We start from the raw sequence: 114,256 nt of genomic DNA on the forward strand, positions 1-114,256 counted from the left end.
CGCGAGAGGCTGACGATCTTCACGTCGCGCGACACCAGGCCCGCCATCGCGCCGGTCCGCGTGGTGAACAGGATCTTCACCTCGCGCGGGCCGTCGCCCACGGTTGCCGGGTCCGGTGCCGACACGGTCGTGGTGGTGGCGGTGTTCGCGCAGAAGAAGACGCCGGCGGGCACCCGGAACGCGGTGAGCGTCGTGCCGTTCTTGCGGCTGGTGGCGATGGTCTGCCAGCCGGCGGCCGGGGGGTGGGCCCTGGCGGCGCCGGTGCAGCGCGCGAGGACGTCCGGGGCGACCTTGCCGCGTTCGACGTGGTTGACGACCGCGCGGTCCTTGCCGACGAACTCGCCGTTGTGCTGCATCGGCGGCGCGGCGGGCTCGGCGGTGCCGCCGAGCAGGGTCTGGCTCGCGACGAGGGCGCCCGCGGCGAGCGTGCTGACGGCGGCGGCGATCAGCACGGCCCTGCCGTTGCGCGCGGGCGGGTCCATGCCCTCGGACAGGCGCTGCCGTGCGCGCAGGCGGACGTCGTCGGGCAGGGGCCGGTGTTCGGGCAACTGGTCGATCACGGGGTGTCCTCGGGGGTCAGGTCGCGCAGCCGGGCACGGGTGCGGGAGACGCGGGCGCGGACGCTCGACTCGGCGATGCCGAGCAGGGCGGCGTCGGCGGTGGACACGTCGCCCAGCAGGCACAGCTGGGCGATCTCGCGTTCGGACGAGGGCAGCGTCGCGATGGCGGCCACCACCGCGGCGAGGCGGCGTTGCGCGTCGGTGCGGGCGGCGACCTCGTCGGCGTGGTCGCGCTCGTCGTGCGGGGTCAGTCGCGTGACCAGCCGCACCGCCCTGCGCGAGGCGCGCCATTCGGTGCGGGCCCGGTTCGCGGTCACGGTGTAGAGCCACGGCAGGGCGGAGTCGCGCAGCAGCCGGGCCTCGCCGCGCTTGCGCCAAGCCGTCAGGAACGTCGCGGAGAGCAGGTCCTCGGCTTGCGACCACGAGGCCGTCAGCCGGTAGGCGTAGTTCCAGACCGCTTCGGCGTGGCGTTCGAACAGCTCGGTGAACGCGGCGTGGTCGCCTTGCGCGATCCGCTCCCACAGGTGCGCGTCCGGCGGCCCGACGTCCGCGCAGTGGGTCGTCTCAGTCATCACACTCCGCCTGGGGCCGTCACCGGCCAATGTGTTGCGTGACACCGCTCACACACTTGTGGGGGAGGCGCCCCTCGTTCGAGGCGCGGACGACATCGATGGCAAGATCGTCGTGTGCCGATCGAGCAGCAGCAGTCCGGCAGTGCCGAGCCGGAAACCCAGGTGTTCGCGAAGATCTCGACCGAGGACACGGACGCGGCGACCATTCCCGGTGTCACCCCGGTGACGCCCGCACCGGCTGTGCCCGCCGCGGCCGCAGCCGCCGTCGTGACGCCTCCCGCGGTGGCAGCGCCCGCGCGCAAGCCCAAGTCGCTGACCCGGCGGCTGGCCCGCAGGATCCTCGGCCCGACCCTGATGACGAAGAAGTAGGCCCTAGCGGTCGGGGACCTGGCCCAGTCCTCCGCAGACCCGGCAGGCGGACCGGTCCTCGTTGAGCCCAGACCCATGGCAACGGCTGCACTCTTTCACGGAAGAACAGTGTCCGCTTCTACCGGGAGTGAGGGCAGCCGCCAAAAAGGGTCCCTCACGGCAATAATGGGTGACCCCCACCGTTCACGCTCGGTGATCAAGCCTGCGTGGACGGTGCCGCCGGGATCTCGTTGGCACGTGCGACATTGCCTGCGACGACGCCTCTGCGTTCGGCGTGCGGGAGTCTCCACCAGCCCGAGCAGCCGCGCGGGCACGGGTGTGTCATCTCGTGCAGCACAAGACCTTGCGGGCCGGGGACGGGTTGCTGCCACGACATCGTTCCGGACCCCGCGCACAAGGGGCAGGTGTCCTCTTCTCGCTCCACACCAGGTAAGTACTCCACATGGGACACTGTGGGCAATCGCTGGATCGAGGGGAGATCACCGATGGCGGTCGCGGTTGTGACGGGAGCGGGGTCCGGGGTCGGGCGCGCGGCGGCGCGCACCCTTCTGGCGGCGGGGTTCCGGGTGGCGCTGGCCGGACGGCGCGAGGACGCGCTGACCGAGACCGGAGAGGGCTTTCCCGGTACGGCGCTCGTCGTGCCCACGGACGTGTCGCGTGAGGACTCGGTCGTCGCGCTGTTCGAGACCGTGGTGTCGCAGTGGGGCCGTGTGGACGTGTTGTTCAACAACGCCGGGATGAACGTGCGCGCGACACCGGTCGAGGAGTTCAGCCTCAGCGCGTGGGAGAAGGTCGTCGGCGTGAACCTCACGGGCGCTTTCCTGTGCGCCCGTGAGGCGTTCAAGGTGATGAAGACCCACGGTGGTGGCCGGATCATCAACAACGGCTCGATCTCGGCGTCGGTGCCGCGGCCACACGCGGTGGCGTACAACGCGACCAAGCACGCGATCACGGGGCTGACGAAGTCGCTGTCGCTGGAGGGCCGTGCGCACAACATCGCGTGCGGGCAGATCGACATCGGCAACGCCGCGACGGAGATGACCGAGCGGATGGGTCAGGGCGTGCTGCAGGCGGACTTCGAGACCAGGGCGGAACCGACGTTCGACGTGCGGCACGTGGCCGACGCCGTGCTGTACCAGGCCCAGCTGCCGCTCGACGCGAACGTGCAGTTCATGACCGTGATGGCCACGGCCATGCCCTACATCGGCAGGGGCTGAGCCTGGTAGAGGCCGCCGCCGCGTTCGAGCAGGCCGAGGTCGACGAGGTAGCGGCGGAGGGTGACGTGGTCGAGCTCTCCCCCGTCGCACCACGCCCGCAGCCGCTCGTTAATCTCGGTCTCCTCGTAGTAGGTCCGCGCGGTGAAGGCGTGCGAGGCGACGTGCTCGAGGATCTTGCGGCGGCGTTCGTGCGCGACCGGCAGCGAGACGAGCTTGTCGCCGCGCACGAACGGTGCGAGCCCGTCGGCGGGCATCGCCTCGGTGAGCGTCGCCGCGAGGGGCTTGAGGTCGGCCGGGCGGGCCGGGTCCCCCTCGACCAGGCCCGCCTCGCGGAGCTTGCGCAGCGCGATGCCCGCGTCCTTGACCTCGAGCCCGGCCGCGGCGGCGATGTCGGCCAGGGTCGCCGCGCCGAGGACGACGGCGGCGAAGGCCCGCAGCCTCGCGGGTTCGGCCAGCACGCGCACCACGGTTTCCGGAGTGGTCATGCCTGCGAACCTAACGCCGCCGTCCACTCGTTTTCAGCGCGAGGGCGCGCCCTGCCAGTCGGGGCTCATCGGCCCACCAGCCCTTCGGCCATGACGTCGGCGAGGTAGCCGTCGAGGTCGGGTTCGCCGGGCTCCAGCACGTGCCGCACCCACGCGCGGCGCTCGTGCTCGAGCGGCGGGAGCTCCCAGACGCAGCCGATGAGGTCCTTGGGGATGACGCCGAAGCGGGTGAGGTCGCGGTCGGTCGAGCCGAGGAACGGCTGGTCGCCGGAGACGGCGGTGCGGCAGTGCAGGACGTTGTCCCAGACCCAGTTGTAGGCGTTGAGGTACATGCCCGCGGCGCTGCGGTGCAGCACCGTCACCGTGGCCGGCGGGGTGGGGTCCTCGAAGTCCGGGTAGATCGTCGGCAGGAACGCGTAGGCGGCCTCGCGGATCTCGTCGGTGATCACCAGCCCGGGGGTGACCACCTCGTAGCGCTTGACGTGCCTGCCCGCGACGACCAGCGGTTTCCTGACCGCCAGCTGCTTCTCGTAGAAAGCCATGCGTCGAACATATGAGCTATCCCTGACAACTTGTGGCAGTGTGTCCGCGTGCGTGCGAGCCGGTTGGTGTCGTTGCTGCTGCTGTTGCAGACCAAGGGCCGGATGACGGCCCAGGCGCTGGCCGACGAGCTGGAGGTGTCGGTCCGCACGATCTACCGCGACGTCGACTCGCTGCACGCCGCCGGGGTGCCGCTGTACGGTGACGCGGGCCCGTCCGGCGGCTACCGGCTGCTCGACGGCTACCGCACGCGGCTGACCGGGCTGACCGAGCAGGAGGCGGAGTCGCTGTTCCTGGCCGGGCTGCCGGGACCGGCGGCGGAACTCGGCCTCGGGGAGGCGGTGTCCGCGGCGCAGCTCAAGCTGATGGCGGCGCTGCCCTCGCCGATGCGCGACCGGGCCTCGCGCAGGGCGGAGCGGTTCCACCTCGACGCCCCGTCCTGGTACTACGACCCGGAGCGCTCACCGTTCCTCGAGGTCGTGGCGGACGCGGTGTGGCGCAGCCGCCTGCTGGAGGTCGGCTACCGGCGCTGGCGCGCGCCGGAGGACGTGACGCGGGTGCTGCGGCCGCTGGGCCTGGTGCTCAAAGCCGGCCGCTGGTACCTGGTCGCCCAGGGCGAGACGCGCATCTCGACGTACCGGGTGTCGCAGATCCAGTCCGTGACGGTGCTCGAGGAGTCGTTCGAGCGGCCGGAGGGCTTCGACCTCGCGGCGCACTGGGCGGCGTCGCTGGAGGAGTTCCAGGCGCGGCAGTACACCGGCGAGGCGGTCGTGCGGCTGTCGCCGCGGGGCTGGGAGTCGTTCTCCTCGCACGTGCTGCCGCTGGTGGCGCGCGCGGCCGAGGAGTCGGCTGTGGACGACGGCGGTGGTGTGCGGGTGAGGATCCCGATCGAGTCGGTCGCGCACGCGACCGGGATGCTGCTGCGGATGGCCGGTGAGGTGGAGGTGCTGGAACCGGCCGAGCTGCGCGAGCAGGTGACGGAGGCGGTGCGGCGGCTGGCGGCGATCTACCTGCCGCAACCGGGGGTGCACTTGCCCGCGCCGGCGACCGTGTCGTCCATAAGCTGACGTTTATGGGGGATTACTCGAATTCAACTCGCCGTTCGTTCCTGCGCGCCGGTGCGGCCGCCGCGGGTGGGGTCGGGGTGATGGCGCCGGCCGCCGCGCCCGCGCACGCCGCCGGTACCGCGCACGTGGTCGAGGTCGGTGACTTCGGCGCGCGGGGTGACGGCCAGACCGACGACACCGCGGCCGTGCAGCGCGCCATCGACGAGGCCTACCGGCTGGCCGCCGAGGGCGGCGGCTACACCCGCGTGGAGTTCGGCGCGCAGACCTACCGGCTCGCGTCGCAGCCGGTCAGGCCGAAACCGGGCGGTCCGGCGGGCCAACTGGTGTTCCCGGCGCGCACGTCCGGGCCGATGATCACGGTCGAACTGGCCGGAGCGGGCGTGCAGACGGGTCTGCAGTTCGTCTACGACGGCGAGCAGGCACCGGCCGGCACCCTGCTGAAGTCGACCGTCACCACGACGTGGTCCGGTCACGCCGCCGGTCAGCCGCCCGCGGTGATCGCCTCGCCCCAGGGCGGCGACTGGGGCGGGTTCAACCGGGTCAGCGTGGCCGTCACGAACCTCGCGATCCAGGTGCCGTCCAACCCGACGGTGTCCGGCCTGAACCTGTTCTGGGCGCCGCAGGCCCGCCTGCAGAGCGTCCGGATCAGCACGCCGGACCCGTTGCCCGCCGTCGTGGAGCCCACGCACCGGTGGTCGACCGGCGTCGTGCTGCCCGGTGGCGGCAACAACGCGGTGGTCTACCTGCGCGACGTGCACGTGTGCGGCTTCCACACCGGGGTGCTGTTCAGCGAGCACACCGACGGCTCCAGCCTGCTGGTCTTCGGCTGCAAGGTGGCGCTGGCGCCGCTGGGCAAGGTGCTGCACACCTCGCGGTTCGGCCTGGTGACCGTGGAGTGCTGCCCGGTGCTGATCTCGCAGGTCGACTGGGAGGCCGGTCCGATCGCGGCGCCGCAGGGCGACCGGTTCCGCATCGAGCTGCTCGACGTGGAGGAGTTCAACGGCTTCGACGCGCGGCTGAACTGGACACGGCACCAGGTGCACGTCAACGATCCCGGCAACACCTACCGCGGCTGGATCTGGATGGCCCGCTCGGGCCGTGACTACCTCGGCATCCCGCTGACGCTCAGGGGCGCGCAGAACCTGCAGATCCACGAGATCCAGGACAGCTGATCCCGAACCGCGCCAGGTGGTGCCACAGGTGCTTCACGACCTGCGGCGGCGCGTCGCAGCCCTCCAGCAGGAGCGGGTCGAGGAACCCGTCGCGGGCGATCGCGAGTCCCCACTCGACGGCCTCGGGTGTGCGGTAGTCGCGGTGGCGCAGCAGGTCCTGTGTGGACAGCCGGAAGCCGGGGTGGCGTTCGACCGGGCACGGCAGCTCGATCCCGGCGGACCCCGGCTCGGGGAAGCTGGGGTCGAGCACCACGGCTTCGACGTCGTCGAGCGTGACGGGTCCGTGGACGTGGGCCTCGACGTAGTCGTCGAGCGGGTCGGCCGCGTGGCCGGTGAACTCGTGCAGCCGGAAGTGGCGGGCGGTGCCGAAGTCGACGGGGTCGAAGACGCTGTCGGGGTGGCAGAACGTCGTGCGGTCGAGCACGTCCTCCTTGAGCCGCAGGTGTGCCGACCCGAACCGCGGTGCGCCGCCGTGGGGCAGGCGGAGGTGGTTGAGGGCGCCGTACTTGGGGCGTTCGGCGGGGTCGGCGTGGTCGTAGGCGCCGCCGAACAGGCGGCTCTCCCACTCCCAGCGGGCGCCGCCGGGGTGTGCGGTCAGGCCGCCGTTGCCGGTGCCGGTCTCGAACTGCGAGCGGTAGACGCCGTCGCGGGCGATGGCGGCGAGCACGCCGCGGCCGGGGTGGAAGTTGAGGGTGACGCGCAGGTCGCGCGGCAGCGGCCCGCCGGTGGAGCGGGCCTCGACGTGCGCGATGGCCCGCTCAGCGGACACGGGCGAGCTCGCGGTCGTGCACCCGTGCCAGGGTCAGCTGCGCGGCGATCGCGCCGAGCAGGGCCATGAACATGTCCCACTGGGTGTCCCACACGTCGCCCTGGGTGCCGAGGAAGTCCTCCGCGGCGGAGCCACCGGCCACCGCGGCGGCCCACTCCCCCAGCTCGTAGGTCGCGCTGAACGCCAGGCACACGCAGACCACGAGGAAGAACAGCCACCCGCCGGGTCGCAGCGGCGACGTGCGCAGCAGGATCTCGCGCGCCAGCAGGGCGGGCACGAACCCCTGCACGAGGTGCGCGAACCGGTCGTAGTGGTTGCGTGCCAGGTCGAGGAGGTCCTGCGCCCAGAACCCGGCCGGCACGCGGGCGTAGGTGTAGTGCCCGCCGAGGACGAGCACCAGGGCGTGCACGAACAGCAGCCGGTACAGCAGCGGTGTGAGCGGGAAGCGGCGGCCGGTGGCGATCAGCAGGGCCGCGCCGATCACGACCGGTGCCACCTCGAGGTACCAGGTCGTGCGGTCGTACGGGCCGATGCCCGACACGACCAGGGCGACCGCCGTCAGGCCGAGCAGCACCCACGGCTCGACGGTGCGCTTGTCACAGTTCACGGATCACCTTGCAGGGGTTGCCGACCGCGAGCACGCGCGGCGGGATGTCGCGGGTGACGACGCTACCGGCACCGATCACGGAGTTGTCGCCGATCGTGACGCCCGCGCAGACGATCACGCCGCCGCCGAGCCAGACGTTGTCGCCGATGGTGATCGGGGCGGCGGTCTCGAAGCGCCGGCGGCGTGCGTCGTGGTCCTCGATCGGGTGCAGGGCGGTGAGCAGCTGGGCGCGGGGGCCGATGGAGACGTCGTCGCCGATGGTGATCGTGGCGCAGTCCATGAGGATGGCGTCGTAGTTGAGGAAGCTGTTGGAGCCCATGTGGATCTGGTAGCCGTAGTCGCACTGGAACCGGGGCATGACCCACGAGCCCTCACCGAGGGAGCCGAAGAGCTCCGCGATGACCGCGCCCTCGCGGGTGGCGTTGAACTCGTCCACGAGGGCTTGGCAGCGCCGGCGTTCGGCGACCAGTTCGGGGTCGGAGTCGCGGTAGAGCTGCCCGGTCGTCATCTTCTGCTTTTCGGTGATCACTCTTCGAGGGTGCCGCAACGCAGCAGGGCGCGTGCTCTCCTCGCGGCGATCTCCATCAGGGCGGTGAGGTCGGCGGCGTCGAAACCGGGCGGCGGTTCCACCGCGAGCACCACAGGTGTGGTGGCCGGGATCGGTGGTTTGGCGGGGAGCTGACCTGCGGTTTCATGCGAAACCACCACAGGTGTTCTGGTGCCGACGGGTCCGGCGACGCGGTCGCGGACGGCGTCGAGGAGTTCCTGTTCCGGTTTTCCCTTGAGCAGCAGGAGCACGAACGGGTCGGCGTCGAGCAGCCAGCCGACCTGGAACGCCAGTGCGGCGGCGTGGCGGCAGGGCAGTTCCCAGCCGTCGCAGTCGCAGTCGGGTTCGAGGTCGCCGATGCCGGGCAGCAGGTCCACACCGGACTCCTGCGCGGCGGCGACGAGGTCGCGCGGGACGTCGTTGTCCAGCAGGGCGGCGATGTGCGCGGGGTTCTCGGCGACGCGGTCGAGGAACCGTCCCCATTGGACCTGCGAGAGCACGGGAACGCTGACGGTGGTGTTGTGCACGGTGTCGTCGTCGTGGACCTGGGCGTGCAGGCGTCCGGGGCTCACGGTGATCGGGCCGACGACGCCGGCGTGGGCGTAGCGGCGGCCCAGGCGGACCATGCCGGCGTCCAGGGCGGTGTCCTCGAGGGCCTTCACCCACTCCTTGCCCCACCACGTCGCGGCGACGCGGCGTTTCACCTTGGGGAACGCGGCGAATCCGCGTGCGGTCATCAGGCGCTCCTGAGCTGGACGAGTTCGGCGAGTTCGGCGTCGGTGAGTTCGGTGAACGCGGCGTCTCCGCCGTGCAGGACGGCGTCGGCGAGGTCGCGCTTGTCCTGCAGGAGCGCGGCGATGCGTTCCTCGACGGTGCCCTCGGTGACGAGCTTGTGCACCTGCACGGGCCGGGTCTGGCCGATGCGGTAGGCGCGGTCGGTGGCCTGGTCCTCGACGGCGGGGTTCCACCAGCGGTCGAAGTGGATCACGTGGTCGGCGCGGGTGAGGTTGAGGCCGGTGCCGGCGGCTTTGAGGGACAGCAGGAACACCGGCGCCCTGCCCTGCTGGAAGTCGTCGACCATCTGCTCGCGCCGCGGCACGGGCGTGCCGCCGTGCAGGAACAGCGTGGGCTGCTTGATGTGCTGTTCGAGGAGTCTGGCCATGCCGACGTACTGGGTGAACACGAGCACCGAGCCGTCCTCGGCGACGATCGTGTCGAGCAGTTCGTCGAGCAGGTCGAGCTTGCCGGAGCCGCCGCGCAGCCGGTCGTGGCCGAGGTAGTGCGACGGGTGGTTGCAGATCTGCTTGAGGCCGGTGAGCAGCTTGAGCACGAGGCCGCGGCGGGCCATGCCGTCGCTGGAGGCGATCCGGTCGAGGGTCTCCCTGGTGAGTGCCTCGTAGAGCGCCGCCTGCTCGACCGACAGCGCGACGAACCGGTCGGTCTCGGTCTTGGGCGGCAGTTCGGGGGCGACGCCGGGGTCGGACTTGCGGCGGCGCAGGAGGAACGGCCGCACGACCTTGGCGAGGGTGTCGTCGGGTTCGGGCCAGCGGGTGCGGAACGCGCGGTGCGTGCCGAGCAGGCCCGGGGTCGTCCAGTCCAGGACGGCCCACAGCTCCGACAGCGAGTTCTCGACCGGGGTGCCGGACAACGCGACGCGCGCCTGACCGGGCAGCGAGCGCAGCGCCTTGGCGGTGCCGGAGTGCGGGTTCTTGACGTGCTGGGCCTCGTCGGCGACGACCAGGCCCCACTCGTGTGCGCGCAGCGCCTCGACGTCCAGGCGCATGGTGCCGTAGGTGGTGAGCACGACGCCTTCGGCGGGCAGGGTCCGGTGTGGACCGTGGTAGCGGGTGACCGGGGTGCCGGGGGCGAAGCGGTGGATCTCGCGTTCCCAGTTGCCGAGCAGGGAGGCCGGGCACACGACGAGGGTGGGGCGGTCGGCGGCGCGGTGCAGGTGCAGGGCGATGACGGTGATGGTCTTGCCCAGGCCCATGTCGTCGGCGAGGCAGGCGCCCAGGCCGAGGCTCGTCATGTGGGCGAGCCAGCGCAGGCCGTGCAGCTGGTAGTCGCGCAGCCGGGCCCGCAACCGCGGCGGCTGCGGGAACTCCGGGATCGTGGTGATGGCGGTGGTGAGGCTGTGCGGGGCGACGGTGACGAGCTCGCCGCCGATGAGCGCGGTGCCGGCGAGGGCGGCGGTGACGGCCTGCACGGCGGTGATGGGCTGCAGTTGCCGACGGGCCTTGCGGCGCAGCGCGGGGTCGACGAGGACCCACCGGTCGCGCAGTTTCACGATCGGGCGGGAGGCGTCGGCGACGAGGTCCATCTCGGCGTCGGTCAGCTCGTCGTCGCCCAGGGCGAGCCGCCAGTCGAAGGTGAGCAGGTCGCCGGCGCCGAACCGGCCGGAGGTCTCGCCGATGACGGCCCTGGCGGTGAGGGTGGTGGTGAGGTTCGCGGGCCAGTGGACCTCGATGCCGGTGCCGAGCAGCTCGGTGACCTCGTCGTCGGTGAGCTCTGCCTGGTCGAGCAGGCGTTGCAGCGGGGGCCAGTCGATGCGGCTCATCGCCCGGATGGCGTCGAGCTCGCGGCCGGAGCCCCGCACGTCGCGCGGGTGCGGGTCGGTGACGGCGCGGACCTGGACGATCGCGCGCAGCCGCAGGTCCTCGGTCGTCTCGATGCGCAGGGAGATCGTGATCTGTTCGTCGGCCCACGCCTTGAGCTCGGGCACCTCGTGGCGCGCGGTGCCGGCGAACGGTCCTTCGCCGGTGCGGGGCAGCGCGTCGGCGACGGCGTCGAGGAACGCGCGGAGCTCGTCGTAGTCGCCGTGGGCGGCGAGCCGGCGCAGGTGCAGCTCGTCGGCGTGGTCGAGCGGTCCGACGCGCCAGGTGTCGTGGCCGCCCGCGGTCACGCCGGGCACGATGCGGCCGCGGGCGACGAACGCGAGCGCGGTGGCGGCGGCCACCGCCCAGTAGTCGTCTCGCCTCAGCGCCTCCGGGAGGGCTTCGAGCAGGGGTTTTCCGTCGAGCTGGCCGAAGCGGGGCGGGTCGGCAGGCGAGAACATACCCTGTACCGTACAGCATACGGTACGGTAGTGTGGTGTTCGTGATCGAACACACGGGCAGTGGTGACCCGGCGCGGACGCTGGCGTTGCTGTGGCGCACCCAGGAGCGGGTGTCGCGCAAGGGCAAGCCGGACCTCAGCGTGGAGCGCATCGTGCAGGCGGGCATCGCGCTGGCCGACGCCGACGGGCTCAAGGCGCTGTCGATGCGCCGCGTGGCCGAGTCGCTGGGCGTGGGGACGATGTCGCTCTACACCTACGTGCCGGGCAAGGGCGAGCTGGTCGACGTCATGGTCGACACCGTGCAGGCCGTGACCGGGCGTGAGCAGGCGCGGGGCTGGCGGGAGCACCTGTCGTACGTGGCGCGGGAGAACCTGGAGCTGCACCGGCGGCACCCGTGGCTGCTGCAGGTGGCGCCGTCGCGCACGGTGCTGGGCCCGCAGGTCGCGGCGAAGTACGACTTCGAGCTGCGCGGCCTGGAGGGCGTGGGCCTGTCGGACGTGGAGATGGACTCGGTGCTGAACCTGGTGCTCGGGCACGTGCACAACTCGGCGCGCGGGCTGACGGCGGCGGCGGTGACGGAGAAGGAGACCGGGCTGACCGACCAGCAGTGGTGGGACGCGGCGGCGCCGGTGCTGATGACGGTGTTCGACCCGGCCCGCTACCCCGTGGCCGCCCGCGTCGGGGGTGCCGTCGGGCAGGCGCACCACAGCGCGTTCAGCCCGGAGCACTCGTTCGAGTTCGGGCTGGAGATGATCCTGGACGGGGTCGAACGGCTGATCGAGTCGCGCCGGTAGTTACGGGCGAGTGACACCTCGCGGGGAAGCGCCGCCAATCCCCACGCGGTGCGGGCGAGGTGCCTACAGTTACGCCACGCCGATCAACTCGCCGCTGGGAGGCACGCTCGTGGTGATCGACTCGCAGCCCCGGCAGGCGCTGCTGCGCCGGTTCACCGGACTGGCGCGGTCGACCCCTGGCCGGCTGACCGTGATCGCCGTGGTGCTGGTCCTGGCGGCGCTGGCCAGCGGCTGGCTGACGACGTGGAGCGTGAACCGGCAGGAACGGGCGCTGGAGGACCTGGCGACCCGCTCCGAGCCGCTGTCGCACGCGGCGCAGGAGGTCAACCGGGCGTTGCAGGACGCGGACGCGACCGCGGCCAGCGCGTTCCTGTCCGGTGGTCTGGAGCCCGCGCAGCTGCGGCAGCGCTACGAGGCCGACATCGCGCAGGCGCAGGCGGCGCTGTCGGTGGCGACGGCCTCCTCCCCCGACCTGACCGCGACGCTGGCCGCGCAGCTGCCGGTCTACACGGGGCTGATCGAGACGGCGCGCACGAACAACCGGCAGGGCTTCCCGGTCGGAGCGGCGTACCTGCGGGAGGCGTCGGGGCTGATGCGCACGCAGCTGCTGCCGGCGGCGCGGGAGCTGTACCGGGCGGAGACCGACCGGGTGGCCCGCGCGCAGGACGAGGCCGGTTTCCCGGTGGTGCCGGTGCTGGTGGCGCTGGCGTTCGTCGTCGCGCTCGTGCTGACCCAGCGGTACCTGACCCGCAAGACCAACCGGCTGCTCAACGTCGGCCTGCTGGTCGCCACGGGCGCGGCGGTGCTGTCGCTTCTGTGGGTGACGACGGTGTCGGTGCTGGTGATGCGCGACGTCGGCGACTCGCGCACGGCCTCGCAGAAGGTCGACGTGCTCGCGCAGGCGCGGATCGCGACGCTGACCGCGCGCGGCGAGGAGACGCTGACGCTGGTCGCGCGGGGTGCGGGCCAGACCTACGAGAAGAACTTCGCGGAGGTCTCGCAGCGGCTGGAGGGCCTGCTGGAGGACGCGAGGCGCCTGGAGGGCGGCGAGGCCGTGGACTCGGCGGTGCGCAACTTCCGCGAGTGGCAGCAGGTGCACCAGCGCGTGCGCGAGGCCGACGACTCCGGCCAGTACGCCGAGGCGGTCGCGCTGGTCGCCACCCCGTACTTCGACTCGCTGGACGAGGACCTGGTGCGCGCGATCGGGCAGGCCAGGCAGGACTTCAGCGACGAGGTGGCGGTCGCGCGGGCCTCGCTCGCGGGCACGGCGGTCGGGGTGCCGGTGCTCGCGGTGATCGCCGCGGCGGGGGCGGTGATGGGGTTGTGGCAGCGACTCAAGGAGTACCGGTGAGGCGACTGGCACTGGCGGCGGTGCTGCTGCTCGGAGCGTGCTCGGCGGGCCCGGCGCCCAGCGAGGTGGTGCCGCGCAGCGCGCCGGTGCCGCAGCCGGCCGGGGCGAGCACGGTGTCGGCGGCCCCGAGCAGCCCGGGCGCCGCCGCACCGGCGTGCGACGCGACGGCGAGCCTGCGGCCGGGCCCGCTGCCCCCGGCCGGGCAGATGCCGGGCGGGTCGGCGATGGCGCGGATCCAGCAGCGCGGCCGGCTGATCGCCGGGGTGGACCAGAACTCCTACCTGATGGGGTTCCGCAACTCCTTCACCGGCGAGATCGAGGGCTTCGACGTCGACGTGGCGCGGCAGATCGCGAAGGCGGTGTTCGGTGACGAGAAGAAGGTGCAGTTCAAGGTCGTCACCGCGGCCGAGCGGATCCCGGTGCTGAAGTCCGGCGAGGTCGACGTCGTGGTGCGCACGATGACCATCACGTGCGAGCGGCTGCGCGACGTGGACTTCTCGCAGGTCTACTACCAGGCCGGGCAGCGGGTGCTGGTGCGCCGCAACTCCGGCATCACCGGCGTGGACGGCCTGAAGGACAAGAGCGTGTGCGTGGCGTCGGGGTCGACGTCGCTGGGCAACGTGGTCAACCGGGCGCGCACGACGGTGAGCGTGCCGAACTGGACCGACTGCCTGGTCATGCTGCAGCAGGGGCAGACCGACGCGATCTCCACCGACGACACGATCCTGGCCGGCCTGGCGGCGCAGGACCCGTACACCGAGGTGGTGGGCGCGCGGTTCACCGACGAGTCCTACGGGGTGGGGATCCCGAAGGGGCAGGAGGACCTGGTCCGGTTCGTCAACGGCGTGCTGGAGCGGATGCGCGCGGACGGCACGTGGAACGGGATGTACCGGCGGTGGCTCACCACGCTGGGCCCGGCACCCACGCCGCCGGCCGGTCGTTATCGGGACTAGGGAGGGGTCACGATGGCTGACGAGGTGGACCTGCCCGTGACGGGGCCGGCGACGGCGCCGGGCACGGCGCCGTGGCCGGTGTCGCAGGAGATGTCACGGCCCGGTTCGGCACGCGCCCGGCGCGGCAGTGCGCGGTCGATGAGCCGCGGCCGGCTCGGGGCGGGCCTGGTCGAGGTCCCGCGGGTGCCCTACCGCGACCCGAAGACCGCGGTGCTGTCGCACCCGGAGGTGCCGGAGGCGAAGCGGTTCTGCTCGAAGTGCGGCAAGAAGGTCGGCCGCGCCAAGAACGGCGGACCGGGCCGGGTGGAGGGGTTCTGCCCGCAGTGCGGCCACGCCTACTCGTTCACGCCGAAGCTCGCGCCCGGCGAGGTGCTGCACGACCAGTACGAGGTGCTGGGGTGCCTGGCGCACGGCGGCCTGGGGTGGCTGTACCTGGCGCTGGACCACGCGGTGAGCGACCGGTGGGTGGTCCTGAAAGGCCTGCTCGACTCGGGTGACGCCGACGCGATGGCGGCGGCGCTGGCGGAGCGGCGGTTCCTCGCCGAGGTCGAGCACCCCAACATCGTCAAGATCCACAACTTCATCCGCCACGAGAACAAGGCCAGCGGCAAGCTCGTCGAGTACATCGTGATGGAGTACGTCGGCGGCGAGTCCATCAAGGACATGATCACGCGCCGGCGCCGGGAGGGCCGCGGCGACGAGGCGCTGCCGCTGGCGCAAGCGATCGCGTACGTGCTGGAGATCCTGCCCGCGCTGGGCTACCTGCACGGGGTGGGGCTGCTGTACTGCGACTTCAAACCGGACAACATGATCCACACCGAGGAGCAGCTCAAGCTGATCGACCTGGGCGCGGTGCGGCGCATCGACGACCACCACTCCCCCATCTACGGCACGGTCGGCTACCAGGCACCGGAGATCGGCACGATCGGGCCGTCGGTGTTCTCCGACATCTACACCGTCGGGCGGGCGCTGGCGGTGATGAGCTTCCCGTTCGACTTCCGGGGCACGTGCAGGGACCGGCTGCCCACGGAGCGGGAGCAGCCGCTGCTGACGCGGTTCGAGTCGTTCCACCGGCTGCTGCTGCGCGCGACGAACCCGAACCCGGAGCTGCGGTTCTGCTCGGCCGAGGACATGGCCGAGCAGCTCACCGGCGTGCTGCGCGAGGTGCTGGCGCTCGAGGACGGCGTGCCGCGGCCGGGCCCGTCCAAGCAGTTCACCCCGGAACGCCGCCGCTTCGGCGTGGAGGGCGACCTGGACCTGCGCGAGGTGGCGGTGGCGTTGCCGGCGCCGAGCGTGAGCACCTCCGACGCGGCCGCGTCGTGGCTCGCGACCGCGACGGCGACGGACCCGGCGGGGCTGCGCAAGGCCCCCGAGGTGACGGTGGAGGTGCGGCTGCGGATCGTGCGCGTGCTGATCGAGTCCGGCGACACCGCGGCCGCGCGCGAGGAGCTGGCGGCGCTGACGGCGCCGTCGATGTTCGACGAGCCGGAGCTCGACCCCGCCGAGGACTGGCGGCCCGACTGGTACCGCGGTCTCGCGGCACTGGTGGACCGGCGGCCGGGCGAGGCGCTGGGGTTCTTCGACGCGGTGTGCTCGGCGGTGCCGGGTGAGGCGGCCCCGAAGCTCGCGCTGGGCGTGTGCTGGGAGGCCACCGGCGACCTGAAGGCGGCGGCGGGCTGGTACGAGGTGGTGTGGCGCACCGACCACGCGTACGTGTCGGCGGCGTTCGGCCTGGCGCGGGTGCTGCTGGCGTGCGGGGACCGGGCGCGGGCGGTCGAGGTGCTGCTGTCGGTCCCGGACACGTCTTCACAACACTTGGCGGCGCAGATCGCGGCGGTGCGCGCGCAGCTCGGCCACGGTGACGCCGACGACCTCGTCGCGGCCGGGGAACGGTTGCACGCCTTGGACATCGACGTCCACTCGCACACGCAGCTGTCGGCGGAGCTGCTGGAGGCGGCGTACGACTACGTGACCCGCAATCAAGCCGCCGAGGGCAGGGTGCTGGACTGTGCACTCTCCGAACACGAGCTTCGGCTGGGTCTCGAGCGGCGCTACCGCACGCTGGCCCGGTTCGCGGCCACGCCGGAGGAACGGATCGCATTGGTGGACCGCGCGAACGCGGTAAGGCCTAGGACGTTGGTTTGATGGACACCCTGAAGTGCCCGGAGTGCTTCGCGCCCGTCGCGGCGGAGGACCGGTTCTGCGAGGCGTGCGGACGCAACCTGCTGGTCCGCCGCACGCCGCTGGGCGGACCGACCGGTCCCGCGCAGGCCTCGTGCATCCTGTGCGGGTCGCCGGACATCGATGACGAGGACTACTGCACCCAGTGCGGCCGGCACCAGCCCTCGGCGCGCGACCGGGTCGAGTACACCCTCGGCGCGGTGTCCGGTGTGTCGGACCGGGGCAAGCGCCGCGCGCGCAACGAGGACTCGATGGCGTTCGGCCACGTCGCGGGCAAGGGCGTCGCGGCGGTGGTGTGCGACGGCGTGGCCTCCTCGGAACGCGCGGAGCAGGCCTCGCAGGCCGCCGCCGACGCCGCGGTGGACGTGCTGCTCAACGCGCTGATCGACACCGCCGACGCCGAGCAGGCGATGGTCGACGCGGTCGCGGCGGCGTGCTCCGCGGTGGAGCAGCTGGTGGAGAACGAGCCGCTCGAGCCGGGCGGCCGGGGTGTGGCGCCGTCGTGCACGTTCGTCTCGGCGCTGGTCACGGACTCGTCGGTGACGATCGGCTGGGTCGGCGACTCGCGCGCCTACTGGCTGTCCGACGAGGGCTCCCAGCAGCTGACCACGGACGACACGTGGGCGGCGCAGCTGGTCACCGAGGGCGTGCTCACCGAGGAGCAGGCGCGCACCGACCGCCGCGCGCACGTGCTGTCGCGGTGGATCGGCGCGGACGCGGGCCAGGTGGTGCCGCAGGTGGTGACGCTGCAGCCGGCCTCGCCGGGGGTGTTCCTGCTGTGCTCGGACGGTCTGCACAACTACCGGCCCGAGCCGGAGGACCTGCAGCCGCTGCTGCCGTGCGGGCCGGAGGAGTTCGTGAAGGTGGCACTGGAGGCGGGCGGGCACGACAACATCACCGTGGTGCTGGTGCCGTTCGCTCCCGCCACCCCCTAGTTCACTCCTTGTAGTGAACCTCAGCGGTGGCCGAGGTGATCAGGCCCGCACCGCGGCCGGTGGCGAGCCGTCATCATGGGCGGATGAGGAGGGCGGTGTTGATCGCGCTGGCGGTGGTTGTCACCATCGTCGCCGTGGTCTTCAGCTTCCAGCGCAAGCTCGTGTACTTCCCCTCCCCCGGTCCGCTGCCGGGCGCGGACGAGGTGATGCCCGGCGGCCGGGACGTCCGGCTGGTGACGGCGGACGGGCTGGTGCTGGGCGGCTGGCACTTCGAGCTGCCCGACGCACCCGCGACGGTCGTGGTGTTCCCGGGCAACGGCGGCAACCGCTCCGGGCGGTTGTCGCTGGCGCGGGGGCTCACGGCACGCGGGCTGTCGGTGCTGCTGTTCGACTACCGCGGCTACGGCGGCAACCCCGGCTCGCCGTCGGAGGAAGGGCTCACCTACGACGCGCGGGCGGCGCTGGACCTGATCGACGGGCCGGTCGTGTACTTCGGCGAGTCGCTGGGCGCGGCGGTGGCCGCGGAGCTCGCGACGTTCCGCGCCCCGAAGGGCATGGTGCTGCGGTCGCCGTTCACGTCGCTGGCGGCGGCCGGGTCGCACCACTACCCGTGGCTGCCGGTGAAGCTGCTGTTGCAGGACAAGTACCCGGTTCTCGAACGGGTGTCCGCTGTGGACGCCCCGACCGTGGTGGTGCTGGGGACGGCGGACTCGGTCGTGCCGCCCGCGCAGAGCCGCGAGGTCGCGACGGCGGCGCGGGCGCGGCTGGTCGAGGTCGGGGGCGCCGACCACAACGACGAGGTGCTGGTCTCCGGTCCGCAGGTGGTCGACGCGGTGGTGTCGGTCAGCCGGTAGGCGCGATCTCGCCCGGGCATCACCCCCGGTCAGGCGGTGCCGAAGGGGTTGTCGATCACGTACCGCCACCGGCCGTCCGCGTTCCTGCGGGCGACGTCGGTGGCGGTGCCGTGCACGTCGCCGATGGTCCAGTCGACGATGAGCAACGCGATGCCGTCGTGTTCGTAGACGTGCCGCGGCCGGATGTCGATCGGCAGGCCGAGGTCGAGGAACCGCTGGTTGGCGGCTTGGCGTGCGGCCGCGGTGACGGTGGTGCCGGGTTCGGGGACGAACAGGCCGGCGGGTTCGTAGACGGCGTCGACGGCGGCGGCGTCGCGGGAGTTGAACGCGCGGGCGAACTCGTGGGCCACACTGGCGGGATGCATGCCGACAGCGTCGCGTCCACTCGAACGGGTCACCAAACGGTGACCTGGGATCGCCCGTCCGGGGACTGCCCGGTGGAGGTGGCGCTGGCGGCGATCAGCGGCCGGTGGGCGACGCTGGTGCTGCGCGACCTGCTGTGCGGCCCGCGGTCGTTCTCACAGCTGCGGGTGGGGTTGCCGTCGTTGAGCGCGAAGGTGCTGACCGAGCGGCTGGAGTCGCTGGTGGCGCAGGGTCTGGTGGAGCGCACCCGCTCTCCCGGTTTCCCGGTGCGCACCTCTTATGCGGTGACGGCGAAGGGGCGGTTGCTGCGGCCGTTGCTGGAGCAGCTGCACCGCACGGGTGAGGCGTTACTGGGCGAGCTCGCGCAGGAGTGACTCCAGCGGGGCGATGACGGTGCGGGAGCCTTTGAGCTCCTCGGAGATCAGCACGGCCTGCGGGCCGACGCGCTGCCAAAACTTGCCCTGGACCGGTAGCTCGGTGAGGTCGAGGGTGAACCGCGGCGGGTGGCCCAGTTCGCCGGTGAGCTGTGCGACGACCTCCACGAGCACCTCGTGGAACACCGTCCGCGCGGCGTCGCGCCTGTCGGACTCCTCGGGCGAGGTGGGGTCGGGCCGCCACGCCTCGAAGGCGGGCTTGAGCTGCGCGGGCGTGCCGACGGGCCAGCGGATGGGCACGAACTCGGCGCCGCTGTTCGTCAGCGACCGCGTCCACCACCGGTCCCACGCCGCCCCGAAGGTCTCGGGCACCGCGGCGCCGGGCAGCCGCGGGACCGGCGGGGTCAGCGCGGGGATGGCGTCGGCTGTCGGTGTGCTGACGCCGAGCGCGTCACGGACGTAGAGGACGAAAGTGCCGCCGTCGCCGCAGGACACCTGCCACGTGGAATCCCCCGGGAAGTGCATGGTCCACGATAGCGGCTCACAGCGGCACGGCGTCGAGTGCTTTGTAGATGCGCTTGTCGCTGACGGTGTAACGGGTGCCGATGGTCTGGGCGAAGTAGGACAGGCGCAGTTCCTCGATCATCCAGCGGATCTCGTCGAGCTCCGGCGCGGGTTCGTCGGCCGGGGTCTGGGCGCGCAGCTCCCGGTACTCGGCGTGGACCTGGTGGACCCTGTCGGTCCAGTCGAGGTCGCGGCGCGGGTTCTCGGGCAGCTTCTCGATGCGCCGGGAGATGCCCTTGAGGTACCGCACGAGGTCGGGCAGCCGGTCGTAGCCGGTGTCGGTCACGAAACCCTTGTACACCAAGCCGTTGAGCTGGCCGCGGATGTCGTTGGCCGAGTCGGGTGCGCCTTTGAGGCCGCCGAGTTTCAGCTCGGCCTCGTGGGCGGCTTCGAGGACCTTGCGGACCTCCTGCACGACGACCCAGGTGGTGTCGTTGAGCGCGGCCTGCACCTTCTTGAGCTGCGCGGCGTAGGACTTGGCGTCCCAGGCCGGTTCGCCCATGAGCCGGTCGACCGCCGCGGTGATGCAGTCCGACAGCAGCGCGGCGACGCCGCCGTGGGGGTTGCGGGTCAGGGCGAGCTTGGCGGCGTTGTCGAGGTGGCGCTGCAGGTGCTTGACCGGTGAGTTGATGCCCAGCAGCAGGAGCCGGCGCACGCCGCGGCGGTGCGCGTGGGCCTGCCGGCCGGGGGTGTCGAGGACCTTGATCGCGGCGCTGTCGCCGCGGTCGACCAGTGACGGGTAGGCGGTGACGGTGATGCCGGACTGGCGCTGCTCGATGGTCCTGGGCAGCGCGTCGAAGTCCCAGGTGGTGATGCCGGTGCGTTCGAGGTGCCCGGCGGCCTGCGACAGCGACTCGCGGACCTCGTCGCGCAGCTTCTCCTTGAGCGCCGCGATGTCCTTGCCCTCGGCGAGGGTGCGGTTGTTGTCGTCGACGACCTGGAAGGTGAGCTTGAGGTGGTCCGGCACGGCGTCGAACTGCCAGTCCTCGCGGTGCACCGTCACCCCGGTCAACGCCTTGAGCTCGCGTTCGACGCCGGTGAGCAGCGACGTCTCCTGCGGTGTGATGCGGGCCAGCACGGCGGTGGCGACGTCGGGGACGGGCACGAAGTTGCGGCGGATCTGCTTGGGCAGCGACCGGATGAGCGCGACGACGAGGTCGTGGCGCAAGCCGGGGATCTGCCAGGAGAACGCGTCGTCGTCCAGCGTCGTGAGCGCGGGCAGCGGCAGCTGGACGGTGACACCGTCGTTCTTCGTGCCGGGCTCGAAGTGGTAGCTCAGCGGCAGCGTGAGCTCGCCCTGGCGCCACTGGTCGGGGTAGGCCTCGGGGCTGACGTCGGCGCGGTCGTTGACCAGCATCTCCTTGGTGAAGGTGAGCTGGTTCTTGTCCTTCTGCTTCTTCCACCACGAGTCGAAGTGCCGCGCGGACACGACCTCGGGGGCGACGCGCTGGTCGTAGAACTCGAACAGCGTCTCCTCGTCGACGACGATGTCGCGGCGGCGGGCGCGGTTCTCCAGCTCGCCGACTTCCTCGAGCAGCGCGCGGTTGGTGTGGAAGAACCGGTGGTGGGTGGTCCACTCGCCCTGCACGAGGGCGTGGCGGATGAACAGCTCGCGGCTCAGCTCCGGGTCGATGCGACCGTAGTTGACCTTGCGGCCGGCGACGATCGGCACCCCGTAGAGGGTGACCTTCTCCAGGGCGACGACGCTGCCGCGTTTGGTTTCCCAGTGCGGTTCGGAGTACTGGCGCTTGACGACGTGCTCGCCGAGGCGTTCGGCCCACTCGGGTTCGATCTTGGCGACGATGCGCCCCCACAGCCGGCTGGTCTCGACGAGCTCGGCGGCCATCACCCACTGCGGTGGTTTCCTGGCCAGCGCGGAGCCGGGGAAGATCGCGAACTTGGCGTTGCGGGCGCCGAGGAACTCCGTCATGGGGCGGCGTTTCTCGCCTGGCGCCTGCTTGGTGACGATGTCCTTGACGCCGATGTGGCTGAGCAGGCCGGACAGCAGGGCGATGTGGATGTTGCGGGGGTCGCCGGGCTGGTCGTCGAGGTGCATGCCGATCTGCTTGGCGACCTGCCGCAGCTGCAGGTAGATGTCCTGCCATTCGCGCACGCGCAGGTAGTTGAGGAACTCGGCCTTGCAGCGCTTGCGGAACTGGTTGCCCGACAGTTCCTTCTGCTGTTCCTTGAGGTACTGCCACAGGTTGAGGAACGTGACGAAGTCCGATTCCTTGTCGACGAACCTCGCGTGCTGCTGGGTGGCGGCTTCCTGCTGGTCGGCGGGGCGTTCGCGGGGGTCCTGGATGGACAGCGCCGCGGCGATGATCATGACTTCTCTGAGGCAGCCGGTGGTGTCGGCCTCGAGCACCATGCGGCCCAGCCGCGGGTCGACGGGCAGCGCGGCGAGCTTGCGGCCGGTGGGGGTGAGCTTCTTCTCGGCGGCGTTGATGGCGCCGAGCTCCTGCAGCAGGCCGATGCCGTCGTTGATGTTGCGGGCGTCGGGCGGGTCGATGAACGGGAACTTCGCCACGTCGCCGAGGCCGATGTTGGTCATCTGCAGGATGACGCTGGCGAGGTTGGTGCGCAGGATCTCCGCGTCGGTGAACTCCGGGCGCGCCTCGAAGTCCTCCTCGGAGTACAGGCGGATGCAGATGCCCTCGCTGACGCGGCCGCAGCGGCCCTTGCGCTGGTTCGCGCTGGCCTGGCTGATCGGCTCGATCGGCAGGCGCTGGACCTTGAGGCGGTGGCTGTAGCGGGAGATGCGGGCGGTGCCGGGGTCGATGACGTACTTGATGCCCGGCACGGTGAGGCTGGTCTCGGCGACGTTGGTGGCGAGCACGACGCGGCGCCCGGTGTGGCGCTGGAAGACCCGGTGCTGCTCGCCGACGCTCAGCCGGGCATAAAGGGGCAGGATCTCGGTGTCGCGCAGGTCCTCGGCCTTGAGGGCGTCGGCGGTGTCGCGGATCTCGCGTTCGCCGGAGAGGAACACGAGGATGTCGCCGGGGCCTTCGGCCTGCAGCTCGTGCACGGCGCCCACGATGCCCTGGATCTGGTCGTCGTCCTCGTCCAGGGGCCGGTAGCGGGTCTCGACGGGGTAGGTGCGGCCGGAGACCTCGATGACCGGGGCGTCGTCGAAGTGCTGGCTGAAGCGCTGCGGGTCGATCGTGGCGCTCGTGATGACGATCTTGAGGTCGGGGCGGCGCGGCAGCAGCTGCTTGAGGTAGCCGAGCAGGAAGTCGACGTTGAGGCTGCGTTCGTGGGCCTCGTCGATGATGATCGTGTCGTACCTCGACAGGGTCCTGTCGGTCTGGATCTCGGCGAGCAGGATGCCGTCGGTCATGAGCTTGACCAGCGTCTCGTCACCGGACTGGTCGGTGAACCGGACCTTGTAGCCGACCGTGTCACCGAGCTTGGTGCCCAGCTCCTCCGCGACGCGTTCGGCGACGGTGCGCGCGGCGATGCGGCGCGGCTGGGTGTGGCCGATCTGGCCGGTGATGCCGCGGCCCAGCTCGAGGCAGATCTTGGGCAGCTGCGTGGTCTTGCCCGACCCGGTCTCCCCGGCCACGATCACGACCTGGTGGTGCGCGATCAGCTCTTTGATGTCGTCCTTGCGCTGGCTGACCGGCAGCTCTTCGGGATAGCTGATCTTCGGGACGGACTCCCTGCGCAGCGCGACCTTGAGCGCGGCCTCGTCGATCTGGGCGGCGATCTCCTCGAGGATCTTCTTGCGCGCCAGCGGGTCCTTGACCTTGCGTGCGCCGTCGAGGCGCCTGGCGAGCCTGCGGTGATCACGCGGCATGAGCTCGGGCAGGCGTTTGTGCAGTTCAGCGTGCGGGGTGTCCATTTGGGTTCCAGGATAGTCAGGCGGTGCGAATCGTTCGCGCCAATAACCGCCGGACCCGCTGGCCGGCGTGGGCGCATGGCCGCGGACGGCTTCCGGGAGCTGATCGCCGCCGACGTCGCACAGGCCTCTGACCTGGAGGAACGTGGTGAGTGGCGGCGTGGTCGGCCGGCTTTGCCGCCCGCGGGTGAGATCGCCGACTCCGCGGACTGCTGCGTTCGACCTCCACCTATCTCATCCCTGCCCACTCATCCCTGCCCACTCATCCCTGCCCACTCATCCCTGCCCACTCATCCCTGCCTGCCTTCCCGGCTGGCTTCTCACCCCACCGGCCTTCGCCGCCTCCCTCTCCCCGGTCTCCTCCCCCGGCCGCCTTGCCGCCCTCTGACCTGCCCCGATGCCGACCCTCCGAAAATTGTCAGACCCCCTCGCTAGCGTGCTCGGCATGGACCTGAACGCGTTCTGGGTCCTGGTCGAGTCCTCTGGTGCGGAGGCCTCCGATCAGGACGATCGGCTGGAGCGGCTGACCGCCGCCGTGGCCGCGCTGCCTGTGGACGAGGTGGTGGAGTTCGCGGTGCGGCTCGACGAGGTGCGTCGTCGGGTCGACACGTGGGCGCATTGGCACGCGGCGGATCTGATCTGCGGCGGGTTGTGCTCGGACGACGGGTTCTTCTACTTCCAGGCGTGGCTGGTGGGTCAGGGGCGTGCGGTGTTCGAGGCGGTCGCGGCCTCGCCGGACGCGCTGGCCGACCTTCCGCACGTGCGTTACCTGGCGTCGCGCGGCGGCGTGCACGCGTGGGCGGACGAGGACTGGCCGGACTGGGAGGGTCTCGACTACGTGGCGGCCGAGGCGTTCGACGGCGATCTGGACTCGGAGCTGGAATCGCGCGGGCTGCAGGTGCTGGTGTCGCCTGATCCGGTCGGTGAGCGGTGGGACTTCGCCGATCCGGCGGAGATCTCGGCGCGGGTTCCGCGGTTGGGTGCGTTGTTCGGGAAGGTGGCGTGATGGACGTGCCGGTCGATGTGGTGGTGTGGCGGGCTCCCGGTCCGGCTTCCTTCCCGGAGGCGGCGGCCCGGTACGCGGAGTTGCGTGCCTCGACGCTGGGCGCGTTCGAGCCGTCTGTGGCGGCGTTCGTGCGCGAGCTGAGGCAGACCTCGCCTGATCCGTCGTCGCCGGTGTCGTGGGACGAGGCGCTGACGGTGGGGGTGGACGCGGTGATCGTGCACGTGGTGTGGCCGGAGCAGCGCCGGGTGCTGGACTTGGTGGAGCTGCTGGCGCGCAAGCACGGTCTGGTGTGTTACGAGCCGGCCCGCCAGGTGGCGATGTCCTGACGCAGCCGCGCTTTCGTGTCCTCGGGTGCGAAAGAGGCGTCGACGGCGTTGGTGGCGATGCGTGCGAGCGTGTCGTCGTCGAAACCGAGGTCGTGGCGCAGCAGCCGGTACTCGTCGGTGAGCGTGGTGCCGGTGGAGGCGGGGATGTCGGTGCTGAGCGTGACGGTCAGCCCGGCGTCCATGAGCAGTGGCAACGGATGAGAGGAGACGGACTCGACCAGTCCCAGAGCGACGTTGGACGACGGACACGCTTCGAGCGGTATGGCGCGGTCGCGCAGCAGCGCGACGACTTCCGGGTCGTCGAGCGCCCGGAACCCGTGCCCGATCCGGTCGGCGAGCCCGACGGTCACGGCTTCGGCGACACTCGGCGCCCCGCAGCACTCCCCGGCGTGGTGCACGAGCCCGACACCCGCCTCGCGAGCCGCGCGGAACACCGCGGCGAAGGGCGTGAGCGGGTGGTCCTCGGCGCCAGCGGTGCCGATCGCCACCACCTGCGGGTGTGCGAGCGCGAGCCGGAGCGAGGCCTCGAACCGTTCGACCGACCGCTTCCTGGGGTGGTCCACGATCACACGGCATTCGATGCCGTGGGCGGCCTGTCCTGCGGCGAGCCCGGACAACACCGCTTCGAGCGGCATGTCCGGATCCCCGAGCCGTTCCCCGTGCGCTGCCGCGGTGAACGTCACCTCGGCGTACCGGGTCCCCTGCGCTGCTTCCTCGGCGCAGAACTCGTACGCGATCCGGTGGAAGTCCTCGGCTCGCCGCAGGCAGTCCCGCACGGCCCCGTTGTGCGCGGCGAACTGCGCGAACCCCTCGAACGCCCCTTCAGGCGCCGCCGGCACGTCAACGCCGTAGGTGTCGGCGAGTTCGGCCACGGTTCCCGGCAGCACGGTGCTCTCCAGGTGCACGTGCAGATGGGCCTTGGGCAACGCCACAAGATCACGCATGACCGCCGACGCTACCCAGCCACCCCCACCGGGCGCGCGAGGTTTTCCGCCGCCCCCTGGGACCCACTCGAACGGGTGATTATTGTCCGGATCCACGCATGGGGCCGTCTGGTAGATGTCCTGAAACCATGATCAACCGCCTCCCCGTAAGGGAGGCGGAGCGCGGGGGTTGCGGACGGGAGTCGTCGGGCGCCGGGCTTCACGGCAGGAACACCGGCGCCGGATCCGAGTCCGGAGCCGAGGGCGAGACTTGAGGCCCGGACCCGAGGCCGAGGACCGGAAGCCTCGGACCGGCCGCCGGGCCGCGACGCCGAGCGGTGTCAGGCCAGGAAGGCGCCGGCGTTGCCGAGCTCGAAGGCCGGCACGTCGCCGTGGCCGCCTGGGTTGGCGGGCAGGGTCTTGTGCGACGAGGCGAAAGCCACAAGGCGCATGGCACCGGCCCGAGGTCCGGACAGCCCGGAATTGGGGGCGACACCGAGCCGGGGACGCCGTTAAGTTTCCGTGCCATGCCTGATGTTGTGCAGACGCGCCACGGCGCGACGGTTCTCCTGTGTGCCCCGGACGGTCCGCCGATCGCCGACGAGCAGTCCGCTGTGGATCTGATCGGCACGTTGTGGGGCCAGGACGTGCAGTGGATCGTGCTGCCGGTGGCGCGGCTGACCGAGGACTTCTTCGCGTTGCGCACGCGGGTGGCGGGCGCGGTGGTGCAGAAGCTGCAGCAGTACGGGTTCCGGGTCGTGGTGCTGGGTGACATCTCGGCGCAGGTGGCGGCGAGCACGGCGTTGCGCGACTTCGTCTACGAGTCGGACAAGGGCCGGCAGTTGTGGTTCGTGCGGGACGAGGCCGAGCTGGACGCACGGCTGAGCGCCGCCGCGTAACCCCTCGGCCGTAAAACCACTGCGCACCCCGACCCCCCACTCCTGCGCCCGACCGGAACTCGAAGACGGTCGGGCGCAGCCATGCGACCGTCCGCAAGCCGCGAAACCCCTCCTCCGCAGAGGCGGCGTGCTGATCACGGCAAACAGCTCTATTGCAACTTACTGGCAATAGCTAGGCTGGCGGTCATGGATCTTCGTCGTTCGCTCTCCCACCACAGCGGCCCGCGCCGCTCGCCCCGCGAAGTCGCGCGCCGCCTGGCCGAGTACCTCTCGCCGGACACCGCTCCGGCGGATCCGGTGCGGGAGCTGGAATCCCGGATCGCCGCGCTGCTGGGCAAACCCGCGGCGCTGTTCTTCCCGACAGGGACGATGGCGCAGCAGACAGCGCTGAGAGTCCATGCGGAACGCACGGGCAGAAGGGCGTTCGCGGGCCATCCGCAGACGCATCTGCACGTCTGGGAGAACCAGGGCTACAACGCCGTGCACGGCCTGCGGTTCCACCCGGCGGGCGACCGCAACGAGCTGTTCACGCTCGAAGACCTGCAGGCGGTGCACGAACCCCTGGCCGCGGTGGTGTTCGAACTGCCGCAACGCGACATCGGCGGTCTGCTGCCCACCTTCGACGACCTGCGGGAGCAGACCGGCTGGGCCAGGAACCACGGCGCGGCCGCGCACTGCGACGGCGCACGGTTGTGGGAGGCCCACACCGGCTACGACGCGTCGCTGGACCAACTGGCCGGCTTGTTCGACACGGTCTACGTGTCGCTCTACAAAGGACTCGAAGGCACCAGGGGTGCAGTACTCGCGGGAGACGAGGACACGATCAGGCAGGCCGCCGTGTGGCGCCGCAGGCTCGGCGGCGCCATCCCGGACGCCTGGCCGCTGGCGGCGATCGCGCTGATGGGCCTGGAGGCGAACCTGCCCAGGATGACCGAGTTCCGCGACCACGCGCGGGCGATCGCGACGGCCGTCAACGAGGACGGCTTCGCCCACACCACGCCGGAGGTGCCCAGCACCCCCCTGTTCCACGTCCACCTGCCGATGTCGCGTCACGACGCCCAGCGCGCCGCCGAGAACCTGCAGGACGAGACCGGTACCAAGCTGTTCCTCTACGCGCGGTCCAACCCGGACCCGGCCAGGTGCAGCTTCGAGGTGAGCGTGGGGATCAGCGGCCTGGAGTTCTCGCCGGGCGAGGTGGCGGAGTTGATCAGAGGACTACCATCGCGGGTGTGAGCCTGCCCGAACCGGTCCAGCACGCGCTGGTCAGGGTGTCGCACTCGGTGCTGATCGACACCGAGGCCCTCGCGCGGGTGCGGGAGCGGTTCGACGACGAGCAGGCGGCGTCGCTGAGCGGCTACCTGCGCAGTGCGCAGTCGCCGAACACGGTGCGGGCGTACCGGTCGGACTGGATCGCGTGGGCCGGGTGGTGCCAGGCGGAGGGCAGGCAGGCGTTGCCGGCGGATCCGCTGGACGTCGCGGTGTACCTGGCGGCCGCGGCGGACACGGTGAAGCCGGACGGGTCGCCCGCGTTCGGGGCGTCGACGCTGGAGCGGAAGTCGGCGGCGATCTCGGCGGTGCACGCCGCCAACGGGTTGCCGAGCCCGACGCGCAGCGACGTCGTGCGGCTGACGCTGCGGGGTATCCGGCGCACGCGCAAGGCGGCGCCGCGGCGCAAGCGGCCGGTGCTGCTCGACACCCTGCAGGCGCTGCTGGACGAACGGCCGCAGGAAGGGCCGGCGCGGGCGCGGGACGCGTTGCTGCTGCTGGTGGGGTTCGCGGGGGCGTTGCGGCGCAGCGAGCTGGCGGGCATCGAGTTCGACGACGTCGCGGTGGACGTGGATCCGCGCACGCACGAGCCGTTGCTGCTGATCAGGCTGGGCACGACGAAGACCGACCAGACGGGCCGGCACCAGCAGTCGGTGGTGCTGCCGCGGGGCAGCCGGCGGCCGACGTGCCCGGTGTGCGCGTTCGCCGACTGGGCCGACGTGCTCGACGGGCGGGAGGTCCGCGACACCGGGCTGCACCGCTGCCACTCCTACCGGCCCACGCAGCGCCAAGGCGCGGTGTTCCCGGTGATCACCCGGCACGGCGGCATCGGCACGAAGGCGATGTCGGGACGTGCGGTGGCGGAGCTGGTGAAGCGCTACGCGCTCAAGGCGGGACTGGACCCGGCGTTGTTCGGCGGGCATTCGCTGCGGGCGGGGTTCGCGACGCAGGCGGCGCTGGGCGGGGCGAGCGACCGGGAGATCATGCGGCAGGGCCGGTGGACCAACCCGCGCACGGTGCACCGCTACATCCGCACGGCGAACCCGCTCGAGGACAACGCCGTGACCCGCCTGGGCCTGTGAATCTGTGACCCACCTCGCACTCCGCGCAGTTAACTGTAAACAAGATCCCCGCCGATGGAGCCGTGCCGGACAGAGCATCGCTCTACTCCGGAAAGACGTATGCGCCGCTACGTTTCGGCCGTGTTTCCAGGCGCCCTGAGCTGCTCTTTTATCCCACTCCTCGGACAAATCGCGGTGTCCTGACCAGCGACGCGACCAGAATCGTGAACAGATCTCGCATTCTGGGAGTGGCTGGTCGGGTGCACCGAGAGCAATACGATCACCACACCCGGTCAACGACGGCGGTCGGGAGATCGGCCCGGCACCCCTGTAACGCCGGAACGACGCCCCTGCGGCAAAGCCACCGCAACACCGCCGCCCGCAAGACGCCGAGGTCCGGACCGACCCCCTGCACGGTCCGGACCTCGGCACGTTCTCACGGCTCCAGGTCGGTCGCCGCCAGGAACGACCCGTCCATGTGGAACGGCACCGACTGGTGCTCGTGCACCACCAGCCACCGCCCTTCCCGCCGCCGCAGCCCCACCGTCACGCGCATCCACAACGAGAACCCGTCCGGGTAGCCGACCGGCACCGCCGCCAGCCGCGCCAGCCCGTGCACGAACGCCACGTCCCCCGACACCACCACCGCCAGATCGCGGTGCTCGAGCGTGATCGACCCGGTGAACCCGGCCATCCACCCCGCCAGCGCCTCCGGATCCCGCGCGTCCACACCCGTGTTGCGCAGCGGCGGCGCCAGCGTGCACGTCACCGCGTCCTGCGCGTACCGGGCGACGATCCGCTCCGGCGACCGCAGCCGCATCCCCTCCTCGTGCTCGGTGAACAACGCCAGGATCGCCGTCTCGTCCCGCACCAGCATCTGAGTCATCGCGCAACCTCCGTCGAAGTGCCTGCAAAGTGGCTGACACCCCGATGTCGAAACGCGGCCCGCGGTCTCGACATGGCGGTGAGAAGATTTCCGCAAGCCAGCCCCGAGCCGGGAGGCCGCACGTGAAGTACCTGATCCTCATCTACAGCAACCCGAAGTCCCGGGCCGCCTGGGACAAGCTCACCGAAGAACAGCAGACGCAGTTCGGCAAGGCGCACTACGACCTCACCGACACACTGCGCGCCTCCGGCGAACTCGTCGTCAGCGAAGGCCTCCCCGGACCGGAGACCGGCAAGGGCGTCAGCATCAGAAACGGCGAGGTCGTCGTCACCGACGGACCGTTCGCCGAGGCCAAGGAATACCTCGCCGGCTTCTACCTCGTCGAAGCCGACTCGATCGACCAGGTCATCGCCCACGCCGCCACCCTGCCCGACGCCCACAACGACGGCATCGAGGTCCGGCCCGTCTGGGACATGTCGATGCTGGACGACCTGTGACCACACCGCTCGAGGGCCTGCTGCGGGACCTGGCGCCGCAGGTCCTCGGCGTGCTCGTACGCCGTCACGGCCAGTTCGACATCTGCGAGGACGCCGTGCAGGAAGCGCTGCTCGCCGCCACCCAGCAGTGGCCGACCCAAGGCATCCCCGACAACCCGAAAGGCTGGCTCATCACCGCCGCCTCACGACGCTGGATAGAGCAGTACCGCTCCGAACTCGCGCGCCGGCACCGCGAGGACAAGGCCGTCGCCCTCACACCCCCACCCGCGGACCCCGTGCCCGCCCGCGACGACACCCTCACCATCCTCGCGCTGTGCTGCCACGACAGCCTCACCACCGCCTCCCAGATCGCCCTCACCCTCAGAGCGGTCGGCGGCCTCACCACCGCGGAGATCGCCCGCGCGTTCCTCGTCCCCGAAGCCACCGTCGCCCAGCGCATCAGCCGCGCGAAACAGAAGATCAAGCAGTCCGGCGCGAAGTTCCGGCCCCCGAAAGACCTCACCGCCGTCCTGCACGTGCTCTACCTGATCTTCACCGAAGGCTCCACCGCCAGCTCCGGCGACGACCTCCTCCGCGTCGACCTCACCGCCGAGGCGATCAGACTCACCCGCCAGCTGCACCGACGACGCCCCGACGACGGAGAACTCACCGGCCTGCTCGCCCTCATGCTGCTCACCGACGCACGCCGCCCCGCCCGCACCGACACCCACGGCACCCTCATCCCGCTCGCCGAGCAGGACCGCACCCGATGGGACCACCACGCGATCGACGAAGGCACCACCCTCATCCGCACCGCCCTGCAAACCGCCCCGATCGGCCCCTACCAGCTACAAGCCGCCATCGCCGCCGTCCACGCCGACGCGAACACCGCCGACGACACCGACTGGCACGAAATCCTCGGCCTCTACGAACTGCTCACCGCCACCGCACCCGGCCCCATGGTCGCGCTCAACCGCATCGTCGCCGTCGCCATGGTCCACGGCCCCGACCAGGCACTGCGGCAACTGTCCACACTGCGACTCGACCACCACCGCGTCCACGCCGTGAAAGCACACCTGCTCGACCTGCAGGGCAACCACGACGAAGCACGAACCGAATACGACAAAGCCGCCAAACTCACCCTCAGCGCACCCGAACAGCGCTACCTCAGGTCCCGGTCGCGCCACCCACGGTAGCGTCCGACGACGGCTCCACCTGCGGCGGCGCCACCGGCACCACCCCCGACAGATCCCCACCGTTGTCGTTGGTCCGCAACACGAACGGCCGCGTCTGCGTGTACTGCACCACCGAGATCGAACACGGATCCACCACGATCCGCTGGAACCCGTCCAGGTGCACACCCAACGCGTCCGCCAGCACCGCCTTGATCACATCACCGTGCGAGCACAACACCCACACAGCACCAGGACCGTGCTCCTCGGAAACACGGGCGTCATGCGCCCGCACCGCCGCCACCGCACGAGCCTGCACATGCGCCAAACCCTCCCCATCGGGGAACACAGCAGCGGAAGGATGCTGCTGCACGACCTTCCACAACGGCTCGTCGTACAGGTCCTTCAACGCCTTACCGGTCCACGCCCCGTAGTCCACTTCGGACAGGTCCGGCTCCGCCACCGCCTCCAAAGAACGATCGGCCAGCAACGGCGCCAACGTCTCCTCACACCGCTGCAGAGGAGACGACACCACCGCGCTGACCGGAATGTCCTTCAAACGCCCCACCAGAGCCGCCGCCTGCGCCCGCCCCCGCTCGTCCAACCCCACACCCAACGATCTCCCGGCGAGCACACCGGAACCGTTGGCAGTCGAACGAGCATGTCGGAGCAGGATCACCGTGGCCACGCCACCCACCTTAGATCGGCTGCAACAACCCCATCGACAGCAGCCCCATCACCACGATGCCCAGCATGATCCGGTACCACACGAACGCCGAATACGAATGCTTCGACACGTACTTCAGCAACCACGCGATCGTCGCGTACCCCACCACGAACGAGATCAGCGTCGCCACCACCATCTGCGGAATCGACGCCTGAACACCCTCACCCGACCGCTCCAGGACGTCCGGGATGGAGAACAACCCCGCCCCGAACACCGCCGGAATCGCCAGCAGGAACGAATACCGCGCCGCCGCCTCCCGCGTCAGCCCCAGGAACAACCCCGCCGTCAACGTCCCACCCGAACGGGACACGCCCGGAATGAGCGCCAGCGCCTGCGCCAACCCCATCCCGACCGCGTCCTTCATCCGCAACTCGTCACGCTGCTGCTTCGCCAGATGATCCGCCAAACCCAGCAGCAGACCGAACACGATCAGCATCGTCGCGGTGATCCACAGGTTCCGCGCCGACGTCCGGATCTCGTCCTTCAGCAGATACCCCAGAACCGAGATCGGCACCGAACCGATGATCACGTACCACGCGAGCCGGTAGTCCTTCTCCTTGCGCGCCTCGGCGTTGAACAAGCCGCGGAACCAGGCGCTGATGAAGCGCCCGATGTCCTTGGCGAAGTAGATCAGCACCGCCACCTCGGTACCCAGCTGGATCACCGCGGTGAACGAAGCGCCCGCGTCGTTGCCGAAGAACAGCGTCGACGTGATGCGCAGGTGCGCACTGCTGGAAATCGGCAGGAATTCCGTCAGTCCTTGGACCAGTCCGAGGACCAGAGCCTGCAACCAGCTCAACTACCCACTCCCGCCAGATCCAGAGCCTCGGCCGCGGTGCGAAGGCCCGCGATCCCCTGCTCCAGATCTTGCAGCATCGGCGAAACGGACAACGTGGTGACCCCCGCCGCCGCAAGAGCCCTCATCTTGTCTGCTATGCGCTCCTTCGACCCCAGCAACGCCGTCGCGTCCAGGAACTCCAACGGGATCGCCGCCATCGCACCCGCGTAGTCCCGCGACAGGTACTTCTCCTGGATCTCCTCCGCCTGAGCCGGAAAACCCATCCGCACCATCAGGTTGTTGTAGAAGTTCTGCTTGCGCGACCCCATACCGCCCACGTACAACGCCGTGTACGCCCGAACCGGATCAGCGCACGCCGTCCAGTCCTCCCCCACGACCAGCGGCATCGTCGGAACGACGTCGAAACCCTCCATCGACTTGCCGGCCTTCTCCCGGCCCGCCCTCACCGACGCCAGCGACTCCGCCGAGAACTCCGGCGAGAAGAAGATCGCCAGCCACCCGTCCGCGATCTCCCCCGCCAGCTCCAGGTTCTTCGGACCCACCGCCGCCAGGTAGACCGGGATCCGCTCCCGCACCGGGTGCACCGTCAACTGCAACGCCTTGCCAGGACCATCCGGCAACGGCAACGTGTAGTGCTCACCCTCGAAACGCAACTTCTCCCGCGTCAAAGCACGCCTCACGATCTCCACGTACTCACGCGTACGCGCCAGCGGCTTGTCGAACCGCACACCGTGCCAGCCCTCCGACACCTGCGGACCCGACACACCCAGGCCCATCCGGAACCGGCCACCCGACAACGTGTCCAAAGTGGCCGCCGTCATCGCCGCCATCGCGGGCGTCCGCGCCGGGATCTGGAAGATCGCGCTACCGACGTCGATGCGTTCGGTCTGCGCGGCCACCCACGCGAGCACCGTCGGCGCGTCGGAACCGTAGGCCTCCGCGGCCCACACCACCGAAAAGCCGAGCCGGTCGGCCTCTTTGGCCAGCTCAAGGTTCGCGGCGTCGTTGCCGGCGCCCCAGTATCCGAGGTTCAATCCGAGCTTCACGCAGCGAGACCCTACCGGTCAGTAACACCGATTGCCAGGCTCACACGATGATCACCCCTTAGCATCGCGCACGTGGAACAGCGATACCTCGGCCGCAGCGGCCTCCGCGTCTCCAGGACGGCGCTGGGCACGATGACGTGGGGCCGCGACACCGACGCGGACGAGGCAGCAACCCAGCTCATGGCCTTCGCCGACGCCGGCGGCACCCTCGTCGACACCGCCGACGTCTACTCCGAAGGCGAAGCCGAACGCATCCTCGGCGGCCTCCTCGGCGAAATCGTCCCCCGCGACGAACTCGTCCTCGCCACCAAAGCCGTCGCCCGCCGCACCGAAGGCCCCTTCGGCGGCGGCGCCTCCCGCGGCGCCCTGCTGTCCGCCCTGGACGGATCCCTGCGCCGCATCGGCGTCGACCACGTCGACCTGTGGCAACTGCACGCCTGGGACGCCAACGTCCCCGTCGAGGAAACCCTCTCCGCCGTCGACCACGCCATCACCTCCGGCAAAGTCCGCTACGCCGGCATCTCCAACTACAGCGGCTGGCAACTCGCCACCGCCGCCATGACCCCCTCGACCCACCCCCTCATCTCCACCCAGGTCGAGTACTCCCTGCTCGAACGCGGCATCGAACGCGAAGTCGCCCCCGCCGCCCAGCACCACGGCCTCGGACTGCTCCCGTGGGCACCCCTCGGCCGCGGCGTGCTCACCGCCAAGTACCGCAACGGCACCCCCGCCGACTCCCGCGGCGCCTCCGCCCACTTCGCCGGCTACGTCGAACAGCACCGCAACGACCGCGCCGCCCGCATCGTCCAGGCCGTCGCCACCGCCGCCGAAGGACTCGGCACCTCCGCGCTGTGCGTCGCCCTCGCCTGGGTCCGCGACCGCCCCGGCGTCGTCGCCCCCGTCGTCGGCGCCCGCGACACCAACCAGCTCCTCGCCTCGCTCGAGACCGAGCAGCTGACCCTGCCCCCGGCGATCCGGGCCGCCCTCGACGACGTCAGCGCCATCGAACTCGGCTACCCCGAACGCCCGATGCCCTGACTCCCTGTTCCTGGCGTTTGTTCAGGTTGTTGCTCGCTTGCTGACTACTTTGGGGGTTTAATTTTAGTCAACACTGAAATAATAGAGTCAAACGAGTATCATCGCGACGAGTTTCACCCCACCCCTTGCGTGACCTCCGACCGAACGTCGTGGATCCTGGAAGTCCACGACGTGCTCCAGGAGGACCCGATCTTGCGCCGGCTCGCTGCTCTGATCCTGACCACCGCCACGCTGGCAGCGTGCGGCCAGAGCGAGGGGACGCAGGACCCGCTGCAGGTGGCCGAAGTCCTCGAAGCCGCGAAGCCCGCCCTCTCCCCGCCCAGAACGGCACCCCGCCCGGCGAGATCACGCCCGGCGGCACGTTCACCGAGGGCGACACCACCCTGAAGTTCCAGGTCAACGGCCGCAACGTCGAACTGGACAGGCTGCGCAGCGCGGTCTTCGAGATGACCACCGACGACAAGGGCGCGCCGACCCGCGGCGCCGGCCTGCGCGCGGGTGACGGCGCCACCAACGGCGTGCCCGACCGCTACGGCCGCCTGCTCGTCGTCGACACCCGCGGCGGCGAGTTCATCGCGTTCTCGGTCAACCCGCTGATCATGCGACAGCGCTACCCCCTGCCCGGCACGCCCTACGGCATCGCCTACGACGGCAAGCGCGACATCGCGTGGGTCACGCTCACCGAACGCAACGAGGTCGTCGGACTGGACGTCGCCGGTGGCGAACCGACCGAGAAGCACCGGTTCCCCACCGTGCGCCAGCCCAACACCGTCAGCGTCGACCAGGAATCCGGACGGGTCACGGTCACGTCCGGCGACAACGGAGGGGTACAGGTGATCTCGCCATGAACGAAGGGGTGATCGACGGAGACTGGGAGTACCGGCCGCTGCGTCTGCCGCCCGGCATCTCCCGCCGCACCGCGGCCACGCAGCTGGCCATCCACGCCGAGTTCGCGGGCTGGGAGCTCTCCCGCACGCTGCTCTACGGCGACGGCTCCCGCAAGGTCTGGCTCCGCCGCAAGCGCCAGCCCTCCCTGGTGCCCGGCCTCATCACCTGACGACGACCACGTCACCGAACGCGGAGGGCTCGCACTCCGCGATGAAGTCCGCCGGAAAGCCCCGCTCGAACGGGGCCGCCGCCTCCAGGCGCGCGACCGCTTCCGGCGGCAGCACCACCTCGCCCAGGCAGTCCCGCACCTGCTCCGGCGTCCGCGCCCCCACCAGCGGCAACACCCCGCGTGCGCGCACCCACGCCAAAGCCACCCGAGCCGGCGTCGTCCCCAACTCGTCCGAGACCTCCCGCACGACCCGCGCCGCGCGCTCCTCCCCTCGGTCAGCTGCCCCGACCGCTGCGTGCCACCCGAGAGCCTCCCCGCCGCCAACGGCGCCCACGCCGCCACCGTCAGCCCCAGAGCCGACGCCATCGGCAGCAGCTCCCGCTCCACGTCGCGCCGCAGCAGGTTGTACGGCACCTGCAACCCCGAGAACGCCGTCCAGTCCCGCCACTCCGCCAGCGTGTTCGCCCGCGCCACGAACCACGCCGGCGCGTCCGACACCCCGACGTAGAGCACCTTCCCCGCCCGCACCAGGTCGTCCAGCGCCCGCATCGTCTCCTCGACCGGCGTGTGCCGGTCCCACAAGTGCACCCACAGCACGTCCACGTAGTCCGTCCGCAACCGCCGCAGCGACCGCTCCAGCGACGCCACCAGGTTCTTGCGGTGGTTCCCACCCGCGTTCGGGTCCCGGGCGTCACGCGACAACGCGTACTTCGTCGCCAGCACGAACCGGTCCCGCCGCCCCAGCACGGCACCGAGCACCTCCTCGCTCTCGCCGTAGGCCGAGGCGGTGTCGAGGAAGTTGCCGCCGGCCTCGGCATAGGCGTCGACCACGCGACGGGCGAGGTCCTCCGAACGCAACGTCATGGTGCCCAGCAGCACCTCGGACACGCGCAGGCCGGTCCGGCCGAACAGTCGGTATCGCATGATCCACAGCATCACCGCGCGGGCCGGACGCAGGGAGACCCGCTCAGGGTCCCCCTAGACTCGCCGATCATGGCCGACAACGCACTGGGCCGGTTCCTGCGCGCCCGCCGCGAAGCCACCGCACCTCCCACCACCGAACGCCGCCGCACCCCCGGCCTGCGCCGCGGCGAGCTCGCCGACCGCGCCGGCATCAGCGTCGAGTACCTCACCCGCCTCGAGCGCGGCACCGACCGCTCCCCCTCCGGCCAGGTCCTCGCCGCCCTGGCCGACGCGCTCGGGATGACCGCGGACGAACGGATCCACCTGTACCGCCTCGTCAAGGCCGGCAGCACCTGCTCCCCTCCCCCGCCACCGCCGCTGCGGCCCACCGTCCAGGCACTGCTCGACGCCCTCGCGCCCACCGCGGCCGCCGTGCTCGACCCGGCCGGTGACGTCCTCGCGTGCACCGAGACGTTCCGCACGATCTCCGGCCTCGGCGACGAGCGCAACGTCGTCCGCTTCGCCTTCAGCCCCGCCGGGAGGACCCACTACCCCGACTGGGAGCAGGTCGCGCACGACCGCGCCGCCTCTCTCCGGGCGGCGGCCGACCTCGGCGACCACGCGGCGAGCACACTCGCGTTCGAGCTCTCCATCACCGCGGGCGCGGCCTTCACCAGCCGTTATGACGCCGTCGCCGCCCTGCCGCCCGCCACCGGGACCGAACGCTGGGGGCCTCTTCTCCTTGTTTTCGAGACGTTGTACCTGTCCGGTGAAGGTGACAACCGGGTTCTGCTTTATTTTATTCAACACTGAAGTTATAGAGTTAGCTATAAGGATCTGGAGCCTTCACGCTCGTCGTCATCCACTGCACCGTGATGGCGTTCGCGAACCAGGGAGCGAGCGGCGCGCTGTACGACATCAGCGATCCCGCACAGCCGCGCAAGCTCGGCTCCCTGGTTCGCGACGGCGGAGCGCTGCAGCGCCTCGCCTTCTCCCCTGACGGCACCCTCGTCGCGGCCGGCACGACCGACGACGTGGTCCGCGTGTGGGACGTGCGCACTCCCCGGAACCCCAGCTCCGGGCAGTGCTGCACGGTCACACGGAACGGGTGTGGGGCTTGGCCTTCGCGCCGGACAACCGCACGCTGGCGACCACCGGCGCGGACCGCACCGTCCGCGTCTGGGACCTCGACGTGGAAGCCACGGCGACCCGCGTGTGCGCCACTACGACGGCGCGCCTGTCCACTCGTCACTGGGAGCACTACTTCCCCGGCGTCGAGCCGAGGCCACTCTGCTGAACAACACCCTTCACCTTTCCCTTCCGCTGCGTTTGTAGTGCGGAAACGTTGTGGGGTGTCGGTGTCGGGGCGCCTTACAACAACGTTCGCGCAACGGCGGGAGCCTCGTCCGAGCAGGTGACTCATCAGTCAACACTGAAGTAATAAAATTCGCCGAACTTGTTGCAGATGTGATCAGATTCGGGGTCATGGAGCTCGTGCCGCACGAAGTCGGGGTCGCTCACAGCGCACTGCCGCACGACGAAACGTCCACCAGAGCCCTGCTCGCGCAAGCCGCGGCGCAGGGTCTGCACACAGTCGTGGTCACGGCTGACGAAGGAGACGAACGCGCCATAGCCGTTCTGCGCGAGCTGCGCGCGGAATGGCACACCGAGAACGGCAAGGTCACCGCCCAGCTCGACACGGACGCCGAAGGTCAGCTCGAGCACCTCTGGGGGCTGCCGGCGGCGGACAGGGCCGCGTGGCTCGCCGCGTTCCCCCGCCACGACGACCAGAACTGGTGGATGCACCGGTTGCTGGTCCTCAACCACCACCCGGAGTGGGCGCCGCTCAAGGACTGGCTGGTCGACGAGCACGTGCGGCTCTTCGGCCGCCCGCCGGGACGGCGCCGGTCTACCGCGGCAGGCCGCTGAAGTCGGGCTGGCGCAGCCGCTGGATCCACGGGATCGGGTCTTCCTCCGGGACGTCCCGATCCGGCTGGACCGCGGCGAACGTCAGCACCGGCACCCTCGGCACCCCCACCGCGATCACGTCGCCGTGCGTGCCGGCGATCCACATGACACCCGTGTCGGCGATGTTCGCCACGACGTGCAGGTCCGGGATGACGAACTGCACCAGCGCGAGTCCGCCGGGCATCTCCGCGAGCCCGGCGACGTGCTGGTTGGGCTGCCACGGGAACAGCGTGATCGGCACCGGCGTCCACTGCGCCGAGTTCTCCACCGCCCTCACCGCGTCCCGGTACCAGCGGCTGATCTCGACCGCCGTCGGAACGCCCAGCAACCCCGCCACCAGGACGAGTCCGCCGACCACCAGCCCGGCCGGCGCCAGCGGGAACAGGCTCAGCGCCACCACCAGGCCGCCGAGCCCCGAGGGCACCGCCGACCACAGCCACGACCGCACTCCCCACCGCAGACCTCCGCAGGCCTTCGCGGTCGCGGGGTCGTCCAGCGGCCGGCCGAGCGGCCGCTCCTCGGGTTCGCGCGCCGGGTACTCCCCCGTGTCGACCCTGGCGTTGGCCATCTTCGCGAACCCGGCGACCCGGATGACCGCCCTGCCGTCGGCGTCGGGCCCGCAGACGAAGACCTCCTGCCGGTGCAGCACCATGTCCGGCAGGTCCTCGAACCAGCCCTTGAGCACCAGCCCGTCGAGCAGCAGGCGGTCGGTCGCGTCCTGCTGGTCCTCCGCCACCCGCGCCGGGACGCGCCGCCACGGCCGCTCCAGCAGTCCCCGCCGCTCGGCCTTCGTCTCCGACCGGTACATCAGCGGCCCGAGCGCGCACAGCAGCGCGACCACCGCCAGCACCACCAGCGCACCGGTGTTGCCCGGCGACGACGGCAGGAACCAGCACGTCACCGCCCCGCCTGCCGCCACGAGCGCGATGCCGCCGAGGGCCTTCGCACCCCAGCGCAGGTCCTGCAGGATCAGGCCGGTGGACCAGTCGTCCTTCGCGGGCACGTCCGTCCGCGGTTCCAGGTACTGCACCGGTCCTCCACGATCAGTGCGGCGGGGCGCTGAAGTCGCGCCGGCTGATCCTCCACCACCGGGGCATCGGGCCGCTCGCCCGTTCGGACCGATCGTCCGCGCTTCCGGGCACTGCGGCACCGCTACGCCTTGGCGGCGACCTCCCGGATGAGGTCGGCGAGTTCGGACGGCCGCTCCAGGGGCAGCATGTGGCCCGCGTCCGGCAGGATCACCGACGTTCCGCCGAACTTGGCCGCGTCCGACTCGGCCACCAGCCGGTCCTCGTCCCCGACCACCGCGACGACGGCCTTCTCCCCCGCCACGGTCAGCCCGGCCTCGCGGTCGTAGCGGTCCACGGCGGGCCGGAACAGCGCGATCGTCTCCGGCCAGTGCCCCCACACCATGTCCGCGGTGAGCTCCACGTCCTCGTCCGCCGGCTCGTCGCCGAAGAGCCACCACCGCAGACCGGCGGTCTTGGTCGGTTCGATCTTCTCCCGCACCGCCCGCACGATCGGGCCGAACGCCCGTTCCAGCTCCCGCACGAGCTTGCCGAGCGCCTTGGGCCAGGCGAGCGACGTCTCGGACATCTCGCTCGCCGCCGTGGACACGAACACGTTGCCCAGCACCCGTTGCCGGAACAGCCGCGGCCGGCGCTCGGCCATCGCGAGCGCCGCCATGCCGCCCATCGAGTGCCCGGCGATCACGACGTGCCCCTGCGGCACGGCCCGTTCGATCAACTCGCCCAGGTCGTCGCCGAGCTGCTCGATCGTGGCCGTCTCCCTGGTGGCGGCGCCGGACCCGCCGTGGCCGCGGTGGTCGTAGGCGATGACCTGGAAGTCGGTGGCCAGCTGCTCGACGACCTTGTGCCAGGAGCGGTGGTCGAGCGCGTAACCGTGGGCCAGCACAACCGTCACCGGTGCCTCGGGGTCGCCCGCGCGCACCACGTTCAGCTCGGTCCCGTCCTCCAGTCGCACCATGCGCAGTCCTTTCGCCGTGTCGTCTGTTCGTCCTAACGAGACAACACGGTTCCGGACACGCCCTAAACGCGGCCCAGCACGACATCCGGCGGCAGCTGTCCGCCACCGACGCCCGGAACGCCGCGGAAGCGGTACGCAGAGGCCCTGCCACCGGGCTGGATGGTCCAGGCCTCCCCCGGCTGCCCGTCGGCCAGCACGGACTGCAGCGCCTCGGCGACGTCCGACGGCGTCAGCAGCGGGAACCCCACGGCGTCGAACTCCTCCTTCGCCGCGCCCAGCAGCAACGTGTCGACGAATCCCGGGCACAGCGCGGAGACCGTGATGCCCTCCCCCGCCAGCGCGGCGCCCGCCGCCCGCGCGTACCCGACGACGGCGTGCTTGGTCAGCGTGTAGAGCGGGTCGGAGGACATCGCGGTGAGACCGGCGAGCGACGCGGTGATCACGATCTTCCCGCCGCCTTGGCGCCGCAGCGCCGGAACGGCCGCGCACACCCCGTACACGACGTGGTCGACGTTCACGCCGACCAGCCTGCGGTAGCGGTCGACGTCCAGGGCGTCCACCCCGCTCTGGCCGCCGCCGATGCCGGCGTTGAGCAGGACGACGTCGAGCCGCCCGAGCTCGGACTCGACCCGCGCGACGACCGCGGGCATGGTCGCGGGGTCGGCGACGTCACCGGCGACGGCGATGCCACCGACCGCGGACGCGACCCGCTGCGCGCCTGCGGCGTCGAGGTCGAGCACCGCCACGCGGGCGCCGAGCTTGGCCAGACGCCGCGCCACCGCGGCCCCGATCCCGCCCGCGCCGCCGGTGACGAGCGCGACCTGACCGGTCAGGTCCACAGCGGACACGGCGTCCTCCTCAGCTGTTGCGCAGGAAACGGTCGAGCACGCGGACACCGAACTTAAGCGCGTCGACCGGCACGCGCTCGTCCACGCCGTGGAAGAGCCCGGAGAAGTCGAGGTCGGCCGGCAGCTTCAACGGCGCGAAGCCGAAGTTGCGGATACCGAGCTGCTGGAACGACTTGGCGTCCGTGCCGCCGGAGAGCATGTACGGCAGCACGCGGGCGCCGGGGTCCTCGGCGGTGATCGACGCCGTCATGGCGTCCACGAGGGCGCCGTCGAAGGTCGTCTCGACCGGCGGCAGGCCGACCCACTCGCGTTCGACGTCCGGGCCGAGCAGCTCGGCCAGCTCGCGGTCGAACGCCTCCTCGCGGCCCGGCAGGATGCGGCAGTCCACAGTGGCCTCGGCCGTGGACGGGATGACGTTGGCCTTGTAGCCGGCGGAGAGCATCGTCGGGTTGGCCGTGTCGCGCAGGGTCGCGCCGATCATCCGCGACAGCGCGCCGAGCTTGCCGATCGAGCCCTCGACGTCGTCGTCGGGGAACTCGAGGCCGGTGATCTCGGTGACGCCGTCGAGGAACTCGCGCACGGACGGCCGGATGATGAGCGGCCACCGGTGCTGGTCTAGTTTGGTGACGGCGGCGGCGAGCTTCGCCACGGCGTTGTCGCGGTGGATCATGCTGCCGTGGCCCGCGGTGCCCTTGACCCGCAGCTTGAGCCAGCGGATGCCCTTCTCGGCGGTCTCGACGAGGTACGCGCGGACGTCGTCCTTGAGGGTGATCGAGAACCCGCCGACCTCGCTGATCGCCTCGGTGACGCCCTCGAACAGCTCCGGCCGGTTCTCCACCAGCCACTTCGCGCCGTACAGGCCGCCGGCCTCCTCGTCGGCGAGGAACGCGAACACGATGTCGCGCGGCGGGACGATGTTCTCGCGCTTGAAGTGGCGGGCCAGGGCCAGCGTCATGCCGACCATGTCCTTCATGTCGACGGCGCCGCGGCCCCACACGTAGCCGTCCTGCACGGCACCGGAGAACGGGTGCACCGACCACTCCGAGGCGTCGGCGGGCACGACGTCGAGGTGGCCGTGGACCAGCAGCGCCCCGCGGCTGGGATCGGCTCCCGCCAGGCGGGCGATGACGTTGCCCCGGCCCTTCGCGCCCGACTCGACGTACGTAGTCTCGTAGCCGACCTCGGACAGCTTCTCCGCCACCCACTCGGCGGCCTTGCGCTCGCCCACGACCGTCGCGGGATCACCCGTGTTCGTGGTGTCGATCCTGATCAGCTCGCTGACCAGCGTCACGGCCTCGTCCTGCGCCAGTGCCAATGCGTTCCCCGTTGTGCTCACCCCGCCTTCCTACCACCCGTCAGAACACGGACCAGCCTGTGAGAGTGGTGAAACGGTCCAGAGCGTCGACACCGGCGACGGAGTTGCCGCGTGCGTCCAGCGCCGGGCTCCACACGCAGATCGCGCACCTGCCGGGGACGACGGCGATGATGCCGCCGCCGACGCCGCTCTTGCCGGGCAGGCCGACGCGGTAGGCGAACTGGCCGGCGGCGTCGTAGGTGCCACAGGTGAGCATCACGGCGTTGACGCGCTTGGCACCGCTGACGCCGAGGAGCCGCGTGCCGTCGTTGCGGACGCCGTGCCGTGCCAGGAAGAGGGTGGCCTTGGCGAGGTCGGTGCAGCTCATCGCGATCGAGCACTGCCGGACGTACTCGCGCAGCACGACGTCGACGGGGTTGCGCATGTTGCCGTAGGACGCCATGAAGTGGGCGAGCGCGCGGTTGCGGTCGCTGTGGTCCAGTTCGGACTCGGCGACCTCGGGGTCGACGTCGATGCCGGGGTTGCCGCTCTCCCGGCGCAGGAACTCGAGCAGCCGGTCGGAGGCGCCGAGCCCGAGGTGGTCGGTGACGACGACGGCGCCGGCGTTGATGAACGGGTTGCGCGGGATGCCCTGCTCGGTCTCGAGCTGGACCAGCGAGTTGAACGGCGACCCGGACGGTTCGCGGCCGACGCGCGTCCACACGTCGTCGTCCTCGGCGAGGGCCAGAGCCAGCGTGAACACCTTGGAGATGCTCTGGATCGAGAACGGCCGCTCGTGCTGACCCGCGCCGAAGACCTCGCCGTCGAGTGTGGTGACGGCGAGGCCGAAGGCGTGCGGGTCGACCCTGGCGAGTGCGGGGATGTAGTCGGCTACGGCGCCGCCTGGCGTGACCTCGGAGGCGATGCGGTCCACCAGCTGTTGCAGCTCCATGGCCGCCATCCCATCACGGGACGGCTGCTACGCCACCTGGAACTCGTGGAACTTGGTGGGCTGGCCCGCCTTGACGGTGCAGGGGACGTGCACGACGCCGATCCACGTCGGGTCGCCGTTCGCCTGGCGCGGGGTCAGGGCGAGGTCCGCGTTGCCGAGGTTGATCGAGGTCGTGCCGGCGTTGGGCAGCGTCAGCGCCGGGAACGTGCCGGTGGCGACGACCTGGAACGTGCCGGACGAGGGCACCGGCGTGTTCGGGATGGTCAGCGTCGACGTCCGCGTCTGGACGCTGCCCGCGTTGTCCACGGCGATGGTCGTGGTGAGCGTGCCGTCGACCGACCGGCCGCCGATCCACCACAGCGTGTTGCGGACGGAGTCGGACACGGTGGACGTCACCGACGCCGAGGCGGGCTCCGTCGGAACGCCGACGGCGGCGGAGTCCGGCATGTTCGGCGAGCTGATCACGGAGGGGACGTCGTGCGTGCCGGCGACGGAGAACTGGCACGAGTAGGTGAGGCTGAGCTCGGCGGGCGCGGCGGAACCCGTGCCGGCCGTGGCCACACCCAGCGCTCCGGCAACCAGAACCACCGCGGCGGCGCGCGTGAAAAGTCCGGTCTTCATCTGCAGGGACCTCCTGAGTACGACATTGAACTGCAAGAAGGCGGCGTTGCGTTACCCGTCAGTAAAGTAACCGCGCCGCATTCCCGGAGGCAAGCGAAAACGCGCTTTTGTCATCTGCGTGCGAAATGACTTCCCGCGATTTGTCAGCCGCGCAGCAACAAATAGTGTGCGCGCAGCGCCAGTTCGAGGGTGAACCGCTGTTCGGCGTCGTGCATCCGATCGCCGAACAGTTCGTCCAGCTGGTTCACGCGGTAGCGCACGGTCTGCGGGTGCACCTGCAGCCGGGCGGCGACCTCGGGCGCGCCACCCCGGGCCGAGAGCCACACCAGCAGCGTCTCGGCGAGCTTCGTGCGCTGCCGTTCGGTGAGCGGGGCCAGCGGCGCCAGCGCGCGTTCGGCCAACTGCCGGGCGAGGAACTCGTCGGCGAGCACGGTGAGTTCGACGAGGTGGTCGGCGCAGTCCAGCACCGGCCGGTCCGGCAGCACCCCCTCAGCCGACAGCGCGAGCACCCGGCGCGCGCAGGCCAGCGACGCACGCGCCTGCTCCGGCGGCACCGGCGGCCCGACCGCGGCCCGCCACCCCGGCAGGGCTCCGCGGACCCAGCGCGCCACCGCGACCGGGTTCGGCACCAGCAGGTACGGGGCGGCGTCCTCGAAGTCGACCAGCACGTCGGCCGGGAGGTCGTCGGCGGGCGCGGCGGACGGTTCGAGCGCCACGGCGGCGAGGCGGTCCGGCATCGGCCACGCCGCCGCGTTCGCCGCCTCCAGCACGGCGTGCCGGCCGGCTGCCGGATCGCCGACCAGCAGTTCCACCAGCTTGCGCCGCTTGCGTTCGAGCGTGCCCGCCGCGCTCGCCTGGGCGGCCGCGTACCCCTCGACCGACAGGCTGACGAGCTCGTCGACGTGGGCGATCATCGCCTCGCCCAGCGCCGACATGAGGCGCAGCGACAGCTCACGCCGTTCGGCGAACGCGCAGACGTGCCGCCACGCGATCCGCGCGCCGATCCGGTAGGCGGCCTGCAGGCTGTCGAGGCTGCGCCCGGACTGGAACTCCCACGCGCCGAGCTTGCGGTGGATGTCGTCGTGCGGGTCGGGTTCGGACTCCGGCGAAGCGATGCGGTCGACGAACTTCACCAACGCCTGCCGGATTCCGTCGACCACGTTCTCCCGGAACGGCGTGTATTCCGGAATGGATTCCTCGATCGCCTCGAAAATGCTCACCGCGACCGGCGTGACTTCCATTCGGAGCAACGGCGCCAGCTCGCGCGGGACAGACCTGCGCGGATCGCCCGGCTCAGTCATCCTCTCGAGTGTAGGAGAAAAACGAAACCGGGTCGTTCAGCCAACCGGACCAAGTGGTTCACAGGAAGAACAGCCGCGCGACGGCGTCGCGTGCGACCAGGAACCCGGCGATGCCGAGAATCCAGCCGGTCGCACTCGCGCCCTTCTCGGCGAACCAGGTGCTGATCTTCGTCAGGAACGGGTCGACCCGGTGCCGCAGCGCCAGCCGCCCGCCGAGCAGCAGCAGCGCGGGCACGATCATGACCAGGCAGTACCCGGCGAGCAGCAACCCGATCTGCGCCGGACGCAGGTCCGCGGTGCTCATCATCCCGATCGCGCCCAGGTAGGGCAGCATCGTCGCGAGCTCGACGACACCGGCCAGCACCGCGACCCCCGCGAGCGCCGGTGTCGACCCGTTCGCGCGGTTCTGCCACTTCGCGGTGTCCAGCTTCTTCTTGCTGTCGAAGCGGAAGCTGATCGCGAAGAGGAACACGCCGATCACCAGCTGGATCCACAGCGCGACCGGCCCGTCGAGGTGGTCGACGACCTTCGAGGCGCCGAGCACGAGCAGGATCCCGACGGCGAAGTAGAACACCGTGATCGTGCCGAGGTACACGGCGAACCTGCCGAGGCGCAGCCGTCCCGGCGTGAGCATGAGCCAGATCGGGATGAACAGCGTCCCGATGCTCGTCGAATCCAGCAGCGCCAGCCCTGCCAGCGCCGCCACCAACCCCAGTGTCACTCGTTCCCCCACAGTCGTTCGAGGTGGCGGCCGATCACCCGCTCCGCCACGTCCTCCGTCATCACCTCTGGCTCCAGGGCGCGCTGAGCCGTCACCCCGTCCACCAGCGCGGCGAGCCCGACGGCCTCCCCGCCGTCCAGCCCCTCCGCTTCGAGCATTTGCCGGCACAGGTCCCTGATGACCCATGCGCCTTCCACGTGCCGTTGCAGCAACACGGGATTGGCAGCCGCCCGCGCCGCGAACGCGAGCCACACCCGTGCGCGCGCCGCGTCGTCCACGAGCGCGATGACGCACAAGGCCTTGTGCAGGCGGTCCTTCAGGCTCCCCTCCTGCGCCAGGACGGCCCGCACGCTCGTGGTGAGCTCCTCCACGAGCTGGTCCTGCGCGAACAGGAGCAGCTCGTCCTTGCTGCGGAAGTACTTCTGCAGCAAGCCCGTCGTGGCGTTCAGCTCGCGGGCGATCCGCGGCAGGCTCGCCGCGTCCAGCCCTTCGGCGTCGACCACCCGGTAGAGGGCGGCGACCACCTGCTGACGCCGTTCGACCGGGTCCGCGCGTTTTGGCACGACCGTTAGATTACGACCTTAATCCAACGCTCGCAAGTTCCGCGGCGAGCAGGTGAGGTGGCCCGCATGACATCTGTCATGGGGAACTGATGTGTCGTGGCACTGCCGCTCGCCCGGTCCTGCCGAGATCGTTGAGGCATGACAGCGATCGAGGTGCGAGGGCTGACGCGCCGGTACAGCGGAGGGTTCGAGGCCGTGCGGGGCGTGTCCTTCGACGTCGAGCGGGGCGAGATGTTCGCGCTGCTCGGCACGAACGGAGCGGGGAAGACCTCGACGGTGGAGGTCGTGGAAGGGCTGTCGCGTCCGGCGGAGGGGACCGTGCGCGTGCTCGGGCACGACCCGTTCACCGAACGCGCGGTCGTCCGGCCGCGCGTGGGGGTGATGTTGCAGGAAGGCGGTTTCCCGCCGGACCTCACGGTGTCCGAGGCGACGAGGATGTGGGCGGGGACGCTGACGTCGCCGCGCCCGGCGGCGGAGGCGTTGGCGCTGGTCGACCTGGAGCACCGCGCGTCGGTGCGGGTGAAGCAGCTGTCCGGCGGTGAGCGGCGGCGGCTGGACCTGGCGCTCGCGTTGCTGGGCAAGCCGGAGGTGCTGTTCCTCGACGAGCCGACGACCGGGCTGGACCCGGAGAGCCGGCGCAACACGTGGGAGCTGATCCGGACGCTGCTGCGCGAGGGCGTGACCGTGCTGCTGACGACGCACTACCTCGAGGAGGCGCAGGAGCTGGCCGACCGTCTCGCGATCATGCACCGCGGCCGGATCGTGGCACAGGGAACGGTGTCCGAGGTCGTCGACGCCTACCCGTCGCGCATCTCGTTCGTGCCGCCTTCCGGGGTCCCTCTGCCCGTCGTGGCCGACGCGGACTCGTCGGGACGCGTGACCGTGCGGACCAACGACCTGCAGTCGACGCTGCACGAGCTGCTGACCTGGGCACATTCGAACGACGTCGCACTGTCCGGTCTGGACGCCCGTTCGGCGTCGCTGGAGGAGGCGTTCCTGGCGATCGCGGAGGAGGCGGCATGAGGGCCGTGGCCATCGGGCAGGCGGAGCTGAAGTTGTTCTGGCGCAACCGGACCGCGCTGTTCAACTCGCTGCTGATGCCGTTGTTGCTGGTGCCGGTGCTGATCTCGGTGGACGCGAGCGGCGTGCCGCTGATCGCGGGCCTGATCGGGTTCTCGCTGCTCATGGCGGTGTACTACAACCTCGTCACGACGTTCGTGGCGCGGCGGGAGGAGCTGGTGCTCAAGCGGCTGCGCGTCGGCGAGCTGACCGATCCGGAGATCCTGTTCGGCGCGTCGCTGCCGTCGCTCGTGGTGGCGCTGGGGCAGATGCTGCTGTTCTCGGTCCTCGTCGCCGTGGTCGTCGGCGTCCCGCTGCCGGAGCGGCCGTGGTTCGTCCTGCTGGGTGTGCTGGGCGGCATCGCGTCGTTCACGCTGCTCGCGGCGGCCTCCTCGGCGTTCACGCGGACCGTGGAGATGGCGCAGGTGACGTCGTTGCCGGTGCTGATGGCGTGCCTCTTCGGCTCGGGGATGATGTTCCCGCTGGACGCGCTGCCCGAGCCCCTCGCGAAGGTGCTGGCGTACCTGCCGCTCACGCCGGTCCTCGACCTGCTGCGCGCCGGCTGGGGCGACGGCCCGGTGCTGCGGCCGTTGATCGTCCTGGCGGTGTGGATCGGCCTGGGGACCTACGCTGTGCAGCGGTATTTCCGGTGGGACCCTCGGAGGTGAGCTTGCTCGGCTGGTGGCGGTCGCGTGGCAACGCGGCGCGGTTCGACTTCTTCGTCCGCGCCACGTTCTACCTCGCCTACTTCTTCCTGCCGCCACTGCTGATCATCGGCATCGCCGAGGAGATCAGCACCGCCGCGGTGGTCGCGACCTCCGCGGCGGTGCTGCTCCACCTCGCGCTGAGCCTGCGCCTGGCGCACCTCGGCATCGAGCACTACCTGGGCAGGACCACGTTCCCCGGCCGCCTGCTGGTGCTGTACGTGGCGTACACGAGCGCCGTCCTGCTCGTCGCCGAACTGACCTACCCGCACCCGTCCCCCGGCAAGATCGACAGCCCGGCCAACGGCATCGCGGTGATGTTCCTGGTGCTGACGATCACCACCCTGTCCGCCCTGCGCCCCACCCGCCCGCTCGCGGTGGTGTCCGCGGCCGCGATCGGGTTCCTGTTCCTCACCGCCCCGATAGGCCACGCGGTCGCCAGCAGCGTCATGGTGCTGTTCCTGGCCTTCGCCTTCCGCACCACCCTGTGGATGCTCGGCCTGGTCTGGGAGCTCGACCGCTCCCGCGAGGTCCGCGCGAACCTCGCCGTGGCCGAAGAACGCCTCCGCTTCGCCCGCGACCTGCACGACGTAGTAGGCCGCAACCTCTCCGTCGTAGCCCTGAAAGCCGACCTCGCCGCCCAACTGGCGCGCCGCGGCCGTGACACGGCGATCGACGAGATGCTCAAGGTCCGCCGCATAGCCCAGGACTCCCTCGACGAGCTCCGCGCCGTCGTGAGCGGCTACCGCACCGCCGACCTCGCCGTGGAACTCGCCGGCGCCCGCTCCCTGCTGGGCTCCGCGGGCATCGACTGCCGGGTGATCGGCGACGTCACCTTCGACGGCGAACCGGCAGGCGCCCTGGGCTGGGCGGTCCGCGAAGGCGTCACCAACGTCCTGCGCCACAGCGAAGCCAGGACGTGCACGATCACGTTGCGCGGCAAGATCCTCACCATGTCCAACGACGGCGCCCGCCCCGAACCGTTCCGCTTCGGCAGCGGCCTGACCGGCCTGCGCGAACGCGTAGCGGCCCTCGGCGGCACCGTGACCGCGACCCCGGAAGCCCCCAACCGCTTCGTCCTCACCGTGGAGCTCCCGTGATCCGCATCCTCCTGGCAGACGACGAACACCTCATCCGAGGCGCCATGGCGGCACTCCTGTCGCTGGAGGACGACCTGGAGGTCGTGGCCCAAGCCGCCACCGGAGCCGAAGCCCTCGCCACCGCCCGAGTGGTCCGCCCGGATGTGGCCGTCATCGACCTGCAGATGCCCGACCTCGACGGCGTCTCGGTGGCCCAGTCCCTGGCCACCGACCTCCCCACCTGCTCCACGATGATCGTCACCAGCCACGGCCGCCCGGGCCACCTCAAACGAGCACTGGCAGCAGGCGTCCGAGGCTTCCTCCCGAAAACCGTCTCCTCGGACGTCCTCGCCACAGTCGTCCGCACCGTCCACACAGGCGGCCGCTACGTGGACCCGGCCCTCGCCGCCGAAGCCATCAGCGCCGGCGACAGCCCCCTGACCCCACGCGAAGCAGACGTCCTGGAGCTGGCCCTGGAAGGCGCCCCCATCGAGGAAATAGCCCGCCGCGCCTCCCTCTCACCGGGCACGGTCCGCAACTACCTCTCCTCAGCAGTGGGCAAAACCGGCGCCTCCAACCGCCACGAAGCAGCCCGCTTCGCCCGAGCACGAGGCTGGATCTAGCTTTCCCACCACTGCAACACCCGCAGGGCGTAGAACGTGAGCCACCTCGACGGCTCCCCACGAGGCACGTCGACCTCGAACCACACCCGGCCCGCATGCCGCCCGGCCTGCACCCACGTCCCATCGGCCTGCCGAGCGTCCCGGATCATCCCGACGGCCTCCTCCATCCGCGGATCCCCGACACCCGCGGCCCGGAAGTAGTCCATGGCGTTGAGCACGCTGTACCCCCACCGAAACGGCGACCGGAACTCGGCCACCCACTCCCCCACGACCTCCCCGGTGGACAACCGCCGGCACAGCCGCCGCTCAAGCAGGTACTCATCCCCCCGCCGACGAGCCTCCCGCGTAGCCGCCGTACCGCCAGTGGCCAACTCGTGGACCAACAACCCCTTCAACGAGTTGAGCGTGGAGTGAAACGACGACCTCACCGACCCCTCAACCCACTCGCAGTTCCACCCACCGTCCTCGAGCTGATGCTCGACGAACCACTCCGCGATCCCCTCGACAGGCGCCCCGAGCCACACCCCGTTGGCCAAGGTCCACGAGTTGATGCAGCAGTCCACCTCCCCACCCCAGTAGGGCAAGTCCTGGTACTCCCACCGACACCCTTGATCCAGCAGCTCCACGGTCCGCCGCTCCCGCAACACAGCAGGATCAAGCCCCCACTCCCGCAACGAACTCAAGGACCAGGTCGTAGCCGTCCAAGGCTGCCCACCCTCCCCAGCCCCGTCGAACCCAGCGGGGAAGAAGGCCCCACCAGCCCACATGCCGTCGCTCCCCTGAGCGGCAAGCAACCGAGCCCCAAACCCCTCCACAGCCACCCGCTCCCGCGTGGCACGCCACACAGCGTCAGGCTCCCCCGCCAGATCTCGCTGCACCTGCCACCGCAACGCAGGATCCGAGTCCACCAACCAGGCCATCACCTCAGGCATCCGACGACCCTAGCCCTCGCACCCTCCACACGTCCCCACCAGCGCAAACCCATCCATGGCACCCCGATTTTGGCGGGCGGCGACGATCATGTAATCTATGCACACACCACGGCGCGAGCCGAGGCAGAACTGAATACGTCCGGGTGGCGGAATGGCAGACGCGCTAGCTTGAGGTGCTAGTCCCCGAAAGGGGGTGGGGGTTCAAGTCCCCCCTCGGACATTCTCTTACCCCACGGGATTCGTCGGAATCCCGTGGGGTAATTCATATTTCAACCAATTTCGTGTCATCACACCAATCCAGCGCGAGCGCCGGTTGAACTGGACGACGAGCAGGTTCCACGCTTTTCAGCATTAGTAATGCGGGTCGAATTTCAAGACGGTAATCGTCATAGTGAATCTGCAAGCGTTGCTCGCGGACTTGATCGACCAACTCCTCGCCCGCACCTTCCTGCACGGGCCCAGCGGTCCGCGCGAGTAGATGTGGCAGCGCCTCGAGCAGATGGTCTTCTCGGACGTAGAGGTTCCGTGGTTCGCCGTCGGAACGTCGCTTGACGCTGGTGAAGCCATGCCGGCAGCGATAGCCAGCTCGCCCGTGAACCCAGTGCCCGTCCATCCGCCGGCCACAAAGCCCGCACGCGACGAGTCCCGCAAGCAGATAGCGTCGGACCTCGCCATCCTTGGCAGGCTTCGCCGCCCGCAGGCCCTGCACCGAGACGAACGTCTCGTCATCAACGAGCGGCTCGTGCGCGATCTGCTCAGATACCTCCCACTCGCTGACGGGGTTGTACCGCAACACTCCCGAGCCGCGGCCACCTGCACGACCTCCCGATCCATGGCCGGTCGTGCTGCTTCGGTTCCACACCTGCCGTCCGGTGTAGCGCGGGTTCTCCAGGATCATCGCCACTGTCCGGACGATCCACCGCTCCCCCGACCTGTGCGCGTTCCGCTCTGGATCCGCGCCCGACGGGCACACCACGCCACGCTCGTTGAGTTCACGCGCCAACGACGCCACCGTCCGGCCGCGTGCACGTTCGGCGAACATCCACCGCACCCACGGCGCCGTCACCGGATCCGGCGCCAACACCTGCACCCGCCTACCCCACCGACCATGCACCGGATTCGGGTGCCGACCACCATCAACCAACCGATACCCATACGGCGGCCGACCGCCCAAGAACCTGCCCTGTTGCCGAGTCTGCGCCCGCATCGCCGCCAGCACTCGCTGACGAGCCCGCGCCACCTCACGCTGCGCCTGCGCACCCAACAACACCATCAGCGCCTCATGTACCGGGCTGCCGAGCTCCACCGGGCCATCCGCTTCCGGTAGCCAGACCGCGACACCCAACGCGTTCAGCTTGGACACGACCTCACGGAACTGATCACCGTGAAACGCCCGCTCGTACTCGCCCACAACGACCGCATCGAACTCACGAGCAGGGTTTGCGGCGGCAGTCAGCAGCGCTGCGGACTCCGGACGGTCCTGCCACGACCACCGCCGAGATACGCCGACATCGAAGAACTCTCTGACAACCGAACCGACGCCCTCGATCAACTCCTCCGATACGGCACGTTGCCACGCATGAGACGTCTGAACGTCTTGAAACGTGCTCGTCGACATCCGGCCGTAGAACGCAAAGCGCAGGCCAGGCTCCTCAGACGGTGCCACTGGACGGCGGCGTCCCGTCAACGCGGCAACCAGTTCGGCGTTCGTCAACGTGGCCACAGTCAGCTCCCTCGGTCAAAAACCGAGACCCAGCTGCCGAAGGCGTCGTGACGACGTCCTGTCCATCTCCACCCAAACAGACCAAGAGCGAGCCAGACCAGACATCAGGCCAGCTCACCCCCAGCCCGGAGTTCTCCCACACGGGCCACTCAAACCAGGCTCGACGTGCTCGCCTGGATCAACCTGCCTCAATACCCGCGTGACGCGTCGACACCGAGAACCATCCGTCCGAGGTCCGTGCCACGACTAGGACACGCTTCCCTAGGCCGCAGGAAGCATCCAACCCTCACGGCGGCGTGGGTCAGGCGGTCGTGACGTCGTAGGCGTGGCCAGCGAGCCGCAGGCGATCGATCAGAGGCCGGCCCATGGCCGTCGCAGGCGTGAGCGAGCCGGACCGCTGCGGGAGGTCGTCGAGGGCCAGGCAGAGGGCGCTCTGCCCGAGCATGACGGCCGTCGCGGCGTAGCCGGGATCGCCCGGTCCGGCGACTGTCGCCCGGTAGCGGCGCCCCGAGCTGGTGGTGGCGTGCAGCACCGAACGGAACCAGCCCTTCGCACGAGCCTGTTCGCTGGGCCCGGTACCGGGCGCGGGCAGCACCCGGTCGAGCAGGCCGCGGACGGGCCTGACCGACATCGCGCCGACCAGCCCGGCCAGCCCACCGGTGATACCCGCCGCCATGAGCGCTCCGGTGACGCCCCGCCCCGCGCCCATCACCTCGCCGTAGCGCAGCTCTGGCCCGTAGGCCCAATCGAGCAGGGCGTTGCTGCGCCGCACGATGCGGGTGTTGAACGGGGCCATCACGAACGGCGCCTGCCACGTCCCGTCGGCGGCGCGGGAGGGCATCCCCGCGTCACGGGGCTGGGCGGGCGTCGGCTCTGCCGCGCGGTCGGGACTGAGCGCATGCGGATCCGCGGCAATGCGCCGCAGGCCGGGATTGCTCTCGTAGGCCTCGATCTGCGCCCGCAGCGAGTCGATCGTGCCGCCGCTGAAACCGCCGCGGACCGTAGCCACCAACCGCACGTCGGTGAGCGGACCCGCGCCGTCGGCCACGGCCCGCTCGTGCAGCAACAGCATGCCCAGGTCGGACGGGATCGAGTCGTAGCCGCAGGCATGCACGATCCGGGCTCCGGACTCCAGGGCCAGCTCGTGCACGGCGTCGATCGCGGCGCGGACGAACAACACCTCGCCGGTCAGATCCGCGTAGTGCGTGCCGGCCCGTGCGCACGCCTCGACGACCGGGAGCCCGTAACGCGCATACGGGCCGACGGTGGTGGCGAGCACCCGCGTCGACGCGGCCAGCGCCGCCAGCGCGACCGGGTCCCCCGAGTCGGCGACGACCAGCGGCCACTCCCGCGCCGCCGCAGGCAGCTCGGCCCTGGTGGCGGCGAGCTTGTCCGCGGACCGCCCGGCCAGCGCGAACCGCACGCCCTCGGGGGCGTGCCGGGCCAGGTATGCGGCGGTCAGCGCCCCGACGAACCCGGTGGCGCCGTAGACGACGACGTCGTGCTCACGATTCATGACCGTCAGCATGCCCCTAACGCTCCGGCCACCGCGCCGGTCGGGTGGCCTGGACGCGGTGCGGGAGGAATGCGGTCGTGCTCCTACACACCGCCTCGCCCACTGCAGGCCGTGTTCTCCCGCGCCATACGCTCGATCAACGCCACGACGGTCTCATCGACCCGCAGTCGACCAGCCCGATTCGGGTAGGTCCACTTCTTGGCGACCAGGCGCCGATGCCACGGCAACACCGTGCCCGGCGACACCAACCGGTGCTCCCGGAGCCAGCGAGGTAGTCGCCGTGCCAAGGCGGCCAGCACAGCGCGGTCAGCCCAGTCCGACCGCGGACGACCATGAGTACGGCGCAACACCGCGACCTTATGCCGCAATACCAACAACTCGACGTCCTTCGATGCCGACGACCGGCCGAGCAGGAGCAGCCAGCCACCCAGCTGGACAAAGACTAGGTACAGCAGTCGCAGCGTCACGCTCACGAACATGCCGACCGAACAACAGAGCCCGACCACCGCAGCTCAACACATGTATGCAGAGTTCTGGCACCTCACACGGTATGAGACCTCGGAGCTGACCGGGATGTGCGTGTGTTCCGCGAGGAACAGCGCGCTCAGGCCGCGCTTCTCAAGACCTGGTCCGAGGATCGTCGGTCCGATGCTTCCGTCAGTCAGGAAGGTCGAAACACCCAACTTCGCCGGGCTTCTCCATCATTCACGAGGTGGCACGACTCATCTTGATCAGCTCGTCCAGCCGGTCAGCGGGCAATGCGGCGGGGAGGAAGCCCGCGAACTGGTGCAGGGTCATCCCGCGAGCCATCTTCATGCCGTCCTCGACGTGGTCGCTCTGCTCGGATGCCGGAGTGCCCATGACGGAGTGGAGCAGCTCGGTGAACTGCGCTCCGACGACCGGGTGGTCGAACCAGTCGCCGACGGTGGACTGCATCGAGAGTTCCGCGACCAAGGATTCACCGGCAAGCGACATGACCTGCTCGGCGACGATCTCGATCACCGAATGTCCGATCTGGACGGTGTAGTCACCGGGTGCCACCACCCAGCGGCCCTCCAGCACGTCCCAGTAGGCGAAGGCACGGCGGTCGAGGTCCAGGGTGATGGTGCGGGTTTCGCCCGGTGACAGCTCGACCTTCTCGAACGCTCGCAGCTCGCGCGCGGGTCGCCGCACGGGGCCCGCGGTGGTGGCCACATACACCTGTACGACGTGCTTACCCGAGCGCGGGCCGGTGTTCGTGACGGTGACGTCGAGCTGGGCGGTGTCGGGGCCGGTGGCGGTGACGGTCAGGTCGGTGGTGGTGAAGGTGGTGTAGCTCAGTCCGTGCCCGAACGGGTAGCGCACATCGCGTTCGGCGGTGACGTAGTGGCGGTAGCCGACCATCACGCCTTCGCCGTAGCGCACGTGTCCTTGTTCGCCGGGGAAGTTGAGGTGTGCCGGGGTGTCTTGCAGCCGCAGGGGGATCGTTTCGGCGAGGTGGCCGGACGGGTTGACCACGCCGTAGAGCAGGTCGGCCAGCGCCGCGCCGCCGGCCTGGCCGAGCAGCCAGCCTTCCAGGATCGCGTCGACCTGGTCGTGCCAGCCCTCCAGCGACACCACGCCGCCGTTGGACAGCACCACCACGGTGCGCGGTGCCGCCGCGGCCACCGCCTGGATCAGCTCCACCTGGTCGGCGGGCAGGTCGATGTGCTCGCGGTCGAAGCCTTCCGACTCGCGCACGATGCCCGCGAACACCACGGCCACGTCGGCGGTGGCCGCGACCTTTGCGGCTTCCGCCCGCAGCTGTGCCGGAGCACCACTGCCGTCGCGGTAGTAGCCGGGGGCGTAGTCGACCTGGCCCGCCGCGTGCGAGCGGATGGTGTGCAGCGCTGTCTCGAGCAGCGTCGGGTTGATGTGCGAGCTGCCACCGCCCTGGTACGAGGGCAGCACGGCGAACTCGCCGATGACGGCGACACGTGAGGTCTGCGCGATGGGCAGCACGGCGTGTTCGTTGCGCAACAGCACCGCGCACTCGGCGGCGACCTGCCGGGCCACGGCATGCCCTGCCTCGATCTCCTCCTTGCTCAGCACCGGGTCCCGGTCCGAGGGCTGGACGTACCGCCCGAGCGCGCCTACCCGGCGCGCGGCGGCGTCGACCACCGCCTCGGGCAAGCGGCCCGATCGCACCGCGGCGACCACCTCCTGGACGGACGACGGCGCCCCCGGCATCTCGAGGTCGGTGCCCGCGGCCAGGGCTGCCACCCGGTCGTTCACCGCGCCCCAGTCCGAGACCACGAGGCCGGTGAAGCCCCACTCCTCGCGCAGCACCTCGGTGAGCAGCCAGTGGTTCTCGGAGGCGTACACGCCGTTGATCTTGTTGTAGGAGCACATCACCGTGGCCGGGGACGCCTCGGTGACCACCCGTTCGAACGCGGACAGGTAGATCTCGCGCAGGGTCCGCTCGTCGACGTCCGCGCTGATCCGCATGCGCTCGGTCTCCTGGTTGTTGACCGCGAAGTGCTTGACCGACGCGCCGACGCCTTCGGCTTGCAGGGCACCGACGTAGGCAGAGCCCAGCACGCCCGACAGGTGCGGGTCTTCGGAGTAGTACTCGAAGTTGCGCCCGCACAGCGGTGTGCGCTTGATGTTCACGCCAGGACCGAGCACGACGTCGGCGCCCAGTGCACGGGCTTCGCGCGCGACGGCGGTCGCGACCTGCGCGGCGACCTGCCGGTCCCAGCTCGAGCCGACCGCAACCGCGGGCGGGAAGCACGTGGCGGGAAGGCTGGGGTTGATGCCCAGGTGGTCGCTGGTGTCGGCTTGCCGGCGGATGCCGTGCGGACCGTCGCTGAGCACGACGGGTTTCAGCCCGGCTTCCTCGTCGGCGGCGGTGGACCAGAAGTCGCCGCCTGTCAGCAGCGCGGCCTTGCGCTCCAGCGGCAGGTCGGCGGGATCGAGTCCGTTCATCGTGGTGCTCCTGGATGCGAAGGGATCAGGCGGTCTTCTCAGCGGTGACCAGCACTTCGGCCGTCAGGCCGGGGTCTGCGGCGACGCTGACGCGGATGTCCCCCGGTCCCGTGGGACGGATGACGGCGAGCACACGGCCGCAGAACGTCGAATGGGCGGCGGCGGTGAACGGTTCGGTGTTCTGCGGGTTGCCGCTGCCGAGACCCTGGAGGACGGCTGGACCGTCGATGGTCACCTCGATCCGGCGATCGGCCGCGGTGTGCACCACGCCGTCTCGGTCAACCAGGGTGATCTCGACGAACGTCAGGTCGTCCACGCCCGCCGTGATGATCGACCGGTCCGCAGTCGCGGTGAGAGCGACCTCGCCGATCGCTGTGCGCAGCTCGGCGCGACCGGTTTCCGCACCGCCGCGGTAGGCGATCGCGGTGACGACACCCTCGGCGTAGGGCACCTCGAACTCCGCGCGGTACCGGTGCACGGTCTCGCGTCCCAGCGACGCGCCGTTGACCAGCAACTCGACCTCGTCGGCATCACTGTAGACCTCGACCTCCAGCGGCTTGCCCTCCTGGCCGGGCCAGGTCCACGAGGCGATGCTGTCGCTCCAGGCCCACGGCGAGGACACGACCTCACGTCCGCGGGACTCCGGCCTGCGGACCGCGAGGTAGGGCGCGGATCGCAGGCCGAAGACGATCTCGCGGTAGTAGGAGGCCGGGCGGCGCACACCGGTGATGTCGATGTCACCGACCCACGCGGTGAGCCACGGGTAGTCGGCCATGAAGCTGCCCGGTTCGTCGCGGTACTGCGGCCTGCCGACCCCGACTTCGCCGAGGTAGTCCCACCCCGCCCAGGTGAAGTCGCCGATGACGTGCGGGTACTTCATGACCAGGCGCCACAGGTGGTCGATGCGCGTGGGAAAGGTCTCCGAGCCGACGATGACCCGGTTGGGGAACAGCTCCTGATCCAGCTCGTAGCGGCCGTCGAGGTAGTTCAGGCCCGCGACGTCCAGGGTGGCGAAGACCTCGGCGGTGCGTTCGGTGACCAGGTCGGAGGTGCCGATCTGGTTCATCATCTCCCCCGCGTCCGACATGAACGTGTTGATCCCGGTGCCTTCTGCCTGGCGGGCAGCGGCCTGGGCTTTCAGCTCGTCCATGACGGTGAGCAGGGCGTTGACACCGCTGGTCACGTACCGGGTGCTGTCCAGCGACCGCACCCGCTCCGCCAGCCGCCGCGCCCAGATCGCGCCGTGCGGGCGACCGGCCTCCGGGATCTCGTTGCCGATGGAGTAGGCGAAGACGCTCGGGTGGTTGCGGTCCTTGCGCACCATCGCCTCGATGTCGCGTTCCCACCAGTCGGCGAAGTCCAGGGCGTAGTCGAAGTCGCTCTTGTTCTGAGTCCACATGTCGAACGCCTCGTCCATGACCAGCACTCCGAGCCGGTCGCAGGCGTCGAGCATCGCGCGGCTCATCGGGTTGTGCGAGCTGCGGATGGCGTTGAACCCCGCCTGCTTGAGCAGTTCCACGCGCCGCTCCTCGGCCCTGGCGATCGCCGCGGCACCGAGGACGCCGTTGTCGTGGTGGACGCACGCTCCGCGCAGCTTGACGACTTCGCCGTTGATCCGGAAGCCGCGCACCGCGTCGAGCTCGAGCGTGCGGATGCCGAACGTGGTGTCCGCTTCGTCGATCACGTCCTCGCCCGCCCGAACAGTGACCGATGCGCGGTACAGCGACGGCGAGTCGACGCTCCACAACGCCGGATGCAGCACCGTCATGCGTTGACGCAGCACAGCGTCCTCACCCGGAAGCGCGCTCACCGGGGCGCGGTCCACCGCGACGACGTTGTCCTCGGCGTCGAACAGCGTGGTTTCGACCGTGACGGTGCTCAGCCTCCGGGCTTCGTTCTCGATCGTCGTGGCGACGTGCACCACGGCACGGTCGTGGCCGATGTCGGAGGTGGTGACGGCGATCCCGTCGAGCGCGACGTGCACCGGGTCGGCGACGACCAGGTGCACGGGACGGTGGATGCCGCCGCCGGAGTACCAGCGCGAGTCGCGGTGCGACCGTGCCTCGACTCGCAGGACGTTCTCCTCGCCGTAGCGGATGAAGTCGTCGGCCTTGACGGAGAAACCGGTGTACCCCGACGCCCAACGGCCGGCGAGGTCGTCGTTGAGGTACACCAGTGCCGACCGGTACACACCCTCGAACTCGATCCGGATCCGCTTCGCGGCCCACTCCTGCGGCACGAAGAACTTCTTCGTGTACTCCCAGACGCCGCCGGGGAAGAAGCCCGTCGCCGCCCCACCGTCCATGCCGGCGTCGCGCTGGGTGCCGATGACGGCGTCATGCGGCAGGGTCACCGGCTCAGCGGGAACCGATCGGCTGAGCTCGGCGAACTCGTTCACCTTCGCGCGGAACGCCCAGCCATCGGAGAACTGCTGACGGATCACTGGTGCTGCCTTTCGCAGGAACGTCTCGGTGGTTGGTGGCGCGCGCAACCAAGCGGCGAGGCGTACCGTACGGGCCAGCGGTTGCCCGCGCAACCACCTGCGGCTGCTGCTAGCGTTTGCCGAGGTTGCGCGCACAAGCAGAACAGTGGAATGGACGCATGACTGACCGTGGACTGAAGGATCGAAACGACCGGCGGGTCACCGCGGCAGACGTGGCGAAGTCCGCCGGCGTGTCGCGTGCGACCGTGGGCTACGTCCTGAACAACACCCCGGGAACCCGCATCTCCCCGGAAACACGCCGGCGTGTCCTGGACGAAGCCACCCGCCTGGGCTACCGGCCCAGTGCGGCCGCCCAGGCGCTAGCCCGCGGCAGGTCGAAGATCGTGCTGGTCGTGCTGCCCGACTGGCCGCTGGAGATCACCCTCCGCACCCAGTTGGACGAAGCAGCCCGAGTGCTGGACGAGGCCGGTTACGCCGTCATCGTCCACACCGACCACGGATCCGAACACGCCCAGCCGTTGTGGAAGCTCGTCGAACCGGAAGTGGTCGTCGGACTCGTCCCGTTCACCCCGGCCCAGGTGCGTTCCATTCGTGCGGCGGGGATCTCGCGCATCACCCCGGATCCGGAGCGGCGTCTGGACATCGGCGCCATACCGGCGGTGGTGGCGGGTGCCCAGCTCCAGGTCCGGCACCTCGCGTCGCTGGGCCACCAAGCCCTGGCGTTCGCGTCACCGGCTGATCCGCGTCTCGCCGACCTGGCGGCCGTCCGGCGCGCAGCCGCGGAACAAGAAGCCGCGGCACTGGGCGTAGAGGTGCGCGACGCCCGTGCGGTCGACCATCGCGACGACGCCCTGCCGTCGGTGCTGCACGCCTGGTTGTCGGCCGGCATCACCGGCGTGGTCGCGTTCAACGACGACGTGGCGGGCACGATCGCTGGCACAGCGGCACGGGCGAACATCTCCGTGCCGGAAGATTTGGCGGTCGTGGGGCACGACAACACCCCCATGGCGTCCTACTTCGTCCCCACCCTTTCCTCGGTGGGCATCGACAGCGTGGGTTTCGGGCGGTGGATGGCCCAGCAGGCCCTGAACCTGGCCGAAGGGCAGCCCGGCACCGACGAACTCCCAGCGCCCACCGCCTTCCTGATCGAACGCGAATCGACCAGCCCGGCGCGGTGAGCACACCGCGCCAGCCGGCGCGGGTCTCCTGAGATCGACACACGCTCATAACAACGTGAACTCGTGGTTGCGCGCGCAACCTAGCCGACGTAACGTCTGCGAAACTTCGGTTGCGCGCGCCACCTCTCTCAGTCGAGACACTGGAGTCACCGCGATGACGAGCACCATGCACGACGTGGGACCGGTCGAGGAGAACCTGCGGCCGGTCAGCGGCTGGTTCATGACCGTCTACACGCTCACCAACTTCGGCCTGTCACTCGTGGTCCTGATGCCGATCCTCTTCAGCCTGGCCTACAAGATCCAGGTCGTGGACCCGGCCTCGAAGGAGAGCAGCCTCGGGCTGGTCATCGGCGTCGCCGCGGTCGTGTCGATCGTCATCGGTCCGGTCATCGGTGCGCTGAGCGACCGGACCCGTCTGGCGTGGGGCCGCCGCCGGCCGTACCTGCTCGCGGGGATCGTCATCAACGCCGCCGGCTCGCTGCTGATCGCCACCTCGTCGTCGATCCCGGCGATCCTGGTCGGCTGGGTGGTCGCGACCATCGGCCTGACCTTCGCGGCGACGGCGGTCAACCCCGTCATCGCGGAGTGGGTGCCCCAGGCGCAACGCGGCAGGCTCGGGGCGTTCGCCGGTGTGGCCGCACAGCTGGCCGGGGTGGCGGCCACCCTGATCGGGAGCCTGCTGCTCGACCACCAGGTGCTGCTGTTCCTGCTCCCGGTGCTGGTCCTCACGGTGATGTCGGTGTTCTTCCTGTTCACCGTCCCCGACCGCCCTGCGGAGTCCACCACGCAGGCGACGTCAGCAGTCCGCTTCGTCAAGGATCTCGCGTTCAACCCGTTGGAGCACCGCGATTTCTCGTTGGTGCTCATCGGCAAGTTCTTGCTGACACTGGGTACGAACTTCTTCACGACCTACCAGCTGTACTTCATGCTCGACCGGTTGAAGCTGGTGCCGGCGGAGGCAGGGCAGAAGCTCGCACTGCTCGGGGGGATCGGCGTTCTGGTCGGGACGATGTCCGCCATCATCAGCGGCCTGATCTCCGACCGGATCAAACGGCGGAAGCCGTTCATCTACGGAGCCGCCGCGGCGATGTCCGGCGGCCTGGTCATCGCCGCCGTGGCGAATGATCTGGTGGTCTACAGCGCGGGCGCCATTCTGCTGACGGTCGGCGTGGGCATGTTCGGCACGGTCGACCTGGCGCTCGTCAGCGACGTCATGCCGGACCGCGGGAAGCGGGCCGGCAAGTACATGAGCATCTACTACAACATCGCCAGCAGTCCGGCCGGAGCGATCGCCCCGATCCTCGCGCCGCTCGTGCTGGCCATCGGTGGTGGCGCCAACTACGCCGCGTTGTTCCTCACCGCCGCCGTCCTGGCGGTGGGCGCGGGCGTGACGGCTTGGCGAATCCGCAGCGTCCGATGATCATCACGGAGAAGAGCGAGCAGTTGACAACGCCCATCATCGCCGGGTTCTTCCCCGACCCGAGCATCTGCCGGGCCGGAAACGCCTACTACCTGGCCAACTCCAGCTTCGAGTACGCACCCGGCGTGCCGATCCACCGCAGCACCGATCTGGTGACCTGGACACCGGTCGGCAACGCCCTGCACCGGCCGAGCCAGCTCGACGTCCGCATCGCCCCTGCGAGCACCGGTGTGTACGCGCCGACGCTGCGCCACCACGGGGACAAGTTCTGGATGGTGACGACGAACGTGCTCGAGCACCACCGCGGCCAGCTGATCGTCACGGCCGACGACCCGGCGGGTCCGTGGTCGGACCCGGTTCACGTGGACGGCGCGATCGGGATCGACCCTGATCTGATGTGGGATGAAGACGGGGTCTGTCACCTGACGTGGGCTTCGAACCTGCCCGGAATCGCGAGCATGCCGATCGATCCCGCGACCGGCACGGCCCTCGGCTCACCGCGATTGCTGTGGCAGGGCACGGGACTCGCTCACCCGGAGGGGCCTCACCTGTACCGGCGCGACGGCTGGTGGTACCTCGTGCTCGCGGAGGGTGGCACCGAGCGCGGGCACACCGTCACCGTCGCGCGGGCCACCTCCCTTGCTGGGCCGTGGGAGGCCGCGCCGACGAACCCGATCCTCACTCACCGCAGCACCACCCATCCCGTGCAGAACACCGGCCACGCCGACCTCGTCGAGCTGGCCGACGGCTCGTGGGCCGTGGTCTACCTCGGCGTGCGACCACGCGGACGGACACCGATGTTCCACGTCAACGGCCGCGAGACGTTCATCGCGGGGGTGACGTGGATCGACGGGTGGCCGGTGGTCGACGAGGAGCGCTTCGCCCCGGCCCCACCGGACTACTCGTTCGTCGACAGGTTCGACTCCACCGAACTCGACCACCGCTGGGTCTCCCCCAACGTCTTCCCGGACGCCTTCACCAGGCTGGAAGGCGGTCGCCTCGTGCTGACCGCTCCAGCCGAGGGCGACCCGAAGCCGGTGCTGTCGGCACGGGCGCGTGATCCCGAGTGGACCGCCGAGGTCCGGCTCGACACCTCCGCGGGCATCGGGCGGTTCCTCGTCCGGATCGACGAGTCGCACTGGTACGGACTCACTGCCGACGCGGAAACGGTCACGGCCACCGTGGTGATCGGTCCTGCCCACACCCCCGTTGCCCAGGTGCCGTTGCGCGGACGGGCAACACTGCGCATCTCCGTCCGTGAACCCGTCGCGGTCTCGCCCATGCCGGTGCACGAGCCCGATCTCATCGAGCTGGCCGTCATGGCGGACGACGGAACACCGGAGGTGCTCGGGACCTTCGACGGCCGCTACCTGTCCACCGAGGTGGCGGGTGGGTTCACCGGTCGCACGTTCGGCGTCGAACCCGTCGCGGGCGAGGTCGCGGTCCACCACATCTCGTACAGATCACTTGGCTGACAAGGAATCCTGTGAATCACACCTGGCACGCCAGCTTCGTGGCATCCGAGGCGGCGGGCGATGCGGCGCCGTACTTCCGGCGCGAGTTCACCTCCGGAAAACCGGTGCGGGCGACGCTGCACGTCACCGGACTCGGCATCGTCGAGCCCTACCTCAACGGTGTCCGCGTGGGAGACGAAGTGCTCGCGCCGGGCTGGAACTCCTACCGCCACCGCCTGCACGTGAGCCGATACGACGTCACCGGCCTGGTCCGCGACGGTGCGAACGCGATCGGCGCGATCGTCGGTGACGGCTGGGCGGTGGGCCGGATCGGGTACGAGGGCAAGCGCAACCTCTACACCGACCGACCGGCGCTGTTCCTCCAGCTCGAACTCGACCACGGCGACCGCATCGAGATCGTCAGCACGGCGGAAGGTTTCCGCTGCGGGACCGGAGCGGTCCTCGCCAGTGACCTGCTCGACGGCGAAACCTACGACGCCAGGCTCGAACCCGAAGGCTGGAGCGCGTCCGGATTCGACGACAGTGCGTGGACACCGGCCGTTCCGTTCGACTGGAGTCTCGACACGGTGGTCACCACCGACGCACCGCCGATCCGGCGGATCGAGGAGCTCACGCCGGTCTCGGTCACCACGAGCCCGTCCGGCAGGACGATCGCCGACTTCGGGCAGAACATCGCCGGCTGGGTGCGGATCACGACGTCCGGCCCTGCCGGCGCCGTGATCACCCTGCGGCACGCGGAAGTCCTCACCGCCGGCGAACTGGACACGACGAGCCTGCGGACCGCGACCGCGACCGACCGGTACACCTGCCGTGGCGGCGAGGCGACGTGGGAGCCGCGGTTCACCTTCCACGGTTTCCGCTACGCCGAGGTCGACGGGCCGTTCGACGAGATCCGGGCCGTGGTCGTGCACAGCGACATGACCCGCACCGGCTGGTTCGACTCCTCGCACGAGCTGCTCAACCGGCTGCACGCCAACGTGGTCTGGTCGATGCGCGGAAACTTCGTCGGTGTGCCGACGGATTGCCCGCAACGGGACGAGCGCCTGGGCTGGACCGGCGACCTCAACGCGTTCGGCCCGACTGCCGCGTTCCTGTACGACGTGCGTGGTGTGCTCGGCTCCTGGCTCGCGGACCTGGCCGCGGAGCAGCGGGACAAGGGTTACGTGCCGATGGTGGTCCCGGACGTGCTGTCCACGCCGGCACCGCCGACCGCGTTGTGGAGCGACACCGCGGTGAGCCTGCCCTGGACGATCTACCAGGAGTACGGCGACGAAGAAGTCCTGCGCCGCCAGTACGACTCCATGTCCTCCTTCGTCCGGGACGTCGAGGCACGGCTCGACGAGAACGACCTGTGGAGCACCGGGTTCCAGTTCGGCGACTGGCTCGACCCCGACGCCCCGGACCACAACGCGTCGGGCGGCAAGACCGACCGGCATCTCGTGGCCTCGGCGTTCCTGTGCCGGGTGACCAGGGAAATGGCCGACACCGCCGCAGTGCTCGGGAAGCACGACGACGCCGTCCACTTCACCGCCCTGGCCGAACGGGTGCGGGCCGCCTTCCGCCGCGAATACGTCACGGCGACAGGCCGGGTCACCGGCGAGACCGCCACGGCGTACGCGCTCGCGATCTGCTTCGGCATTCTCGACCCTGCGCAGGAAACCCATGCAGGCAACCAACTCGCGCGGCTGGTCGCCAAGGCCGGCTACCGCATCTCCACCGGATTCGCCGGCACCCCCTACGTCTGCGAGGCGCTGAGCCGCACCGGTCACGTCGACGACGCCTACCGGGTCCTGTTGCAAACCGAGTGCCCGTCGTTCCTCTACCCGGTCACGATGGGCGCCACCACCATCTGGGAGCGCTGGGACGCCATCAATCCCGACGGCACACTGCACCTGACGGGGCTGGACTCGCAGAACCACTACGCCCTCGGGGCAGTGGCGAACTGGCTGCACCGTGTCGTCGGCGGCCTCACGCCCGCAGAGCCCGGCTACCGCACCATGCGCATCGCTCCCCAGCCGGGCGGTGGCCTCACCCACACAACCCTCACGCACGACACGATCCACGGCCGGGTCACCATCGCATGGCGCACGGCCGACGACCGCCTGCGCGTGGAGGTCGGCATCCCGGAGGGCACCACGGCGACGGTCGTGCTGCCGCAGCACCCGGACGGTTTGGTGGAGGAAGTCACCGAGGGCAACCACACGTGGGAGTACGACACGCCGAAGCCACCGCAGCGGTCGTACACAATGGACACTCCCCTCCAGGCGCTGGCCAACGATCCGGAGGTCTGGCGCGCGGTCACCGCGGTGTTCGACAAGCACCTCCCCGGCATCCCGATCTACGGCAACACTCCGGAGAGCGCGGGCATCTCGCTCAACACCATGCTCGACTACCTGCCGCAGACGCCGGCCGAGCTGAAGGCCGGCCTCGTCGCGGCCATCGGCGCGGAGGCCGAGCACTGAAATGCCCGCACCAATTGGAAGGAAACCCGTTTTGCCTCCCGAACAGCCCTACCGCGATGCGTCGCTTCCTGTCTCCGACCGGGTCGCGGACCTGCTCAGCCGCATGACCCTGGAGGAGAAGGCCGCGCAGCTCACCGCACCCACCGCACCCGCGATCGACGTCCACAACCCGCCGTCCACCGGGTGGGGCGCCGTTCTTGCGGCGTTGGCGTGCATCGAGTCGTCACCGCGCGAGATCGCCGCCGCGATCAACGAACTGCAGCGCAAGCACGTCGAGGACACGAGGCTGGGCATTCCCGTGCTCGTCGCCGAGGAAGCTCTGGTCGGGTTGAAGATCCAGGGCGCGACGATGTTCCCCGACGCGATCGCCCAGGCCGCCACGTGGGATCCGGAGCTGATCGGGCGGATGGGTGCCGCGATCGGGTCCCAGATGGCGCGCACCGGTACCCGTCAGGCACTGGCGCCGCTCGCCGACACGGCCAGGGACCCGCGCTGGGGCCGGGTGGAGGAGACGTACGGCGAAGAGCCGTACCTCGTCGGGTCGATCGCCACCGCGTTCGTCCGCGGCCTGCAGGAGGCCGACCCCGAGGCGCCGCTCATCGCGACGGTGAAGCACTTCCTCGGCTACAGCGCCAGCGCCGGTGGCCGCAACACCGACTCGGCCTCGATCGGCCCGCGCGAGCTGCGCGAGGTCCACTCGGTGCCGTTCGAGATGGTGATCCGCGACGGCGGGGCGCGTGGCATCATGCCCGCGTACATCGACATCGACGGCGTTCCGGTGACTGGTTCGCGCGCGTATCTCACCGATCTGCTCCGTGATGAGCTGGGTTTCGACGGGCTGGTCATCTCCGACCTCGGCGCCGTCGGCCAGCTCCACACCAAGCACGGCACCGCGGACAGCGAGGCGGACGCGTGCGCCCAGGCCGTGCGTGCCGGGGTGCACCTGGACCTCGTGCCCCGGCTGACGACGGGTCACCTGGTCGAGGCGGTCGAGTCCGGACTCCTCACGACGGCCGACCTGGACCTGGCGGTGGGCACGGTCCTGCGGACGAAGTTCGAGCTGGGCCTGTTCGAGCGGCCGTACGTCGACCTGGACGGGGTGCCGGAGACGCTCGACCCCTCGGGGACACGTGCCCTGGCTCGCGAGATCGCCGAGCAGTCGATTGTGCTGCTCCGCAACGAGCCGGTCGACGGCGTTCCTCTTCTTCCTCTCGGCCCGGACACCGGAACGATCGCGGTCATCGGCCCGAACGCCGACCGTCTGATGGGGCAGCTGGGCAACTACAGCTATCCGGTGCTCGAGAGCGTGGCGAAGCGGTTCGCACTCGCCGCGGACCCGACGGCTCGCGCGGACGAGGCCGTCGAGTTCGGCGGAAGAACCGGGGCGGACCAGGCCCGTTTGATGGTGGACTCCGTACCCGTGGTCACGTTCCTCGAGGGGATCCGTGCCAGGGCCGGTGGTGCGACGGTGCTGTACGAGCCGGGATGCCCGGTGCAGGACGAGGACCGCTCGGGCATTCCCGCGGCCGTCGAAGCGGCGAGATCCGCGGACGTCGCCGTGCTCGTCGTCGGGGACCAGGCGGGCATCAACGCTTTCGGCACCGTCGGTGAGGGTCTGGACAGCTTCACCTGCGAACTGCCCGGCGTGCAGCGAGAACTGGTCGAGGCGGTGCTGGCCACCGGCACGCCGACCGTCGTCGTGCTCAGCCACGGCCGGCCCTACTCGCTGAAGTGGATGGCCGACTCCGTTCCCGCCATCGTGACGAGCTGGTTCGGCGGCGAGGAAGCCGGCAGCGCCACCGCCGCGGTGCTCTTCGGTGACGTGAACCCCGCAGGGCGGCTCCCCGTCTCGTTCCTGGACTTCGGCGGAAGCGCTCCCCTGCCCTACTGGCGAGCGGCGCAGACGCCCGCGTACGTCGAGGGACGCGCAGGCGCCACGTTCCCGTTCGGACACGGCCTGAGCTACACGACCTTCGCCTACCGCGACGTGGAGATCAGCCGGCCGGAGGTGCCGACCGACGGCGCGGTCGAGCTGTCGTTCACGGTGGTCAACACCGGAGATCGTGCCGGTGACGAAGTTGTCCAGGTGTACGGGCAGGACGTGATCGCACGGACCGCGCGACCGCGGCGCAAGCTGGTCGCGTTCCGGAGGGTGTCGCTGGAGGCCGGCGCCGCTGTGCGGATCACGGCGACGGTGCCCGCGAGCATGTTCGCGCTGTGGGACAGCGACGAGGGCTGGCTCGTCGAGCCGGGGAAGGTCAAGTTCTTCATCGGTGGATCGTCCGCGCAGATCCGCCTGCGCACGTCGGTCACGCTCACCGGCGACGTTCACCACGCGGGCCCGGACCGTGCTCTCACCAGCTCGGTGTCGACGATCCCGGTCGACCCCGTGGCCGAGCCTGTTACGCGCACCGCCGCACCCTTGGTCGCCACGCCGCTCTCCGGCGACAACACGGTCCTGGAGTGGCTCGAGCACCCTGTTGGTGGCGATCTGCTGCGCGGCCTGCTCCAGGGAGCGGACGAGGAGACCCTCGCGCCGGCGTTCGGCATGTCCCTCAAGGAGATGGCGATGTACAGCGGCGGCCGGATCACTCCGGAGACCGTCGATCGGCTCGCCGCCCAGGCGCACGAGCAAATGTCGGCTGAATAGCCAGAAGGCTCCGTACGTCGGGAAACGACGTACGGAGCCTTCCCAAGTTCACACTTGTTGCTCAGCCAACGGGCGGAGCTCCTCGCCGCGTTGGACAGGTGACGGCTCGTCCAGTGCCCGGCCCTCTGCGTCGAGGTGTGGCAGGACTCGGTCCAGCCACCGGGGCAACCACCACGCGCTGCGACCGAGCAGGGTCAGCAGCGCCGGCACCACGACCATGCGCACCACGAACGCGTCGGCGACGACGCCCGCGGTCAGCGCGAGACCGATGGAGCCGATCAACGACGACGGGCTCAGCGCGAACCCGGCGAACACCGCCGTCATGATCGTCGCAGCGGACACGACCACCACGGCGGTGCGCCCGAAGCCGTCCATGACCGCCTCGACCGGGTCCAAGCCGCGCACGTGCGCCTCGTGCATGCGGGAAACCAGGAACACCTGGTAGTCCATCGACAGGCCGAACAGGATGCCGACGATGAGCACGGGCAGCAGGCTCAGCATCGGGTTGCCCTGCGGTGCGGTGAAGACCGGGTCCAGCCATCCCCACTGGAACACGGCGACGGTGACGCCGACACCCGCGCCCAGGGACAGCAGGAACCCGGCCGTGGCGATCAGCGGCACGAGCAGCGAACGGAAGACGACGACCAACAGCAGCAGGGACAGACCGACGATGACGATCAGGTAGGTCCCCAGGGCCGCGGACAACCGTTCGTCGGTGTCGATGCCGACCGCGGTCTGGCCGGTGACCAGCAGACGCACGCCTGGCACGTCGCCGGCGCGATCCCGGATGTCGTGCACGAGCTGTTCGGTGCGCTCGTCGACCGGGCCGGTGGTGGGGACGACCTGGAGCAGGGCGGTGTCACCAGAGGCGTTGACACCAGCGGGAACGACGGAAGCGACGCCGTCGAGACCGGTCAGCGCGGTGGTCACCTCACCCAGGCGGTCCTGCACGCGGTCGCCCTCCGCGAGCACCACCAGCGGTCCCTGGTCGCCCGCACCGAAGGCCTTGGCAACCTGCTCGTACGCGGCGCGCCGGGTGCTGCCGGGGTCCTCGCCGCCGGGGGTGGTCAGTGACGTGGTCAGCGAGAGCACCGGCGCGGCCAGCACGAGCAGACCCGCCACCGCGCACACGAGCACCGCGACCGGCCGGCGGACGACCAGCCTGATCCAGCGGTCCAGGAAACCGATCCGGTCAGCGCCGACGGAGGTGTCGCTCGCGCGTTCGCGGCGCGGGAGAGCCTTGCGCCCCATCAGTTTGAGCAGGGCGGGCACCAGCGTCAGCGACATCAGCACAGCGACGGTGACCCCGGCCGCGGCGGCCAGGCCCATTTCGGTGATGAACCCGATGCCGATCACCGCCAGCCCCGCCAGCGCGATGACGACAGTGCCGCCGGCGAACACGACCGCGGACCCGGCCGTGCCGGTGGCACGGCCGATCGCCTCCTCCAGTGGTCGTCCCTCACGCAACTCGGCGCGGAAGCGGGCCAGGACGAACAGGCAGTAGTCGATGCCCACCGCCAAACCGAGCATCACGGCCAGGGTCGGGGTCATGGTGCCGATGGGTGAGAGGGCGGAGAACGCCAGCAGCCCGAGCACGCCCACCCCGACACCGACCAGTGCGCCGAGCATGTTGGCCCCGGCAGCGGCCAGCGAGCCGTAGGTCAGCAGCAGCACGGCGAAGGCCAGCACCGCGCCGACGACCTCGGTGGGCCCGAACACCTCGGGCACGGGGTCGCCGAGCGATCCGCCCACCTCCGCGCCCAGGCCGCGGTCACGAGCCTGCTGGGCCAGCTCGACTACGACGTCATGCACCGCGTCGCGGTTGTCCTCCGTGATGTCGCGCAGTGACAAGGTGGAGATCGCGGTGGTGCCGTCCGGGGAGACCGACGGGCGGGCCGGGTCGAACGGGTTGGAGGCCGAGGCGACGTGCTCGGTGGTCGCGGCGCGCGCGAGCACGTCGGCCACAACGCCCCGCGGCGCCCCGCTGATCGGCTTGCCGTCCTTGGTGAACAGCACGAGTTGCAGGCTGCCGATACCAGGCGTGGACGGGGACGGGAACTCACGTCCGACCACTTCGAGCGCGGTACTCGACTCGGTGTCGCCGATCTCGAACCCGCCGTCGGCGAAACGCATACCACCGATCGCGGCGGCGGCCAGGCCCGCAAGCAGCAGCAGCCACGCGGTGATGACGAGCAGGGGCCGGCGGGCGCTCGCCACGCCCAACCGGTACAGCAGTCGTGCCATGCGGTGATCTCTCCTGCGGTGTCCTGGTGAGGCCGCCCACAACCGCCCTCACGTGTGACACCAGCCTTCCGAGAACGTGCCAACGCGTCGTCGTCCGCGCATGGCATCCCGGCTGCCGCGCATGCGGTACGCCTGCGGCGCGTACTGCGTCTGCGGTACGCCTCAGGGGACGTCGAGCCGTCCCGAGGTGTGCACGGTGACGACCAGTGCTGCCCTGTCACGCGCGCCGAGCTTGGTCATGGCGCGGTTGACGTGTGTCTTGGCGGTGAGCGGCGAGATGACCAAGCGGGCGGCGATCTGCTCGTTGGTCAGGCCGCGGGCAACGAGCAACACGACCTCCCTTTCGCGGTCGGTCAGCACGTCCAGAGAGGACCGCGGCGGCTCGGGCGGCGCGATCGTGGTGCGGGAAGCGAGAGTTGTCATGGCGCGCGCGGACAGGAACGTCTCGCCCCTGGCCACCACCCGCACGGCGTCGATCAGCGACTCCGGGGCGGAGTCCTTGCCGAGGTAGCCGCGTGCCCCGGCCGCAACAGCGGACAGCACGTGCTCATCGGTCTCGAACGTGGTCAGCACCAGCACGGCGACGCCACGCGACGCGCCGGGGTCGGCGGTCAGCCTGCGGGTGGCCTCCACCCCGTCCACGCGCGGCATCCGCAGGTCCATGAGGACGACGTCGACCCCGCCCTGCCGGACCCGGCGCACAGCAGCGTCCCCGTCGGCGGCCTCGTCGACGACGGTGATGCCAGGTTCGGACTCCAGCACCCCGCGCAACCCGGCCCGGATCAAGGCTTGGTCGTCCACCACGAGGACACGCACGTCACCGGTCACCGCACGTCACCTCCGCGCTCGCGGCATCGAGGGGCAGAGTCGCACGGACGCGGAACACGTCACCGTCCCGTCCCACCTCCAGACGTCCGCTGACAGCGGCCACACGTTCCCTCATCCCGACCAGGCCGTAGCCGCCGCCCTGGCAGGTGGTGGCGTCGGCGACCGGGTTGACGACCTCGACCACCACGGCCTCCGGCGTGCCGCGCACGGTGAGCGTGGCCCGCCCGCGTCCGTGGCGAGCCGCGTTGGTCAGCGCCTCCTGCACCACGCGGTAGCCGGTCACCGACACCAGGTCCGGTACGTCCCCGTGGTCGAGTAGTGCCTCGACCTCCACGCCGCCTCGGCGGACGGCCTCCACCAGGTCGATGACGCTGTCGAGTCCAGGGGCGGCGGTGTCGGTGTCGTCGCCGTCCTCCCTCAGCACCCGCAGGATGCCGGCCATCTCCCGCAGCACGGCGCGGGCGGCTGTCTCGGTTTCCACCAAGGCGTGCTCCGAGCGGTCGGGGTCGGTGCGCAGAATGCGGCGGGCCAGTCCAGCGTGGACGTTGATGACGGCGACGTGGTGACCTACTACATCGTGCAGCTCTCGGGCGATGCGCAACCGCTCCTCCACGACGCGGCGGCGCGCGACCGCTTCCCGCATCTGCTCCGCCCGTCGTGCCCTGTCCTGCACGGCAAGCACGTAGTCGCGGCGGGTGCGAACAGCGTGGCCGACCGCCACCGCCCCCGTCGTCCAAGCGATCATCGCCGCCACGTTCGCCTCGACCCCGGATCCGGGCCCGCGCAACACCAACGGGAGGCAGAACGCCAGCGCGGTGGCGACAGCAGCGACCACCCACACCCTCCTCCGGACGGTCGACACCAGGTGCAGCAGGGCGAGCTGGCTCATGGCACCCAACGACACCCACGACGGATCGGCCTGACCGACCACCAGGACACCGGCCGTCGTCACCGCCACCACCGCCAGCGGGTGCCGGTGCCGCAGCAGCACCGCCGCACAGCCCGCAACGGTGCAGGCGGCCGGGAGCCACGGGCCGCCCGACGCGACCGCCTGCACCAGCGTGAGCCCGGTGACCAGGACGGCGACCACGGTGACCAGGGTGTCGACCCGTCCGAAGCGGCTCACCTCAGGAGCTTCTTCAGCGGCACACCGGTGTCCGCGGCCACGTCGCGCCGCAGCGTCTTGTTCGTCGCCAATGCCTTGCGCACGACCAGGAAATCCGCCGGGGCGTTGACGCATTCCGCTGCCACGAGCTGCTCGCCCCGGTAGCGCAGCGCGACGTGCTGCCCGGCGCGCGTGCCTTCGCGGACCACGACGTCGTCGTCAGGGCCTGCAAGTCCGGCGATCTGGAGCTTCAACGTCCCTTGGTCGGACCAGAACCACGGCACGCTCCGGTAGGGCCGCGGGTTTCCGGTCAGGGTGCTCGCGGCTGCCTTGGCCTGTTCGGTCGCGTTGTCGACGCTCTCCAGCCGCAGCCGCCTGCCGGGCTGCGCACCGGGGGTCGGATCGGGCAGGTTGGCGCAGTCCCCCACCGCCACGGTGCGGCCGTCCGAGGCGAGGGACAGCTCGTCGACGACCACACCGCCGTCGCAGTGCAGTCCGGCGGCTCGCGCCAGGTCGTCACGCGGGTGAGCGCCGACACCGACCAGCACGAGACCGGCCGGCAGTTCGGTGCCGTCGTCCAGTTCGACGGAACGGACCGCGCGGTCGCCGCGAAGACGCAGAGGACGGGCGCCGGTGAGGATCCGGACCCCGGCGGCTCGGTGCGCCGCTTCGACCACGGCCGCGGTGTCCGGGCTGACGACGCGGTTCATCAGCGACGCGCCGGCCTCCACCACGGTGGCCCGCACGCCGGAGGCGGCCGCGGAGGCGGCCACCTCCAGCCCGATGAAGCCGCCGCCGATCACGACCAGGTCGGCGACGTCGGTGAGGCGGTGGGTCAGGGCCTCGGCGTCGGTGACGTCCCGCAGGACCACAACGCCCTCGAGCTCGAACCCCTCCAGTTCCAGGCGCCGCGGTTCCGCGCCGGTGGCCAGCGCCAGCCGGTCGAACGTCCACCGCCGTCCCGACTCGGTGACCGCTTCCCTGCCAGCGAGGTCCACCTGCGCGACGCGTTCGCCCACGACGAGATCAATGCGTTGCTGGGCGTAGAAAGCGTTGCTGCGCAAGGCCAAAGCCCCTGCGCCGATCTCGCCGCGCAGGTATGCCTTGGACAGTGGCGGGCGGCCGTACGGGGCGTGCGGCTCGTGCCCGACCAACGTGATGGGACCGGCCCAGCCCAGTTCGCGGGCGCTGCTCACCAGCTGGGCGCCCGCCTGGCCCGCGCCGATGACGAGCAGGTGCCCCGTGCTCACAGCTGGGTCTCCGGAATGGTGACGTGGACTTCCTGGCCTTCGGTGAGGACGAGCTGGCAGGACAGCCGGGAATTGTCCTCGCGGTCGGTGGCCGCGACGTCGAGCATGTCGTCCTCGTCCTCGCTGACGGGCGGGAAGTCGTCGGCGTGGCGCTCGTCGAGGAAGACGTGGCAGGTCGCGCAGGACAACGATCCGCCGCACTGGGCGAGGATGCCGGGAACGCCGTTGCGGACCGCTGCCTGCATGACGGAGTCGCCGGCCTCGGCCTCGACGACGCGCTCGGTGCCGTCGGGCTGGGTGTAGAAGACCTTGGGCACGGCTGTGTTCTCCTTCGTCACCAGGTGACCGGCAGGCTGGTCATGGGCTGGGTCAGGACCGTGCGGTCGAACACCGGTTCACCCGCCAGCTTCAGGTCCGGGATCCGCATGAACAGCTCCGCCAGGCCGACCTGCAGCTCCATCCGCGCCAGCGGTGCTCCGAGGCAGTGGTGCAGGCCGTGGCTCAGCGTCAGGTGGGCGTTGTCGGTCCTGGTGATGTCGAACCGGCCGGGATCGGCGACGGCGGCGGGGTCGTGCCCGGCAGTGACCATGTCGATGCTGACCGCTTCTCCAACGGCGATGACCTGGCCGTCGATCTCGACGTCCTCGGTGGCGACGAACGGCACCAGCCCGCCTCCACCACCCACCATCGGGGCGATCACGAACCCGCCGTGGCGCAGCACCTCCTCGGCGGTGGTCGGAGCGAGGCCGTCCGGATCGGTGAGGAACACGGCGCGCTGGTCGTCGGAGCGCAGCAGGGAGAGCACGCCGGTGGAGAGGAAAGTCGCGGTGTTGTCGAAGCCGCCCACGATCAGGATGAACGCGATCGGCAGGATCTCGGCGTCGGTCAGCGTCTCGTCGCGGTCGCGGGCGTGCGCCAACGAGCTGAGCAGGTCGTCTCGCGGTTCGGCGCGGCGCTGGGCGATCAGATCGGACATGTAGCCGGCCAGTTCGGCCATGTCCGCCGCCACCTCGGCCTCGGTCTTGCCCGCCACGGCGAGCGTCGAGGAACTCCACCGCTCGAACTTCTCCCGGTCTGACGAGGGCACACCGAGCAGGGAGCTGAGCATCTCGATGGGCAGCGCCAGCGAGTACTCGGTCACCAGGTCGCGCACACCGCCGCGAGCGATCATGCCGTCGATCAGCTCGTTGGCGAACGCCACCGCCGAGTACCGCATCTCGCGGACCCGCTTGGGCGAGATCGCTTTCTGCACCAGCTTGCGCAGCTTGGTGTGCTGGGGCGGGTCCTCGAACTGGAGGGTGCCGCGCAGGAAGTCCGGGAACGGCACGAAGAACGGCACTGCGCGCTCGCCGGTGCGGAACGGTTCGCGCACGAAGCGGCGGTCGCTGAGGATCTTGCGGGCGGCGGCGTTGCGGTGCACCAGCCACACGTCACCGCCGTGCGGCATGGTCATCTTCGTCATCGGTCGGTCCGCAACCAGGCGGCCGATGTGCGCGACTCCCTCGGACGGGGTGACGGGCCCGAAGGGGTACTCGGTGCCGGGAGTGGTGGTCATCGTGGTTCTCCGGTGTTGTTCAGGCGGTGTGCGGGACGGCGACCAGTTCGGGGCGCGCGTCGGGAGTGAGGGCCATGACCTCGTCGAACCGGGCGGCGACCGTCTCAGGCGTCAGGGCCGGGTCGTGGATGCCGGTGGTGGTGACCACGACGGCGCGGTTCACCGTGCCACCGGCGGCGTTGAACAGCTCGCCGGTGACCGTGCACGAGGGGTGCACGAGGTAGGCGGCCAGCGGGGCGACGTGCTCGGGCAGCAGCTGGGTGCGCAGGTACTCCATCACCTCGGGTGCCAGCGACTCCGCTGAGTTCTCCGCCATGCGGGTGCCGGCGCCGGGTGCGATGGCGTTGACGAGGATGCCGTGCTCGGATCCTTCGAGGGCGAGGTTGCGGGTGAGGGCGAACACCGCGCCTTTGGAGCTGCCGTAGTGGGTCATCAGCGAGTTGCCCAGCATGGCGGCGGAGACGGTGTTGACCACCCGGCCGCTGCCGGAGGCGATCAGGTGCGGCCAGGCCGCCTTGCAGATGTTCAGCGAACCGAAGAAGTGCACGTCGAGATACCGCTGGTACTCCTGCGTGCCGACCTCGTCGAAGCGGGCCGTGCGCACGATGCCGGCGTTGTTGATCACGGCGTCGAGCCGGCCGAACTCACGAATCGCGGCGTTGACCACCTCGGCGGCGCCGCTCTCGGTGGAGATGTCGGCACGGCAGGCGGTAGCTCTGCCACCGGCGGCCTTGATCTCGGCCACCACATCGCCTGCCGGGTCGTCTCCGTCCACACCGGCACCGTCGACCTTCGCGCCGAGGTCGGCGACGACGACAGACGCGCCACGGGACGCGAGCAGCAGTGCGTGGGCACGCCCGATGCCGCGTCCGGCTCCGGTCACGATCACCGTGCGGTCGTTGAAGGAAAGGGTTTCCAAGGCTGTTCTCCTCTGTCCGGGCGCGATCAGGGACGGTTGGCGCCGCCGCCGGCCGAGACGTCAGCGGCCCAGATCGACCCGCGGCGCAGGCGGCGGGACTCCTCCCAGTCCATGACGTCCAGGCCCGCGCAGACGAACAAGGTGCGCCGGTCCTCGCCGCCCAGCACGCACGCCGGAGGCAACGCCTGCTGCGGGTCGAAACGCACCACGTCGGTCACGGTTCCGCCCTCGACGACGCGGGCGACAGCGGGAACCATCGGCATGCCGGCCCACACACCACCCTCGTCGTCCAGGCAGATGCCGTCGGGAAGCGTGGAGGTGGTGGCGAACACGCGGCGGCCGCTCAAGCTCCCGTCGGTGTCGCGGTCGAGCACGGTGATGCGGTTGGCGAAGGCCTCGGCGGTCACCACACGCGTGCCGTCGGAGCTCACGGCGATGCCGTTGGCGCCGGCGAAACCACCCAGCTCGGTCAACGCTCGGGCGGACCCGTCCGGTTCGACCACGAGCAGTGCCGAGTCGCGCGGTTGCTCCCCCGCGAACAGCTCGAAGCCCAGCTGGGTGACGTAGGCACGGCCGTCGGCGTCGACGACCATGTCGTTGATCGGTCCGGTGACCAGGTCACGGAGATCGGCGTGCACGGTGACGTTCTCGCCGTCGTACACCAGGACCAGCCGCTCGTGCATCGAGGTGACGATCAGCCGGCCGTCCGGGAGCCAGCCGAAACCGCCGGGGATGACCTCGCTGCCGTTGACCGAGGTGCGGCCGGACAGGTCGAGGACGGTCTCCGGCTCACCGGCGGCGTCGAGGCGGACGAGCCGATGGGCGTACATGTCGCTGAACCACAACGCACCTTCGTGCCAGCGCGGGCACTCGGCCCAGGTGTAGCCGCGCGACAGCTCACGCGGGGCGATCTCGCGCGCAGTGGCGAGAAGATCGGCTTCGGTCACGGGTTCTCCAAGATCAGTTCGGTCAGAACGGGAGCGGGTGGGCGAACTTGGCTCGCAGCAGCGCGCCGGTTTCGGCGACCGCGAGCCGGCCGCGTGCCAGGTAGTCGGACTGGAGCGCGAAGCCGTGGAACAAGCCGGGATAGCGGGTGACGGTCGTCTGCACCCGTGCGTCGCGCAGACGCTCGGCGTAGCGCTCGCCCCAGTCGCGGATCGGGTCGCACTCCGCGGTGACCACGATCGCCGGAGGCAGGCCGGACAGGTCGGCTGCGTAGGCGGGGATCCGGTACGGGCCGTCTGGCACACCCTGGCCGGCGTCGGCCAGTTCGTTGAGGTAGAGCACGTCATCCCGGCCGAGGATCGGAGCGCCGGCGTAGCGGGTGATCGAGGCCGCGGCCAGGTCGCGGTCCACTCCGGGGTAGATCAGGACCTGGCAGGCGAGGGCCGGTCCGCCGCGGTCGCGGGCGGCCAGCGCGACCGCCGCGGCCAGGGTGCCGCCGGCGCTGTCACCGACGACGGCCAGCCGTTGCGGGTCGACACGCAACTGCTCGGCGTGCTCGGCGACCCACGTGGTGGCGGCCCAGGCGTCGTCGAACTGCGCGGGCGGCGGCGCCTCCGGTGCGAGGCGGTACTCCACTGCCACCACCACCGCTCCACTGTGGTGCGCGAGATGGCGGGCCAGCGGCTCGAACGAGTGGTTGGAGCCCATGCACATGCCACCGCCGTGGAAGTACACGAGCACGGGTGCGCGGTCATCCGTGGTGGGGCGGTGTACGCGCAGCGCGATATCCCCTTCTGGCCGGGGAACTACGTGATCCTCGGTAGCCGCCATCACCGGCAGGGCAGGCGGGTGGGATGCCGCCTCCAACGCCGTGCGCACGGCCTCGATGCCCCGCTCACGCAGGGTCGGGGCATCGATCACGGCAGCGGCGATCGCGGCGGCGTCCGGGTCCAACGGGAATGCGGGCACGGCTGACTCCCTCACTCGACGGCGAACTCGCCCACCGGCAGGACCGGTGCGCGGCGGTGGGCCAGGGTGTCGGCACGGGCGGCCATGGCGTCGTGCACGAACGACTGCGAGGTCAGGTAGAACTCGCCCGCGGCCGCCTGGTCGAAGAAGATGCGAGCGGCCTCGAGCGGGTCCATCGCCTGCGCCTTGATCCCGAGCATGGCCGCTCGCTGCCCTTCGGCCGCTGCGGTGTCGCCGTCCTCGACCCCGCCCGCGGACTCGAAGATGTTCGAGGCGACCGCGCCGGGCAGCACCGCCTGCACGTGAACGTGGCCGGCGTGCCCGGCCAGTTCCACCTCTTGGTGCAGGCACTCGGTGATCGCGAGCACGGCGTGCTTGCTCATGATGTACGCCGCCTGCAACGGCGCGGCCGTCACGCCGCCGACCGAGGACAGGTTCCACACCCACGACCGGCCGGGCTCGGCGAGCATGCGGGGCAGGAAGGCACGGACGCCGTGGAAGACGCCGTTGACGTTGATCGAGACCAGCCGCTCCCAGTTGGCGACCGGGGTGTCCCACAGGTAGCCGAACTGCTCCACGCCCGCGTTGTTCACCAGCAGCCGGACCGGCCCGAGCTCGGTCACCGTGCGCTCGGCCAGGCGTTCGACGGCCTGCGGATCGCGCACGTCGCAGACCACGTCCACCGCACGGGCGCCGCCTTCCTCCAGTTCCGCCCGCAACGCCGCCACGGCTGCCGCGTCGACGTCGGCCAGGACCACGGTCATGCCCAGTTCTGAAGCAGCGTAGCGGGCCAGCCCGGCACCGATGCCCGCGCCGGCACCGGTGATCACCGCGACCCCGCCGCCGAAGAGGTCCTTCGCGCCGGTCATCGCGTGCTCTCCGCGACGATCTCGCGAATCGCACGGACGATCGGGGCGAACGTCCGCTCCGGCTCAAGAACCGCCGAGGCGTCCATGTTGTTGTGGCAGATCGCCACGGCGATCCGGTCGCGCAGGTCGGCCCAGGCCAGCGAACCACCGGCACCGGGGCTGTAGACGATCTCGCGGTGATCGCCCACCAGCGGGTCCGACGCGCCGTGCTCGCCGCCGAGCCAGTAGCCGGCGGCACCGAACCACACCGGGATGGGCAGCACCTGGTCCGGGTCGTGCGCGCCTTCACGGGGACGGGTGAGGGAGGCGACGCGGTCGCGGGACAGCAGCCGCACGCCGTCCAGCTCGCCGCCTTCGGCGAGCAGCGCGAAGATGCGGGCCACCGACGACGCCGTGGCGATGGCGCCCGCGCCGGGATCGACGGCCTGTTGCACGACCCGCAGGTTGTGCGCGTCCGAGCCGGGGAAAACGGCACGCGGGCTGATCCCGTGCTCGTCGACGATGGAGAACTCGTTGCCACCGTACAAAGTGGCCACGCGTGGCAGGTCGTCGTCCGGCACGCCGAGGTGGAAGTCGGTGACGCCAAGAGGCGCACAGATCTCCTCGCGTACAAAGGCGTCGAACGGTCGTCGGGACGGATCGGTCCGGCGCACGACTTCACCGATGACCCAGCCCCACACCAGCACGTGGTACGCGTTGGCCTTGCCGGGCGGGAACACCGGGGTGAACGCGGCGATCCGCTCGGTCATCCAGTCCCAGTCGGCCATCAGCTCCGGCGTGACGCCCGCGGGCATCTGCGGAATGCCCGCCCGGTGCGACAGCGCCTGCTCGACAGTGATGGTGTGCTTGCCGTTCACACCGAACTCCGGCCAGTAGGTCGCGACCGGGGCCTCGAGGTCGAGCAGCCCGCGCTCGGCCTGGAGGTGGGCGGCGAGCGCGGTGACTCCCTTGGTCACGGAGAACACCGGGAACAGCGTGCGGTCGTCGGCCGGTGTGCCGTTTTCAGCGTCGGCGAGCCCCGCAACGGCGTCGACGACCAGTTCGCCCCGGTGGTAGGCGGCGACGGCGATGCCGGTCTCCCCCAGTTCCAGGGCTCGGTCGAGCGCTTTGCGAATGCGCGGGTCGTGCGGGACGGGCATCGGATCTCCTCGAGCGGCGGCCGGCCGAGGCTAGGAGGCCGGGGCTGCGGCAGGGCCGGGTTGTTCCGGTGAGTGGACGGTCAAGTGCTGATCTGGCGCCGGGCGAACAACCAGCGGCCATCGGTGGAACGCCGCAGCTCGTCGGTGTAGGAACCGACGGCGAGGATGCTCGCGGGCAGATCGCCGGACACCAGCTGGAAGTACGCGTGCGCCGCGGCGCGGTCGCCGTCGACGTCAACCTCGTGGTTGGTGATGACGTGCCGGTTGCGGGACTCCGGGCCGGCGTACCCGAGCTCGCGCATCGAGCCGAGCCCTTTCAGGACCTCCTCGCGGCCTCGCCACGTCACCTCGGGCATCCACCACTCGACGTCGTCGGTGCACAGCTCGCCGATGTCGGCCAGAGTGCCCTCGTCGGCCATGCGGCCGAACCGGTTGAGCAGGGCGATGATCGCTGCCGTGTCGGCGGTCGGATTGTTCCCTTTGGCGCTCAACGGTTCTCCTGTTCGTCGAGGGAAGGCGATGATGGCGTGGCGGTCACCACAGCGGTGGCACTCCTCCCAGTCAGCGGAACAACGGGCCCGCACACCGCTGTTGTGCGGCAAGTTCGGCGTGTGACAACTGGTTCCGAACTGTCGGTCTCGGTGCGGGAAGGCGTTGCGCTGCTGGAGATGCGCCGCCCGCCCGCCAACTACTTCGACGAGCCGCTGATCGGCGAGCTCGTGGACGCGGCTCTCGCCTTGGACGACGATCCGGACTGCCGGGCGATCGTTCTCGCCTCGCAGGGCAAGCACTTCTGCGCGGGCGCGGACTTCGGCGACGGTGGGGGCTTCGACCAGGACCGGGTGGCCGTGTCCGAACGCCTGTACCACCGGGCTGCCCGGTTGTTCGAGGTGCGGACGCCGATCATCGCCGCCGTGCAGGGTGCTGCGGTGGGTGGCGGGCTCGGCCTGGCCTGCGCGGCGGACTTCCGGGTCGCCGAACCGTCGTCGCGGTTCACCGCCAACTTCGCGTTGCTCGGCTTCCACCACGGCTTCGGCCTGAGCGTGACGCTGCCGGACCTGGTGGGCCGGCAGACAGCGGCCGATCTGCTGCTGACCGGCCGCAGGGTCTGCGGCGAGGACGCGGTCCGCATCGGACTGGCCGACCGGCTGGCCGGACCAGGTGAGGTGCGGGAAGCGGCAGTGGCGTGGGCTCAGGAGATCGCCGCCGCGGCACCGCTCGCGGTGCGGTCGATCCGGGCCACGCTGCGCGCGGACCTGCCCGCGCGGGTGAGGGCGGCGCTGGATCACGAACTGGCGGAGCAGGCCCGGCTGTGGCAGACGCGCGACTGTGCGGAGGGCATCGCCGCGAGTCTGCAACGGCGGCCACCGGTCTTCATCGGCCGGTGACCTGCCGGGCACAGCTCACAGCGCGTTCGCGCGGGCGACCGATCCCAGCCACGCGAGGCTCGGCTTGGGGCGCCGTTCGAACGTCTCGCGGTCGACGGCGACGAGGCCGAAAGTCGGCTCCCACCGTCCCCATTCGGCGTTGTCGAGCAGACTCCAGTGCAGGTATCCGCGGACGTCCACGCCATCGTCCACGGCGTTCAGCACTCCTTGCAAAGCACTTGTCGTGTAAGCGATGCGGCGTTCGTCGTCCGGCGTGGCGATGCCGTTCTCCGTCACCACGATCGGGACCTCCCCGACGACCTCACGGGTGTGCCGGATCGCGATCTCGAGCGCGTCCGGGCGGTAGGCCCACCCCATGAGGGTGTTGTCCGGGTGCTCGGGGTGCGGCACGATCCCGTTCTCGTCGACGAGCTGGCTGGTGTAGGACTGGACTCCGACGAAATCGTCCTCACGCGCCGGTTCGAGGTACATGTCCTCCCAGATCCGTTGCACCTCGGCGTGCTTCGCCTCGGCACCGGCGGCCGGTACGAGCGCCTGGTTGGCAACGGTCCAGCCGACCTTCGCACCGGTGGCCTCGCGCAGCAGAGGTGCCACCGCCAGGTGTGCCTCGATCAGGCGGTCACCGATCTTGGCGTCGGGCAGCATCCCGAACGGGTAGGGCCTGCCGGCGGCGACCTCGGCGAGTGCGCCGTGGTTGACGGCGAGCACGTTCGGTTCGTTGATCGTGCACACCCATTCGACGCCGTCCAGGATGGACGCGGCTTCACCGACGTACCGGGTGAACAGGTCGACGGCGTCGTCCCGCAGCCAGGCTTCGTGAGCACCCAGCCACCTGGGGTGGGTGAAGTGGTGCAGCGTCACCACCGGAGTGAGCCCCAGCCGCAGCGCGGTGTCGATCATCCGCCGGTAGTGCGCGAGCTCGGCGCGGGAGAACTGCCCCGGCGCGGGTTCGATCCGTGCCCACTCGATGCTGAACCGGTAGGCGTTGAAGCCCGCCTCGGCCAGCAGACTCATGTCCTCCCCGTACCGGTGGTAGCTGTCCACCGCGTCACCGCTGGCCTGGATGTACTCCGCGGTGTCCTGTTCGAGCTTCCACCAGTCGTTGTTGAGGTTGTTGCCCTCGGTCTGGTGGGCCGAGGTCGCGGCTCCCCAGAGGAATCCGTCAGGGAGTGCGCGGGTCACAGCAGATCTCCTTCGAGCGTCGGGGTGAACACGTGGTGCTCGGGCACCGGGGCGCGCAGCATGGTCCAGTAGTCGACGAGCCGCCACGGGCAGGTGACCCAGGCGCGCCCGTTCTTGTTGCGGTAGTAGCCGTTGGCGCTGCCGCCGTGCTGCCACACCGTCTTGTCCAGCGCCTCGTCCACCCGGCGGTTGTAGTCGTCGGTCGCCTCGCGAGTGGGCTCCATCGCCGTCAGGTCTTTCTCCACCAGGTACTGCAGGCACTCCACGACGTAGTGGACGTGCTCCTCGCTGGTGATGTTGTGCCCACCGCCGTGGTTCGGTGCCGCGTTGGGACCCGCGGTGACGAAGAAGTTCGGAAAGCCCGGGACCGTGATGCCGAGGTAGGCGCGGGGGTCCTGGTCGGCCCACGCGTCGGCGAGCTTCAGCCCGTCGCGGCCGGCGACGTCGAGGAAACTCAGGTACTCCAGCTTGAAGCCGGTGGCCCAGATGATGACGTCGGCCTCGATGAACTCACCGTCGGTCGTGACCACACCGTCAGGCAGAACCTCGCGGAACGATGCCCTGTGAACGGTCACGTGGTCACGTTTGACCGCCTCGAAGAAACCGGGATCCTTGACGATCCGCTTGGCGAACGGCGGGAAGTCCGGTGTCAGCTTCTGCTTCAGATCCGGGCGGTCGGCGAACGAGCGGTCCAGATGGTCGACACACACACGCATCACCGCGTCGTTGGCCGGGGACGCCGAGACGTGCGTGGCGTACCACTCCTCGTCGATCCGCGCGACAGCCCAGTTCTTGTCCGCCGCCCACCAGTAGGACTTGAGCCGGAACCACTGGTGGAAGTACGGAATGTTCGCCAGCGCCCACGTCATGCCTTCCGGCACATCGGAGTAGACGGCGTTCTCCGGGATGACCCAGTGGGGCTGGCGCGCCACGACGTGCAGCGCGTCGACTCGGTCGACGATGCTCGCCACGACCTGCACCGAGGTGCAGCCCGCGCCGAGGACGACGACCTTCTTGCCGGTCAGGTCGACCTCGGGCCGCCACTGCGCGGTGTGCATCATCTCGCCGCGGAAGGTCTGTGCGCCCGGGACTTCGGGGATCGAGGCGGTGTTGAGGACACCCGTGGCGGTGACCACGGCGTTCGCCCGGTGGGAGCGGACCGCGCCGTCCTGGCCGCGCACGGTCAGCGTCCACGACTGGCCCTCCTCGTCCCACACGCAGCCGAGAACCTTGGTGGAGAAGGAGATGTGGCGGTGCAGGTCGTACTTGCGCGCCACGCCCCGCAGGTACTCCAGGTACTCGGGGCCGGTCGGGTAGTACTTCGACCACGACGGGTTCAGCTCGAAGGAGTACGAGTAGAAGTGGCTGGGCGTGTCGACCGCGGCACCGGGGTAGGTGTTGCGCGACCAGGTGCCGCCGAGATCGTCGCGCTCCTCGAACACGTGGTAGCGGAACCCGGCCTCGCCGAGCTTGATCGCGGCGTTCAGCCCGATCATTCCCGAACCGATGACGGCAACGGTGAAGTCCTCTGGTGGGCGGCGGGTCGTCGGCACCACGCGGCGCGCGGGCTCGAACCCGGCCTGCTCACGCAGGTGTGGCACGAATTCCTGCTCGACGGTGTCGTTGACGCACACCTCGGCGATGCGCCGGAAGAGCTCGTCGTCGGGCACCTCGATCCTGGGCACGAGCGAGTCGCCGAGCAGCCGTCGGGCGCGGGCGCGGACCTCGTCGGCGACGCTCTCCGGGTAGCTACCGGCCCACGCCGTGCGATGCGCGTCGAGTTTCGCCTTGAACTCGTCCACCAGCGTGGTGTCGCCGGTCAGGTGCACCAGGGCAGCGAGCAGCGCACCCGGTTCGGCGACGTCGACGGCTGCGGCCAGGGCGGCGCGGTCGACACCGGTGACGGGCGAGATGACGTAGGTGGGCTGGTCCGGGGTGATCACGGTCATCGGGTCACCGGGTTTCTCGTGGTGGTCGGGGAGAGTCAGCCGTGGGCGAGGGCGGCGGGGGCGGCGACGTGGCCGCGGCGGATCTGCCTGCCGTGCAGGCGGGTCACGCCCGAGGCCGCGTACCAGATGTCGGCCGCTGCCCGCCGGACCGCGGCCACGGCTCTGTCGACGGGCATCGACCCAGCCGGCCCGCACAGCGACAGCGCGGCGGACAACCCGCCCTCGCACGGACCGACCGGGGCAGCCACGGCCGTGACACCGGCCGAGCAGCCCTCCAGGTCGATGGCGACGCCGTCGCGCTCGCGGACCCGTTCGACCTCGGCTCGCAGCGGCTCGTGGTCGAACGGCCCCGGCCAGTCGGCCTCGTCGAGTTGGGCCAGCAGCGCGAGTCCGGCGGCCGAGTGGGCTGCGGGCTGCCGGGCGCCAAGACGCCAGCCCTCGCCCTTCTCCGGCCAGCCGCCGACTCGTTCCAGGTGCAGCACGTCGGCGGACACCAGCGCGCTCAGGTGCACGGTCAGCCCGGTCGAGCGGTGCAGGGCGTGCATGTACGGCAGGGCGGCCTGGTGCACGCCGTCGCGGCGCACCACCTGGGAGCCCAGCTCGAACATGCGGATGCCCAGCCCGTACTCGAAGCCCCTGCGCTCCACCCAGCCGAGCTCGACCAGGCGTTGCAGGATGCGGTGTGCCGAGGAGCGGGGCAGTCCGGCCCGGCGGGAGATCTGGGCGAGGGTGAGCCGGTCGTGCCCGTCGAAGACCTGCAACAGCGACGCCACCCGATCGATCATCGCCACGGGCGGTTCGTGCTCTCGGGTCATCGCCCCTCCCGATCCCTGTTGCAGAATCTGCCGACATGTCAGAAACTGACAGGTGTGAGCGTAACCGCACCCCTCGGCCGTGTAAACGGATCGTGTCCAATTTCCGCATACAATCTTGCATCCAATTACATTGGCGCAGGTGAGACGGTTACCAAGAGGTGTCGGCATGGCCAGAGGTGAACGTCCGACGCTGACCGAGCGGCGGGCCGAGGAGCTGCGCGTCGCCATCGCGCACAAGGCCAAAGAGATCTTCGTGGCCGATGGCGACACGTCGGCGACGGTCGAGCGCATCGCCGAAGCCGCCGGTGTCTCGCCGCGCACCTTCCACCGCCACTTCCCGGTCAAGGAGGATGTGGTCCGGCCGCTGTTCCGCGCCACCTCCGAGTGGGTCGCCGACAGCCTGAAGAACGTCGCCGATACCGAAGACCTGGTCGAGGCCCTCGTCGGCGCCTGGACCTCCGCCATGCCCGACGGGCGGCTCAGCGAGGCCGACCAGCGCTTCCTCGAGCTGATGGTGACCACCCCGCAGTACCGCCTGCGCTGGCAGGAAGCCGACGAGGAACTGTGCGAGGTGGTCGCCGACTTCCTCGACCGGCGCTTGCCCGCGGGCGGGCACCCGCTGCACCGGACGCTGCCCGCCTACCTGGTCGTGCACGCCACCCGGCACGTCTTCGAGCACTGGATCACGTCCGGTTGCCACGAAGACCTGACCGGGCTGTTGCGGGACGCGTTGCGGATGGTCCTGGCCGGAGCCGCCGTGCGGTGAGCGCTCAGCCCAGCGCTCCGCTCTCGCGCAACGCGGCGAGGTCGTGGCCGCGGGCGGCCAGCACCCGTTCGGTGTCCGCGCCGTGGGCGACGGGCGCGCGGGGCGGCACCGAGCCAGAGCGGCTGAGCTTGATCGGCACGCCGACGCCCCGGTAGTCGCCGTCAGCGACCACCATCGCCCGGTGCCGGACCTGGGGCGCGGCCAGTGCGGCGGCCACGTCGTTCACGGGGCTCGCCGGTACTCCCCTCTCCCGCAGGGCCTCGGCCAGTTCGTCCGCCTGTCTCGCGCAGAACAGCGGTTCCAGCAAGGCCAGCAACTCCGTGCGGTGCTCGACGCGATCCCGGTTGCGCAGGAACCTGCTGTCACCCGCCAGCTCAGGCCGGCCGAGCACGTCCGCGAGCGCGGCGAAGTGCGCGTCACTGGCGGCGGCCACGAACAGGCTGCCGCCGTGCGCCGTGCGGAACACCTGGTACGGCGCAACGGTCGGGTGCGCGGCCCCTGTGCGCACCGGCAGCGTCCCCGAGGCCAGGTAGGCGGCCGAGTGCGGGTGCATCAGCGACACCACCGCGTCCACCAGCGTGATGTCGACCAGCTGTCCCCGGCCGCTCACCGCCTTCTCGGTCAGGGCGAGCAGGACACCCGCGAACGCCTGATGTGCCGCGGTGATGTCGACGATCGGTACGCCGACGCGCAACGGGTCGCCGTCCGGCTCGCCGTTGACGCTCATCAAGCCGCCGTGGGCCTGCAGCACCGCGTCGTAGCCGGGCTCGCCGCCCAGCGGACCATCCACCCCGTAGCCGGTGATCCGGCAATACACGAGACCGGGGAACTCGGCGGCCATCCGCTCTTCGTAGTCCAGTCCCCAACGCCGCATGGTGCCTGCCTTGAAGTTCTCCACGACGACGTCCGCGCCGGCGATGAGATCGTGCAGCACGTCGCGCGCGGCCTCGACGCGCAGGTCCAGCACGACGTTGGCCTTGTTGCGGTTGAGGCCCTGGTAGTAGGCGCTGGTCGTCTGGTCCTCGTCGACGAACGGCGGCCCCCAGCGCCGGGTCTCGTCCCCCGCCGGTGCCTCGACCTTGATCACGTCCGCGCCGTGGTCGGCGAGCATCTGCGCGCACAGCGGCCCGGCGAGCACACGGCTGAGGTCCAGCACCTTCAGTCCTCGCAACGCTCCCCTGCTCACCTGCCACCGCCCGTCACCAAGGACCACACCGAGCCGTCGGCGGCGGCCAGGCGGTCGTGCCAGTGGCTCTCATTGCCGAACTCCTCGCGCCACGACCACAACCTGGTGGTCGCCGCGCCGAGGGCGTGCTCAGCCGAGTAGCCGAGGGCACCGTGCAACTGGTGCCCGATGCCAGCGACGACGTGGGCACCGGCAGAAGTGGTCGCCTTCGCTGCGGCAATAGCGATAGCGGCTCCACGATCCGATGCCTCGACCGCCAGCACAGCCGCGTCGGCGCTCACCCGCATGGCGGTGACCTCTGCCGCGAGCGCCGCCAGGTGTTGTTGCACTGCCTGGAAACGGGCCAACGGACGACCGAACTGCTCTCGTTGGGCGACGTGCTGCCGTGCCGACTCCAGCACGGCTCGCGCCGCGCCTGCCAGCTGCACAGCCCGGACGAGTGCCCCTCGGTGCAGCACCTCGTCTGGTTCGACATCAGCGGGTGCGGCGGCGGTGACCTTGACGTTGTCGAGGACGACGACGTCACGGGGTTCGCCTGCGAGGTTCTCGTGGCGTTCGACGGCTCTCACCGGGGCCACCGCGACGTTCCCGTCGTGGCCGATGGTCACCATGTGGTCGGCATGCCGCGCCCACGGTGCCCGCACCCGGCCGGACAGCCGCAGCCCGTCGCGCCGATGCACACGGGCCTGGTCGATCGACGCGACCACCAGGCCGTCCGGAATGGACAGTCCGGCGCGAGCCAGCAGCCACCCGGCCAGGAACGCCGACTCCGCCACCGGCACGCGGGCGCCGTGGAACGCCAGCAGGTCGATCACGACCGCGAGGTCGCGGAGCCCGCCACCGCTACCTCCGATCTCCTCGGGGACACCTAGGAGGTGGAAACCGGTGTCGCACAGGTCTTTCCACAGGGAACGGTCGAAATCATCCTCGCTGTCGCGACCCTTCAGGATGGCGCCGACAGCGGCGCGGATCTCCTCGTGCAGCTCGTCGCTCACCGAACCCCCAGACCACGGGCCACCACGGACCGCAGAACCTCGTTGGTGCCCCCGCGCAAGGTGAACGCCGGGGAGTGCAGGACGCCGTCGGCGAGCAACCCCGCCAGTCCCTCAGCTCCGCGCCGGGGTTCGACGCCGGCAACGCGCCGCACGGTCTCCACGACGTCTCCTTCGAACCGGGACCCGAGGTCCTTCACCAGCGCGGCGGCCACCTCCGGCGAACGACCGGCAGCCAGGCCGGCCGCGACCGCGAGCGAGAGCTGCCGCAACGTCCAGGCGCGGGCCGTGAGCCGCCCGACCTCCCTGGCCGCCAACGGGTCGTCGCTCGTCTGCGCCGCCCACGCCTCCAGCAACGGGAAGGTGCTCAGGAACCGCTCGGGTCCCGAACGCTCGTGGCCGAGTTCCGCGATCACCTGCCGCCAGCCGAAGCCGCGGTCGCCGAGCAGAGCGTCCGCGGGCACGACGGCGCGGTCGAAGACGACCTCGTTGAAGTGGTGCTCGCCGTCGATCGTCACGATCGGCCGGACCTCGACGGACGGGTGCGGCAGGTCCACTACGAACTGCGACAGGCCGGTGTGCCGGTCTCCCGGTGTGCCATCGGTGCGAGCGAGCACCACGATGGCGTGCGCGAAATGCGCTCCGGTCGTCCACAGCTTGGTGCCGGTGATCTCCCAGCCGTGTGGTGTCTCGACCGCTCGGGTGCGCACGGCGGCGAGGTCGGAGCCGGCGTCCGGCTCGCTCATTCCAATGGCGAAGAAGCACTCGCCCTTGGCGATCTCCGGCAGGTACCGGTGCCGCTGCGCTTCGGTGCCGTTGCGCAGGATCGACGGAGCCATCTGACGGTCGGCGATCCAGTGCGCGGCCACCGGCGCGCCCGCCGCCAGCAGCTCCTCGACCACCACGAAGCGCTCCAGCGGGGTGCGGTCGTGGCCGCCGTGGCGTCGCGGCAACGTCATCCCCACCCAGCCGCGGCTGGCCAGCAGCCTGCTGAACGCAGGGTCGGCCGCGGTCATCCAGGCGTTGCAGCGGGGTCGGAAACCACCCGCCGCGCGCTGGTCGTCGAGGAACTGGCGCACCTCGTCCCGCAGTTCGTGCTCGGCAGTGCTGTGGCGGTGCGCGACCAGGTCGATCGTCGATGTCACCCGGACTCCTCTCTCGGGGTCCGGGCCACGCTAGGAAACCGGATCCAGTCCTGCGTCCGATGTTCCGGTCAGTGGACGCGTCACCCGGCGGACGGCCGCGCCGCCGCACCCGACCGCAGCATCACGTCGAGCTGGGCCTCCGAGCCGGAACGGTGCGCGTCCATGAGCTCCACCAGCCGCTCGAAGTCACCTTCGGCGAGCGCGGCGACCATCTCGCGGTGCTCGGCCAGCACCCGCGCCCGTCCGGCCTCGTCGTACAGGTAGACGGCGTGATAGGGCAGCGCCCAGGTCCAGATGCGGCTGATTTCGGCCACGACCAGGTTCAGCGAGTTCAGGCCGAAGATCGCCTGGTGGAACTCGCTGTTGAGAGTGCGCATGCGCGCCAGGTCGAGATCCTCCGCCGCCTGCTCGACCGCCTGCGCCAGGGCCTCCACGTCTGCCAGTTGCTCAGCGGTCGGCTGGACAAGGCTGCGGATGACCTCTGTCTCCAGCAACCGCCGCATCAGGTACACCTGGTCGAACTCCGCACGGCTCAAGCGCGCGACGGCGAACCCGACGTTGTGCTCGTGCACCACCAGGCCGTCGGAAGCCAGCTGCCGCAGGCCTTCCCGCACCGGCAACCGGCTCACGCCGAGCACGGCCGCCATCTGCTCCTGGCGGATCTGCTGCCCCGGCAGCAGATCCCCGGAGACGATCATCCGCTTGATCCCGTCGACCACGCGGGACACCGCCTGATCGGCGCCGGTCCTCCCTGGACCGTTCTTGCTGGACGACATGGGCACTCCTCACGATCAGCCCCACCGTACGGGGTGGATCAGGAGGTGACGCTGCCCCCGTTGAGGTCGAGGATCTGCCCGGTCAGCCACGACGCTTCCGCCGAAGCGAGGTAGACCACCGCGGCACCGACGTCCTCGGGCGTGCCCAGTCGCCGCAGCGGGATCCTCTTCGCGAACATCTCGGTGGCCGCGCCGGCGACGTTGCTCTGCAAGCCCAGTGCCAGCGTGTTGGCCGTGACCCCGGAAGGCGCCAGCTCCTGCGACAGGTGCCGGATGAAACCCTCCACCCCGCTCTTGGCCGCTCCGTAGAGCGACAGCCCCTGGTCGGACCCGACACGCGCGGCACCGGAGGAGATCTGCACGATGCGCCCCCACCCGGCCTCGCACATGTCATCGACCACCGCGGAGACGCAGTTCATCGCGCCGAACAAGTTGATCTCCACCGGACCCCGCCACCGGCTCGGGTCCAACGTCCGGAAGTGCCCCTGCCCGAAATCAGCAGCGATGCCCGCGTTGTGCACCAGAACATCAACGTGCTTCCCGAACTCGCTCTTCACCTTCGCGACGGCCGTGCGCACCGCCTCGCGATCGGTGACGTCGAAGGGCACCGGCACCGCCCGTCCACCGGCCGCAACGATCTCCTCCGCGACCTTCTCGGCGCGCTCGGCCACCAGGTCGTTGACCGCCACCGCCGCACCCTGCCCCGCCAACGCACGCGCGATACCCGCTCCCGCGTTCTGACCGGCCCCGGTGACCAGGGCTACATGGCCCGACAGCTCGAACATCGATGTCCTCTCCTGCAGCTTGTTCCCGTTGCGGTCACGGCTTTTGCAACAACTCGACGGCATGTCCCTCCGGGTCCAGGACCACGGCCAGCCGCCTGCCACCCGCCGACTTCGGAGCGACCCGCACGGACCCGCCCGCCGCCACGGCGCCATGCACCGTGACATCCACGTCGGCGACCTCGAACCCAAGCACTGCCTCACCCGGCACAGGCACCTCGCGGGAGGAGTAGGCGACCAGCACCAGCGACGGCCCTTCGCCATCGCCACGCAGAACGACCTGCTCGTGCTTCTCCGCACCCTCGCCGTTCGCCATCCGATGTACGGCTTTCAGACCCAGCACGGCGCCGTAGAACCCGCACTGAGCGTCGAGATCGCCGACGACGACCTTGGTGAAGGTGAAGCCCATGATGCCTCCGAGGAACGGCGTGCCGCGACGACGCGGAGTACACCGCCCACCTCGTGATCACGTGGGTGAACGTTCCACTCAGCGGACACGGGCCTGCACCGCCGATGACTGTCCGATACCGGCCAGCCTGTGCGTGCGAGAACTATGTTCATGCAGGTCAAGGCGTACGGCAATGCTTGTGAGTGACTCAGCCGAGAAGATCATGTTGGCCTAGGGTGAAGCGTTCGGTCTGAGCAGTTCGACAGACCGAGGCCAGCCCCTCAGGGGTGCCGCACCAGCGAGCGGTCGGTGGGTTCGGTGTTCGTTGTAGTGCCGCTCGTACTCACTCAGCGTCTGCCGCAGATGGGCCTGATCCCAGAGCGGCGCGCGGTCCAACAGATCGCCGCGAAGTTCTTACTCCCGCCGATAAAACCCAGCGGCGAAAGATTGATTAGTGCCACCTGGCCCTCTATACTAGGTTCGAGCTATCCAATAGCGCGTGAACACACAAACCGCGCAAGCTTGCTGCGCACGGGAACTCAAGTCCCCCTCGGACACGCAAAAGTGGCAAGTTTGCCACAACTACGTGACAGGTGCTCAGGTCTACTTGAGCACCTGTTTCGCGTCTCGGCACCACGAACGGGTGGTGTCCGGTGACCCGCTCCTATATCCGCCCACTCGTCCCCACCGTTACTCCGGCGGGTCGCGCGGATATCTCTTCTCGCTTTGTCGGCCAGCCACTCCCTCTTATCTCCGTACCCGTTTCCAAGCCTCCCCGCTCGACGAATGTGGTCTACGGGATGGCGACGGTCGACGATCGCGGCCGAGTCGCCGACCGCCACATCATCGCCGCGCTGGGCTGGGACGGCAGCACCCGACTGAGCATCCGCGAACACGACGGCCTGCTCGTCGTCACCGCCGACCCACACGGCGTCGTCAAGCTGAGCGCACAGGTTTACCTCCGCCTGCCCGCCCAAGCCCGCCGCGCGGCGGGCATCGTCGTCGGCGACCGGGTCCTGCTCACCGCCCACCTCGACCACCACACCCTGACCGCCTTCCCACCGCGTGCATTGGACGAACTGCTCCTGCCCGCCCTGCCGGGAGGTGAGGACCAGTGACCGGCGCACCCACCCAAGCCGAACTGGAAGCCGCCCGGCTGGTCCTGGACCGAATGGGCGTCACCGCCGAGGACCTGCTCAGCTCGATCAAGCCACCCGCACCAACATTCGCCGAATACATCCCCGTCGTAGCGGCTGCGGTCAGCGACGGCACGCGCCGCGCCTACACGCCCTACTGGAACCGCGTCCTGGACCAGTGGGCGGACATCTCGCTCAGCGATCGCACGCCGACCGACATCCAGCGCTTGGTGCAGCACATCAAGGCCAACCTGACCGTCCGCCGTAACACCCGCAACGGCAACTCCGCCGCCGAACACCTCATCGCCGCCCTGCGCTGCCTCTACCGCCACGCCGTCGACGACGAACTCATCGACGAACGCTCCAACCCCGCAGCGAAAGTGGCCAAACCCCGACGTCAACCCAGCAACCGACGAGCCCTGTCCGGCAAGCAGATGGACCAGCTCAACGACGTCGTCGCCACCACGGGCAATGATCCGCAGTTGGACTCGCTGATCGTCCGGTTCCACACCGAAACCGCAGCCCGCCGCGGCGGTGCCCTCGCCCTGCGACCGAAAGACCTCGACCAGGAGCAGTGCCTGGTCTATCTGCGGGAGAAGGGCGAGACCTCACGCTGGCAACCGGTCTCCCCGACGCTGATGTGGCACCTGCTCCAGCACGTCGAGCATCGCGGCGCGCCGATGAACGGGCGGCTGCTGCGCAACGCCAACGGCAGCCAGATCACCTACCACCGCTACGACTACCTGTGGAACCGCGTCGGCCAGCACCTGACCTGGGCGGGCAAACAGGGCGTCAGCACACACTGGCTCCGCTACACGACGCTGACCTGGGTCGAACGGCACTTCGGCTATGCCGTGGCCCGTGCCTACGCCGGACACAACGACTCCAACAGCGAGGCAGGCAGCACCACCACCTACATCCGCGCCGCCCTCGAAGAAGTCGCCACCGCACTCGCCACCCTCACCGGAGAACACCACCCACTGACATAACCAGTCGATCCCCTGGGCTGGTCCGCACGACGTAGTGATCCAGCCCAGGGCCCGTCAGCCTCACCACATCACCGGATCGGCTCCGGAACCTCGGGCATGGAGGACGGGTGATCCGGCTCTGCCGACAGGTCGCCGCCGAGACGGAGCAGGAAATTGTGCGAATCGTCGACACCGAGGGCGGCGCGATCGAGGGCGCCAATCACCTGCCGATAAGCCTTGACGCCGGTCGTTTCCTCCACGAAGAGAGTGGATGTCTCTGCCATCAAGCACACCAATGGCTCGAACTTGGTGAAATCGAGATAGAGGAACGGCCCGAACATGCCAGCGTGGGCACCCGCTCGCTCAGGAAAAATCCTCACGGACACGCTCGGCCGGACTGACATCCGCAGCAGGTGCTGAATCTGCTCCGCTTGCACTTCTTCACTGCCCACCGGCAACCGCAACGCCGCTTCGTGAATGAAGAAAGTGCTATGGAGACCTCCACGAAACACCGCCCTCTGCATGATGAGCTCCGCCTGCAGCCGATCCTCGACCTCAGCTGCCGGAACGGTGGCGGACGCAGCGATCACGGCCCGCCGGTACTCAGTGGTCCGCAGAGCATCAGGTACTGCGTGCGGATGCCAGCTGACCAACTTCTCAGCGGCCGCCAGCTGGGACACCAGAGTCCGTTGCTCCACAGGCTGCCGAGATCCGTACTGCTGCCACCAGCCCTTCACCTGCACGTCCGGGAACAGCGTCTGGAGATGTTTCCGGACGGCGGGCGCTGCGCGGAGCGCGCCGAGCAGCAGGGCGAGTTCGATCTTGTCGGTGCCTCCTTTGCCGTTGACCAGGTCGGAGAGCTTCGCCTCCTGCCAGTCGAGAACCTCGGCGAGACCGCGTCCTGTGAACCCGGCTTCCGCGATCACCGATCGCAGGCAATCGCCGAACTCACGGCCTCGGACAGTGGACGTTCTCTTGGGCATCGCAGAAGTTCCTCATCTCGCTGAAGTCTGCGCGACAGCCAACCCCGCCCACGACGCCCGGACCAGCGCACCCACAACACATCGATCCGGCACAGATCAGGCATCCACCACTGCTGAACTGCAGGAACCAGCGGTCACACACGATCGGGTGCTCGGTCCTCACAAGCCGCGGGATGTTCCGAAGACACATCGCCAGCAGATTCGCCTCAGGAGCATGCGATGGCGTAAGAGTGAGGCATGGTCACTGCTGTCGTGTTCGATGTCGGCGAGACGCTGCTGGACGACTCCCGCGAGTGGGGCGCCTGGGCAGACTGGATCGGCGTCTCACGGCACACCTTCTCGACCGTCCTCGGTGCCGTCACCGCGTCTGGCCGGGACAACGCGGAGACCTTCCGCTATTTCCGGCCGGACTTCGACGTCGCACACGAGCGCCAGCTCCGGGAGGAAGCCGGTCTCGGCGAACAGATCCAGGAGTCGGACCTGTATCCCGACGTGCGGTCAAGCCTGCAAGCGCTGCGCGACCTCGGGTTGTGGGTCGGTGTAGCCGGCAATCAGACGGCGCGAGCCGGGCAGCTGCTTCGCGACCTCGAACTGCCGACGGACTTCGTTGCCACCTCAGGAGAATGGGGTGTCGCCAAGCCCGCCAGGGCGTTCTTCGACCAAGTGATCGCCGCTGCCGCGACCAAGGCAGAGAAGATCGCCTATGTGGGAGACCATCGAGACAACGACGTGGTCGCAGCCAAGGCGGCAGGACTTCGTACCGTCCTCGTCCGTCGCGGCCCGTGGGGACACCTCTGGGCCGAGGATCCCCTCGTGCAGCGAGATGCGGACTGGGTGATCGACTCGTTGGACGAACTGCCCGGCTTGCTGGCTCCCTAACGGCGAAGTGGGGAAGCGTCAGAAGACGCGTGCTCCCGTCCACGCCGCCAGGTCAACCAGTCGGCTGTTTCCCGGGCGATACCGCAAGAGCGTCGCGACCGTACTTCTGACCTGCGGGTGCTCGCGGGTGTGCTGTGGCGCAGCTTCGCGTGCCAACTCGACGCACTGGTGCGCATCGTCGTGCCTGCCCAACTCGAGCTGCACCCGGCCCAGTTCGATGTAGTAGTGAGAGCGACGCTCCGCAGGCAGTTCCTTCGGAGGATGCCATGCAGCGGCACGCTGGACGCCGGCCGGATCCCGCAGCTCCGCCGCAACGGCCAGTTCGTGGATCCGGAGCGAATGCGGCCCGAACGCGGTGCCGTGATAGACGCCTTCGGGCACAGTCGAGGCAGCGCGGTACGCCTCGCGCAGGTGGTCGTGAGCGGCGCTGCGATCCCCCATACGACCGGCTACGACCGCTGTCCGCATCTGGAGAGATCCGTAAGCTGCAGCGACGCGTGGAGACGCCAGGCTGGAGAGGCTCGGCTCGTCGGCCGCTCGGATCAACAACCTGCGGGCTGCCGTCAGGTCGCCGTTGGCGAAGAACGTCTCAGTGCGGACGTATTCGGCCGCAGCGACCAGGAGCTGATCATCGGAGAGCGCGGCCGAGTGCCGCATGAGATCGATGAGGCGGCTCGAAAGGTCGAGGTAGCCGAACTTGAAAGCCAGACCGTCCGCGGCCCGGAGTGCGAGCGCACGGAGGGCCTCCACTTGCCGACGCTCATGGCCGCCAACAACAGCCTGGCTGGCACGCGCCAATTCGGCGAGCAGGTCGGGCAATGCTTCCGCGAGGAGACCGTACCGAGCTTCCAGCCGGTGCGCGTTCATGCCGACCACTGCCGCGGAAAGCTCCGCAAGACTCCTGGTTGGCCCGTCTTCCGGGCAGTCGAAGGCATCGATCGCCCTGCGCAGCTTCGGGAAGGCAGCGTGAACCTGGCTGATCTCCCCGGTCGACGCTCCCTCTGAACCAGGCGTGGAACTGCTGACGTCAGCCTCGCCTGGATGAGCGACATCGGCGAACCCACGGGACAAGCCGCCCGGATGGAGGAGGTTCACCAACTCCTGCACGCTCTTGAGGCCCAGCGCTCTGGCAAGACGGGGCTGAGTAGTCGGCTCGGGCGTCGCGGTGCCCCGCTCCCACCGACCTACGGTGCTCGGGGTGCACCTGAGGTATTCGGCCAACTGTTCTTGCGAGAACCCGGCCGCTTTGCGGCGAGCGGCAAGCTCCCGCCTAGGCGTTGCCATTGAGCCCCCTAGTGCAACCCGCGACCATTACCTCAGCAGCCTAGCTTGGACGCTGCAGAAGATAGCCGTTCAACTCAGAGAACTTCATGTTCACCCAATCAGGGCAACCGATCAATTACGCAGGTAGTCATGATGCGCGACCGATTCTTGCTCGGTCGATGCCAGATCCACGCACTGGTTCTTCAATGATCGGCCAATTTTGCTGAATTCCTGTCGATATCGCGCGACCGACCGCGCACATTCGCAGGGAGCGATCAGATATGACTCGAGACTACAAGTGGCAACCCCACAGCGGTGGCCGTCACGCGATCCCCCAGCATCTCGCCGCCAACGACCACGGCCACACCCTGTGCGGCATCGAGGTAGTCGCGGGGTCCGACACGTGGCCGACCGACAGCCGCTACTGGCCGACCTGCCCCGAATGCGACAGTGCCTGGCGGGCGCACGAAGGCATCCTCCCCTGGCCGCGCAAGGGCAAGGAGGCGAACCTGCCGTCGCCGCCTCGCCCCGGCAACTCCCTGAAGTTGCAGCTCATCCGCCGATGAGGACCACTCACCGACCCACCAGGGACGCGCGCCTTACCTATAACCGCGAAGGCGGCATCGTCCTGGTGGCGTTCCTCGAACGGGTCAGCGTCGAACACAGGCTCGCCCGCCTGTCCGAACTGGCCGGGCTCGCCAACGCCGACTTGATCAAGCAACTCCGCCGCTTCACCAAGGTGGGCGTGCTCTGCCGGCGTACCGACGTCGATGCCTTCCCCGCCGAAGACCTCTTTTGGCTCCCAGCGGAGCGCGTCGACCGAGCACGCGCCCTGCTGCAGCAAGCTGACGATGCCGATCTGCGGGAAGTGGTGGCCGAGCGCGGGCTGGACATCGATCGGGCGCTGGGCGACTTCTCCACCCAGCAGCCCTACGCCACGGCGCTCGGCCACGCTCCCCGCGACGCGCGCATCGCCTCCGGGCTCAGTCAGACCGAAGCCGCCCACGCACTGCGGACCTTCTCGAACACCACCCTGTCGCAGTTCGAGAACGGCCACGCACTTCCGAACCTGATCACGCTCGCCGAACTGGCCCACCTCTACGGCACGGACGCGGCCGAGTTGATCGTCTGGGCCGCGTGTCACTCAAAGCCGGACAGGCAGGTACTGGCGTTGCGGGTCGCCGAACCGACGCTTCGCGCCGTGCTGACCCATGAGTTCGCGGAACGCCGTGTCCGCGACAAGACCAGACCGGAATTCTGACCTCTGGCTCAGACTCGCGGTTGCGACAGGGCGCATCGGCGGTCGTGGGGCGGGCCGATCAGGCTGGGCGGCTCGGTGACGTAGTAGCCTGGTGGCGTCCGAACTGGATGTCCGCGCCGATCCGGCTCTCCAGCACGGTGAGCCGGCTTTCCTCCAGACGGGCCACCTCGATGTTCAGCCGCATCCCGGTGCGCACGCCGGTCAGGGCCGGCCCTGCCACTTTTCGAGCGCCACCCCCAGCAGCCGGGACGCGGTTTCGTGGTCGCCGTTGCGGATCGCCTGGTTGCCGAGTTTCACCAGCCGTTCGTAGCCGCACGCGTCGACGTCTTCCGGTTCGATGTTCAGCACGTACCCGTCGAACCTGGTCAACAGGACCTCCTTGGCCATCGCGCGCTCGTTGCAGAACAACGTTCTCGACCGGCGCACCTGGACCACTCGCGAGGAACTCCGGATCGCAATCGTGACCTGGATCGAGCGCACCTACCACCGCCGCAGGCGCCAGGCCGCTCTCGGCAGGTTGACCCCCATCGAATACGAAGCAATCATGACCACGCCAGCCAGTCAGGCTGCGTGACTACCACAGTCACCTACTCGTACAGCAGACCCTTCTGTTAGTACCTCTAAGACGCTGGGTGGAATCCACACCAACCTGGGCTCCTAGGCACTGCACTCCGATGGCACCCTGGTCCCCGGCATGTACGCCGCTGGGGCGGTCGCTGGCTTCGGCGGAGGCGGCGAGCACGGCTACAACGCGCTTGAAGGAACGTTCCTGGGCGGCTGCTTTTCTCCGGACGTGCCGCGGGCCGGGCTCTCGCACGCGCGCTGGCCTGAGGCGAGACGGCCGCCGACAAAACGGTGGCATATCTGTCCACAGTATGCTCCGCTTCGACAGTAGCCGCAGTCCAGCCAATGCAACCACGGCAATGAAACCGCCTCGACGTCACTACGCCGAACGAGTGTATTCCCAGGCGTGAATACCAGCCAGACGATAACGGCTCAGCACCCCGATCCGATGAGCAAACAAGGCAGCTCCACTACGCACACCAGGTACGTGGCCATGACAGAACCAGTACTTAATGACCTTGAAGTGAAACTGATCAGCGCAGCCAAGCAGGGCTTGGAGCTCGACTGCCGCGCGGTCAAGTTGACAAAGCCCAACGGCACTCCAGATCCAAGTCGGGTGATCCGCGGCGATGTTGTACAAGGGCTTCTCACCGGCAAGTACGGCGCCGACCTGCATCCACACGGCATACGCGTCAGGTACGCCAGAGTCGTCGGCTCGTGCAACCCGAAGAAGCCCGATCCGGCCTTCGAGTACAACTCCCTCGTGTTCCCCGTGGGTGTCAAGTTCTCGGACTGCTGGATCGACCACCCGATCGTCGCCCATGACACACGGATGCCGTGGCTTCACCTCGACAACTGCAGGATCCCGTACTTCCACGCGGACAGACTCAGGGTTGATGGATCTCTCTACCTGCGCTGCCTCGTTTCCGAAGACGGCAACGACCTCGGCGCCGTTCGCCTGCTCGGCGCCCACATCGGCCGCAACCTGGAGCTGGACAGGGCGAAACTCCACAACGCCGCTGGGCCAGCATTCCACGCGGAAGGCCTTCAGGTTGATCGTGCTCTTCGGTTCCGCGCGGCTGACCTGAAATCCAAATGCGACACAGGAGCGATCCAACTCGTCAACGCGCACGTGCGGGGCGATCTCTGGCTCGACGGCACGCACGTCGACAACGAGAGCGGGCCGGCCCTGAACGCGGAGGGACTCCACGTCGGCGGTTCCCTGCTGCTGTGTTCAGGTTTCACCGCGACGGCGAAATCCAACGAACTCGCCACAGTCCACCTCATGTCCGTGAGCGTCGGTTCAAGACTCGACTTCAGCGAGGGCCGAGACTGCACCGGTCACTTGTGGGACGTGCCCCGAGGACAGGAGCGCGCGTATCTTCCACCGATAGCGGCGAAGATCGAGAACCAGAAGAAGAACGAGCACAGGAACCACCTTGTACTCGACCTCGGCTGCGCTTCAACCAACGACCTGCGCCTCCCGATGCAAACCGTGTGCACGCGCAGTCGCCCGCCATGGCGCCTCCGCAAGCGCTGCCAACCCAAGAGCAAGATCATCGTTGTCGGGCTCAAATACGCGATGTTGTCGAGGGAGTCAGATCACACGCACTGGCCACATTGGTTACGAGACCACACAGACCGCTTCGACGCCGAGCCCTACCAGAACCTTGCGAAGACATTGCGGGACAGCGGCCGCACCGGCGACGCACGGCGCCTTTTGATCAAGCTGGAGAACGCGCGGTTCAAGCACAGCAGGGCCCGCTGGTGGCCACCAACGTTCGTGTGGCATCTGGCCAAATGGTGCTTCGTCGGGCACGGTTACCGACCGGGTAAAGCCCTCCTCGGTCTGCTCCTGGTCTTCATAGCCACCTGGTGGCTGCTCGTGCAGGCGCAGCACTCCGATGCGATCTACAGGCCGGCCACGCGCGTCGAGGGGCTCACGAATACGCCCAGCTCAACGCCGACGACCACCATCACCGTGTCGACCCCCACGGCGGCAGCCTCGGCGACCCCAGCTCCAGTAACAATCTCGCCGCCCCCGACTTCAACAGCGACCTCGTCTAACCCGTCTCCAGCAACAACCACGCCGAACTCCGCGACGGACCAATGCGGTGGCACCGAAGTAGCCAGACTTGCGGCGGACATCTCGCTACCTCTGATCAACACCAACGCACGGCTGCGATGCGACTTCCGGCCCGGCGATGCGTCTTGGTACGCACGTGGGAGCCTCGGCCTCCAAGTTTTGGGCTGGTTCTTCGCAACCTTGTTCATCGTGGGAGTGACTGGCGTGATGCGAAAAGACTGAATCCGTAGCCCGGAGTCCCAGTCGGACAGCCGACTCTGGTCGGTCAACGGGTCCGGCGGCCGGATTCCGTTCCAGCGCGCAGCCGATGCCGTTGATGACAAGGTCGACCAGAGCATCCGTCTTCGTGACGGAGGAGCTCACGAGTACCCGGTAGAGCGGAGCTCCCATCACGGCTTCAGCAACCGCGTACAGGTCGGCGTTGGCACGCACCTGGCCCGCGGCCACGGCCACCTCCAGACGCGCAATGAGCGCGGCCTGGGCGGGCGCAGTGATCAGGTCGTACAGGCGCTTGGACGGCATCCAGGTCGCGCAGGGCTACTTCGAATGAGTAGTTCTTGGAACGCTTGGACTTGTCGGGGCGTATTCGTCGTGGGTGATGTGGCGATAGCCGGGGCCGAGGTGCGATTTCAGTGCTTCTCGTCGGCGTAGGCGCCGTTGAGGCAGACGACGGGACGGCCGGGGCCGTCGGGGTCTCGCACGTACAGCTCGGTGTCGTCGACGGGCAGCATGCCGGTCCAAGGCCGGTTCATGCTTCTCTCCTAAGTAGATGGTCGACCAGGCCCAGGTGACCGGAAGTTCTTGGACGCCGTAGATGTCCATGTTGGTGCGATGCCTCACGTCGGCGGCCGGGATGGCGAGCTGGAGCGCCGGGAAGCGGCGCAGCAGGGCCGCGGAGGTCAAGCGACGGATCGCTCATATGGGAGACTCGATCGACCGTAGGTGGTCGATCCTTTGATCTTCCACCTCATCTCGGAGTTGTGCCCTTTCATGGAACTTCCTGGAATTCGGGCTTTGGCGGTGGACCGATCTCGGCGCTCGCGATGAGGGAGCCGGCGACGAGAAGCGCCTCGGCCCACGACATCGACTTCACCATGGTTCAAGTCCTCATACACCAGCCGAGAGCAATTGCGTTGCGGTCAGGTACGGCACTGGCCAAATCAGTGTTCGCGACTCAAGGCCCGCCGACGAAGACCGGCTGGCTCCGCGGAATGTCTGGTCGCGGGTTCACAACATGGGTGAGCGGCGCTGGATCAGGCAAGGCTTCGTCCTGACGCCTTCGGCTCGGCCCGGCAGATGACCGGGCTGAGCCGCCACGGGCCGGGTCGCGCAAGCCTCGACTGCTGGTCCCTGGCAAGAGTCACACGGATGGGCTGGTAAAGCCCATGGTCAGACACCCGCAAAGCTCAATCGCTCCGGGTGCGGTCTACTGATTGCCCAGTGCTGGTGACCAGGGCGCCCAGGTGGCGTGATGTACGGGAAGTCCGGCCGCCCGGAGTTGGCTGACGACGCGAGGGTCGTCGTCCACGACCAGAGCGACCGTGTGTTGCCGTTGTAGCTCGAGAACGCGTTCGAGCTTCACCAAACGAGCCGGTCGCTTGTCACCGTGCGGTTGCATCACCAGTTCGCCCGGCGGCAGGCCCTGTTCAGCGAGCCATCGACGCGTCAGTTCGGCCAGCCGTACCGGCCGACCGGTGAGCCACACGATGTCGTGGTCGACGGCCAACTTGTGCGCCAGCTCAGCACCGTCCGGGAGCACCGGGTCGTCGCCGGCCGCGTCGAAGAAGTCCGCCCACTTGGTCGGCGAGTCGGAGTCGAGGAAGTGCAGGCGATGCCGGACGTCGGCCACGGTGCCGTCGATGTCCATCACCGCCACCGGCCGGGTCACGCGGTCGCCACCAGCTTCTGCGAGAAGAGGTCCTCGGCGTCGATGAGCTGGCGGCGCCCGATGAACCGGCTGGTCACCAGGAGGCCCGCCTCGTGTGCTTCCTGTCCCGCGTGGCTGTAGACCGCGTCCTTGACGACCCAGGGGGTCAGGCCGCGTTCGAACGCGTCACAGGCCGTCTTGAGCACGCAGGACTCGGTGGCGATCCCGACGATCACGATGTCGGTCCAGCCGTGGTGCGCCACGGTCGCGGCGCCTTGCTCGGTGAACAGCGAATAGATCGGCTTGTCCAGCACCGCGACCGCGCGCCGGGAGGCCGGGACCAGGTCGTCGACGATGTCGATCTCGGGGGATGTCTGCATCCGCGACCAGTTGATCAGCCGCTCGTAGGGTGATCCGGGGTGGTTGACGAATCGGGTGAACACGGTCGCGCCGCCTGCTTCTTCCCAGCAACGCACGACGTCGATCACGTGCGGAACGATGGGCGCTGACTTGCTGGACACGAAGCCGTTCTGCACATCGACGACGACCAGCACGCTCTGGGCAAGGTCCACCTGATCATTCTCCGCTCGTGTCTCGCAGCAGCTCCAGCGCGGTCGTCAGGTGCTTGCCCAGCTCGCTGGTCTCGAGCACCGCCCGCCGCATCGCGGCGTATTGCGCCGTCTCCTGCGGCCTGGTCATGGTCAGCCGCGACCTGACCGCCCGAATCCAACGCCACCCGAACTCAGACGGCACAACTGGATCACATCCTTGTTCCACCTGCTCGTGCACGCGGTGGCAGTAACACCACAACGCCTGGACCAGCAGCTCGCAATCGACCAGGTCAGAGACTTGGAGTGCTCGTCCTGTCGCCTGCGGGTAGTAGCTGAGCCCCGCCCAGCTCGCGCAGCCGATGGACAAGCCGCGGATGCCGAACTCATCGATGCGGCTGTCGTGGAATCCTTCACGTAGCAGCGTCTGCTCCACCAGCTCCGCATGGTGCAGGGAAGGCCCGGCGCCATCCGTGGCATGGTCGAGCAGGACGCGCGGCATGCTCAACAACCGCATCGCGGTGTCGAGCTCTTGGCCACTCCACGGTGACTCGTGCAGCCAGTAGGCCGACAGCACGTAGTGCGCGATGGGCATGTCAGAGCCGGTCCGCTCACGCAGCCACTCGGTCGCCCACTGCCGGGTCTCCCGGTAGGTCTGCCGACGCCACATCGCCAGGCTGGCGATGTTCGGAACGCTCAGCTCCTCCGCCAGGTGAAATACCGCGACACCCCACGGGAACGCGTACAACTCGCAGCGACCGGCCGGATGGTCGACCTGTTCGACATGGCACTCCGCCCATTGCACCGCGCCGGGTACGAGATCCGCTCGTCGGATGAGCCTGCAGAGCAGTTCGAGGCCGAGATGCACCGGCACGAACTTGTGGCTCGTGAGACCGCACACCCGGCTGTTCGCCGCACCCGCACTGAGGGTGCCGAACAGCTCATGCGGTGTGGCCTCGAACGCGGCGCAGTACAGCCGGATGTAGACCTCATCGCGCACCGCGGCCCTGCCGGTCTCGTGCCGGTAGATCGCCTTGGCCATGGCGCCCAGCTCAGGCGTCGCCAGGTCCAGCTGGCGGCCAAGCCGCTCGAACTCCCTGGCGAGCCGGTCGCGCCCCCACCCCTTGGCCTGCCGTCGGCCGATCAGCACGAGGTTCGGCGTCGGACGCTTCCCCTCGCCGGTCGCAGCGGCGTCGCCGGACATGATCGATGTCCTCCCGTGTCCCTGCCTGTCATCTGCCGCGTGGTCGCCGTCCACACCATATTTGAATCGTCCCGAACGAACCCAGTTTTGGACGTTCGGCGCCACGTCCGTGATAACGCACCGGAGGAGCGATGGCCCCGTGGTTGGCCGAACAGCCCAAGACCATCGTCGTCCAGCCCACAACGCTGTGCCCGATGGACTGCACCTACTGCTACCTGCTCGAACGGCACCTCAAGCAAGAAATGACGCCTCAGGTGGCCACCGCGATCGCGGACGGCATCGCCGCATCGTGGGAGCCGGTCGAGGTGGTGTGGCACGGCGGCGAGCCGTTGGCGGTCGGGCTCGAGCGGTTTGTGGAGTTGCTGCAGCCCTTCGAGCCTCTGCGCCTGGCCGGGCGCGTGCGGCACAAGGTCCAGACTGGCGGTGGCAGGCCGATCACCGACGCCTGGTGCGACGTGTTCGAGCGGTGCGAGATCGGCGTGGGTGTGAGCATCGATGGACCTCGTGAACTCAACCACCACCGCGTCGACCGCGGTGGCCGGCCGATGTTCGACCGGACCATGGCAGGCATCGAGACGCTGAAACGACGCGGCATCCCTTTCACCGTCCTGGCGGTCGTCAGCCAGAACAGCACCGGACAGGCCGTGCAGGTCCTGGACTTCATGCGAGAGCTGGGCACCTCGTGGGTCGGGTTCAACGTCGAAGCCAAGGAAGGCGCGAACTCCGACGGACAGACACCCTCGATCGACCACGCCCGCCGGTTCTGGCGTGACACGTTCGAGTGGTGCCGCCGCAACACCGACGTGACCGTGCGGGAGGTCTCGAACCTGTTCGGCTTTCTCGGCCTGACACAGGAGCAGCGCGATGCGGACTCCCGGCACGACCCCATTCCGACGATCGCCTGGAACGGGGATGTGGTGCTGCTGTCGCCGGAGCTGCTCGGGGTTCGCAGCACCACCTACGACGATTTCATCGCGGGCAACGTACTGCAAGACGGCCTGTCCACGATCGTGCAGCGCGCCGCAGAACTTCTGTACGTCCGGGAGTTCACGGCCGCGCTGGCCACCTGCAAGCAGACGTGCGAGTTCTTCTCGTTCTGTCAGGGCGCGCACGCGGGTGATCGGTTCTTCGAACACGGCACCTTCGCCGCGACCGAGACCGATCACTGTCGAAATACGGTTCAAGCGCCTGTCCTGGCGCTTGCCGAACTACTTCACGGGAAGGGAAGCAGATGACGGTCTTGGAACGAATGGTGCGCGTCGTGTCCAACGGGGACACTGGGTGGGCACAGGTCGTGGCCGCCAGAATCACGACGAGCGTGAAGGCCAGCGGCGTGGACTGGGGCCGCAAGGGCGGCAGTTGGGGCAAAGAAGGCGAGTTCCACAAGAAGTGAGCATGGACGCCCTGGAGATCGAGAAAGCCGTCGAGCGACGACGGGTCTGGCTCGACACACAGCTCGACTCGGCAGCGACTGCACTGGACGTGAGCGTGGTCGGAGAGTCGGTGAACACCTTCGACATGCGCTCCTCGGGCGCAGTCGCCCGCGACCAGGACGGTGACGTCTGGTTGAGGGTCGTGGTGGAGGACGCCGACTACGAGCCCGTGTGCCGCTGGGACGGCAACGTCGCCGCCAACTCGATCCGTGGCGTCTCCAAACCAGCGGTTCTCCGGTGGCACGACTGGCAGAACCACGACGAGTACCTGCGTGGCCGCCGTCTCCGGGGCGAGGTGATGACCCTTGCTCCAGGGATGACGGTTGCCCCCGGCGGCGTGCTGCACGACGACCCCCGGCTATCCGACACCTGGTGGCAGGACCTACGCCGGTCACTCGCAGCGCTGGCGACGCACCCGGTGGAATGGCAGAACGAACTGGGCGCGGTGGCCTCCACCATCCGAGGCGTCGAGCACCACTTCAGCATCACGTTGTCCGAGGACGTCTTCTCGGATGTCAGGTGGACGACCGCACACGCGGACTTGCACTGGGCGAATCTAAGCCGACCGCAGATGTGCATCCTCGACTGGGAGAGCTGGCGTCCCATGTTCGCCGGGTACGACCTCGCCACGCTCTACTGCAACAGCCTTCTCCATCCTGCAACCGCCAGACGGATCCGCGACATGCCCGAACTGCACACCCGCAGCGGCCATCTGGCTCTCTTGTCCGCGATCTGCCGGTACCTCTGGATCGTGGGCGAAGGCAGCGACTGGGACCTGCTCGAACCACATCTGCGATCCGAGGCCGAGCCGATTCTGTCCAGCGTGATGCGGAGGACCGAATAGAGTCGGCACGTCGCACCGAACCGTGCCCATCACGATGACCGCCAACACGGACGGATCTCCGACGTGGCGACCATCAGGTGCAGCAGACCTGGTGAGCGTCGTTTGGCACCGCCGGCCGCCAGCTCGCCGAGACGGCCGCCTTGAGCTTGCACTTCGTCTCGATGGAGTCCTTTGATTGGCTGGACCTGTAGCTGGCCTGCCATCTGCCCAACCTCTCATGCGCATGGAGGTCACCCCGACCGCCAAGGACAGCGGCCGATGTTCCCCCTCGGTGGCGGCATCGACCACGACGCGCTGACGCAGTACCTGCCCTGTTTGGGGAATCTCGACATAGCAGGGCTTCTGGCTGAGCCACTGGACGTCAACCAAGAGCGCGCAGCGGCACTCCGGGCCGCGCTGCAAGGACAGCGCTCCGACGACGAGCATCTTGCGCTCCTGGACCGCGTCCTTGAGGCACTGCGTCGCATCTGACCAGAACGGGCTACCTGAACGCCGACTGCGCCGCACGTCCCAGCCGTGAGGCGGGCCGACATTCTCGGGCCCGAAGTGTGCAACTGGTCGGGTTCACACTCGCCACCGGCCTCAGTGATCAGCTCAGAATGAGTTTGCGCAGGCAGATGATTGGGCAGGCGCGGCTGAGCATGGCCTGATAGACCTCGGCTCGCCGTTCGGTGCGGACGCGGAGTCGTCGGAGACTTTTGAGGCAGGCGAAGGTGCGTTCGACCGGCCAGCGGACTGTGCCCAGGCCGGAGCCGTGGTCAACGCCGAGGCGGGCGATGACGGGCGAGAGGGAACTTAAGCGTCAGCACGTGGTGGTCGACCGGCCAGCGGACGTCTGCACCTTGAGGCGGGCAGCAGTGATCGCTCAGTCTCGACCAGCCTGACCTAATTTTGGCCTGATCACACTCTGGGACGCGCCCAGCGGGTTCGTCACAGACTCGACCGGTTGAAGCTCGGCCACCCCCGCGAGCACGCGTGGACAATGTCGGCCTTGCGCGCGAGGTCGGACCACCTCTGCGTGCGCGGGGAGCACGAGGCCACCGCCCGCCGGTAGCTGCGCCAGCGAGGACCACCCCGGCGTGCGTGGGGAGCACGGCATCCTCGAAGCCCGCGAACTCGGAGGCCTGGGACCACCCTCGCGGCACAGGGAGCACTTGCGGAGCGAGGAGACCAGCTTCTCCGCGTCGGGACCATCCCGCGTGCGCGGGGAGCACACGTCCGCGCACCAGCGCGTCGCGGGCGGCGTGGGACCATCTCCGCGTGCGCGGGAAGCACCTGCTGGCACACGCGGTTGCACAGGTAGTCGTAGGGACTCCCCCGCATGCGCGGGGAGCACCCGGCGGTGTGGATACCGCGCTTGCGTGCGTACGGACCACCCCTGCGTGCGCGGAGAGCACGACCGCCACGGGATCACCCTCCGCGGCTCGATCGGACCATCCCCGCCTGCGCGGGGAGCACTCGAGGGGCCGGAAGCCTCGGGTCGGCCGCCGGGGACCATCCCCGCGCGTGCGGGGAGCACCTGTGGTCAGGGCTTGCCTGCCGGGGTCCAGAAGTACTCCCCGCACGCGCGGGGGTGGTCCCGACGCCCTCGTGTACGGGGCGCGCCCGTCGATGTGCTCCCCGCACGCGCGGGTGTGGTTCGATCACGGGGTCGTCTGGGTCCCACGACAGCCGGTGCTCCCCGCACGCGCGGGGGTGGTCCTCAGACCTACCCCATCGCTGCCGGTGCGTTTTTGTGCTTCCCGCACGCGCGGGGGTCGTCCCTGCGCCAGCACGGCGCGGCGTCCCGGGTTCTGGTGCTCCCCGCACGCGCGCGGGTGGTCCCGTCCCCCGACTTTGGTCCATGAGTCCTGAGCAGTGCTCCCCGCACGCGCGGGGGTGGTCCCGGGCGCGGACGGACCTGCTGCACCGCCTTGCCGTGCTCCCCGCACGCGCGGGGGTGGTCCGCCACGGCAGCGCAAGGCAAAGCTGTTGTGGCTGTGCTCCCCGCACGCGCGGGGGTGGTCCGCCACCAGCGGGCCAGGCTCGTCAGCATCTTGTGTCCCCGCACGCGCGGGGGTGGTCCCGTCACCAGGCCGGTGTCGTCGGAGTCTTCAGTGTGCTCCCCGCACGCGCGGGGGTGGTCCCACCAGCAGTCCGCTGGCGTCATCGCTGGCGCGGTGCTCCTCGCACGCGCGGGGGTGGTCCGTCGTTGGCGTAGCTGATCGGGTACTGGCCGGTGGTGCTCCCGCACACGCGGGGGTGGTTCCGCATCGCAGCAACGCTTACCGTCGTCAAAACCGTGCTCCCCGCACGCGCGGGAGTGGTCCCCGGCCGTCGACCACCGCGACGGTGGCAAGGTTGTGCTCCCCGCACGCGCGGGGGTGGTCCGGACAACCCGCTGCTGCGGCCCTGCGGCTTCTGCGTGCTCCCGCACACGCAGGGGTGGTCCCGTCCGTACCGCGGCCGGCCAGCAGACCGTGTCCGTGCTCCCCGCACGCGCGGGGGTGGTCCGTCGAACATCGTCTCCTTGGTCAGCTGGGGGGCGTGCTCCCCGTACGCGCGGGGGTGGTCCGTCGAACATCGTCTCCTTGGTCAGCTGGGGGGCGTGCTCCCCGTACGCGCGGGGTGGTCCCTCGTCGTCCTGGGCGGCCGCGGCCAGCGGCAGGTGTTCCCTGCATGCGCGGGGGTGGTCCCTTGTTCGTGACGGTGATCGGCAGCACGACGAAGTGCTCCCCGCACGCGCGGGGGTGGTCCGAAACGTTGCACTACGCGACCATCGGACAAGCCGTGCTCTCCGCACCCGCGGGGAGGTCCCCCGGCACTGAAGCTGACTGCGGCGTCCACGGTGCTCCCCACACGCGCGGGGGCGGTCCCAGCGGCCCTCGCCGGGGCGGTCGAGGTGAGTGTGCTCCCCACGCGCGGGAGTAGTCCAGACACCAACAACAAGTCTCGCCGAGGACGCCATAGGCGCGGGAGTCGTCGTAGACGCCGGTGCCGCTTCCGCCGGAGGCGACGCAGGCGGTGCTCCAGATCATGGCGGTGAGTGTGTCCCCAAAGCAGTAGACCGTCGCACTGGTCTCGGTGACCTATCCGCAGGTATAGCCGGTGGTGGACCCCGTTTACAGACGTACTGCCCGACATAGTGATCAGTTCAGAATGAGTTTGTGCAGGCAGATGATCGAACAGGCGAGGCCGAGCATGGCCTGATGGACGTCGGCTCGTCGTTCGGTGCGGACGCGGAGCCGTCGGAAGCCTTGAGCCAGGCGAAGGTGCGTTCGACCGGCCAGCGGACTGTGCCCATGCCGGAGCTGTGTTCGACGCTGCGGCGGGCGATGACGGCAAGATGGAACCGCAAGTGCGCCCGCATGGTAGTCAACCACGCGGGCGGACGACCGCATTGCGGAGCGGGCAGTGGTGATCGCTCGCTCCCGGCCGGCCCGACCCGGTTTTCGACCTGATCACCCGCTGGGATGCGTCCAGCGGGGCCATTACAGACTCGACCGGTTGAAGCTCGACCACCCCCGCGTGCGCGGGAAGCACACCCCGGCTTTGCCCAGCCTCTCGACCGCCAGCGGACCACCCCCGCGTGCGCGGGGAGCACATAGTGGACGGTGCCCAGGTGATGTGGGTGCCGGGACCACCCCCGCGTGCGCGGGGAGCACACTTCCTGACCACACTGTTTGTTCGAGCGAAGTGTGTTTTTGATTCAGCTTTGAAGATCAGCGTCTGTAGCATCGTCGTTTACTGGCGTTGCTCCATCCTTGCCGCCGCGGCTCGGATGGTTCGCCGACGTTCTCCGTGTCGGCCGCGGGGCGCAACATCAGCGTGATCCCTTCGAAGTCGACCGGTTTCCAGTTGTGGTCATGGACTTGAAAAGACAGTCCTTGCTCGTTGTCCGCTGAGTGGACCATGTTCGCTCGTCCTGTGCTGACGATCACGGTTGACACTTCGAACGCATGTTCGCCCTAATGGCGTAGTGTGCATGTGGCCGAGCGGTTCGGTAAGCCCTTGCCTACTTCACCAGGCGGCGCAGTCGGTCCGCGACCTTGAGAAGAGTCAGCATCGCCACTGGCAGTCCGGCCGCTACCGCAGTCACAGCGCTCGCGGTCGGGCTCATTCTAGGGAAGGGTGCGTGGGACCAGGCTCGTCGACGTCAACAAAGTTGAAGCTAAATCAGTACTTGCTTCACAACTATGATGGTCAACAAGTGTGCTCCCCGCACGCGTGGGGGTGGTCCAGACCCCGGCCACTCACGCATGGCCTGAGCGAAGTACTCCCCGTACACGCGGGGTGGTCCCGGCTCCATCGGCATGTGCTGCGTCGGGTCGAGGTGATCCCCGCGCACGCGCGGGGGTGGTCCGCCGCCGAAGCCGCCGAGCGAATGGCCCGTCCTATGCTCCCCGCACGCGCGGGAGTAGTCCCGCACGATCCAGCGGTCGGCCAGCGTCGACGACGTGCTCCCAGCACGCACGGGGGTGGTCCGTAGTCCTCGGCCTCCTGGTAGTCGGGCGCGCTGTGCTCCCCGCACGCGCGGAGGTGGTCCATCAGGAGCACGGGTTCGCTGACCGCGTGGCTGGTGCTCCCCGCGCGTGCGGGGATGGTCCTGGCGAGGGCACCGGCGAGAACCTCCTTGGCATGCTTCCCCGCTCATGCGGGGGTGGTCCCGAAACGGGCCTGCAGTATCTGCCGGTCGCCGCGTTCTCCCAGCGCATGTGGGGTGATCCCGACGAGCAGGTGCTCACCGAGAACCAATGCCTGCTGGCCAAGAAAAGTTCTGCCCGCGCGTGCGGGGGTGGTCCCGAAAAGTTCGAGTGGACGTGCAGTTCCGCATAGTTTTCCCCGCACGCGCGGGGGTGGTCCCGTACCCGTGGGTGCTGGTCGGCTGGCGTCGTCGTGCTCCCCGCGCATGGGGGTGTGGTCCCGCGTCCGGCCAAGTCGGGATCAACACCACGACGTGCTCCCACGCGTGCCCGGATGGTCCCAGACCGCCAGGCATCCAACAGCCGATGGCGATGTGCTCCTCGCGAGTGCGGAGATGATCCATGTCCCGATCGGATGGACGCCCGGTCCCAGCACGTGCTGGGGTGGTTCCGGCGTCATGCCGAGTGATATCCACGCAACGCCGTGGTCCCCGCGCGTGCCGGGGTGGTCCCTGAGTGGTGCCGTTCGCGGGCGGGTCCTGCGTGTCTTCCCCGCACACGCGGGAGTGGTCCGACTCCCTGCATCGAACAGCGACTCGCGCGGCTGTCTTCCCCTTACAAACTGGGGTGGTCCGCTGTTGATGCCTGCGATCTCCAGCCAGTTAGGGTTCCCGCACACGCAGGGGGTGGTCCACACGCGTGGATCGGCAACGTCGCGGTCGGTATGTCTTCCCCGCACACGGAGGGTGGTCCCGGCCAGCGTGCAGGGCGGAGCCCGTGTTTTCCCGTGCACGCGGGTTGGTCCGAGCTTGATCAGGGCGTCAGTAGTATCTGTCGAGTCTTCCCCTCGTAGGCGGGGGTGGTCCCGTGGGGCGGGCGAGTTGTTCTGCGCCCGCGGGGTAGTCCGGAAGTGGTCGACGAACTTCTGTCGCGCAAGCTGTCCTGCCCGCGCACGCAGGGGGTTGCCTTCACGCGAGCGCGATCAGCGGGGACAGTGGCGGCGTGCTCCCAGCCCGTACGGGGGTGGTCCCGGCTTGATCTTGAGTTCGAGGAACCGGGCGTAAGTTGTCCCCGCACGTGCGGGGTGGTCCCGGCGCCGACTGGCACTTCAGGTTTGCCTTGTAGTTCTCCCGCGCGTGCGGGAGTGGTCCGGAGTGGCGCGTCCCCATGACAGAGATCGAAGTACTCTCTTCGTACGTGCGGGGTGGTCCGTCCGGCAGCAGAGAGCCCCCGTGGCAACAGTGGTTCTCCCTGCGCGTGCGGGGGTGGTCCCACGCCGGCGGCGAACCCTGTCACGATTCGCACGTCGGGGCCCTTCGATGCCGAAATTCTGGCTCAGGTAAGTCAGGTTCTCCCGCGCGTGCCGGCGTGGTCCATCATGACGGGCTCCACCCTGATGACCATCCCTGTTCGCTCCGTGCGCGGGGATGGTCATCAGGGGCGAAGCGCACTACATACACTGCGGCAGCTTTCTCCTCCCGAGTGCGGGGTGGTCCCAGGCCGAGCGGCTTCTTGTTATCGTGCCCGACGTTCTCCCCCGCGCGTGCGGGGGCGGTCCCAACGTCGCCACGGCGTCAGCCGAACTGCACATGTTTCCTGCGCGTGCAGGGGGTGGTCCGCTCCACAGTAGGTAGACCACGGCCGGGTCGTTCTCCCCGCGCGTGTGAGGGTGGTCCCGACTCGAAATCGTCGTCACGGGTAGGCAACGTGGTCGACATACGCACCGGCGGGATGTATGACGGCGCCTGCTGACTCCGCCAACTCGGTAATTGTCGGCATGACCCAGCGAACTGGCTGAGTCAACACTCCAGCAAAGTGATCTTACGGGTGGTCACCTACCGGTCGAAGGAGTTCATGCGCGGCACAACAAACTTACGTGCAACTCGGCGACGATCCCGCCGTCGCCGCCTTGAGACCGGCAGGCATTCGATCATCGAAGATCCCAGCTGACCCAAAATGGACATCAAACTGGATAGCGTTCGTCCTGAACTGCCCAGGTAAGGCAACCAGGCACGGCAAGGGATAGACAGATCAGCCCATCGGCTGTACGGAGGCAGCTGTCCGCACGAACGCGGCCTCGGTGCCCGATGCCCGGCTTCTTCAAGAAGCTGCGCGGCGCCGCCGGATCAGCGAACGGAAACCGCCGCGCCAGCCAGGAATGGCGTTCCTGGCTGCGTTGCGTCGTCC

General features: G+C 69.6%; 109 protein-coding genes, 1 tRNA gene and 5 pseudogenes (2 of these 115 cut by a window edge). 48 read left to right on the forward strand and 67 right to left on the reverse strand.

Translation table 11 applies throughout. The features are described from left to right. Both V1227_RS07830 and V1227_RS07835 read right to left on the reverse strand, forming a co-directional pair. Nucleotides 1–560: the 5' portion of a hypothetical protein gene (locus V1227_RS07830; RefSeq protein WP_329791825.1), read on the reverse strand. The gene continues 697 nt to the left of window position 1, outside the view; only the first 560 of its 1,257 coding nucleotides appear in the window; the start codon lies at nt 558–560; the stop codon falls past the left edge of the window. After that, entirely contained in the window at nt 557–1,132 is a 576-nt protein-coding gene (locus tag V1227_RS07835; RefSeq protein ID WP_329791826.1) for an RNA polymerase sigma factor, read from the reverse strand. Before V1227_RS07835 ends, V1227_RS07830 begins: the two co-directional genes overlap by 4 nt. 114 nt (nt 1,133–1,246) lie before the next feature. Here V1227_RS07835 and V1227_RS07840 point away from each other — a divergent pair, with 114 nt between their 5' ends. Together V1227_RS07840 and V1227_RS07845 are read left to right on the forward strand one after the other, a co-directional pair. Continuing rightward, a complete protein-coding gene (locus V1227_RS07840; RefSeq protein ID WP_329791827.1) occupies nt 1,247–1,501 on the forward strand; it encodes a hypothetical protein in 255 nt (84 codons plus the stop codon). A 485-nt stretch (nt 1,502–1,986) separates the two neighbouring features. Next, the gene (locus V1227_RS07845) at nt 1,987–2,718 is read left to right on the forward strand and encodes an SDR family oxidoreductase (RefSeq protein WP_329791828.1); all 732 of its coding nucleotides are present in this window, start codon (nt 1,987–1,989) and stop codon (nt 2,716–2,718) included. Here the strand turns inward: V1227_RS07845 and V1227_RS07850 are convergent. Next, entirely contained in the window at nt 2,700–3,203 is a 504-nt protein-coding gene (locus tag V1227_RS07850) for a DUF2087 domain-containing protein (RefSeq protein WP_329791829.1), read from the reverse strand. The two genes, V1227_RS07845 and V1227_RS07850, sit on opposite strands and share 19 nt — an antisense overlap. Before the next feature lie 65 nt (nt 3,204–3,268). Further along, a complete protein-coding gene (locus tag V1227_RS07855; protein ID WP_329791830.1) occupies nt 3,269–3,745 on the reverse strand; it encodes a hypothetical protein in 477 nt (158 codons plus the stop codon). A gap of 48 nt (nt 3,746–3,793) precedes the next feature. On the opposite strand from V1227_RS07855, the gene V1227_RS07860 reads away from it, so the two are divergent. Further along, nucleotides 3,794–4,810: a helix-turn-helix transcriptional regulator gene (locus V1227_RS07860; RefSeq protein WP_329791831.1), complete on the forward strand. Its 1,017-nt coding sequence runs from the start codon at nt 3,794–3,796 to the stop codon at nt 4,808–4,810. Between the two features lie 5 nt (nt 4,811–4,815). Beyond that, nucleotides 4,816–5,982 carry a glycosyl hydrolase family 28-related protein gene (locus V1227_RS07865; RefSeq protein WP_329791832.1) on the forward strand — a complete coding sequence of 389 codons (1,167 nt, stop codon included), beginning with the start codon at nt 4,816–4,818 and terminating at the stop codon, nt 5,980–5,982. Here the strand turns inward: V1227_RS07865 and V1227_RS07870 are convergent. From V1227_RS07870 to V1227_RS07890, 5 genes are read right to left on the reverse strand one after another with little or no spacing between them, the layout of a single operon-like run. Further along, nucleotides 5,936–6,751 (reverse strand): DUF3626 domain-containing protein, encoded by an 816-nt coding sequence (locus V1227_RS07870; RefSeq protein ID WP_329791833.1) that lies wholly within the window; start codon nt 6,749–6,751, stop codon nt 5,936–5,938. The genes V1227_RS07865 and V1227_RS07870 overlap by 47 nt on opposite strands. Next, complete coding sequence (locus V1227_RS07875) at nt 6,741–7,358, reverse strand: DUF2238 domain-containing protein (protein ID WP_329791834.1); 618 nt, start codon at nt 7,356–7,358, stop codon at nt 6,741–6,743. Before V1227_RS07875 ends, V1227_RS07870 begins: the two co-directional genes overlap by 11 nt. Continuing rightward, on the reverse strand, nt 7,348–7,866 hold the full coding sequence (locus V1227_RS07880) for a sugar O-acetyltransferase (protein ID WP_442916521.1): 519 nt from the start codon (nt 7,864–7,866) through the stop codon (nt 7,348–7,350). Before V1227_RS07880 ends, V1227_RS07875 begins: the two co-directional genes overlap by 11 nt. 17 nt (nt 7,867–7,883) lie before the next feature. Then, the gene (locus tag V1227_RS07885) at nt 7,884–8,642 is read right to left on the reverse strand and encodes an SWIM zinc finger family protein (protein WP_329791836.1); all 759 of its coding nucleotides are present in this window, start codon (nt 8,640–8,642) and stop codon (nt 7,884–7,886) included. Beyond that, nucleotides 8,642–10,960 (reverse strand): DEAD/DEAH box helicase, encoded by a 2,319-nt coding sequence (locus V1227_RS07890; RefSeq protein ID WP_329791837.1) that lies wholly within the window; start codon nt 10,958–10,960, stop codon nt 8,642–8,644. Before V1227_RS07890 ends, V1227_RS07885 begins: the two co-directional genes overlap by 1 nt. Before the next feature lie 41 nt (nt 10,961–11,001). Between V1227_RS07890 and V1227_RS07895 the strand changes: the two genes are divergently transcribed. The 6 genes from V1227_RS07895 to V1227_RS07920 all read left to right on the forward strand — a co-directional run bounded on the left by V1227_RS07895 (nt 11,002) and on the right by V1227_RS07920 (nt 18,028). Continuing rightward, on the forward strand, nt 11,002–11,754 hold the full coding sequence (locus V1227_RS07895; RefSeq protein ID WP_329791838.1) for a TetR/AcrR family transcriptional regulator: 753 nt from the start codon (nt 11,002–11,004) through the stop codon (nt 11,752–11,754). A gap of 109 nt (nt 11,755–11,863) precedes the next feature. Continuing rightward, nucleotides 11,864–13,105: a hypothetical protein gene (locus tag V1227_RS07900; protein ID WP_329791839.1), complete on the forward strand. Its 1,242-nt coding sequence runs from the start codon at nt 11,864–11,866 to the stop codon at nt 13,103–13,105. Next, complete coding sequence (locus V1227_RS07905; protein WP_236224323.1) at nt 13,102–14,058, forward strand: glutamate ABC transporter substrate-binding protein; 957 nt, start codon at nt 13,102–13,104, stop codon at nt 14,056–14,058. The genes V1227_RS07900 and V1227_RS07905 overlap by 4 nt, the downstream gene beginning before the upstream one ends. A gap of 12 nt (nt 14,059–14,070) precedes the next feature. Then, nucleotides 14,071–16,203: a serine/threonine-protein kinase gene (locus tag V1227_RS07910; protein ID WP_329791840.1), complete on the forward strand. Its 2,133-nt coding sequence runs from the start codon at nt 14,071–14,073 to the stop codon at nt 16,201–16,203. Continuing rightward, entirely contained in the window at nt 16,203–17,174 is a 972-nt protein-coding gene (locus V1227_RS07915; RefSeq protein WP_329791841.1) for a PP2C family serine/threonine-protein phosphatase, read from the forward strand. The genes V1227_RS07910 and V1227_RS07915 overlap by 1 nt, the downstream gene beginning before the upstream one ends. Nucleotides 17,175–17,257: 83 nt before the next feature. After that, the gene (locus tag V1227_RS07920; RefSeq protein WP_329791843.1) at nt 17,258–18,028 is read left to right on the forward strand and encodes an alpha/beta hydrolase; all 771 of its coding nucleotides are present in this window, start codon (nt 17,258–17,260) and stop codon (nt 18,026–18,028) included. A gap of 29 nt (nt 18,029–18,057) precedes the next feature. Here V1227_RS07920 and V1227_RS07925 read toward each other — a convergent pair whose 3' ends face one another. After that, nucleotides 18,058–18,393 (reverse strand): YybH family protein, encoded by a 336-nt coding sequence (locus tag V1227_RS07925; RefSeq protein WP_329791845.1) that lies wholly within the window; start codon nt 18,391–18,393, stop codon nt 18,058–18,060. Between the two features lie 39 nt (nt 18,394–18,432). Here V1227_RS07925 and V1227_RS07930 point away from each other — a divergent pair, with 39 nt between their 5' ends. Beyond that, nucleotides 18,433–18,765 carry a winged helix-turn-helix transcriptional regulator gene (locus tag V1227_RS07930; RefSeq protein ID WP_329791847.1) on the forward strand — a complete coding sequence of 111 codons (333 nt, stop codon included), beginning with the start codon at nt 18,433–18,435 and terminating at the stop codon, nt 18,763–18,765. On the opposite strand, the gene V1227_RS07935 is transcribed toward V1227_RS07930, so the two are convergent. Continuing rightward, entirely contained in the window at nt 18,739–19,290 is a 552-nt protein-coding gene (locus tag V1227_RS07935; RefSeq protein WP_329791848.1) for a hypothetical protein, read from the reverse strand. The genes V1227_RS07930 and V1227_RS07935 overlap by 27 nt on opposite strands. A 16-nt stretch (nt 19,291–19,306) precedes the next feature. After that, complete coding sequence (hrpA, locus tag V1227_RS07940) at nt 19,307–23,173, reverse strand: ATP-dependent RNA helicase HrpA (protein WP_329791850.1); 3,867 nt, start codon at nt 23,171–23,173, stop codon at nt 19,307–19,309. A 442-nt stretch (nt 23,174–23,615) separates the two neighbouring features. On the opposite strand from hrpA, the gene V1227_RS07945 reads away from it, so the two are divergent. Together V1227_RS07945 and V1227_RS07950 are read left to right on the forward strand one after the other, a co-directional pair. Further along, complete coding sequence (locus V1227_RS07945) at nt 23,616–24,176, forward strand: DUF4240 domain-containing protein (protein WP_329791851.1); 561 nt, start codon at nt 23,616–23,618, stop codon at nt 24,174–24,176. Beyond that, entirely contained in the window at nt 24,176–24,502 is a 327-nt protein-coding gene (locus tag V1227_RS07950) for a hypothetical protein (protein WP_329791853.1), read from the forward strand. The genes V1227_RS07945 and V1227_RS07950 overlap by 1 nt, the downstream gene beginning before the upstream one ends. On the opposite strand, the gene add is transcribed toward V1227_RS07950, so the two are convergent. Next, nucleotides 24,469–25,446 carry an adenosine deaminase gene (gene add / locus V1227_RS07955; RefSeq protein ID WP_329791855.1) on the reverse strand — a complete coding sequence of 326 codons (978 nt, stop codon included), beginning with the start codon at nt 25,444–25,446 and terminating at the stop codon, nt 24,469–24,471. The genes V1227_RS07950 and add overlap by 34 nt on opposite strands. A gap of 506 nt (nt 25,447–25,952) precedes the next feature. On the opposite strand from add, the gene V1227_RS07960 reads away from it, so the two are divergent. From V1227_RS07960 to V1227_RS07970, 3 genes are all read left to right on the forward strand, one after another. Next, nucleotides 25,953–26,324 (forward strand): DUF4180 domain-containing protein, encoded by a 372-nt coding sequence (locus V1227_RS07960; RefSeq protein ID WP_329791856.1) that lies wholly within the window; start codon nt 25,953–25,955, stop codon nt 26,322–26,324. Nucleotides 26,325–26,510: 186 nt separating this feature from the next. Continuing rightward, the gene (locus V1227_RS07965) at nt 26,511–27,557 is read left to right on the forward strand and encodes a threonine aldolase family protein (protein WP_329791858.1); all 1,047 of its coding nucleotides are present in this window, start codon (nt 26,511–26,513) and stop codon (nt 27,555–27,557) included. Further along, nucleotides 27,554–28,672: a site-specific integrase gene (locus tag V1227_RS07970; RefSeq protein WP_329791860.1), complete on the forward strand. Its 1,119-nt coding sequence runs from the start codon at nt 27,554–27,556 to the stop codon at nt 28,670–28,672. Before V1227_RS07965 ends, V1227_RS07970 begins: the two co-directional genes overlap by 4 nt. A 415-nt stretch (nt 28,673–29,087) precedes the next feature. Here the strand turns inward: V1227_RS07970 and V1227_RS07975 are convergent, their stop codons facing one another. Further along, entirely contained in the window at nt 29,088–29,537 is a 450-nt protein-coding gene (locus V1227_RS07975; RefSeq protein ID WP_329791861.1) for a YybH family protein, read from the reverse strand. Between the two features lie 122 nt (nt 29,538–29,659). Here V1227_RS07975 and V1227_RS07980 point away from each other — a divergent pair, with 122 nt between their 5' ends. Then, on the forward strand, nt 29,660–30,034 hold the full coding sequence (locus V1227_RS07980) for a YciI family protein (protein ID WP_329791862.1): 375 nt from the start codon (nt 29,660–29,662) through the stop codon (nt 30,032–30,034). Beyond that, nucleotides 30,031–31,209 (forward strand): RNA polymerase sigma factor, encoded by a 1,179-nt coding sequence (locus V1227_RS07985; protein WP_329791864.1) that lies wholly within the window; start codon nt 30,031–30,033, stop codon nt 31,207–31,209. Before V1227_RS07980 ends, V1227_RS07985 begins: the two co-directional genes overlap by 4 nt. On the opposite strand, the gene V1227_RS07990 is transcribed toward V1227_RS07985, so the two are convergent. The 3 genes from V1227_RS07990 to V1227_RS08000 are packed head-to-tail and all read right to left on the reverse strand — an operon-like array spanning nt 31,181 to nt 33,757. After that, a complete protein-coding gene (locus tag V1227_RS07990) occupies nt 31,181–31,873 on the reverse strand; it encodes a histidine phosphatase family protein (RefSeq protein ID WP_329791866.1) in 693 nt (230 codons plus the stop codon). The two genes, V1227_RS07985 and V1227_RS07990, sit on opposite strands and share 29 nt — an antisense overlap. Before the next feature lie 10 nt (nt 31,874–31,883). Continuing rightward, nucleotides 31,884–32,711 (reverse strand): undecaprenyl-diphosphate phosphatase, encoded by an 828-nt coding sequence (locus tag V1227_RS07995; protein WP_329791867.1) that lies wholly within the window; start codon nt 32,709–32,711, stop codon nt 31,884–31,886. Then, a complete protein-coding gene (locus V1227_RS08000) occupies nt 32,708–33,757 on the reverse strand; it encodes an LLM class F420-dependent oxidoreductase (protein WP_329791868.1) in 1,050 nt (349 codons plus the stop codon). The genes V1227_RS07995 and V1227_RS08000 overlap by 4 nt, the downstream gene beginning before the upstream one ends. Before the next feature lie 72 nt (nt 33,758–33,829). On the opposite strand from V1227_RS08000, the gene V1227_RS08005 reads away from it, so the two are divergent. The 3 genes from V1227_RS08005 to V1227_RS08015 all read left to right on the forward strand — a co-directional run bounded on the left by V1227_RS08005 (nt 33,830) and on the right by V1227_RS08015 (nt 35,852). Continuing rightward, a complete protein-coding gene (locus tag V1227_RS08005) occupies nt 33,830–34,795 on the forward strand; it encodes an aldo/keto reductase (RefSeq protein WP_329791869.1) in 966 nt (321 codons plus the stop codon). A 239-nt stretch (nt 34,796–35,034) separates the two neighbouring features. Continuing rightward, entirely contained in the window at nt 35,035–35,643 is a 609-nt protein-coding gene (locus tag V1227_RS08010) for a YncE family protein (RefSeq protein ID WP_442916469.1), read from the forward strand. After that, nucleotides 35,640–35,852 carry a DUF5703 family protein gene (locus V1227_RS08015; protein ID WP_090101055.1) on the forward strand — a complete coding sequence of 71 codons (213 nt, stop codon included), beginning with the start codon at nt 35,640–35,642 and terminating at the stop codon, nt 35,850–35,852. Before V1227_RS08010 ends, V1227_RS08015 begins: the two co-directional genes overlap by 4 nt. On the opposite strand, the pseudogene V1227_RS08020 reads toward V1227_RS08015, so the two are convergent. Then, nucleotides 35,845–36,788 (reverse strand): annotated as a pseudogene (locus V1227_RS08020) (aldo/keto reductase). The gene V1227_RS08015 and the pseudogene V1227_RS08020 overlap by 8 nt on opposite strands. Nucleotides 36,789–36,845: 57 nt before the next feature. On the opposite strand from V1227_RS08020, the gene V1227_RS08025 reads away from it, so the two are divergent. The 3 genes from V1227_RS08025 to V1227_RS08035 all read left to right on the forward strand — a co-directional run bounded on the left by V1227_RS08025 (nt 36,846) and on the right by V1227_RS08035 (nt 38,684). Then, the gene (locus V1227_RS08025; RefSeq protein ID WP_329791871.1) at nt 36,846–37,568 is read left to right on the forward strand and encodes a helix-turn-helix domain-containing protein; all 723 of its coding nucleotides are present in this window, start codon (nt 36,846–36,848) and stop codon (nt 37,566–37,568) included. 271 nt (nt 37,569–37,839) lie between these two features. After that, nucleotides 37,840–38,052, forward strand: a complete 213-nt coding sequence (locus V1227_RS08030) for a WD40 repeat domain-containing protein (protein WP_329793978.1) — start codon at nt 37,840–37,842, stop codon at nt 38,050–38,052. A 188-nt stretch (nt 38,053–38,240) separates the two neighbouring features. Further along, nucleotides 38,241–38,684, forward strand: a complete 444-nt coding sequence (locus tag V1227_RS08035) for a hypothetical protein (protein ID WP_329791872.1) — start codon at nt 38,241–38,243, stop codon at nt 38,682–38,684. On the opposite strand, the gene V1227_RS08040 is transcribed toward V1227_RS08035, so the two are convergent. The 9 genes from V1227_RS08040 to V1227_RS08080 form a co-directional block, all read right to left on the reverse strand. Continuing rightward, a complete protein-coding gene (locus tag V1227_RS08040; protein WP_329791873.1) occupies nt 38,665–39,753 on the reverse strand; it encodes a hypothetical protein in 1,089 nt (362 codons plus the stop codon). The two genes, V1227_RS08035 and V1227_RS08040, sit on opposite strands and share 20 nt — an antisense overlap. 122 nt (nt 39,754–39,875) lie before the next feature. Next, the gene (locus tag V1227_RS08045) at nt 39,876–40,709 is read right to left on the reverse strand and encodes an alpha/beta fold hydrolase (RefSeq protein WP_329791874.1); all 834 of its coding nucleotides are present in this window, start codon (nt 40,707–40,709) and stop codon (nt 39,876–39,878) included. Nucleotides 40,710–40,771: 62 nt separating this feature from the next. After that, nucleotides 40,772–41,557: an SDR family oxidoreductase gene (locus V1227_RS08050; RefSeq protein WP_329791875.1), complete on the reverse strand. Its 786-nt coding sequence runs from the start codon at nt 41,555–41,557 to the stop codon at nt 40,772–40,774. Between the two features lie 10 nt (nt 41,558–41,567). Next, nucleotides 41,568–42,893 carry a M20/M25/M40 family metallo-hydrolase gene (locus V1227_RS08055; RefSeq protein WP_329791877.1) on the reverse strand — a complete coding sequence of 442 codons (1,326 nt, stop codon included), beginning with the start codon at nt 42,891–42,893 and terminating at the stop codon, nt 41,568–41,570. 19 nt (nt 42,894–42,912) lie between these two features. Then, entirely contained in the window at nt 42,913–43,803 is an 891-nt protein-coding gene (locus V1227_RS08060) for a glutaminase (RefSeq protein ID WP_329791878.1), read from the reverse strand. 27 nt (nt 43,804–43,830) lie between these two features. Beyond that, the gene (locus V1227_RS08065; protein WP_329791879.1) at nt 43,831–44,424 is read right to left on the reverse strand and encodes a DUF6801 domain-containing protein; all 594 of its coding nucleotides are present in this window, start codon (nt 44,422–44,424) and stop codon (nt 43,831–43,833) included. Nucleotides 44,425–44,567: 143 nt separating this feature from the next. Then, on the reverse strand, nt 44,568–45,725 hold the full coding sequence (locus V1227_RS08070) for a PucR family transcriptional regulator (protein ID WP_329791880.1): 1,158 nt from the start codon (nt 45,723–45,725) through the stop codon (nt 44,568–44,570). 58 nt (nt 45,726–45,783) lie between these two features. Further along, nucleotides 45,784–46,446, reverse strand: a complete 663-nt coding sequence (locus V1227_RS08075; protein ID WP_329791881.1) for a GAP family protein — start codon at nt 46,444–46,446, stop codon at nt 45,784–45,786. After that, the gene (locus tag V1227_RS08080) at nt 46,443–47,009 is read right to left on the reverse strand and encodes a TetR/AcrR family transcriptional regulator (protein ID WP_329791883.1); all 567 of its coding nucleotides are present in this window, start codon (nt 47,007–47,009) and stop codon (nt 46,443–46,445) included. The genes V1227_RS08075 and V1227_RS08080 overlap by 4 nt, the downstream gene beginning before the upstream one ends. A 138-nt stretch (nt 47,010–47,147) precedes the next feature. On the opposite strand from V1227_RS08080, the gene V1227_RS08085 reads away from it, so the two are divergent. The 4 genes from V1227_RS08085 to V1227_RS08100 are packed head-to-tail and all read left to right on the forward strand — an operon-like array spanning nt 47,148 to nt 50,474. Next, nucleotides 47,148–48,032: an ABC transporter ATP-binding protein gene (locus V1227_RS08085; RefSeq protein WP_329791885.1), complete on the forward strand. Its 885-nt coding sequence runs from the start codon at nt 47,148–47,150 to the stop codon at nt 48,030–48,032. Then, entirely contained in the window at nt 48,029–48,736 is a 708-nt protein-coding gene (locus V1227_RS08090; protein ID WP_329791887.1) for an ABC transporter permease, read from the forward strand. The genes V1227_RS08085 and V1227_RS08090 overlap by 4 nt, the downstream gene beginning before the upstream one ends. Then, nucleotides 48,733–49,872 (forward strand): sensor histidine kinase, encoded by a 1,140-nt coding sequence (locus V1227_RS08095; protein WP_329791889.1) that lies wholly within the window; start codon nt 48,733–48,735, stop codon nt 49,870–49,872. The genes V1227_RS08090 and V1227_RS08095 overlap by 4 nt, the downstream gene beginning before the upstream one ends. After that, nucleotides 49,869–50,474: a response regulator transcription factor gene (locus tag V1227_RS08100; protein WP_329791891.1), complete on the forward strand. Its 606-nt coding sequence runs from the start codon at nt 49,869–49,871 to the stop codon at nt 50,472–50,474. The genes V1227_RS08095 and V1227_RS08100 overlap by 4 nt, the downstream gene beginning before the upstream one ends. On the opposite strand, the gene V1227_RS08105 is transcribed toward V1227_RS08100, so the two are convergent. Further along, nucleotides 50,471–51,100, reverse strand: coding sequence for a hypothetical protein (locus tag V1227_RS08105; RefSeq protein WP_329791892.1), 630 nt, complete (start codon nt 51,098–51,100; stop codon nt 50,471–50,473). The genes V1227_RS08100 and V1227_RS08105 overlap by 4 nt on opposite strands. 443 nt (nt 51,101–51,543) lie before the next feature. Between V1227_RS08105 and V1227_RS08110 the strand changes: the two genes are divergently transcribed. Next, a tRNA-Leu gene (locus tag V1227_RS08110) sits at nt 51,544–51,626 on the forward strand. Between the two features lie 42 nt (nt 51,627–51,668). On the opposite strand, the gene V1227_RS08115 is transcribed toward V1227_RS08110, so the two are convergent. The 5 genes from V1227_RS08115 to V1227_RS08135 form a co-directional block, all read right to left on the reverse strand. Further along, complete coding sequence (locus tag V1227_RS08115) at nt 51,669–53,129, reverse strand: recombinase family protein (RefSeq protein ID WP_329791893.1); 1,461 nt, start codon at nt 53,127–53,129, stop codon at nt 51,669–51,671. Nucleotides 53,130–53,430: 301 nt separating this feature from the next. After that, nucleotides 53,431–54,645 carry a saccharopine dehydrogenase family protein gene (locus V1227_RS08120; RefSeq protein WP_329791894.1) on the reverse strand — a complete coding sequence of 405 codons (1,215 nt, stop codon included), beginning with the start codon at nt 54,643–54,645 and terminating at the stop codon, nt 53,431–53,433. Between the two features lie 83 nt (nt 54,646–54,728). Further along, nucleotides 54,729–55,112, reverse strand: coding sequence for an integrase (locus tag V1227_RS08125; protein WP_329791895.1), 384 nt, complete (start codon nt 55,110–55,112; stop codon nt 54,729–54,731). A 238-nt stretch (nt 55,113–55,350) separates the two neighbouring features. After that, complete coding sequence (locus V1227_RS08130) at nt 55,351–57,591, reverse strand: glycoside hydrolase family 3 C-terminal domain-containing protein (protein WP_329791896.1); 2,241 nt, start codon at nt 57,589–57,591, stop codon at nt 55,351–55,353. A gap of 25 nt (nt 57,592–57,616) precedes the next feature. Then, entirely contained in the window at nt 57,617–60,034 is a 2,418-nt protein-coding gene (locus V1227_RS08135) for a glycoside hydrolase family 2 TIM barrel-domain containing protein (RefSeq protein ID WP_329791897.1), read from the reverse strand. Nucleotides 60,035–60,192: 158 nt separating this feature from the next. Here V1227_RS08135 and V1227_RS08140 point away from each other — a divergent pair, with 158 nt between their 5' ends. From V1227_RS08140 to V1227_RS08160, 5 genes are all read left to right on the forward strand, one after another. After that, nucleotides 60,193–61,212, forward strand: coding sequence for a LacI family DNA-binding transcriptional regulator (locus tag V1227_RS08140; protein ID WP_329791898.1), 1,020 nt, complete (start codon nt 60,193–60,195; stop codon nt 61,210–61,212). Nucleotides 61,213–61,366: 154 nt separating this feature from the next. After that, nucleotides 61,367–62,632, forward strand: coding sequence for an MFS transporter (locus V1227_RS08145; RefSeq protein ID WP_329791899.1), 1,266 nt, complete (start codon nt 61,367–61,369; stop codon nt 62,630–62,632). Then, a complete protein-coding gene (locus V1227_RS08150; protein ID WP_329791900.1) occupies nt 62,629–64,107 on the forward strand; it encodes a glycoside hydrolase family 43 protein in 1,479 nt (492 codons plus the stop codon). Before V1227_RS08145 ends, V1227_RS08150 begins: the two co-directional genes overlap by 4 nt. 11 nt (nt 64,108–64,118) lie before the next feature. After that, entirely contained in the window at nt 64,119–66,569 is a 2,451-nt protein-coding gene (locus V1227_RS08155; RefSeq protein ID WP_329791901.1) for an alpha-L-rhamnosidase, read from the forward strand. A 31-nt stretch (nt 66,570–66,600) separates the two neighbouring features. Beyond that, nucleotides 66,601–69,219, forward strand: coding sequence for a glycoside hydrolase family 3 N-terminal domain-containing protein (locus V1227_RS08160; RefSeq protein WP_329791902.1), 2,619 nt, complete (start codon nt 66,601–66,603; stop codon nt 69,217–69,219). A 48-nt stretch (nt 69,220–69,267) separates the two neighbouring features. Here the strand turns inward: V1227_RS08160 and V1227_RS08165 are convergent, their stop codons facing one another. The 12 genes from V1227_RS08165 to V1227_RS08220 all read right to left on the reverse strand — a co-directional run bounded on the left by V1227_RS08165 (nt 69,268) and on the right by V1227_RS08220 (nt 81,533). Then, a complete protein-coding gene (locus V1227_RS08165) occupies nt 69,268–71,463 on the reverse strand; it encodes an MMPL family transporter (RefSeq protein ID WP_329791903.1) in 2,196 nt (731 codons plus the stop codon). A 162-nt stretch (nt 71,464–71,625) separates the two neighbouring features. Continuing rightward, nucleotides 71,626–72,291, reverse strand: a complete 666-nt coding sequence (locus V1227_RS08170) for a response regulator transcription factor (RefSeq protein WP_329791904.1) — start codon at nt 72,289–72,291, stop codon at nt 71,626–71,628. Continuing rightward, nucleotides 72,281–73,417, reverse strand: coding sequence for a sensor histidine kinase (locus V1227_RS08175; RefSeq protein ID WP_329791905.1), 1,137 nt, complete (start codon nt 73,415–73,417; stop codon nt 72,281–72,283). Before V1227_RS08175 ends, V1227_RS08170 begins: the two co-directional genes overlap by 11 nt. Beyond that, nucleotides 73,414–74,646 carry an NAD(P)/FAD-dependent oxidoreductase gene (locus V1227_RS08180; RefSeq protein WP_329791906.1) on the reverse strand — a complete coding sequence of 411 codons (1,233 nt, stop codon included), beginning with the start codon at nt 74,644–74,646 and terminating at the stop codon, nt 73,414–73,416. The genes V1227_RS08175 and V1227_RS08180 overlap by 4 nt, the downstream gene beginning before the upstream one ends. Beyond that, nucleotides 74,643–74,984, reverse strand: coding sequence for a 2Fe-2S iron-sulfur cluster-binding protein (locus tag V1227_RS08185; RefSeq protein ID WP_329791907.1), 342 nt, complete (start codon nt 74,982–74,984; stop codon nt 74,643–74,645). Before V1227_RS08185 ends, V1227_RS08180 begins: the two co-directional genes overlap by 4 nt. Beyond that, on the reverse strand, nt 74,981–76,108 hold the full coding sequence (locus V1227_RS08190) for a cytochrome P450 (protein ID WP_329791908.1): 1,128 nt from the start codon (nt 76,106–76,108) through the stop codon (nt 74,981–74,983). Before V1227_RS08190 ends, V1227_RS08185 begins: the two co-directional genes overlap by 4 nt. 112 nt (nt 76,109–76,220) lie before the next feature. Continuing rightward, entirely contained in the window at nt 76,221–77,120 is a 900-nt protein-coding gene (locus V1227_RS08195; protein WP_329791909.1) for an SDR family NAD(P)-dependent oxidoreductase, read from the reverse strand. Nucleotides 77,121–77,146: 26 nt separating this feature from the next. Next, complete coding sequence (locus tag V1227_RS08200) at nt 77,147–78,067, reverse strand: SMP-30/gluconolactonase/LRE family protein (RefSeq protein ID WP_329791910.1); 921 nt, start codon at nt 78,065–78,067, stop codon at nt 77,147–77,149. Between the two features lie 22 nt (nt 78,068–78,089). Beyond that, nucleotides 78,090–79,034 (reverse strand): alpha/beta hydrolase, encoded by a 945-nt coding sequence (locus V1227_RS08205; protein WP_329791911.1) that lies wholly within the window; start codon nt 79,032–79,034, stop codon nt 78,090–78,092. 11 nt (nt 79,035–79,045) lie between these two features. Continuing rightward, nucleotides 79,046–79,903, reverse strand: a complete 858-nt coding sequence (locus tag V1227_RS08210) for an SDR family NAD(P)-dependent oxidoreductase (protein WP_329791912.1) — start codon at nt 79,901–79,903, stop codon at nt 79,046–79,048. Next, entirely contained in the window at nt 79,900–81,042 is a 1,143-nt protein-coding gene (locus V1227_RS08215; protein ID WP_329791913.1) for a serine hydrolase domain-containing protein, read from the reverse strand. The genes V1227_RS08210 and V1227_RS08215 overlap by 4 nt, the downstream gene beginning before the upstream one ends. Before the next feature lie 80 nt (nt 81,043–81,122). Beyond that, nucleotides 81,123–81,533 carry a nuclear transport factor 2 family protein gene (locus tag V1227_RS08220; RefSeq protein WP_329791914.1) on the reverse strand — a complete coding sequence of 137 codons (411 nt, stop codon included), beginning with the start codon at nt 81,531–81,533 and terminating at the stop codon, nt 81,123–81,125. Nucleotides 81,534–81,653: 120 nt separating this feature from the next. Between V1227_RS08220 and V1227_RS08225 the strand changes: the two genes are divergently transcribed. Further along, complete coding sequence (locus tag V1227_RS08225) at nt 81,654–82,430, forward strand: enoyl-CoA hydratase/isomerase family protein (RefSeq protein ID WP_329791915.1); 777 nt, start codon at nt 81,654–81,656, stop codon at nt 82,428–82,430. 15 nt (nt 82,431–82,445) lie between these two features. Here V1227_RS08225 and V1227_RS08230 read toward each other — a convergent pair whose 3' ends face one another. The 3 genes from V1227_RS08230 to V1227_RS08240 are packed head-to-tail and all read right to left on the reverse strand — an operon-like array spanning nt 82,446 to nt 86,376. Further along, entirely contained in the window at nt 82,446–83,612 is a 1,167-nt protein-coding gene (locus V1227_RS08230; RefSeq protein WP_329791916.1) for a glycoside hydrolase family 1 protein, read from the reverse strand. Then, a complete protein-coding gene (locus V1227_RS08235) occupies nt 83,609–85,561 on the reverse strand; it encodes a flavin-containing monooxygenase (protein WP_329791917.1) in 1,953 nt (650 codons plus the stop codon). The genes V1227_RS08230 and V1227_RS08235 overlap by 4 nt, the downstream gene beginning before the upstream one ends. 35 nt (nt 85,562–85,596) lie before the next feature. Next, nucleotides 85,597–86,376, reverse strand: a complete 780-nt coding sequence (locus tag V1227_RS08240; RefSeq protein WP_329791918.1) for an IclR family transcriptional regulator — start codon at nt 86,374–86,376, stop codon at nt 85,597–85,599. A 166-nt stretch (nt 86,377–86,542) separates the two neighbouring features. On the opposite strand from V1227_RS08240, the gene V1227_RS08245 reads away from it, so the two are divergent. Next, entirely contained in the window at nt 86,543–87,142 is a 600-nt protein-coding gene (locus V1227_RS08245; protein WP_329791919.1) for a TetR/AcrR family transcriptional regulator, read from the forward strand. Between the two features lie 4 nt (nt 87,143–87,146). On the opposite strand, the gene V1227_RS08250 is transcribed toward V1227_RS08245, so the two are convergent. The 6 genes from V1227_RS08250 to V1227_RS08275 form a co-directional block, all read right to left on the reverse strand. Continuing rightward, entirely contained in the window at nt 87,147–88,313 is a 1,167-nt protein-coding gene (locus V1227_RS08250; protein ID WP_329791920.1) for a CaiB/BaiF CoA transferase family protein, read from the reverse strand. 11 nt (nt 88,314–88,324) lie between these two features. Further along, on the reverse strand, nt 88,325–89,323 hold the full coding sequence (locus tag V1227_RS08255; protein ID WP_329791921.1) for an acyl-CoA dehydrogenase family protein: 999 nt from the start codon (nt 89,321–89,323) through the stop codon (nt 88,325–88,327). Beyond that, entirely contained in the window at nt 89,320–90,465 is a 1,146-nt protein-coding gene (locus V1227_RS08260) for an acyl-CoA dehydrogenase family protein (RefSeq protein WP_329791922.1), read from the reverse strand. The genes V1227_RS08255 and V1227_RS08260 overlap by 4 nt, the downstream gene beginning before the upstream one ends. Before the next feature lie 80 nt (nt 90,466–90,545). Beyond that, nucleotides 90,546–91,241, reverse strand: a complete 696-nt coding sequence (locus tag V1227_RS08265; RefSeq protein WP_329791923.1) for a GntR family transcriptional regulator — start codon at nt 91,239–91,241, stop codon at nt 90,546–90,548. Between the two features lie 38 nt (nt 91,242–91,279). Next, the gene (locus V1227_RS08270; RefSeq protein WP_329791924.1) at nt 91,280–92,026 is read right to left on the reverse strand and encodes an SDR family NAD(P)-dependent oxidoreductase; all 747 of its coding nucleotides are present in this window, start codon (nt 92,024–92,026) and stop codon (nt 91,280–91,282) included. Between the two features lie 34 nt (nt 92,027–92,060). Then, nucleotides 92,061–92,432: a VOC family protein gene (locus tag V1227_RS08275; protein WP_329791925.1), complete on the reverse strand. Its 372-nt coding sequence runs from the start codon at nt 92,430–92,432 to the stop codon at nt 92,061–92,063. Between the two features lie 779 nt (nt 92,433–93,211). On the opposite strand from V1227_RS08275, the gene V1227_RS08280 reads away from it, so the two are divergent. Then, nucleotides 93,212–93,529 carry an AbrB/MazE/SpoVT family DNA-binding domain-containing protein gene (locus tag V1227_RS08280; protein ID WP_329791926.1) on the forward strand — a complete coding sequence of 106 codons (318 nt, stop codon included), beginning with the start codon at nt 93,212–93,214 and terminating at the stop codon, nt 93,527–93,529. Next, complete coding sequence (locus tag V1227_RS08285) at nt 93,526–94,536, forward strand: tyrosine-type recombinase/integrase (RefSeq protein WP_329791927.1); 1,011 nt, start codon at nt 93,526–93,528, stop codon at nt 94,534–94,536. The genes V1227_RS08280 and V1227_RS08285 overlap by 4 nt, the downstream gene beginning before the upstream one ends. Before the next feature lie 68 nt (nt 94,537–94,604). Here V1227_RS08285 and V1227_RS08290 read toward each other — a convergent pair whose 3' ends face one another. Further along, nucleotides 94,605–95,441: a DUF5753 domain-containing protein gene (locus tag V1227_RS08290; RefSeq protein ID WP_329791928.1), complete on the reverse strand. Its 837-nt coding sequence runs from the start codon at nt 95,439–95,441 to the stop codon at nt 94,605–94,607. Between the two features lie 294 nt (nt 95,442–95,735). Here V1227_RS08290 and V1227_RS08295 point away from each other — a divergent pair, with 294 nt between their 5' ends. Continuing rightward, nucleotides 95,736–96,377 carry an HAD family hydrolase gene (locus V1227_RS08295; protein ID WP_329791929.1) on the forward strand — a complete coding sequence of 214 codons (642 nt, stop codon included), beginning with the start codon at nt 95,736–95,738 and terminating at the stop codon, nt 96,375–96,377. An 18-nt stretch (nt 96,378–96,395) separates the two neighbouring features. Here V1227_RS08295 and V1227_RS08300 read toward each other — a convergent pair whose 3' ends face one another. Further along, a complete protein-coding gene (locus tag V1227_RS08300) occupies nt 96,396–97,484 on the reverse strand; it encodes a hypothetical protein (RefSeq protein WP_329791930.1) in 1,089 nt (362 codons plus the stop codon). A 3-nt stretch (nt 97,485–97,487) separates the two neighbouring features. Continuing rightward, a pseudogene (locus V1227_RS40580) lies at nt 97,488–97,661 on the reverse strand (helix-turn-helix domain-containing protein); the annotation flags it as partial. 260 nt (nt 97,662–97,921) lie between these two features. On the opposite strand from V1227_RS40580, the gene V1227_RS08305 reads away from it, so the two are divergent. Beyond that, the gene (locus V1227_RS08305; protein ID WP_329791931.1) at nt 97,922–98,206 is read left to right on the forward strand and encodes a zinc finger protein; all 285 of its coding nucleotides are present in this window, start codon (nt 97,922–97,924) and stop codon (nt 98,204–98,206) included. Nucleotides 98,207–98,271: 65 nt separating this feature from the next. Further along, nucleotides 98,272–98,901 (forward strand): helix-turn-helix domain-containing protein, encoded by a 630-nt coding sequence (locus tag V1227_RS08310; protein ID WP_329791932.1) that lies wholly within the window; start codon nt 98,272–98,274, stop codon nt 98,899–98,901. 58 nt (nt 98,902–98,959) lie between these two features. Here V1227_RS08310 and V1227_RS08315 read toward each other — a convergent pair whose 3' ends face one another. Further along, nucleotides 98,960–99,121, reverse strand: coding sequence for a BTAD domain-containing putative transcriptional regulator (locus V1227_RS08315; protein ID WP_329791933.1), 162 nt, complete (start codon nt 99,119–99,121; stop codon nt 98,960–98,962). After that, nucleotides 99,103–99,270 (reverse strand): BTAD domain-containing putative transcriptional regulator, encoded by a 168-nt coding sequence (locus V1227_RS08320; RefSeq protein WP_329791934.1) that lies wholly within the window; start codon nt 99,268–99,270, stop codon nt 99,103–99,105. The genes V1227_RS08315 and V1227_RS08320 overlap by 19 nt, the downstream gene beginning before the upstream one ends. 28 nt (nt 99,271–99,298) lie before the next feature. Here V1227_RS08320 and V1227_RS08325 point away from each other — a divergent pair. The 3 genes and pseudogenes from V1227_RS08325 to V1227_RS08335 all read left to right on the forward strand — a co-directional run. Beyond that, nucleotides 99,299–99,475, forward strand: a pseudogene (locus tag V1227_RS08325) (IS3 family transposase); the annotation flags it as partial. A gap of 33 nt (nt 99,476–99,508) precedes the next feature. Next, nucleotides 99,509–99,732: pseudogene (locus V1227_RS08330) on the forward strand (FAD-binding protein); the annotation flags it as partial. Nucleotides 99,733–99,871: 139 nt separating this feature from the next. Continuing rightward, nucleotides 99,872–101,773, forward strand: coding sequence for a hypothetical protein (locus V1227_RS08335; protein WP_329791935.1), 1,902 nt, complete (start codon nt 99,872–99,874; stop codon nt 101,771–101,773). A gap of 407 nt (nt 101,774–102,180) precedes the next feature. Here the strand turns inward: V1227_RS08335 and V1227_RS08340 are convergent, their stop codons facing one another. The 4 genes from V1227_RS08340 to V1227_RS08355 form a co-directional block, all read right to left on the reverse strand. Next, nucleotides 102,181–102,303 (reverse strand): hypothetical protein, encoded by a 123-nt coding sequence (locus V1227_RS08340; RefSeq protein WP_329791936.1) that lies wholly within the window; start codon nt 102,301–102,303, stop codon nt 102,181–102,183. 674 nt (nt 102,304–102,977) lie between these two features. Continuing rightward, the gene (locus V1227_RS08345; RefSeq protein ID WP_329791937.1) at nt 102,978–103,439 is read right to left on the reverse strand and encodes a phosphatase domain-containing protein; all 462 of its coding nucleotides are present in this window, start codon (nt 103,437–103,439) and stop codon (nt 102,978–102,980) included. Next, complete coding sequence (locus tag V1227_RS08350) at nt 103,436–103,990, reverse strand: isochorismatase family cysteine hydrolase (protein WP_329791938.1); 555 nt, start codon at nt 103,988–103,990, stop codon at nt 103,436–103,438. Before V1227_RS08350 ends, V1227_RS08345 begins: the two co-directional genes overlap by 4 nt. 4 nt (nt 103,991–103,994) lie before the next feature. Then, a complete protein-coding gene (locus tag V1227_RS08355) occupies nt 103,995–105,170 on the reverse strand; it encodes a hypothetical protein (RefSeq protein ID WP_329791939.1) in 1,176 nt (391 codons plus the stop codon). 131 nt (nt 105,171–105,301) lie between these two features. Between V1227_RS08355 and amcB the strand changes: the two genes are divergently transcribed. The 4 genes from amcB to V1227_RS08375 all read left to right on the forward strand — a co-directional run bounded on the left by amcB (nt 105,302) and on the right by V1227_RS08375 (nt 107,918). Next, a complete protein-coding gene (amcB, locus tag V1227_RS08360) occupies nt 105,302–106,405 on the forward strand; it encodes a cyclophane-forming radical SAM peptide maturase AmcB (RefSeq protein ID WP_329791940.1) in 1,104 nt (367 codons plus the stop codon). Then, a complete protein-coding gene (amcA, locus tag V1227_RS08365; protein WP_329791941.1) occupies nt 106,402–106,563 on the forward strand; it encodes a multiple cyclophane-containing RiPP AmcA in 162 nt (53 codons plus the stop codon). Before amcB ends, amcA begins: the two co-directional genes overlap by 4 nt. Nucleotides 106,564–106,565: 2 nt before the next feature. Beyond that, nucleotides 106,566–107,447, forward strand: coding sequence for a hypothetical protein (locus V1227_RS08370; protein WP_329791942.1), 882 nt, complete (start codon nt 106,566–106,568; stop codon nt 107,445–107,447). Between the two features lie 258 nt (nt 107,448–107,705). Further along, a complete protein-coding gene (locus V1227_RS08375) occupies nt 107,706–107,918 on the forward strand; it encodes a hypothetical protein (RefSeq protein ID WP_090104112.1) in 213 nt (70 codons plus the stop codon). 118 nt (nt 107,919–108,036) lie between these two features. On the opposite strand, the gene V1227_RS40585 is transcribed toward V1227_RS08375, so the two are convergent. From V1227_RS40585 to V1227_RS08390, 4 genes and pseudogenes are all read right to left on the reverse strand, one after another. Beyond that, nucleotides 108,037–108,225: a transposase gene (locus tag V1227_RS40585; RefSeq protein ID WP_442916522.1), complete on the reverse strand. Its 189-nt coding sequence runs from the start codon at nt 108,223–108,225 to the stop codon at nt 108,037–108,039. A 2,350-nt stretch (nt 108,226–110,575) separates the two neighbouring features. Further along, a pseudogene (locus tag V1227_RS08380) lies at nt 110,576–110,766 on the reverse strand (transposase); the annotation flags it as partial. A gap of 382 nt (nt 110,767–111,148) precedes the next feature. Further along, a complete protein-coding gene (locus tag V1227_RS08385) occupies nt 111,149–111,376 on the reverse strand; it encodes a type I-E CRISPR-associated endoribonuclease Cas2 (protein ID WP_329791943.1) in 228 nt (75 codons plus the stop codon). A gap of 2,793 nt (nt 111,377–114,169) precedes the next feature. Beyond that, nucleotides 114,170–114,256, reverse strand: partial view of a hypothetical protein gene (locus V1227_RS08390; protein ID WP_329791944.1) — the final stretch only. Its footprint extends 255 nt past the window's final position; only the last 87 of its 342 coding nucleotides appear in the window; the start codon falls outside the window, past its right edge — the gene reads right to left on this strand; the stop codon is at nt 114,170–114,172.

The organism is Lentzea sp. DG1S-22, assembly GCF_036321065.1.
Taxonomy (GTDB): domain Bacteria; phylum Actinomycetota; class Actinomycetes; order Mycobacteriales; family Pseudonocardiaceae; genus Lentzea; species Lentzea jiangxiensis.

Bases quoted from the DNA above. Each gene is read 5' to 3' on its own strand.
- V1227_RS07835 (WP_329791826.1), bottom strand. From the start codon at position 1,132: ATGACTGAGACGACCCACTGCGCGGACGTCGGGCCGCCGGACGCGCAC.
- V1227_RS07845 (WP_329791828.1), top strand. From the start codon at position 1,987: ATGGCGGTCGCGGTTGTGACGGGAGCGGGGTCCGGGGTCGGGCGCGCG.
- V1227_RS07850 (WP_329791829.1), bottom strand. From the start codon at position 3,203: ATGACCACTCCGGAAACCGTGGTGCGCGTGCTGGCCGAACCCGCGAGG.
- V1227_RS07855 (WP_329791830.1), bottom strand. From the start codon at position 3,745: ATGGCTTTCTACGAGAAGCAGCTGGCGGTCAGGAAACCGCTGGTCGTC.
- V1227_RS07865 (WP_329791832.1), top strand. From the start codon at position 4,816: ATGGGGGATTACTCGAATTCAACTCGCCGTTCGTTCCTGCGCGCCGGT.
- V1227_RS07880 (WP_442916521.1), bottom strand. From the start codon at position 7,866: ATGACGACCGGGCAGCTCTACCGCGACTCCGACCCCGAACTGGTCGCC.
- V1227_RS07885 (WP_329791836.1), bottom strand. From the start codon at position 8,642: ATGACCGCACGCGGATTCGCCGCGTTCCCCAAGGTGAAACGCCGCGTC.
- V1227_RS07890 (WP_329791837.1), bottom strand. From the start codon at position 10,960: ATGTTCTCGCCTGCCGACCCGCCCCGCTTCGGCCAGCTCGACGGAAAA.
- V1227_RS07910 (WP_329791840.1), top strand. From the start codon at position 14,071: ATGGCTGACGAGGTGGACCTGCCCGTGACGGGGCCGGCGACGGCGCCG.
- V1227_RS07915 (WP_329791841.1), top strand. From the start codon at position 16,203: ATGGACACCCTGAAGTGCCCGGAGTGCTTCGCGCCCGTCGCGGCGGAG.
- V1227_RS07920 (WP_329791843.1), top strand. From the start codon at position 17,258: ATGAGGAGGGCGGTGTTGATCGCGCTGGCGGTGGTTGTCACCATCGTC.
- V1227_RS07925 (WP_329791845.1), bottom strand. From the start codon at position 18,393: ATGCATCCCGCCAGTGTGGCCCACGAGTTCGCCCGCGCGTTCAACTCC.
- V1227_RS07935 (WP_329791848.1), bottom strand. From the start codon at position 19,290: ATGCACTTCCCGGGGGATTCCACGTGGCAGGTGTCCTGCGGCGACGGC.
- hrpA (WP_329791850.1), bottom strand. From the start codon at position 23,173: ATGGACACCCCGCACGCTGAACTGCACAAACGCCTGCCCGAGCTCATG.
- V1227_RS07945 (WP_329791851.1), top strand. From the start codon at position 23,616: ATGGACCTGAACGCGTTCTGGGTCCTGGTCGAGTCCTCTGGTGCGGAG.
- V1227_RS07950 (WP_329791853.1), top strand. From the start codon at position 24,176: ATGGACGTGCCGGTCGATGTGGTGGTGTGGCGGGCTCCCGGTCCGGCT.
- add (WP_329791855.1), bottom strand. From the start codon at position 25,446: ATGCGTGATCTTGTGGCGTTGCCCAAGGCCCATCTGCACGTGCACCTG.
- V1227_RS07960 (WP_329791856.1), top strand. From the start codon at position 25,953: ATGCCTGATGTTGTGCAGACGCGCCACGGCGCGACGGTTCTCCTGTGT.
- V1227_RS07965 (WP_329791858.1), top strand. From the start codon at position 26,511: ATGGATCTTCGTCGTTCGCTCTCCCACCACAGCGGCCCGCGCCGCTCG.
- V1227_RS07975 (WP_329791861.1), bottom strand. From the start codon at position 29,537: ATGACTCAGATGCTGGTGCGGGACGAGACGGCGATCCTGGCGTTGTTC.
- V1227_RS08015 (WP_090101055.1), top strand. From the start codon at position 35,640: ATGAACGAAGGGGTGATCGACGGAGACTGGGAGTACCGGCCGCTGCGT.
- V1227_RS08025 (WP_329791871.1), top strand. From the start codon at position 36,846: ATGGCCGACAACGCACTGGGCCGGTTCCTGCGCGCCCGCCGCGAAGCC.
- V1227_RS08035 (WP_329791872.1), top strand. From the start codon at position 38,241: ATGGAGCTCGTGCCGCACGAAGTCGGGGTCGCTCACAGCGCACTGCCG.
- V1227_RS08045 (WP_329791874.1), bottom strand. From the start codon at position 40,709: ATGGTGCGACTGGAGGACGGGACCGAGCTGAACGTGGTGCGCGCGGGC.
- V1227_RS08060 (WP_329791878.1), bottom strand. From the start codon at position 43,803: ATGGAGCTGCAACAGCTGGTGGACCGCATCGCCTCCGAGGTCACGCCA.
- V1227_RS08065 (WP_329791879.1), bottom strand. From the start codon at position 44,424: ATGAAGACCGGACTTTTCACGCGCGCCGCCGCGGTGGTTCTGGTTGCC.
- V1227_RS08070 (WP_329791880.1), bottom strand. From the start codon at position 45,725: ATGACTGAGCCGGGCGATCCGCGCAGGTCTGTCCCGCGCGAGCTGGCG.
- V1227_RS08085 (WP_329791885.1), top strand. From the start codon at position 47,148: ATGACAGCGATCGAGGTGCGAGGGCTGACGCGCCGGTACAGCGGAGGG.
- V1227_RS08090 (WP_329791887.1), top strand. From the start codon at position 48,029: ATGAGGGCCGTGGCCATCGGGCAGGCGGAGCTGAAGTTGTTCTGGCGC.
- V1227_RS08120 (WP_329791894.1), bottom strand. From the start codon at position 54,645: ATGAATCGTGAGCACGACGTCGTCGTCTACGGCGCCACCGGGTTCGTC.
- V1227_RS08130 (WP_329791896.1), bottom strand. From the start codon at position 57,591: ATGAACGGACTCGATCCCGCCGACCTGCCGCTGGAGCGCAAGGCCGCG.
- V1227_RS08140 (WP_329791898.1), top strand. From the start codon at position 60,193: ATGACTGACCGTGGACTGAAGGATCGAAACGACCGGCGGGTCACCGCG.
- V1227_RS08145 (WP_329791899.1), top strand. From the start codon at position 61,367: ATGACGAGCACCATGCACGACGTGGGACCGGTCGAGGAGAACCTGCGG.
- V1227_RS08150 (WP_329791900.1), top strand. From the start codon at position 62,629: ATGATCATCACGGAGAAGAGCGAGCAGTTGACAACGCCCATCATCGCC.
- V1227_RS08165 (WP_329791903.1), bottom strand. From the start codon at position 71,463: ATGGCACGACTGCTGTACCGGTTGGGCGTGGCGAGCGCCCGCCGGCCC.
- V1227_RS08190 (WP_329791908.1), bottom strand. From the start codon at position 76,108: ATGACGAAGATGACCATGCCGCACGGCGGTGACGTGTGGCTGGTGCAC.
- V1227_RS08210 (WP_329791912.1), bottom strand. From the start codon at position 79,903: ATGACCGGCGCGAAGGACCTCTTCGGCGGCGGGGTCGCGGTGATCACC.
- V1227_RS08215 (WP_329791913.1), bottom strand. From the start codon at position 81,042: ATGCCCGTCCCGCACGACCCGCGCATTCGCAAAGCGCTCGACCGAGCC.
- V1227_RS08235 (WP_329791917.1), bottom strand. From the start codon at position 85,561: ATGACCGTGATCACCCCGGACCAGCCCACCTACGTCATCTCGCCCGTC.
- V1227_RS08240 (WP_329791918.1), bottom strand. From the start codon at position 86,376: ATGACCCGAGAGCACGAACCGCCCGTGGCGATGATCGATCGGGTGGCG.
- V1227_RS08245 (WP_329791919.1), top strand. From the start codon at position 86,543: ATGGCCAGAGGTGAACGTCCGACGCTGACCGAGCGGCGGGCCGAGGAG.
- V1227_RS08265 (WP_329791923.1), bottom strand. From the start codon at position 91,241: ATGTCGTCCAGCAAGAACGGTCCAGGGAGGACCGGCGCCGATCAGGCG.
- V1227_RS08270 (WP_329791924.1), bottom strand. From the start codon at position 92,026: ATGTTCGAGCTGTCGGGCCATGTAGCCCTGGTCACCGGGGCCGGTCAG.
- V1227_RS08275 (WP_329791925.1), bottom strand. From the start codon at position 92,432: ATGGGCTTCACCTTCACCAAGGTCGTCGTCGGCGATCTCGACGCTCAG.
- V1227_RS08280 (WP_329791926.1), top strand. From the start codon at position 93,212: ATGGCGACGGTCGACGATCGCGGCCGAGTCGCCGACCGCCACATCATC.
- V1227_RS08295 (WP_329791929.1), top strand. From the start codon at position 95,736: ATGGTCACTGCTGTCGTGTTCGATGTCGGCGAGACGCTGCTGGACGAC.
- V1227_RS08305 (WP_329791931.1), top strand. From the start codon at position 97,922: ATGACTCGAGACTACAAGTGGCAACCCCACAGCGGTGGCCGTCACGCG.
- V1227_RS08340 (WP_329791936.1), bottom strand. From the start codon at position 102,303: ATGAACCGGCCTTGGACCGGCATGCTGCCCGTCGACGACACCGAGCTG.
- V1227_RS08355 (WP_329791939.1), bottom strand. From the start codon at position 105,170: ATGTCCGGCGACGCCGCTGCGACCGGCGAGGGGAAGCGTCCGACGCCG.
- amcB (WP_329791940.1), top strand. From the start codon at position 105,302: ATGGCCCCGTGGTTGGCCGAACAGCCCAAGACCATCGTCGTCCAGCCC.
- amcA (WP_329791941.1), top strand. From the start codon at position 106,402: ATGACGGTCTTGGAACGAATGGTGCGCGTCGTGTCCAACGGGGACACT.
- V1227_RS08370 (WP_329791942.1), top strand. From the start codon at position 106,566: ATGGACGCCCTGGAGATCGAGAAAGCCGTCGAGCGACGACGGGTCTGG.
- V1227_RS08375 (WP_090104112.1), top strand. From the start codon at position 107,706: ATGTTCCCCCTCGGTGGCGGCATCGACCACGACGCGCTGACGCAGTAC.